We start from the raw sequence: 115,343 nt of genomic DNA, 5'->3' as shown, positions 1-115,343 counted from the left end.
CGCTTTCATAACCGACCATGTTCCGCATCATGAACGCCCCTTCGGTAGCGAGGTAGGCGATCCGGCGCTTTCTTGACTCTTCATCATTTGCGGTGAGGTCGCCGAACCGCTCTCTATACCAGTTAACCATGCTTTCGCTTTGCGTACCGGCCTGGGCGGCCAGCAGGGTCAGCGTTCTGATCCCGGCCTCTGAGGTCTCTTCCTGGGTGGCGCTGATATGGGTCAGCAGTCGGGCTTTGGCATCGGCATTCGGTGGCAGCAGCATGTGATAACGATCCTGCTCTTTCTTTAACCAGCGATCCAGCAGGGCATCCAGAACCTTCTCCCGCGATCCAAAAACCGACTGCACGCTAGCCTTGGAGATGCCTGACTCCGTCGCAATAGCGCCAAACGACAGGGCGGCAGCACCCTCGCGGCCCAGCACGTTCTCCGCTGCATCCAGCAGGCTTTCCCGGTCTATGGTTTTTGGTCGTGCCACGGGCATCTCCCCAACATTGATTTAAATACGGTCGTATGTTAATTTGCCAGCCAGTTAATCACAGGTTTGAAATCAACGCAATTTCAGCCATATCATCGCACATGAGGTTTACAATGTTCTATCTCAAACCGGTTCCCCGCCGGCTCACCTATGTCGCTCTCTTTGAGCTGATCGCCATCTTCTTCTCCTCACTGCTACTGTCAGGCATGAGCGACGGTGACGTGGCAAGCTCTCTGCCGGTGGCAGTGACCACCTCCGTTGTGGCCGTCGTCTGGAACTACATTTACAACACCCTGTTTGAGCGCTGGGAAAGAAAGAACAACATCCAGAAACGCACGCTTCTCATCAGGATCGTGCACACCACGCTTTTCGAAGCGATGTTTATTATCCTGATCGTGCCGTTCTTTATGTGGTTCTATAACGTCGGCATTATTAAGGCTTTCATGATGGAAGTTGGCCTGCTTACCTTCTTCTTTGTCTATGCCTTTGTGTTCACCTGGCTTTTTGATCGCGTGTTCCTGCGCGAGCCCGTTCCGGCTATCTAAGCGTCAGCGGGCAGCAATAATAGGCACATGTGGCGCAGCGTCCAGCGGCAAATGGCCGCTGAGGCGCGGGTCGGCCTGCACCTCTACTCGCCGTTCGTAAGGTTCGAAACCAGAACGAATATAGAACCCAAGCGCGGAAGGGTGATCGAAGGTGCAGGTATGTACCCAGAAACGCCTCACAGGCTTTGCCCAGGCCAGCTCCGTTGCCGCGCTCATTACCGCCCGGCCAATACCCTTACCGGTGACGTCCGACGTCAGTCCGAGAAAGACCAGTTCAACTTCACCAGGTTCGCTGAAGTCCAGCTCCATCAGTCCCGCATCCTCGCTGTTATGACGGATAACGTAGATCTCCCGCCTGGAATTTTGCAGCACGCTAATAAGCGTCTCATCGCTCATGATGAGACGTGAAAACCAGAGCCAGTTCGCGCCCACCTTGCGAAACAAATTGCGGTAAGCGTCAGGATTGCGATCCGCTAACGGCTGCAGCGAAAACCCTTCCGGCAGAGGGACCGGAGCGCCGACGGGCTTCTCACGCATTTCAAGGCAGGTGACGACCGAAGCGATATAGCCTGGCGCGATGTTGGAGTATCCGGCAGGAACGGCACGTGAGTTGTCTTTCATTTTCTCTCCAGAGCATTTAAGAATTATTATTGAACCCATCATCCCAAAAGGACGACATGCTTTCAAAGTGAATATGAGCTTTATTTTTCAGAAACAGGAGTGATATAACTTCATAAAATTTAAAGAAAAAGAGGTCATAAGAAAAATGTTTGATGTGATAGAAATTGAAAAGGATTCAGAAGAGTTAGCTATATTAGTCGGCGAGCTGGATGCATTTCAAAGTACGCTTTATCCTGCCGAGAGTAATCACTGTCTCGATTTTTCTACGGTTAAAGAAGAGGATATTCGCTGCATTATCGTGCGTGACGGTGAGGGTAACGCTATTGGCTGCGGCGCGATTTTTCTGCAGGGGGACAATGCTGCGGAGATCAAGCGCGTCTATATTCGCCCGCAGTATCGGGGCAACAGAATAGGTGAGCGGATTGTGGCCAGCCTGGAGACGCTTGCTGCTGAATCTGCCTGTCATGTTCTTCGGCTTGAGACGGGCATTCATCAGCAGCCTGCGATTACGCTATACCAACGCTGCGGATATCAGCGGTGCGATCCATTCCCTCCCTATATTGAGGATCCGCTGAGCGTATTTATGTATAAGACCTTATAAAATCCCCTTCAGGGCAACGTTATAGAGCAGCATAATGGTTTTACCATCAACGATAAGGCCGCTTTCAATAGCGGCTAATGCCTCATCAAGCGTCATTTCCAGTACTTCAATATCTTCGCCTTCAGCTTCGATACCGCCACCAGCGCCGGTACGATCGTCGGCCTGGTACTCGGCGATATAGAAGTAGAGTTTCTCCGTCACGGAGCCGGGACTCATATAGGCTTCGAATACCTTCTCAACGTGCGAAACGCTAAACCCTGTCTCTTCTTCCGCCTCGGCTTTGATGCGGTTTTCTGGATCCATGTTGTCCAGCAGGCCAGCGGCCGCTTCGATCAGCAAGCCGTTATGCCCATTCACATAGACGGGAAAGCGGAACTGACGGGTAAGGATCACCGTCCGTCTTTGGCGGTTATAGAGCAGGATAGTGGCACCGTTGCCCCGGTCATAGACCTCACGGTTTTGCTGCTGCCAGTTGCCATTCTGGCGCTGTAGCGCAAAGGTATATTTTTTTAACGTGTACCAGTTATCGGAAAGGACCTGGCTGTTGATGATACGTACTTCTGCATGTTTTGATTGCATGATAGCGCTCCAATACGTAGAGTAGCCATCATAAACAGCAATATCGTGCACGTTCAAGACGTTTCGTGCAAATACAGAGAACCTTATGCTTACCAGTCAACGCAAACAATTGATACTTGAAAAACTTGCCGCCGAGGGCCAGGTCCTGTCAAAAGATTTGAGCGCCCATTTTGACGTATCGGAGGATACGATTCGTCGTGACTTACGCGAGCTTGCGGCAGAAGGGTATTTGCAACGGGTACACGGCGGCGCGCTGCCATCGTCATCGGCCGCCGCCACATTTTCAGAGCGAAAATCGCTAAAAATAGACGCTAAACAGCGTGTTGCCCGCAAAGGCGTCGAGCTGATTTCCGACGGGCAGGTGGTGATTATTGATGGTGGAACCACAACGTCTGAGCTGATTACGCTGCTGCCTGCGGACCTGCGCATTACCGTGGTCACCCACAGCCCGAGCATCGCCCTGGGACTGGCGGCCCATCCGGCCATTGAGGTCATCCTGATTGGCGGACGTCTCTATAAGCACTCCATTGTCACCGTTGGTGCTGCCACAATCGAGGGCATAAGTAATATCCATGCCGATCTGTTCTTTATGGGTGTGACCGGTATTCACCCGGAAGCAGGTTTAACCACCGGTGATTATGAGGAAGCGTGCATCAAACGTGCATTTTCCGGCAGAGCCGCCGAAACGGTAGTTCTGGCGTCACCGGAGAAGATCAATACGGCATCGCCCTTTGTGATAGGCGACCTGTCGCTTATCAATACGCTGGTGGTAGAGGATGAGACCCATGTCGACTGGATTAAGGCGATAGAGGCGCAGGGCGTAACCGTGGTAAAAGCCTGAAGCTGACGCTTCCACAGGCAAGCCCGCAGCCTTGCCGTTTATAAGCTAACCTTACTCCTTAACAAAGAGGAGAAAACGATGGCTGATTCAACCCTGATCGACACCCTGCAGTTTGGCCCTGAAGGTGCACCTACGCAAAAATATGAGATTTATGGCGACGATGAGAAGACGCCAACCTATGCGTTGATATACCAGCAGCGGGACGGCAGCTGGCAAAAGCTGGATGAGACTCTGAGCTTTGCCGCGAAAGAGGAGCAGGAAGAGGCCACCAACACCCTGGACTATGGCTCCGGCGATCCGCTACCGGATCTGCGCGACCTGGTTACCGAGGCTAAAGAGCGTTGCGAGCAGCACTGGCACAACAGCCCCCGCGGTTAACGACCCCAACGCCGGGAATAATCCCGGCGTTTCTCTTCTACAGCTTATTCATGAGAGCTTGCGTAACTGGCTGGCATGCCTGGCGGGTGACACACCGAAGATGCGCACGTAGTCACGGCTGAACTGGGACGGACTCTCATACCCGACGTGAAACCCCGCGCTGGCTGCATCTACCGCATCGCTCACCATCAGCCTTCGTGCCTCCTGCATGCGCAGATGGGTGCGGAACGCAATAGGGCTCATGGTAGTGACAGCCTTGAAATGATGATGGAACGTTGAGCGGCTCATTCCGGCAACGCTGGCTGCCTGCTCGATGCGGCACGCTTCACGGAAGTGCGTCCTGATCCAGATAATCGCCCGGGCAATCTGATTAAGCCGACTCTCGGCCTGGGCCATATGGCGGATAATATTACCCTGTGGCCCCGTCAGCAGGCGGTAAAGAATTTCACGGAGGGTAAGCGGGGCGAGGGCATCAATATCGTGCGGCGTATCCAGCAGGCTGGCAAGACGTACGGCAGCATCGAGCAGCTCTGGTGTCGTCTTATTTAACATAATGCCAGTGGGCGGATCCTGCGTTTCGGTTAACGGATCAGGATAACAGATAGCCAGCTCTGACAGCTCGGCCATATCAAGATCGAGCTGCAGACAGAGGTAAGGGCGCTCCTCTGTAGCCTCAATGACCGAGCCCATGACCGGCAGCTCGACCGAGGCGATCAGATAGTTTTCAGCATTGTAACGGTAGGTTGTCTCCCCGAGACGCGCCTCTTTAGTCCCCTGCGCAACGAGGCAGAGCGTTGGGGTATAGATCACCGGCATCGGCATGGTCGGTGAAGACGCCCGTATCAGCGTCACCCCGGGCAGGGTGCTGGGGTAGGTCCCATCCTCCGGAGTATGGCGGTCGATAATTTCCACGAGAGCATTTAGTCTGTTCATAAGCAGGCATGTTATCCCTGAATAGCAACCCCGAAAAGAGAGCATCGCCCAGGCTGGACGATCGTGCAATCATCGCGGACATCCCATCTATCCCGTAAAGCGCGTTCTGTTAGAGGATGATAGTCGCAATCAACACTTTTAGGAGATTGGACATCATGACGACACCACAGGCGCTTGACCACTACCGCTTACTTGGCCGTTCCGGATTACGTGTTTCACCCCTTTCGCTGGGCACCATGACCTTTGGCTCGGACTGGGGATGGGGTGCGGATGACGCGGAAGCGCAACGCATTTTTGATGCCTATGTTGAACGCGGCGGCAACTTTATCGACACTGCGGTCAACTATACCAACGGCAGCGCAGAGAAGATCCTTGGACAGATGATCAAGGCGAAGCGCGATCGCATCGTGCTGGCCACCAAGTTCACTATGTCACGGGAGGCGGGTAACCCCAATGCGGGGGGAAACCACCGTTACAATCTTGTCCGTTCCGTCGAAACCAGCCTGCGACAGCTTGATACGGACCGCATCGATCTGCTCTATCTGCACGCCTGGGATTTTACCACCTCGCCGGAAGAGGTGATGCGCGCGCTCGACGATCTCGTTCGCGATGGCAAAATTCTCTACCTCGGTATCTGTAACACGCCCGCATGGCGTATAGCCCAGATGCAGACCCTGGCCGACCTACGCGGATGGTCGCCTTTCGTCGCATTGCAGATTGAGTACAGCCTGGTTGAACGCACGGTAGAGCATGAGCTGATCCCGATGGCGCAGGCGATGGGACTGGGTGTCCTGCCGTGGTCGCCCCTTGGCGGTGGGATCCTCACTGGGAAATACAGTCGGGCCGATCTTTCTGATGAGAACGGTGCCGATGTTGCTTCCACGCGTAAAGGGATTATTGCGTCGACCGGCCATCTGAACGAGCGAGCGCTGGCTATTGCAGAGGTGGTCAGCAGCATCGCCCACGAGACCGGGGCGACATCGTCCCAGGTTGCGCTGGCATGGACGCTACGTAACGCCGCCGTCGCGTCCACCATTCTCGGGGCGCGGACTCTCGCTCAGGCTGAGAACAACTTTGCTGCGCTGGAGATTGTACTCACCGATGAGCAACTCCAGCGTCTGGAGGAGGCCAGTGCAGTAGAACCGATCTTCCCGGCGCGCTTTATTTCCCGGCCAATGGCGCAGCAGCTGATCACCGGCGGGGCGGTTGTCAGGGGGCGCTAGTTACCTGTTGCCCAGCTTTGTAGGCTGGGCAAGCGTAGCGCTGCCCGGCATTACATATGGTATAAACGGATACAGGGATAGAGCACCCTTTAATAAGGAGAAGAAATGAACCGCTATTTTCAGGAAGTTATTGATGCCCACGTGCTGATAAGTCACTGGCTGGGCGATGAAACCGCTGCAACCGAGGTATGCGAAACGCTGTTAGCGCGTTTCAGACCTGCGTACTCAATGGTTACGCCCGGGGGAGCCATGCTTGATTTCACCGCGCTCGCCTCTTTCTTCCGTACCCAGCGCGGTGCGAAGAAAGGACTGCACATCAATATTGAGAATATGCAGCTGGTTGCAGAGAGTGTGGATGGCGCAACCGTGACCTATCAGGAGCGTCAGCAGTTGCCCGGTCAAAGCGCGACGTTACGTTTCTCAACCGTGGTATTTGAATCAGAGCAGGATGGCACGGTCCGCTGGCGCCATCTTCATGAAACGTTTCTGCTGACGTCTTAATGATTATTCAGTTTATACATATAGGTTGTGGCATCCAGGCGTCCTTCAATGGACTCTGCATAAGCGGGTATCTCCCCAGCGATCTGCCAGCCTAAGGAGAGATAGAGCTGGCTTGCCACATCGCCGCTGCGCGTATCCAGAACCAGCAGCGTAATGCCTTTATCCCATGCGTGTTGCTCAGCCAGTGTCATCAGCTGGCGGGCAATCCCCCGTTGCCGAGCGGCAGGATGCACAAGCAGTTTACAAATCTCAGCGCGATGGCGGCCATTAGGCTTACCGCAGTAGTCTATCATGACCGTAGCGACAACAGCATCATTATCACGGGCAATTAAAAGGTCACACTCGTTACCGTCAAGGCTATCAACTGTGCCCTGCCAGAAATTGTCTATCGCAGCCCGGTCAGCCGGGTCGGTAAAACCCACGCTGGCACCGTCTGCGACGCAGGCCTGAAGAACATCCCCTAAATCTGGTAAAACCTGGTGGGCTTGTGCTGTGTTAAGCTGTTTATAAGTAATCATTATCTGGTTGTCTCACAGTGATGCCGCCGCCCGGGCGGCTGTGTCATATAAGGACGAAATCGTGCGCAGCAGCTGCGCGGTATCACCGATTGACGCCCCCGAAATCCCACTTTCCGCATGAATATTGATAAGGCAGGCTTCACGCACATCGCGGTATTTCATGCATAGCGCTTTGCCTTGCTCTGTTGTTGAGAAAAAAAGCTCTTTACCGACTTTTTCACTCGTCACGTAGCCCGCCTTGACCAGTTTTTTCAATGCGTAAGTTACTACATGGGTATCTTCTACGTTAAGAACGAAACAGATATCGGCCAGCTTTTTCTTACGGTTGCGATGGTTTACATGATGCAGAAGCGAGACGTCAAAGGCCCCCATATCGGGTTCCCCAGCGGCGGTCATGCAGCGCACCATCCATTTATTGAACGCGTTGCTGGTCATGATCAGCGCGTATTCCAGCTCCGATAACTCGGCACAGCGCTCAGACACCAGATGGCGGGAAGAGACGATCCGTCCATCCGTTATATCGTCATTTTTTGATGAAGCACGTGTTTTTAAGGTCATAACGTTCCTTACGGGAGTGTGACTCTTAGCCAAAATGTAAACTTGAATCGATAAAATAAGAACATTTTATTGATAAATTGTTTACATGTTTTTGTGGTTCAGATATAGCTTTTTAGTGCTGGTTCTGTGGAGCCAGGCGCAAAACACAACATCGCTCGCCGGAATGCATCACGCTTCGTCCTGATACGAAGTATTAAAAAAATAGCCGTCGGCGCGCAACACTCACTTTGGATAGGGTAAACGTTTATGGACGGTTCGACATTATTGCCGCTGATCGGGATACCAATCGTGGTTATCGGCTTTGCACTACGCTTCAACCCGCTGCTGGTCGTCGTGGTGGCAGGGCTGGCGACGGGTCTGCTGGTCGGCATGGATTTTGGTATGTTGCTGGAGACATTTGGCGAAAAGTTCGTTAATAGCCGTTCGCTGGCAACCTTTATCCTGATCCTGCCTGTTATTGGTCTGCTGGAATATTACGGGCTTAAAGAGCGAGCGCAGGCCTGGGTAGCGAAGATCGCTAGCGCCACCTCGGCACGTATTCTAATGCTCTACTTTGTGGCGCGTGAAGGGACGGCAGCGCTGGGACTGATGTCGCTTGGCGGTCATGCTCAGACGGTGCGTCCGCTGCTGGCGCCGATGGCTGAAGGGGCGGCGCTGAATGAATATGGCGAACTACCGCAACATATCCGCGACAAAATCAAAGCGCATGCCGCTGCATGCGACAACATTGCAGTCTTCTTTGGGGAGGATATCTTTATCGCCTTTGGGGCAGTGCTGCTGATTGATGCCTTCCTGAAAGAGAGCGGTATTGAAGGAATTGAACCGCTGCATATCGGCCTGTGGGCCATTCCGACCGCCATCGCGGCATTGATTATTCATATGACGCGCCTGCTGCGCCTGGATGCAAGCATTCGTCGCGATGTGATGGCCTGGAGAGCAGAGCAGGGTACACAGGAGATCGCACCATGATGACGCTAATCACTATTAACCGCGTGTACTATCTGATTGGTTTCGTCGTAATGCTGCTGGTTGTGATGACCCTGCGGGATCGCGCCAATCCTAAGCGCTTTACCACCGCGCTGTTCTGGTTTTTATTTGGCGGGATCTTCCTGTTTGGCGATCTCATGGTGCAGGAGCTGGGCAAGTCTCTGGCGTACCGGATTATTGGCTGCTGCGTCATTCTCATTGCGCTGCTTGCAGGGTTCGGGCTGGTGGGTAAAGGGCACTATAAAATGTCCACCGAGCCAGAGCGCATCGCTTCAGCAAATCGATTGAAAAACTGGCTGTTCCTGCCAGCGCTGATGATCCCGGTGGTTACGGTAATCGGGACCTTGTTCCTGAAAGGGGTTTCAGTAGGCGGGGTCTATCTGCTTGACCAGAAACAGCTTACGCTCGCGGCCCTGTGCGTGGCATGCGTGGCCGCAATCCTCACCGGCTGGTGGCTAACGAAGGGGACGCCGCTGCATGCGGTCCGCCAGTCTCGTCGCCTTGTTGATACCATCGGCTGGGCGGTGATCCTGCCGCAGATGCTTGCCATGCTGGGCGGTGTGTTTGTGGTGGCGAATACCGGCGAATCGGTACAAAAGGTGGTGAGCCTGTTTGTGAACCCGGATAACCGTTTCATGCTGGTGGTGATTTACTGCGTGGGCATGGCGCTCTTCACCATGATCATGGGCAATGCCTTTGCCGCTTTCCCGGTGCTAAGTGCGGGGATCGCTTTACCCTTCTTGATCAACGTACATCACGGTAACCCGGCTCCGCTGCTGGCGATTGGCATGTATGCGGGTTATTGCGGCACCCTGATGACGCCGATGGCTGCCAATTTCAATATCGTTCCTGCGGCTCTGTTAGAGCTTAAAGATAAGTACCAAGTGATCAAGATCCAGATCCCGACTGCGTTAACCCTGCTGGTGGTCAACGTTTTCTTAATGTATTTCCTCGTATTTCGCTAAGCATAGCAATGGCTTAAGGAGCTGTTATGGAATTAACTCAACATCAGGCTGACGCGTTTGCCAGAATGCCATTGACCTATTTGCGCCAGGAATACCCAAACCACATCATGCATCTGCTTAATGATGATGGCGACGTATTGCCGCCCCGCGAGCTGCATCCCATTTTTTACGGCTGTTTTGACTGGCATTCGGCGGTGCATGGTTACTGGCTGCTGCTGCGCTGCGTGCGCCGCTATCCTGAACTGCCGTGCCGGGACGAGATCGTCGCGCTGTTTAATGAACACCTGACGCAAGAGAAGGTTGCGCAGGAACTGGCCTATTTTAATGCGCCGTTTCGGGCCTCTTTTGAGCGCCCTTACGGATACGGCTGGTTGCTGGCGCTGGCTCAGGAGCTGAAGCAGTCCTCTTTACCTCAGGCCGCGGGCTGGTATCAGACGCTTCAGCCATTAACGCAGGATATTCGTGGCAGGCTGATGGATTATCTCAGTAAGTTAACGTACCCCATCCGGGTCGGTACCCATTACAACACCGCTTTTGCGCTGGCGCTGGGCCTGGACTATGCCCGTGCAGTGGAGGATGGCGCGCTTGAGCAATCGATTGTGGCGGCGGCAAACCGATTCTATCTTGCTGACACGCGCTATCCGGCTCACTATGAGCCAGGTGGGGATGAGTATATTTCCGGGGCGCTCACTGAAGCACTGCTAATGAGTAAGGTGACGGATCGTTTCCCTGCATGGTTCGATGCATTTCTTCCTGATGTGGGTGCAGTATCGGCGCTGATGAATCCGGCGGAAGTTAGCGACCGGACCGACCCCAAAATTGCCCACCTTGATGGATTAAACCTCAGCCGCGCATGGTGCATGAAGCATATTGCGCAAGCGTTGCCGGAAAATCATGTGGCGCAGCAGGCGCTGAGCGAGGCGGTTGAACGCCACCTTGCTAACAGCGTGGAGCATGTGGTGGGAAGCCACTACAGCGGCGGGCACTGGCTGGCCAGTTTCGCGCTGCTGGCGCTGGAGTAAAGGGAAGTTAAAAAAGACAAGGAATTAAGCATGCGGTAAAGGCGTGTTCATTTCACCGCTGCTTTCAACAGCCCCATTATTGGGGCTTTTTTATGCCTATAAGCCAGCGCCCTTTATACAAATCACCCTTACATGGTTATTTATTGAGCGAACATGCGACTCGTATATCAACTGTTGATATAGCTCAGTGCACTATTTTCAAACTGACAGATTCAGTTTTATAGGCAAGAGTAAAAAAACTATCATGAAAAAAGAGATTGTATTGACCGATGACTATTTACTGGCAAAAGGTAACGATCGTTACGTATTCCAGCATCCGCATGATAGTAACCTGCTGATCAAAATTGTTATTCCTGGCATTGCGAAATACAAAAGCAAGCTGCGTGAAGTCTATCGGGATGTCAAAGAGTGCAAGCCGAATACCCAAACAGATTCGCTTTATATGCAAAGGCTTGAAGGGCTTGTTGAAACAAACAAAGGAGTAGGGCAAGTTATTGTGAAAGAGTGCGATGAACATAGCCGCATCGCGCAAACTCTTTATCAGCTTGCTCTTAACAAAGAGCTTGATGCCAGCAAGATGCAAAAGCTGAATGCTTTTTTAGCATGGTTTGTTAATACCCGCGTCATTATTAACTCCCTGCATTGTAAAAACATCGTCTACGCCTGGGACAGCGCTCGTCAGGAATATCGCTTTAAGGTCATTGATGGTTTCGGTGACAAAACGCTTTTTCAGGTCAGTAAGCTTTCAGAGTCAATACGCGATAGAAATAAAATCAAATGCCTCAAACGGATGCTCAGCGATTTGAACCGTCTGCAACAAGCGTGATCGCATTAGCAGGTAATCCGACCGGCCATCCTGGGATGGCCGTCGTGTCATCTCTTAAACCTGCGCCATTCCACCATCAACACAAATCTCTGCGCCCGCGATATAGCTGCTCTCGTCGCTTGCGAGGAAAAACGCAACGTTGGCTACTTCTTCAGGTTGGCCCATTCTGCCCAGGGGTATGGCGCTCATTATCCCGTTACGCACTTCATCAGACACTGCGGCCATCATTTCAGTATCAACAGGGCCGGGCGCAACAACGTTAACACGGATGCCGCGCGGGGCAAGTTCACGTGTCCAGGTGCGAGCAAAAGAGCGCAGCGCAGCTTTGCTGGCCCCATACACGCCATATCCCGGAGTACCTATCACATCAGCAATTGAACCGATGAGGACTACACTGCTGCCGGGTTTCAGCAAAGGCAGTGCTGTTTGCAGGGCAAACACAGGGGAGCGAACATTCAGGCCAAACGTCTGGTCAAAATGCGCCTCATTTATCTCCTCAAGCGTGGCGTACTCCGACATTCCAGCATTGATTACCAGAACGTCTATCCGTCCTGATTTTTCTGAGATGGTCTCTATTATGCGGCTCAGCTCGCTCTTCTGACTGACATCTGCCCGCAGTGGCATAGCGGTCCCTGATATTTTGCTTCTGGCTGTCTCAAGATCCTCTTCCCGTCGCGAAGTAAACCAGGTGACCGCCCCCTCGGTTGCTAAACGCTGGCTAATAGCCAACCCAATCCCTTTAGCGCCACCCAGAACCACCGCGACTTTTTTCTCTAATTTGCTCATCTGATTTCTCCCGTTTTGGTAGAAAACAGATGATATAAATTTTATACTTAATATCAATTACGCACTTTTACCATACCAAATATAAGTGACTATATCGCTATGCAGGCAGATAACGACAACTCTCTGATAGAAGTAGGAAAAACCCGACCAGTGCTAGAAAACATCACCAATAAATGGTCGATATTAATTCTCACGGTGCTGTGTACAAAACCTTCCCGGTTCAATGAAATTCGCAGACGGCTGGATGGTATTACCCATAAGGCGCTGGCAGATGCGTTGAAACGGCTGGAGCGAAACGGTTTAGTCCATCGTCAGGTTCTGCCCACGTCGCCTGTAAGCGTGGAATACACGATTACGCCGCTGGCGCAGTCACTACAGCAACCTTTTGTTGCTCTGGCGAATTGGGCGTTGGAATTCGGTCCGGCTATTGAATTAGCTCAGGCTGAGTACGATCGTGCTCATGCCGGTAAATTACGGACGCCTGCATAGGGCAAACGTCCGTGACGGTCAGGAACCCTTAGTCAGCCGATCGCCGGCGCGTTTTTTTAAGCTGGCCGACAGATAAGGGGCGGTAAGGCTGCGTTCTGCGCGGCTGACCTCCTCCGGCGTGCCGGATGCGACGATACGCCCGCCGTTCTCGCCCGAGCCCGGCCCGAGATCAATGACCCAGTCGGCTTCTGCAGCGATCCGCATATCGTGCTCCGCCATAACCACCGTATCACCGCGTTGGACCATTCTGTCGAGGACTCGCATCAGCTTATCCATATCCGCCGGATGCAGCCCGGTAGAGGGCTCGTCCAGCAGATAGAGTGTTTTACCTCGCTGCACGCGCTGCAGCTCCCAGGCAAGCTTAATGCGCTGGCATTCACCGCCGGACAGTTCGGTCGCAGGCTGGCCCAGCGTCAGGTAGCCAAGACCGAGCGAGGCAAGCGCGGCAAGAGAGCGCTGGATAGTGTCATTATCTTCAAATACCAAAATGGCCTCGTCGACGGTAAGATCCAGCACGTCCGCTATCGTTCTGTTATGCCACCGCACCTCAAGGGTTTCATCATTATAGCGACGTCCGCCGCAGGCAGAGCAAGGTGCGCTTGCCTCGGGCATGAACAGCAGCTCAATAGTGATCTGCCCCTGGCCCTCGCAGGCGGGGCAGCGACCCGCAGGCAGGTTGAAGGAAAACCGGCTGGCGTTAAAGCCGCGTTTTTTTGCCTCGTCCGTTTCGGCAAAAAGCTTGCGCACGGTGTCAAAAAAGCCGGTATAGGTCGCCAGATTGGATCGCGGCGTCCGCCCGATGGGCCGCTGATCGATGCGAACCAGACGCTTAAGAGACGTTCCCTCCGCCGTGATCTTACCCTGCACGTCCGGAACCACGTTGTCCTCCTCAGTACCTTCCTCCTCCGGCGTTTTGTCGAGCCGTTGAAGCAGCGCGGGGAGCACCCGGGCGAGAAGCGTGGTCTTGCCCGAGCCGGACACGCCGGTGATGGCGGTCATCCGTTCAAGAGGGATTCGGACATCCATTTCGTGAATATTATTACAGGTTATCTGCTCTAGCTTCAGCCAGCGTTCGGGAAGCTGCCGCTGACGCAGGCCCGGACGATGCTTGTCAAACAGGTAGCCTGCGGTAGGGGAGCAGGACACCTGTTTAAGACCTGATGGCGTGCCGTTATAGACGATCTCACCGCCCAAACGCCCTGGGCCCGGTCCCACTTCCGTCAGCCAGTCGGCTTCAGCGATAACGTCCAGATTGTGCTCGACGATGACCAGTGAGTTGCCCGCCGCCAGAAGCAGGCGCAGAGAGTGGAGGAGGGCGCGGACGTCTTCCGGATGCAGGCCAGCCGCAGGCTCATCAAGCACGTAAATCACGCCAAAGAGCCGGGAAATAAGCTGCGTAGCCAGCCGGATCCGCTGCAGTTCCCCGGAGGAGAGCATCGTAGTCCGGCGGCTGAGAGACAGGTGCCCGAGGCCCAGTTTTTCGAGCTGGTCGAGGCGGCCGCAGATATCGGTCGCCATCCTGATAACGGCTTCACGCAGCGCGGCTTCGTCAGGCAGCTGCTGAGGACGGCCTTCGGCAAAGGGTAAAAGCAGCGCCTTCAGCTGCGTGATCGTCAGATCGCCCATCTCGGCAATATCGAGGCCCGCAAACCTGTAGGCCAGCGCATTCTGATTAAGCCGCTTGCCGTGGCATTCGGTGCAGGGCGCGACGGTAATGAAGCGGGAGAGCCGTTTTTTCACCGACTCCTTTCCACCCGAGTAGCTTTGCAGCAGGTATTTTCTGACGCTGGTGTAGGTTCCGGTATAGGCAGGTTCGGTGCCTGCCGCGATGGCCTCCTGGCGCTGCTCTGCATTCAGTCCCAAAAAGATGGGTACCGAGGGCTGTTCGTCGGTGAAGATGATCCACTCGCGATCTTTCTCAGCCAGCGTCTTCCACGGCGCATCAATGTCGTAGCCCAGCGTTTCCAGAATTGAACGCAGGTTTTTTGCCTGCCAGCCAGCGGGCCAGGAGGCTATAGCCCCTTCACGAATGCTTAGCGAATCGTCCGGTACCAGCGCGTCGGCTTTAACTTCATGTACCATGCCCATGCCCTGGCAAGCCGGACAGGCGCCCTGCGGGTTATTGGGCGAGAAAGATTCCGCTGCCAGAAACGGGACGTCGGCAGGATGGCTACCGGCGCGAGAAAACAGCAGCCTGAGGGTTACGGAGATCCGCGTCAGGCTCCCGACCGTTGAGCGCTCCTGCGCACCGGCCCGGCTCTGTTGTAGGGCAACGGCGGGCGGCAAACCGTCTATCGTGTCCACGTCCGGCGCAGCCGCTTGCTCAATCAGACGCCGCGCGTGGGGTGCGATAGATTCCATAAACCGTCGCTGCGCCTCGGCATAGAGCGTGTCAAACGCCAGGGAAGATTTACCCGATCCGGATATCCCGGTAAACACCACCATGGCATCGCGGGGAAAGGTAAAGGAAACATCCTTGAGATTATGCGTTCTTGCCCCATGTACGCTTACGCCAGGGCTGATATCGTGAGTCCTGGCGCTTATCTTTTTTGACGGTTTTGCTGATGACATAGTTTCTCCTGAGAATGCGTCAGGCTATCGATAGAACTGATTTGCCTTCTGCGTAGAACTCCCTTCTGACTGAAAAAAAGTCGTGCTGCTGCCGGGAGGCGACAGATTTCCCCGCAGAAAAATTCAATCTAAAAGATTCGTTACCTGTACCCTATACGGGCAACGAATCCATGAATGCACATATTCAACAGGCAGGGTTAATTGCTTATAAATGCCAGAAGATCGGCGTTAATCTGATCGGCATGTGTCGTAGGTAGACCGTGGGGAGCACCTTTATAAGTATTCAGTTTCCCGTCTTTGACCAGTTCGACCGTTAGCTGAGCAGAGTCCGCAAACGGTACAACCTGATCATCATCTCCATGTATCACAAGCACAGGGATGGATATCCCCTTCAGATCTTCAGTGAAGTCGGTTTGCGAAAAAGCAACGATCCCATCGTAATGCGCTTTGGCACTTCCCATCATACCCTGTCGCCACCAGTTATAAATGACAGCTTCGGAAGGAGCAGATCCAGGGCGGTTAAATCCATAGAATGGTCCAGCGGGCACGTCGTAATAGAACTGAGTGCGATTAGCAGCCAGTTGCGCCTGCAGGTCATCAAATACTGATTTCGGCGTTCCCTGTGGGTTACTGTCGGTCTTCACCATCAATGGCGGTACGGCACTGATTAACACGGCTTTTGAAACTTTGTCTTCACCATGTCTGGCAATATAACGCACAACTTCGCCGCCGCCGGTTGAATGGCCAACATGCATTGCGCTCGCTATACCAAGGTGTTCCACAACAGCTGCAACATCATCTGCGTAGTGATCCATATCATGCCCGTCCCACACCTGGCTTGAACGACCATGTCCGCGCCGGTCACTCGCTACAACGCGGAAGCCTTTGTTTACGAAGAATAACATCTGGGCATCCCAGTCATCACTGCTCAGAGGCCAGCCGTGATGGAAAAAAATGACCTTACCGTCCTTTGGCCCCCAGTCCTTGTAGAAAATTTCAACACCGTCGCGAGTTGTTACATAACCCATACCATTTTCTCCACTCAGATAGACTGTCAATGGACGGTGCTTATCCTGCTCAAGTCTTCATGAAGGGCAGAACGAAACGATAAGAACCGTTCCTGTTTGCGGCCCTGAATCAACCGTGTCTGTAGTATAGATTTAAAGTTAATTCTATGGCTCTCAACTGGGTGCATGAAGTGGACAGCCGGAGCGATCCGGTCCTATATGTTCTGGTCGCAGGCCAGATAGGCAGTTTACGCGATTCGGTCAACCCGGATTTTCTAAACTAGCGCCTCGGATTATGCTGTTTTGTTTGTGACACGCGGGAATGTATACCTTGCGAGGAACCCCTTTTCTCAGCAGGCAAATATGAGCACACATACCCGCATTCGCAAATTCAATACAAAAGAGACCTACCCGAACCAGTCGCTGGACAACGATCTTTGCCAGGCCGTTCGCGCTGGCAATACCGTTTACGTTCGCGGTCAGATTGGTACCGACTTCGACGGCAACCTGGTAGGTCTTGGCGATCCGGCCGCGCAGGCCGAACAGGCGATGAAGAACGTGAAACAGCTGCTGGAAGAAGCGGGCAGCGATCTGTCGCACATCGTTAAAACCACCACCTATATCATCGACCCCCGCTATCGCGAGCCGGTCTATCAGGTCGTCGGCAAATGGCTGAAAGGCGTATTTCCCATCTCTACCGGGCTGGTTATTTCCGGGCTGGGTCAGCCGCAGTGGCTGATGGAGATTGATGTTATCGCCGTGATCCCGGACGACTGGCAGCCGCAGGCGGGGGCATAGATCATGACCTTATCGATTATTGGCCGCTGCGCGCAAACTGGTCAGATGGGCATCGCCATCAGCTCGTCCAGCATCGCGGTGGGCGCGCGTTGTCCCTGGCTGCGCAGCCAGGTTGGCGCGGTATCAACCCAAAACATCACCTTACCGGCGCTCGGGCCGCGCATTCTTGACAGGCTGGAGCAGGGCGATGCTGTCGACACCGCGCTAAAAGCCGGGCTCGACACCGATGAGTACGCCATCTATCGGCAGGTTACGGTGCTGACGGCCGAGGGACAAAGCGCGTTTTATAGCGGCGAAAAGACGCTCGGTGTTAACAATGCCCTGAGCGGCGAAAACTGCGTGGCGGCGGGTAATCTGCTGGCAAATACGGATGTCATTATCGCGATGGTCAACGCCTTCGAACAATGCGCAGGCCATCTTGCCGACAGGCTCATCGCCGCGATGCAGGCGGGCATGCAAGCGGGCGGAGAGGCAGGGCCTGTGCATTCAGCGGCACTGTCGATTGTGGATGCGCCCGTCTGGCCGGTTGTCGATTTACGTGTCGACTGGACGGACGGCGATCCCATAGATGAGCTCAATCAGCTCTGGCAGGCGTATAAGCCGCAGATGCAGGACTATATCACGCGCGCGCTCGATCCCCGCAGCGCGCCTGGCTACGGCGTGCCGGGCGACGAATAACGCAAGGAGAGGCGATGATTACCAGTCGTAAACTGCTGGCGCAGCTGGTGGCGTTTGACACCACCAGCCGCGAATCCAACCTGGCGCTGATCGACTTTGTCTGGCGCTACTTAACCGATCTCGGCGTCCACTGTGAGCTGATTCATAATACCGAGCGCAGCAAAGCCAATCTCTATGCGCGGCTGGGTCCGGCAGGCAGCGGCGGCGTGATGCTCTCCGGCCACAGCGATGTGGTGCCAGTGGACGGGCAGAGCTGGAGCGTACCGCCGTTTGCACTCACTGAGCGAGACGGCAAGCTCTACGGCCGCGGCACGGCGGACATGAAAGGCTTTATCGCCTGCATGCTGGCGGCGGTGCCGTATTTTCTTGCACAGCCGCTGGCGCAACCGCTGCATCTGGCGATCTCCTATGATGAGGAGGTCGGATGCCTGGGCGTGCGCACCTTGCTGAATGCACTGGCGAGCCGCCCGGACAGGCCCGACATCTGCCTGATTGGCGAACCCACCGGACTACAGCCGGTGCTCGGCCACAAAGGCAAGCTCGCCGTTCGTTGTGAAGTGCAGGGCGCAGCCTGCCATTCGGCCTATGCGCCGCAGGGGGTCAATGCCATTGAATACGCCGCAAAGCTTATTCAGCGCCTTACGGAGATAGGCCAGCGGCTGGCCGCGCCGGAACGGCAGGATGCGCGTTTCGATCCGCCGTTTACGACGGTGCAAACCGGCGTGATTCAGGGCGGGCGGGCGCTGAATATCGTGCCTGCCGACTGTACGTTTGACTTCGAAGTGCGCACGTTGCCGCAGGATGACGCGCAGCAGGTGCCGCTGGAGCTGGAGGATTACGCGCAGCGGGAGCTGCTGCCGCAGATGCACGCCGTAAATACCGACGCCGCCATCCGCTTTTATCCCATCAGCGGCTATCCCGGTTTGGATACCGCACCGCATAGCGCCGCCGCGCGGCTGATTGCTCATCTCACCGGTTCTGACCTCTTCAGCACTGTGGCATTCGGTACGGAAGGCGGACTGTTCCATCAGGCCGGCATCCCCAGCGTGATCTGCGGGCCGGGCAGTATGGCGCAGGGCCATAAGCCCGATGAGTTTATCACTGTCGAACAGATAGCCGCCTGCGATGCCATGCTGCGCCGTCTTGCCGCATGGATGTGTCAAAAAAGGTGACGTTGTCACCTTTTTCTCTGCTTTACCTTTTCCAAACGCCAGCTTCAGGAAGCACTAACCGCGTGATGCGCGCTTAACCCGTATGCTGGTGACACGCATCTGATAGCCCGTTTCTGGAGAGTCCATGGTAAGTGCCGAAGTCACCACATTCCCGCAGCCCGAAACGCTGCATCCCGTCGCCAACAAAGCCAATGTCGCCGTACAGCTTGACGGCGTACTGAAACGCTTTGGCGACGCCATCGCCCTACACAAAATTTCCCTGACTATAGATGAAGGGGAGTTTATTACGCTGCTCGGCCCCTCCGGCTGCGGCAAGACTACGCTGCTGAACCTGATGGCGGGTTTCGCCGAGGCGGATGGCGGCGAAATTTTTATTGATGGCGATCTGGTTACCGAGATACCGCCGTATCAGCGTGAAATCGGCATTGTGTTTCAGAACTACGCGCTGTTTCCGCACATGACGGTGGAGAAAAACGTCGGCTACGGCCTGCGTATGCGCGGTGTGCCAAAAGCCGAAATCGCCGAGCGGGTTGAGCAGGCGCTGGCGCTGGTGAAGCTGTCCGGTTACGGTCATCGCAAACCGCGTGAACTCTCAGGCGGGCAGCAGCAGCGTGTGGCGCTGGCGCGAGCGCTGGTCATCCGCCCCAAAGTATTGCTGCTGGATGAGCCTTTCTCGGCGCTGGATAAAAACCTGCGTCTGTCGATGCAGGTAGAGCTGAAGGCGATTCAACGCAAACTTGGCGTCACCACGGTGTTTGTGACTCACGATCAGGGGGAAGCGCTGAGTATGAGCGACCGCGTGGTAGTGATGTCGGCAGGACATGTACGCCAGATTGGTACGCCGGATGAGATCTATCGTCGTCCGCAGGATCCGTTTGTCGCAGGTTTTGTGGGCGATGTGAATATTTTGCCGGGGCGTTATGCCGGTCGTGACGGCATGGCGATGCTGGAGTTAGGCGGCAATACGCTGCGCCTGCCGACAGAACGCGTGCACGCCACGATGGGCGAACGCCTTGATGTCTACGTGCGTCCAGAAAACCTGCAGCTGGCACCGCTTGGCCCGCATTCGCTGTTCAGCGCCACGGTGATCGCCCATGTCTTTCAGGGCGATCATGTGGATGTGCATCTCGATGTCCCGGCGCTGGGTAGCGCCTCGCTGTTTGCCCGCCAGTCCGGGTTGAACTCACTGACGCGCTGGCCCATCGGCAGCCTGGCGGGGGTGAGCGTGGATGATGAAGGCGTATGCGCGTTTAGCGCAGCGAAACAGGGATAGCGACGATGGTACCTGAAATGATGAACGCCATAATCGCCCGCCAGCCGGGCGGTCCTGAGATGTTGACCCAGGTAGAGCGTAACGTGCCGCAGCCTGGCCCGGGTGAAGTCGTGATTCGTGTCGCCAGTGCGGGTGTGAACCGACCCGATATCCTACAGCGCAACGGCATGCCGTTGCCGCCGGGGGTCACCGATGTGCTGGGGCTGGAAGTCTCCGGCACCGTTGCGGCGCTGGGTACGGGCGTTGACGCCCTCGCGCCCAGCGCGCCGGTCATGGCGCTGCTCAACGGCGGCGGCTATGCCGGGTATTGCGTGGCGCGCGCCGAACTCTGTTTACCCGTGCCGGAAAACCTGCCGCTCGCCCAGGCAGCGGGCGTGCCCGAGGCGGCCTTTACCGTGTGGCATAACCTGTTTGAACTGGGGCGTTTGCAGCCTGGCGAAACCGTGCTGATCCACGGGGCGGCCAGCGGCGTTGGGACGTTCGCCATTCAGTGTGCCCAAGCGTGCGGGGCGCGGGTCGTGGCGACGGCAGGCGGCGCTGAAAAGGTAGCAGCGCTGCGACGGCTCGGCGTCTGGCGCGCCATTGACCGCCACAGCGAAGATTTCGTCGCGGTTATTCTTGAGGAAACCCAGGGGCGGGGCGTGGATGTGGTACTGGATAACGTTGGCGGCGATTACGTTGCGCGCAACCTGAGCGTGTTAGCATCGGGCGGACGTCATGTCAGCCTGTCGTTTATGCAGGGCGCGAAGATTGAACTCGACCTGCAACAGGTGATGCGTAAAGGGCTGATCCTCACCTCCTCAACCCTGCGTCCAAAGAGTGATGCCGAGAAGGCGCGGCTGGCGCAGCGCATCAGCAAACATCTGCTGCCGCTCATCACCGCTGGCAAAATCGCGCCAATTATTTATCAAACCGTGCCGTTAGCGCAGGCCGCCGATGGGCATCGCATTCTGGAGGCCAACGCCAACATCGGCAAAGTGCTGCTGGCGGTGGCGTCATGATGCAACTCTATTTCGCTGCGACGTCCGCATACGTCCGTAAAGTGATGGTGTGCGCGACGGTATTGGATCTTGCTGAAGAGATACACCGGCTGGATTCCGCTGCGCACCCCATTGAACGCGACGAGCGTATCGCCGCATTTAATCCGCTGGCAAAAGTTCCGGCGCTACGTACCGAAAGCGGGATCTGCCTCTACGACAGCCGGGTCATTTGTGAATACCTCAACGCACGCGCGCACGGCGGTTTGTTCCCGCAAGAGGGTGATGCACGCTGGCAGAGCCTTGCGCGTCAAGCGTTGGGCGATGGCGTTATTGATGCCGCGTTGCTGGCACGCTATGAGTTCAGCGCTCGCCCGCCTGAGAAACAGTGGCAGGGCTGGGCCGACGCGCAGCTGAAAAAAGTTGCCGCCGCACTGGCGGAAATAGAGCGTCAGGCCAGCGGTTTTAGCGATCATCCCCACGATATCGGGCTGATTGCCATCGGTTGCGCGCTGGGGTATCTCGACTTCCGCTTTGCCGAACTCGACTGGCGCGCCGGCCACCCGTTGACCGCCGCATGGTTCACCGTTTTCGATGCGCATCCGGCGATGGTCGCTACGCGTCCGTATGTTTAATCAGGAGCTTGCATGTCACAACAGATCTATTTTCTCAACGGGCCGAACGCCAATCTGTATGGGCTGGATAAAAACGGCACCTACGGCAGCGAAAGTTTTGTCAGCATCGGCGAGCGCTGTCAGCGTCGCGCCGAATCGCACGGGGTGATAGTGCATTTTCGCCAGAGCAACCATGAGGGCGTACTGGTCGACTGGATTCAGGAGGCACGACAGAACGCGGCGGGATTGATTATCAACGCGGCGGGGTTGACCTACACGTCCGTGCCGATCCTTGATGCGCTGCTGATGTTTGACGGCCCGATCGTCGAAGCGCATATGAGCAACATCTGGAAGCGTGAGCCGTTCCGTCACCGCTCCATGGTGTCGAAAGCGGCAACCGGCGTGATCGCCGGGCTGGGCGCGATGGGGTACGAGCTGGCGATTGATGCGGTGGTCAACCTGATGGAGGCGCGCGTCGCATGAGCACCCTTGTGTTTTACAGCGAATTTGACAGCTTCGACGAGTGGTCAGCTTTACTTGCACCCTATTTGCCCGGCGTGACGATTTGCCGCGCTGAAACGGTGCAAGAACCTGATGACGTGCACTATGCGCTGGCATGGCAACCGCCGCAGGGTTTCTTTGCGCCATACCGCAATCTCAGGCTGCTGGTGAATCTCGGCGCGGGCGTCGACTCCCTGGTCGGGCGTGACGATCTGCCGGATATCCCAATTATTCGTCTGTCCGACCCAGATATGGCGCGCATGATGGCCGGTTATGTGCTTTTTGCGGTGCTGCGCTATGCGCGCGACATTCCGGCCTTCGAACGCGCGCAGCGTGAATCGCGCTGGCACTATGTGCATCCCCGCACGCCCTCCAGCGTCCGTGTCGGCGTGCTGGGGTTGGGGGAGTTGGGTGGGTATGCGGCGCAGGAGCTGGCGCGACAGGGTTTCGACGTGCGCGGCTGGTCGCGTTCGCAAAAAGCGATTGCGGATGTTCGCTGTAGCAGCGGACTGGAATCACTGAATGATTTTCTCAGTCAAAGCGACATTTTAGTGGTAATGCTGCCTCTCACGCCGCACACGACTGGCCTGCTGAGCGCAGAACGGCTGGCGCGCCTGCCGCCTGGCGCGGCGTTCATCAATGTATCGCGCGGGGCGATTGTCGACCAGGCGGCGCTGACGGATGCATTACGCACCGGACGGATTGCGGAAGCCACGCTGGATGTGTTTGACCGCGAACCGCTGCCGCCGGACGATCCGCTGTGGTGCATGGAAAATGTACTGATCACGCCGCATCTGGCGTCTGTCGCCATTCCCACCAGTGCCGCGCAGCAGGTCGCAGAGAATATCCAGCGCGCCGCACGCGGCGAACCGGTAACCAATCAAGTGTTCCCGGCGCGCGGGTATTAACATCCATAACCGCGCCGTGCCGGGACGAGATGTAACGGCGTCACGCCACCCGTACCACCTGCGGATCGAAATAGCTGGGCGCCGCCATGCCAGGGATATACTGGTCGGAGATAAACATGCGGCAGCGCTCGGCGAAAGCGTTCACCACCATAGAGTGCTGCGCGTGGGCCACGGTGGCGTAACCCAGCTGCATCGGCTTGTTCACCCCCGCCAGCCGCACGCGAATCAGGCGTTTGCCATCCTGGGAGAGATGCGCTTTCGGCCGTACGTTAGCGATACCAAACCCAACGCCGTTGGCCACCATGGCACGTACCACCTCCATATTGCCGGAGCGCATGACCACATTCGGCGTGACGCCCGCCTCACTAAACAGCCCGAGGAAATATTCGCGGCTCCACGGCATATCCAGCAGCACCATCGGCATCGTTGCCAGATCCTGAATCGTCACCGCCGATTGCGTTGCCAGCGGATGATGTTCACCCACCATCACATAGGGCGGCAGCTGTGCCAGTGAGGTGAATGCGATGTCGTTAGTGGGCACTAAATCGTAAGTCAGGGCGATGTCGATATCGGCAGTGCGCAGCTGTTTCAGCAGCTGTTCATGGTGGCCTTCCTCGAGCGTAATGCGCACGCCCGGAAACGCGCGACCAAAGCCGAACACCAGTTCCGGCGTCAGCATGGGTGCCAGCGTATCGAGACAGCCCACGCGCAGCGGGCCGCGCACATTGTTCATGGATTCCGACGCAATGGTATAGAGGTTCATCATCTGCTCCAGAATGAGCTTCGCCTCCTTCAGTACCTGATGACCGATGGCGGTCAGCGACACGCCCTGCGCGTGATGCCGCACGAACAGCTGTACGCCCAGTTCAGATTCAATGTGGGTGATAGCGGCAGAGATTGACGGCGATGAAACGTGGATACGTTCCGATGCGCCGATGATGCTGCCAGCCTCTCCGGAAGCGACAAAATATTCCAGCTGACGCTGGGTAATGCGACTGAGCATGCAGGTTCTCCTGAGATCGCTGACGCAATCATGTCGCGCCAGTCATTCTAATAGTGCAGGTTTCTTGCATTTCTCATGCCAAAACAGGGTCATTTTTATTGCGTCAGAAATCCTGACGCAACGACGAGGAAAAGGCTGTTTTACCGAATCGGCTCGCAACGGCATAGTGATTTCACACCAGGGAACACCGTTCGCACCGCATTGGCGCGCCGGGTTTCAGATTGCTACAACAGCCATTTCATGCATTGGGGATGAGAATATGTTGCGTAAGATTTGTGCCTTAACGTTGTTGACCACGAGCGTGTTGTCCGCAGGTAATGCGATGGCCGCTGACAAGCTGATTGTCAGCACCTGGGGCGGCGGTTTTAAAGATCTGATTGATGAGACCATTGCCAAAGAATTTACCAAAGAGACCGGCGTGGAGGTGCAGTTTGTCACGGGTGGCACTATCGATCGCCTGAACAAAGCCAAACTGGCGGGCGGCTCGCCGGAAACGGACGTGACCTTTACTACGGCACATGTGGGCTATCTGTACGCCAACTCAGGCCTGTTTGAACAACTCGATATGAGCAAAATCCCGAACGCGGCGAACCTGGTGCAGCAGGCGAAAGTCAGCCCTTATCACCTCGGCGTATGGGGCTACGTTTACACTATCGGCTATCGTCCAGATATGGTGGCAAAAGGCGAGACCTTTGAGAGCTGGAACGATCTGTGGAAGCCTGAGCTGAAAGGGACGCTGGCGCTGCCTGACTGGGATCCGAGCCATATCATTGCGGTTTCCGCCAAACTCTCCGGTACCGATGCGGCGCACTGGGAGCAGGGCCAGGCGAAGTTAAAAGCACTTATCCCGAACATCAAATCCTTCTATACCGATGACGCTAATAGCCAGCAGCTGATCTCCACCGGCGAAACGCCTGTGCAGGTGATGCTGTCGATGAACGCCTACCACATGATTGCCGAAGGGGTAAACATCAAGCTGGCGATGCCGAAAGAGGGCGCGGTTCTGGGCGTCGACACCATTGGCATTAACAAAGGCACCCGCAAGGCCGACCTCGCGTATAAGTTCATCAACATCGCCCTGAAGCCGGAGATCCAGCAGCAGGTGGCGAAGATTTATCACGGCAGCCCAACGGTGACCAACGCCCATATCGACCCCGAGCTGGCGAAGCTGCCGGGCATGTTGACCACGCCCGAGCAGTGGAACGCCACCATCAATACCGATCCGCAGCTGCGCGCCGAGAAGACCGCAGAGTGGCGTCAGTGGTTCTCTGAAAACATCATGTCTCATTGATTGACCTGGCGGCTTACGGGCCGCCCCGTTTCTACCGGCAACACACTACTCAGGCAGCAACGTCTATGACGAGAAAACCGACATTTTTACCCTGGTTTATTATTCCCGCCACGCTGACCGCGTTTGGGCTGGTTATCGCGATGTTCGCGGTGATGCAATATAGCGTACGCGCCTATATTCCCGGCTCGCTCGACGTGGGCGGATTTACGCTGGCGAACTTTAACGGCCTGCTTAAAAGCATCTATGCCGATGCCTTTATCAACACGGTCATGCTTAGCGCTAAAACCGCTATTTTTGGCCTGCTGATGAGTTATCCGCTGGCGTACGCCCTGGTACGCACCCGCACTACGTGGATCAAATCCACTATTCTTATTATCGCCATTACGCCGCTGTTTCTTGGCGAAGTGGTGCGCACCTATTCATGGATCATCGTGTTGGGCAACAGCGGCTTCCTGAATAGCCTGTTGCTGGCGATGGGCCTCATCTCAACGCCTATTCAGTTTATGTTTACGCAAACTGGCGTAGTGGTGGCGCTGGTGCATGTCACTATGCCGATCATGGTGCTGATGTTGGCCACCGCGCTATCGCACATTAACCCCGATTATGAGAAAGCTGCCACCAGTCTCGGGGCAGGCCCGCTCCGCACCTTGCTGACGGTAACCATTCCGCTCTCTATCCCCGGCATTGTCTCCAGCCTGACCACCGCGTTCGCCTGGACCTTCAGCGCCTTCGCCACGCCGCAACTGATTGGCGGAGGACGCGTCAGCACCGTGGCGACCATGGTCTACCAGCTGGGTTTCTCATCAATGAACTTCCCGTTTGCCGCCGCGTTAAGCATTGCCGGCTTGATCCTGACGATCCTGTTACTGATGGCGCTGAAACGCATGACCCGATTCCTGCACGCGATGGGAGAGCATTAATATGACCCGTTCGATGAACGACAAACTGATGACGCTGGCGGGCCGCCTGCTGGTCGCCGCTATTCTTATCTTTGTGCTGCTGCCGACCATCGTGGTGTTTATCTCCGCATTCAGCAGCACCTCGGTGCTGTTCTTCCCGCCGAAAGGCTGGTCGCTGCGCTGGTTCGAACGAGCGGTGAATTACGATGATTTTCGTCACGGCTTCTGGTCCGGGCTGATTGTCACCGCATGGGCATCGTCGCTGGCGGTGATCGTGGGTGCCGCGCTGGCGATTGCCATTGAGCGCTACTCATTCCCGTGCAAGCAGGTGCTGGAAGGCATTCTGCTGTCGCCACTGTTTATCCCGCATTTCACTATAGGTCTGGGCCTGCTGATGCTGGTGTCACAGCTCAACCTGGGACGCGGCTATCCGCTGGTGATCTTCTGCCACGTCGTGCTGGTGCTGCCGTTTGTGCTGCGCAGCGTCTATGTGTCGCTAAAAAACCTCGAACAGCGGATTGAGCTGGCGGCGGCAAGCCTTGGCGCATCGCCGCTGCGCGTCGTAATGACCATCACCGTGCCGCTGATATTGCCGGGCCTGTTCGGCGGCTGGCTGTTTGCCGCCATTCTCTCCTTTAATGAATTTACCGCATCGCTGTTTATTACCACCCAGGCGACGCAGACCTTACCGGTGGCGATGTACAACTATGTGCGTGAATTCGCCGACCCGACGTTGGCGGCCCTGTCGGTCATCTATATTGCCATCACCGCCACGCTGTTAATTATTGCTAATAAGTTTTTAGGGCTTGGCAAAGTATTAAACGTTGAAGCCAGCCATTAATAAACTGTCAATTTTTGGGGATGTATTATGTCAGTAGAAAAAATTAATACGGTTATTGTAGGTGCCGGGCAGGCCGGTATTGCCATGAGTGAACATCTGGCGCTGATGGGCGTGCCGCATGTTGTTCTTGAGCGCAGCCGCATCGCTGAACGCTGGCGCTCCGAGCGCTGGGATTCGCTGGTGGCGAACGGACCTGCCTGGCATGACCGTTTTCCGTCGCTTAGATTCGACAATATTTCCCAGGAAGCCTTTCCGCCGAAAGAGCGCATGGCGCAGTATTTCGAAGATTACGTGACGATGCTTGAGGCACCAGTCCGCACCGGCGTCGAGGTGCATCAGGTGGCGCGCCTGACAGGGCGGAGCGGGTTCAGCGTGGTGACGTCAGCCGGTGAATTCGAAGCCGACAACGTGGTTGCCGCAACGGGGCCATTCCAGAAGCCGTCATTCCCGCAGATTGTACCGGAGAGCGCCGGGGTGCAGCAGATCCACTCTTCCGTCTATAAAAATCCGCAGCAGTTGCCCGCCGGCGGCGTAATGGTGGTGGGGGCAGGGGCATCCGGTACGCAAATCGCTGAAGAGCTGCGTAAGGCAGGGCGCGAGGTTTATCTGTCGGTTGGCGAACATTACCGTCCGCCGCGCGCCTATCGCGACCGTGATTACTGCTGGTGGCTCGGTGCGCTCGGCCTGTGGGATGAAGTTAAAATCAAGCCGAAGAGAGAGCACGTGGCCTTTGCGGTGAGTGGTTATGAGGGTGGCAAAACCGTTGATTTCCGCCGCCTGGCGCATATGGGCATTACGCTTGTCGGCATTACCAAAAGCTGGGATAACGGCGTGCTGCACTTCGCCGAAGGCCTGGCTGAGAATATCGCCGAGGGTGATAAAGCTTATTTCGACGTACTACGCGATGCCGATGCCTACATTGAGCGCAACGGGCTGGATCTGCCCCCGGAGCCACAGGCATGGGAGCTGTTGCCCGATCCGGCGTGCCTGCTCAGTCCGCTTACGCAACTGGATATTGCCGCAGCGGGCATTACGACAATTATCTGGGCGACCGGCTTTAAATTTGATTTCAGCTGGCTGCAGGTTGAAGCATTCGACGAGAAAGGGGTGCCGTTTCATAAGCGCGGTATTTCCGCCGAGCGGGGCATCTATTTCATTGGTCTGCCTAACCTGGTGAATCGCGCCTCATCGTTTATCTATGGCGTATGGCATGACGCTAAATACATTGCCGATCACATTGCGTTGCAGAACGCCTATACCGATTACGTTAAATCGTAATTTATTGGGAAACGGATATGACCATAACCTGCATCGAAGAGTTACGGCAGCTGGCGCGTAAGCGGGTACCAAAAATGTTTTACGATTATGTGGATGCAGGCTCATGGACCGAATACAGCTATCGCGCCAACGAAGCCGATTTACGCCGTCTTGAGTTTCGTCAGCGCGTGGCGGTCGATATTGCCGGGCGCAGCACCGCCAGCGCGATGCTCGGCCAGACCGTGGCGATGCCGGTGGCCATTGCGCCCACCGGCTTAACCGGCATGATCCATCCTGACGGTGAAATCCTTGCGGCGCGGGCGGCAAAAAAGTTTGGCGTTCCGTTTACCCTCTCCACAATGAGTATTTGTTCGATTGAAGCGGTGGCGCAGGCGACGGATTACCATCCATTCTGGTTCCAGCTCTACGTCATGCGCGATCGCCAGTTCGTCGCGAACCTTATCGATCGCGCAAAAGCCGCAAATTGCGGCGCGTTGGTCGTCACCATGGACTTACAGGTGTTTGGTCAACGCCATAAAGACATCAAAAATGGCCTGTCGACACCGCCAAAAATGACGCTGCGCAACCTGCTTAATATTGCCGGCAAACCGCGCTGGTGTCGCAGTATGCTCGCCACGCGCCACCGTAACTTCGGCAATATCATTGGCCACGCCAGCGGGGTTGAGAATATCGACGCGATGGTAGAGTGGACGGCCCAGCAGTTCGACCCGCAGCTCTCCTGGCAGGATATTGAGTGGATAAAGCAGCGCTGGGGCGGCAAGCTTGTCGTGAAAGGTATTATGGATGCAGACGATGCGCGTCTGGCGGTAGAGGCGGGCGCGGATGCGCTGATTGTCTCCAATCACGGCGGGCGTCAGCTGGATGGCGTGTCCTCATCGATTACAGTATTGCCGGAGATTGTCGCAGCGGTAGGCGATCGCATAGAAGTGCATTTCGACGGCGGGATACGTTCCGGACAGGATGTGCTCAAAGCGATTGCGCTCGGTGCAAAAGGAACCTATATCGGGCGTAGTATGCTGTATGGATTAGGGGCGCTGGGGGAGGAGGGCGTTACACTGGCGCTCAACATCATTCGTAATGAGTTCGATTTGTCGATGGCGTTCTGCGGCAAGACGCATGTCGCATCGATTGATGCCGGGATCCTGCGGCACAGCGTATCCAGTAGAATGAAGTATTAGAAAGATGACGCATGCTGTTTATTTTTGTATGGTAAATGATGATCTTAACAATACTAAGGTGTGGGCATGGGCAGTATTCAAGGAAGGTTAAAAATCGCAGCTGCACAATTTGCTCCGATGCGCGGCTGTATTGAAGAGAATATGCGCTATCACGAATTACTGATCGCGTCAGCAGCATCGGCTGGCGTTAACGTCATCTTTTTTCCGGAACTCTCTTTAACAGGTTATGAACCAGAGATGGCTGAACAATTGGCTCTCGCCGATAAGAGCTGCCTCCGGCCTCTTCAGAGGTTAGCCGATCGGCATGATATGGTGATTATTGCGGGTGCGCCTTTGAACGTTAAAGACCGCAAGCCAGCCATTGGCGCATGTGTAATTTCTTCAAAGCAGCCTATTTCCTTTTACCGAAAAATGTATCTTCACCCTGGAGAGTCTGATTACTTTTCAGCCGGTGAAACGGAGTGTGTTTTTACGGCACGGACGTTTAATGTCGGTGTGGCTATATGTGCAGATGCAGGGCAGCCGATGCATGCAGAGCGAACGGTACATATGGGGGCTGAAATTTATCTTAATTCAGTTTTGAGCGCAGGTGGTTACGATAAAGATGCAGGTCTGCTGCAAAGTTACGCCAAACGTTACGGAATGCCTACGTTGATGGCTAATTACTGTGGCCCGTCAGGCGGGTGGAAGCCGGTCGGAAAAAGCGCTGCATGGAATGAAAAGGGTGAACTTATTGCTCAGGCTCCAGAGGATCGTGCCGCCCTGGTCATTATGGATTTACAGGATGGTAAGTGCTCCGGGGAAGTGTTCTGCCTGAGTAAATAAAAAAATATCGATAAGTTTATCATAGGCATCGCACGACCAGGCTGAGTATGGGACTGAGCCGCAAATAGACATTAGCATTGAGCCCATACTTGTCAAAGCTAAGTTCAGGTGTCCGGGGCAGGGCAAAGATGAAATGTCCGCTTCGTGCCAACAGCGGACATGGCCAACCCCACCGGGTATTAATCAATGGGTGACAGGTCAGCATTACAAACCAAGAATCTGGAATAGCGCTGTTGCAGCCGCAGACAATGCCGCAAATGAATTGTACTTTGATTGAAGCCGCGCGGTGGCAAAGAAATCATGGAGATTTACATTAAGTTCGGGATTTTCATATGTGACCATGACAATTTTTTTGCCTAACTCAACTTTTGCTGTGGCAGATTTAATCCATAAAATTGCGGATAAAACTCCAAAAGTTAATGACACAACATGATGATCTTTAATCCAGCTCATCACAAAAAGTATATCTTCCACTCATCACCTTCCTGATAAAGAACAATGGCATCGCTGACGAACAAGAAATCTCCTGTCGCGAGTATCTCGTCGATTTAAACCCTACACAAGTGGCTGACTATTCGAGCGGGATACAGCGGTAAGGCTAACTGTACCGTACCCGTAAACAGTGTGGGGCCAAAATCGGCGAGCGTTCTCGAATGATATTTAATGCCAACTCAGTCAGTGATGCGGGCAGCAGGCGGTTTCTGGCACGGCCGCGACTCTGGTTATTCATGCCAGGCGGCCGCCAGGGCTGGAGATAACGTTTTAGCAGGCGACTGCAATGACGCGGCGTGATACCGAGCATGTCGGTAGCCTGACCAGGCCGCAGATTGCGATCGATGACATCCTGAAGGATTTCTAGGCGGTTGATTTCTTTCACGGTGAACATCCCGGCGGCATGTACAGACATAGAAAACTCCTCATCAGGAAAAGTGAGTCGTTGTCTAGTCAAGCAGCTTTGAAGCTATAACCCGGACATTCCTAATGAGCCACAAATAGACATTAGCATTAAGCCTCTACAACCTTGGTGCGCATAATGTATATTATGTTAAATTGGATATTGAGTTCCCATAGGCTACTTATCATTCCCGGTGAATTCTTTAAAATCAGCATTCTTCCCCTTCTCTTCGGCAGCCCAACATGACTATCATCTCCTTTCTTTGCCATGACTCGAACGAACTATAACGACAAGCCTGAGGAAAGATCTATGCCGAAAGATTTGAAAGTTATTGATATCACTGTCCTCGCACAACAGCTCAACGCTATCGCCCAGACTGGACTCACTTATGCAAAAGATGTTTTCGATCGTGAACGTTATGAAACCCTTCAGCAAATGGCCGTTGAGCTGATCGGCTCCCGCTTTGATATTGACGCTAAGACGTGGAATCACGTTTCTGAAGTTGGCTACGCAACGCCGAAAACGGATGTTCGCGCATTCATCCTTCGCGAAGGCAAAGTTCTGATGGTTCGCGAAGCTGACGATGGTTTATGGAGTTTGCCCGGCGGTTGGGCCGATGTGGGCGATACGCCATCTATCGCCGTGAGCCGGGAAGTTAAAGAAGAGACCGGGCTCAGCGTAAAAGTGACAAAACTGCTGGGCGTGTGGGATCGCAACCTTAATGGACATCCACCCTACCCCTGGCATGTTTACAAACATATCTTCCTGTGTGAGGAAACCGGCGGTAGCCTAGCCTTAAGCCACGAATCCACCGATATTGGCTTTTTTGATATTAACGAGCTGCCGGAGCTGTCGCTAACAAGGATCGTTCCTGAACAAATTAAAACGAGTATGGAGATTGCAATGTCAGACCGTCCGACGTGGTTCGACTAGCAAATGTGCCGGCATTAAGAGTACACCGCCATAACATCTTTTGACGGTGTACTCTATTCTCTTCCAGTAAACGGTTAGTCTATGCGTTTAAACTTTGTTCCAGGCGCCTGTTAGTTTAACATTGCCTGGGATTTTGATTTCAAGAGTATTACCAAACGCTGCATCTATTCTACTTAGCAGCGCTTTCGCATCTAGCCTTCCAATCTCTACCGGAGAAATTCCTGCCGCTGCTGCAAGCAGCGATTTTAAATTACCTACTTTACCTTTTATTGCCTTGACATTACTGAGAGGACCCGCATGGAGTAAATCTGCGCTGGCAAAAAACTCCGTGTCCGGACCAAGCGCTTGAATAAGTTCATCAATACTGAATTCTGCATAGTGCGTTGAATTAGCAAGGAACTTTCTGTTGGCCACCTCTCCATTTATTGATAGAAGGAAAAATGTAAACCCGGTATTCCCCAGTCTGCGCCAGTCATCCTCGTTGGTATTACTAGTACTCGATCGTGAAAGAGATTTAACCCCTTTTTTTACCAGGTCCATATTGGTGGCAATTTCATTAAAGGACGGTGCCTGCCCCGTTGGGGCTGATGTATAATGCCGAAGCGTAAACTTCATGTTAGCTATTTTTTCAAGGCTTTTTGCTGGTAAAGATGCATTTGAATACTTAAGTTGATTTTGAGTAATTTCATCCATCATCTCAAAAGGATATGTTCTGTTTTCAGCGTCATAACCGGGCCCGTACCTGTCAAAAACGTCCTCCGCCGATTTAGGCTGACTTCTTAGGCTTCTGGCAGGCGCCGATGATGGGCCAGGGAGCGGCTCATCAGCTGTGTCGGCAGGCATTACCGGTGGGGCTGACTGTTGTACCGGTATAGCCGCTGATGGCGTTGATGTTGATGCTTTTACAGGACGCGGAGGGACTTTGGGCCGTACCGATGGGCCTGATGCCCCCCCTCCGTTGCCACCTTGTTGTTGAAACATTGCAAGCCTGTCACTAAAGCTCTTTCCATCTGCATTCTCATCAACTACAGGAACCATCCCACCAATATCTTTCAGGCTGACCGGATTATTTCTTACCATCCGGTACAGATTCAACCCGTCCACCTCGCCTGCCGGGTCAGCGCTCACCCAGCGGCACAGCCACGGGGCATAGTAGCGGTGGCCGTAGTAGTACATCCCGGTACCGTCCCGCTCCTTGCCCGAGTAGCGCACGGTCTTGTAGCTGGCCTCCACCTCGTTGCGCCCCGCCCACACCGCCGTGCCGCCGAAGGGATAGTACTCCTCCCGGCTGATAAGCTGCCCTTCACTGTCCAGCTCCAGCGCCAGCGAGCCGATATTGTCGTCCACGCTCCAGCGCACCTGGTCGTTGGCCGCAATCTCCTGTGGTCTGCCCGTCTCCCAGTGCAGCACCCGGATACCCGCCCGGCCCGCCTGGCCGGTGATGACGTGCAGATCCTCCGTCAGCGACGGCGCGGCGCTGCTGCCCGCGGTCTCCTGCCAGCTTTTGCGCAGCTCCAGCCCCGGCAGGTAGCGCACCTCGTCCACATTCCACAGCCCGCTACCGCTGTTCACCAGGGTCCGGGTCTGCCTGCGTACCCGGCGGCTGCCGCTGTACTGGTAGATTTCCCGGTCGTTGTCGTCGCTGCTGCGGCTCACAATAGTTACCCGCCGTAAGTTATTGCTGCCGTCCCAGGTCAGTGGGGTGCTTCCCGACGCGCTGGGCTGGAGCGTCAGCAGGTTGCCGTTAGCGTCGAACCAGTCTGCCACCTCATCCGGCGTCTGCGCTCCGCCATCGTTCTGCTGCACGCTGCGGTTGGAGATGCTCTCCGTGGTCATGGTGCGGGTGAAGCTGGCTGCCCCGGTGTGCGCCAGGGTGGCGAGGTTGCCGCTGTCATCATACGTATAGCTGCGGGTATAGTTCACGTACTGGCTGTCGTCTGACATCACGGGCAGACTGCTGTACTGCATCCCGGTGTTGCTCGCGTTCTCGCGTCCGGTGGCACTCAGCAGCTGGTAGAGCGCATCGTAGGTAAACTGCCGGGTGCCAGTCGTGGCCTGGTTGCGGTAGTAGTGCGATGCCACGCTGCCGTCGCTTAGGGAGGTGACGTTGCCGGTATTATCATAACCGTAGCTGAGGGCCTGCAGCATGGTGCTGTCCCCACGCTGTGCCGTGATCGTGGCAAGCCACTGGTTCTGCGGGTCGTAGCCGTAAGTGGTGGTCACGCCGTTGCCGGCAGACTCGGCCAGCACCTGGCCTGCCGCGCTCCAGGTGACGCTGTCAAGCAGGGTCTGCGCCTTCCCGCCTGACGGGGTCACCGTCTGGTGACAGACCGCGCCGCTGACGTTATAGCGCCAGGCCTGCAGATGGTCCTTCGCATCCGTCTGCTTCAGCACCGCGCCACGGGCGTCGGCGGTGACGGACGTAGTATACGTCTCCGCCTCCAGCAGCGCCTCCCGCCCGGCCTCATCCTCCGGCCAGTCCGGTAACGCTTCTGCCGACGCCAGGAAGCGCTGCCCCTGACTTAGCGGCGCCCCGCTCAGCGCCACCGAGTTCACCTGAACCACGCCGCCATTGTCATACTGCGCCACGCAGACGCCACGCAGGTTGTTCCCCTGCGAGCCGTCATCTGCTGGACCGCTGTCACCGTAGTCGCTGCGCCAGCTGACGCGGATTTCACTCCCGCTCAGTTGCTCACTGCCGAATGAAGGACGGCCCGGCTCGTCATACGCTACGGTCTGCACCGTGCCGCGTCCGTCCCGGCTCCACACCGGACGGCCTGCGGCATCAAACAGCATCACCTGCCCGCCGCTGTCGGTGCTTTCGCGACGCAGTACCTGGCCTGCCAGCGAGGAAATGCTGCGCAGGTTTGCCGGAGCCGTATTGTCTGCCGCCCAGGCGGTAAAAAGGCGCGGGTCACGGTTTTGTAATACCCGGCTGTCATCGCTAATGTGATTGTGGTTAACCAGCAAAGAGAGCGGATCGGTTGCCAGTTTACGATTCCAGTTTAGGGTGCGTACCATTACACCCCGATTATCGGTGACGCTGACCACCGGCGTACCGGTGGCAAGAGTTGTACTACTCATAGCTTACTCCTTCAGATAAGCCTTATTGGTTATTTTATTTGCTGCCAATACTATTCGTGGCTAAAAGTCTGGCACAATCTTCAATCTTAATAATTATTTGATTTTTATGTTTTTTATAATATCAACAGTCTGCAAGAGAGATGAGTTATAAGAGCGTACCAATGACCGTTTATTGTGAAATTAGGTGCACTGAGATGTGATATCTACGGATATATAGAAAGATAATGGCAAAAATATAAGAGGGATATGTGCTCTTTTTATTGGTGGCATAATAAAAAGAGCACGCTGAAGCCATAAATACTTACGACACTCCGCGCATAGCCGCGCGCGCTCTCCTGACCCGAACCTTGACGCTAATAATCGACAGCGCAGCAATCGCCATCAGCAACACACCTACTGCCGACATGGCCGTAAAGCCAAACCATCTGAACAGGAACAGGCCCGCAATGCCGCCGGTTAGAAATGAGAAGATCGTTGTGAGATGAGTCTTAAGCTGGCTTTTCTGCGCGGCGCTATCTTTAGAGAAATCCCGGCGCAGCATGGCTGCCAGCACCGACGCCAGCGAGATCCCCGCATCGGTTAATGTCCCGGTAATATGTGTCGATCTGACCCGGCCACCGGAGAGCTGCGTGGAGGTCGAGTTATGCAGGCCCATCAGGCCACAAAGAACAACGACGATTTCCCGGTTCGATGAGAATGTATGAAAGTAGATCTCATAGAGCGATATCCCGGTCAGGAGGATGCCCTCGACGAATAGAATCTGACAGAAAATCAGTCGGCAGTTATGCACGATCCCCCATAGCACAATGATGCGGGCAAGCACCGCCCCGCTGACAAAGGCGATGATGATAGCGCTAAAAAACAGCACGTCCCGTAAATCCGTATTGGAGACTTCGCTGGAGAGCTGCGAGGTATTACCGGTCATGTGGGAGGGAAAGAAGCCAAAGGCACCCAGTGCGATAGCATTCAGCAGGCCTGCCGCTGTAGCCAACCACAGGGCTAACTTGCGGTCCTCATTATGCGAGCGTGTTCTTTTCAGTTTAATCAGCAAAGATAACCTCCGGTTACCAACCTCAGCTAAATCATTAAGCTAGCAGAACTACAGCCTCTCACGACTAAGACATACCTGAATTCAAAGAGATCTGTTCAGCGAGAATTTTCTTCAGCTCTGGAATACAGGAGCCACAGTTAGTCCCACACTTTAGCTTGGCGCCGAGCTGCTGCACGCTGCCGCACCCCTGGCGCACGGCGTCAGCAATGGTCACTTCACCTACTGCAAAGCAGCTGCAGATCGTTGCCCCGGCTGAAGCCTTGCCGTTTTCAGCCCTACCGGCCAGCAGAGCCAGACGCTGCTGCGCAGTCTGCGGAGACTGGCTGAACGCAGCCACTACCGCCTGCCGTTCCAGTTCAGGGCGTTCGCGGTGCGCGTAAAACGCCAGCTGTAGCTCGCCGTCCGCCCACGCCAGCAGGTTAAAACCGTCATCGCCCAGACGGGCTGACTGACAGGTCCACTGCCCGGTATCAACGTACTCGTTGAGCCACGCCAACCACTCCTGAGGCGTGGAGGAGTCTGCCAGCACGTAATGCGTGATGCCTGGCTGCGCGATCCGGCTCCAGTAGGCTGTGGCGGGCGGCGTAAGATGGCTGCCACGCATCAACAGTTCGCCTTGCCATACGGCCCGCCATTGACGCAGGCTAACCGGCATGTGTTTACTCTCCGGCTGACCGGAGAGCGGATCGGTGTGCGCCTCAACGAGCGCGTCCACCCTCGCCTGCTGGCTAAACTGACTGTTCCAGTGCATCGGCACAAATACGCTGCCGCGCGGTTGCAGGCTATCAGGCTGGGCGCGCAGCAGCAGCCAGCCGTGGGATGATGAAACACGCACCAGATCCCCGGCGCGAATGTGCGGCGCATCATCAGGATGGAACTGACAATACGGCTCGCTGATATGTTGCATCAGGCGTGCAGATTTGCCGGTGCGGGTCATCGTATGCCATTGATCGCGGATCCTGCCGGTGTTCATGACCAGCGGATAAACATCCGTCGGCTGATTGAGCGGCAGCCGCGGCGTAATAGCGATCAGCCGCGCTTTTCCATCAGCATGGAAGAACCACCCGTCGGTAAATAGTCGCTCCCTGCCCTGTGGGTTTGCCGCGTTGACCGGCCACTGCACCGGGCACAGCTCATCCCACTGCCGATCGGAGATCTGCGCGAGGCCGCTGATATCAAATGCCCGCGTGCCGTCGTTTTCAAAGCCGGACAGTGCCGCATGCTCGCGAAATATCTCCGCCGGATGTTGATACGCAAACGCCTCACCAAACCCCAGCCGCTGTGCAACCTGAGTGAGGATCCACCAGTCCGGTTTCGCCTCACCCGGCGCAGGCAGGAAAGCGCGCTGTCGTGAGATACAGCGTTCAGAGTTGGTCACGGTGCCATTTTTCTCGCCCCAGGCCTGAGCAGGCAGGCAGATATGGGCCGCACGGGTGGTGTCGGTATCGCGCATGACGTCGGAGACAATTACCAGCGGGCAGCGCGCCAGCCCGGCACGTACCCGATCTGCGTCCGGCAACGAGACCAGCGGATTAGTACCCATGATCCACACTGCCTTTATCTGCCCCTTCTCAATAGCACGGAACAGCTCAACGGCGTTAAGACCGGCGTTTTTTGTGACGTTGTCACTCTTCCAGAAGCGCCCTACGCGCTCGATATCGTTGGCAGTAAACCCCATATGCGATGCCAGCTGGTTCGCCAGCCCGCCTACCTCCCGGCCGCCCATCGCATTTGGTTGACCGGTTATCGAAAATGGACCGCACCCCTCGCGCCCTATTTTACCCGTCGCTAAATGCAGGTTTATGATGGCGTTACACTTATCCACGCCCGAGCTGGACTGATTGATGCCCATCGAATAGAGCGTTACCAGGCGATCGCTATCGGCAATCATTTGATAAAACGCCCGCAGCTGCGCCAGCGGCAGGCCACAGAACTCAGCGGTTTTTGCCTCCGTCCAGTGACCTGCCGCCGCAAGCGTTTCATTGGCACCCTGGGTGTGATGCGCCAGGAAGTCACTGTCCAGCCTGCCACGCTCTGCCATTGCGTTCAGCGCCCCGCAAAACAGCGCGGCATCGCTGCCGGGACGCAGCGGCAGATGCAGGTCGGCGACGTCGCAGGTAGCGGTCTGGCGCGGATCGATGACAATAATACGCATCTCTGGCCGCGCTTTTTTGGCCTGCACCAGTCGCTGATAGACCACCGGGTGAGCCCAGGCAGTGTTCGATCCGGTGAGGATCACGCAGTCGGCCAGCTCCAAATCCCGATAGCTGCACGGCACGGCATCGGCCCCAAAGGCCCGTTTATAGCCCACCACCGCCGAGGCCATACAGAGCCGCGAATTGGTATCCATATTCCCCGCGCCGATAAATCCCTTCATCAGCTTGTTAGCGACGTAATAGTCCTCCGTCAGCAGCTGGCCGGAGCCGTAAAATGCCACCGCCTGCGGGCCATACTCATGAATGATGTTCTGCAATCCCTGAGCCACCGCATCTAAAGCCTGCGGCCAGCTTACCGGTTGGCGCTCGATCTCCGGATGCAGCAGACGCCCCGCCAGATCCAGCGTCTCCCCCAGGGCGCTGCCTTTAACGCATAGCCGCCCGAGATTGGCGGGATGCGCACCGTCGCCGCTGGAGGTAAAACCCTCTTGCTGTGGCTGCATCTTTACGCCACACCCTACGCCGCAGTAGGCGCAGGTAGTTGAAACCGGCGCGCTGCTCATAGGCTGACCGTCTCGATTATCTCGGTGGGCCGGGCCGTGTGGCTCGCAGGCTGCTCCTGCACCCAGACGCGTCCGCCCTCCACTTTCACCGGCCAGACGCTGAGCGTGCTTTGCTCATCGTCTACGCTGCGGCCATCCCGCAAACGGAACCGCTGCTTATACAGAGGAGAAATCACTACCGGCTCACCCTTCACATCACCTAGCATGCCGCGAGCCAGCACGTTGGCGTCGCTATTTGGCTCATGGTTGCTGAGAGCAAACACCTGCTGAGGATGATCCGGCAGATGGAACAGCGCAATCTGCTGATTGCTTAGCCGGGCCGCCATGCCTGCATTGGCCGGGATCGCACTCAGGTCGCAGATCTCCACCCAGCCCTGCGCCGTCCGTACTTGTTCATCACTGTTAACAAAGGCTTTAAACAGCGCGAGACGGTCGGGCGTCGCTAGCGTGGTCTGCCATTCGCACTGATAGGTCTCGACCACGACCTGCATCTCGCTTTCAAGTTCGGCGGCGATATTCAGGCTATCTTCCAGTACCACCTGACGCAGGTACTCCATACCGCCTTCAAGATTATCCATCCAGGTACTGGTACGCTGCAGACGGTCGGCAGTGCGAATATAGAACATCAGAAAACGATCCACGGTGCGGATCAGCGCCTCCGTGCTCAGGTCCTGGGCCAGCAGATCCGCGTGTCGCGGCTTCATGCCGCCGTTGCCGCAGACGTAGAGGTTCCAGCCCTTGTCAGTGGCAATCACGCCGACGTCTTTGCTCTGCGCTTCGGCACACTCCCGCGTGCAGCCCGAGACGGCCATCTTGATTTTGTGCGGCGATCGCAGCCCTTTGTAGCGGTTCTCCAGGTGTAGCGCCAGTGCGGTAGAGTCCTGTACGCCGTAGCGGCACCAGTTCGATCCGACGCAGGACTTCACCGTTCTTAGCGACTTACCGTAGGCATGACCGGTTTCAAATCCGGCATCGACGAGCAACTGCCAGATCTCCGGCAGCTGCTCTACCCGTGCACCAAAGAGATCGACCCGCTGCCCGCCGGTGATTTTGGTGTAGAGATTGTAGCGTTTGGCTACCTGACCGATGGCGATCAGCCCGTCCGGCGTGATCTCCCCGGCCGGAATGCGTGGCACTATTGAGTAGGTGCCATCTTTCTGGATATTGGCAAAAAAGCGATCGTTGGTGTCCTGCAACGGGAGGTGCTGCGGCTTGAGCAGGTAATCATTCCAGCACGACGCCAGCACCGAACCCACCAACGGCTTACAGATCTCACACCCGTGGCCCTGACCATGCTTGCTGATAAGTTCATCGAAGCTGCGGATGTTGCCCACGCGCACCAGGTGATAGATCTCCTGACGTGAATAAGCGAAGTGCTCGCAAATATCCTTTTTCACCTCGACACCCATCTCGCTCAGCGCGAACTCCATCACCTGTTTGGTCAGCGCCGCACAGCCGCCGCAGCCGGTGGCCGCCCTGGTGCAGGACTTAATCCCGGCCATGTCGCCGCAGCCGCCCTTTACGGCGTTGCAGATGTCGGATTTGCTGACGTTATGGCAGGAGCAGATCTGTGCCCCGTCCGGCAGCGCCGCGACACCCAACGCCTGGGGCGCACCGCCCGCGCTGACGGGCAGAATTAGCCCTTCCGGACTGGCAGGCAGCGGCATATCGTTGAGCATCATCTGCAACAGAGTGCTGTATTCACTGCTGTCGCCCACCAGCACCGCGCCCAACAGGCGCTTGCGATCCGCTGATACCACAATCTTTTTGTAGATCTCTGCCGGGCCATCCACCCAGCTGTAGCTTTCGCTGCCCGGCGTGCGGCCATGAGCATCGCCCACCGATGCCACTTCGACACCAAGCAGTTTCAATTTGGTGCTCATATCCGCGCCCTTAAAGGCCGCCTCGCCGCCGGCAAGCGTCTCCGCCAGGGTACGCGCCATCTGATAACCTGGCGCCACCAGCCCAAAAATCTGTCCGTTCCACAGGGCGCACTCCCCGACGGCGAATATAGCCGGATCGGACGTACGACACCGATCGTCAATCACAATCCCGCCGCGCGGGCCAACCTCCAGGCCGCACTCTCTTGCCAGCTGGTCTCGCGGGCGGATCCCGGCAGAGAAGAGCACCAGATCGGTCTCCAGATGGCTGCCATCAGCGAAGACCATCCGATAGTGGCTCTCCTCCCCCTGAATAATTTCACGGGTCTCTTTACTGGTATGTACCTGCACGCCGAGGGCTTCAATTTTACGGCGCAGCATTGCCGCCCCGCCTTCATCAAGCTGAACACCCATCAGCCGCGGCGCGAACTCCACGACGTGGGTTTCCAGACCAAGATGCTTCAGCGCATTAGCGGCTTCCAGCCCGAGCAGGCCTCCGCCGACAACCACGCCGACGCGACCTTTCTCCGCGCAGGCCTGAATCGCATCAAGATCGTCGATAGTGCGATAGACAAGGCAGCCTGGCATATCATTACCAGGAATGGGCGGCACAAACGGATAAGAGCCGGTCGCCAGAACCAGCACGTCATAGGCCGTCTGCCGCCCCTGCTTATCCACCACAAAACGGTGGTTGCGATCGACATGTTCAATGCCGTGTCCAAGGCGCAGCTCAATACCGGTTGACGCGAAGAAGTCGCTCTCTACCATCGACAGCGACTCAGCGCTGCGGCCGGAGAAGTATTCCGAGAGATGCACCCGGTCGTAGGCTGGCCTGGTCTCTTCGGCGAAGACAATGATTTGATAGTGAAGATGCAGTTCGCGCTCGACCAGCTGTTGCAGAAGATGGTGGCCTACCATGCCGTGTCCGGCCATCACTAATACGGGTTTTGACATAACATTGCTCCTCGCTATCTCAAGGGATAACGGCTCTTTCAGGGAAATGGGCTTTTCAGGGGTAAACAGGCTTGACTGGGGATGGCCAAGGCGGGCGAAATACGCTGGTCCATCGTTGATGTCTCCCCACAGCAGCACGCCTTTTAGCTGGTTATTCTGTATAAGCAGGCGGCGATAGTGGCCGTCGAAGGGGTCGAAGGTGGTGTGGATCTCAGCGTCATGCCCGGCATGCAGCGTCCCGGCGCAGAAGAGATGAATACCGGTAACCTTGAGCCGCAGCGGTACGTCATGGACGGCAAGCAGAGGTGCGCTAACGCCAGCCAGTCTGGCCGCCAGGGTCTCTGCTTGCTGCCAGCAGGGGGCCACCAGCCCGAACGTCTGCTCACCTAGCTGACAACATTCGCCCATAGCCGAGATGTGCGGATCGGAGGTTTGCAGCTGGTCATTAACCAGAATGCCGCGGGCGCAATCCAGCCCGGCCGCCTGCGCCAGGGCGATATTCGGACGCACACCGGCGGCAACGATGACCCGCCGGGCAGGGATCGCACGCCCATCGCGGAGCTTAACGGTCTGAACGCGTCCCGTTTCGTCCGCGCCATAGGCTATCGTTTCCGCTGCCAGTATCGTCTCAATACCCCGTGCCACTAGCTTCTCGCGCAGCAACTCTGCTGCCTGGGAGTCAAGATGCTGATCCATCAGATGCGGCCCACGATGAAGAAGAGTGACCTGCATACTGCGCAGCGCCAGCGCCGCAGCGGCCTCGATGCCAAGTACCCCACCGCCAATCACTACCACCGGTTGCCCTGCAACAAGCTCGTGCAGAATACTCTCTACGTCCTGCTGATTGCGGAAGCCGTGAATACCCGGCAGATCCGCCCCCGGCAGCGGCGGCATATAAGGTAGCGACCCGGTAGCAATAACCAGACGATCGTAACCCAGCAGCTGTCCGTTAACGCTTAAGGTGCGTGTCTCGCGGTCAATAGCGGTCACCGGAGAATCGGCAATCATCGTGACGTTGTAACGTTCATACCATGCGCTGTCGTGGGTAATGATGTCAGCAAAGCGTTTCTCACCCGCCAGCACTGGCGTAAGCATGATCCGGTTATAGGCGGGCCGCGCTTCGTTACCAATGACCACGATCCGATAACGCGCCGGGGCTAGCTCGCACAGCTTCTCCACCAGCCGCACGCCCGCCATACCGTTGCCGATCACGACCAGAACAGGTTTATCCATTCTGCTTACCTCGCCCGCTCTCTCAGGCCACGGCCCGGTGTTTTTCATGCAGGAAATGCAGCACCTGCTGGCGGTAGTGATGGAATCGCGAGTCGTTGGCTAGCGTCAGCCGCGAACGCGGACGCTCCAGCTCGACATGGAGCACCTCGCCGACCTTCGCCGCAGGCCCGTTGGTCATCATCATTACCCGGTCAGAGAGCAGCACCGCCTCATCAACGTCGTGGGTGATCAGCAGAATGGTGGTATTCAGACGGGACTGGATCTCCATCACCGCATCCTGCAGATGGGCGCGGGTCAAGGCATCCAGCGCGCCAAAGGGTTCGTCCATTAGCAGCACCTTCGGCTTCATAGCCAATGCCCGGGCAATACCCACCCGCTGCTTCATGCCGCCGGAGATCTCCCCAGGACGTTTGTGCATCGCATGCCCCATGTGCACTAGCTCGAGATTGTGTTCGATCCACGCCTGCATCTCGCTCTTGCTCATCTTGCCTTTGAAGACCTGCTCTACTGCCAGGGCAACGTTCTCAAACGCGGTCAGCCACGGCAGCAGCGAGTGGTTCTGAAACACCACGCCGCGATCCGGACCGGGACCGCTAATCTCCTGGTTATCACAGAGCAGAATGCCTTCTGTGGGATGGCTTAGCCCGGCGATCAGGTTCAACAGCGTGGATTTCCCACAGCCGGAGTGACCAATCAGGCTGACTGTTTCCCCGCGGGCAAGCTCAAAGCTGACGTTGTCCAGCGCCAGAAATGGCCCCGTTGCGGTTTGAAAGCGTTGGGTAACATTTTCTACGTGGATAATGGCTTTCTCATGTTTCATATCTGGCTCCTGACTGTTCTTATGACTAGTTGCCGTAGCTAAAACGGCGGGCAATGGCCATCAGCCCCTGTTCCAGGAGCATCCCCACTACGCCGATCAGCAGGATGGCGATGATGATGTTTTCCACATTGAGGTTGTTCCACTCGTTCCAGATCCAGAAGCCGATCCCGACGCCGCCGGTCAGCATCTCTGCCGCGACGATCACCAGCCACGCAATACCAATCGACAGGCGAACCCCGGTCAGAATGTGCGGCAGCACGGCGGGAAAGAGGATTTTGCGCATAACGGTGAACTCGCTCAGCTTTAGCACCCGCGCCACGTTGAGGTAGTCCTGCGGAATACGCATCACCCCCTCGGCGGTGTTGAGGATCATTGGCCAGATTGAACAGATGAAGATGGTCCACGCCGAGGCAGGCTCTGCCCGCTGGAACAGCAGCAGGCCAATCGGCAGCCAGGCCAGCGGACTGACCGGACGCAGCAAGGCGATGACCGGGTTGAGCATGTTAGCGATAAAGCTAAAGCGGCCGATGAGAAAGCCGAGAGGAATACCTACCAGTGCCGCCAGACCAAAGCCCAGCGCCACGCGTTTGAGCGAGGCCAGCACGTTCCAGCCGATGCCCATATCATTAGGCCCGGCGATATAAAACGGCTCGGCGAAGATGAGCCTTGCCGCTTCCCAGGTTTTCAGCGGCGTAGGAAAACCGCTGCTGCTGAGGGCGGCGATCTGCCAGAGGGTAATCAGCACAACTGCCCCCAGCACACCGGGCACCGCTTTTTGTAGTCCACCGCGTAGTGCTTCACGAAATTTATTCGCAGGTGCGGATTTCGTTATCTCCGGCTGCGGCGTCGGGCTCGCCGTCTTCAGGGGCAGGATCTCAGCGCTCTCCGGCTCGGTGGCCAGCGCAACAACGTTAGTTTTTGTGTTCATAGTCTTAGCCTCACTTAGCGTTTCATGGCAAAACTGTTGGCGTACTCAGCGGGGTTGCTGCCGTCCCACACCTTGCCGTCAAATAGGGTGCTGCTGCGCATATCGCTGGTGGGCAGATTGATGCCCCCTGCTGCTGCTGCCTGCTTATAGATGTCGGTGCGGTTGATCTTCTTAGCGATGGCCAGATAGTCCGGGTCGCTATCGATAAGTCCCCAGCGTTTGTGCTGGGTCAGGAACCACATGCCGTCTGAGAGATACGGATAGTTCACCGCGCCGTCGTTGAAGAAGCGCATACCGTGGGCGTCTTTCCACTTTTTGCCCAGCCCGTTGTCATAGTCGCCGAGCATCCGCCCCTGAATGGTCTCTGGCGAGGTATTGACGTAGGCGCGTCCTGCTATGGCTTTCGCCGTTTCCATCCGGTTTGCGTCGGAGGTGTCGATCCAGCGGGAAGCCTCCAGCACCGCCGCAGTCAGGGCGCGGGCCGTATTGGGGTTAGCGGCCACCCACGCAGAGGTGGTGCCAAGAATTTTCTCCGGATGATCGGGCCAGATCTCCTGGGTTGTCGCGGCGGTGAAGCCAATCCCGTCGAGAATGGCGCGCTGATTCCAGGGTTCACCAACGCAGTAGCCGCTCATGTTGCCGATCTTCATATTCATCACCATCTGCGGCGGCGGCACTACAACGTTGCGGACGTCGTTGAACGGATGGATCCCGGCGTTAGCCAGCCAGTAGTAGAGCCACATAGCGTGCGTGCCGGTGGGAAACGTCTGGGCAAAGGTGTAGGTCCCCTTCGGACTGCCATCGACGGTTTTTTTCAGCGAGGCCGCATCGGTCACGCCCGCCTCTTTCAGCTGGTTTGAGAGGGTGATCGCCTGGCCGTTATTGTTAAGGGTCATCAGCATCGCCATATCGTGCTGCGGGCCGGAGACGCCGAGCTGAAGGCCGTAGACCAGCCCATACAGCACGTGGGCGGCATCCAGCTCGCCGGAGACCAGTTTGTCGCGCACCGACGCCCAGCTGGACTCTTTGCTGAGGGTGATTTTGATCCCGTACTTCTCATCAAACTTCTTCACCGCCGCCATCACCACCGAGGCGCAGTCCGTTAAGGGAATAAAGCCTACGCGGATCTCTTTTTTCTCTGGTGCATCAGAACCCGCCGCCCAGACGCTATTCATAAAGCCCGGTAACATCATGCTGCCGCCCAGCAGCGCGCTGCTCGCCAGAAATCGGCGACGGGAGAGACTCACCACGGTGTTGTTATCGTCTTGCTTCATTGCGGCTTCCTGTATGGTGAAAAAATGCGCAAAAAAAAGCGTCCAGTTAGCGCTCAGTCTCCTGAACGCTAACGGACGCCTTTATCCGAAATGCTAACTAAACCGCCGTTGGCTTAGTCACTATGTGCTTTTTAGTAATGCAGCTTGTGTGCCAACTTCTGTTGCCCTTTAAAATCAGGGAAATAAGTCAAACTCGACGGCGGATAGGGATCACTCTGCACCGCAACGGTTTGTGACTTGCACACCGTCGGTGCAGCTACTCCTTAAGTGTTATGATGCGGATTTACTCATCACTGCCGCGACGGAGAGCATCGCTTCCGCAATCTCCGCCAGCTTCTTATTCTGTTTCATCGCCATGTCTCGCAGGGTTTTGTGAGCCTGTGGCTCGCTCATGCCGTGGTGCTGCATCAGCAGGCCTTTGGCGCGCTCCACCAGCTTCCGGTCAGCTAGCGTGGCGCGCAGCGCGGCCAACTCGGCATCCTGGGCCTGGAGCTGGCGAGACTGCTGCTCAATAAGCTCAAGCACGGAACGACTGAGCTGGGGTGGGATCAGCGCCGCGTAGTGGTTATCCTGCTGCGGCAGCTGCTCAATCTCCTGCTGCTGACGTGCGCCGAAGCGTTGAGCATCGCAGATCCGCTGCTCGCAGCAGGTCATCAACCACTCTTCCAGCCGATCCTCAATGAGTTTCATGCCGTCAATGCGTGCCGTGGTGATGTCAAACCAGCGCAGTGCGATGTCATTGCTTTCGCCTGAGGGAGAGGTACAGGTGCAGGCAATACGGCGGAAACGCTCCAGCTCACTGCTGTCGGCGCGCTGCTGCTGTTGCCACAGCGTGAGAGAGCGCTCATCGGCGAACTCCATAAAGGTGTTAAAGCAGCGCTCCTGCCCCTCAATCAACGTCAGCAGCTGCTGATGCGCACTATTATCGAAGTGATGTGCGGCAAAGCCTGCCGCGGCCAGGGCGCGTTCCTGGCCGGCCAGCTCTTTACCCTGCATAAAGCTGAACATGGCCAGCAGCGCCCGTGACACCGTGGGATCCCCGGAGGTATCGGCGGCTTCGAATACCAGCGCCAGATGGGTGCGTATTACCTCGCTATAGCGGCTCATGGCTTCGGGCTGCTGAATATTCTGCGCTGCAACCTGCTCCCGTAGCGCGGGCAAACTGCTCAGGCTGTGCAGGGCAGTGGCAATACGGCTAAACAGTCGCGATGCGTTAGCCATTGGCTGCCCGGCGAGATCCAGAGCCAGAAGCTGCTTGTCTACCGCCTGTACGGCCTGCTGAACCTGATGCGTGCGCTCGTTCAGCCTCTCGCCCCAGATAGTGCCTTGGGAACAGAGATAGATGTTGGCCGTGCCCCGCTCGCGCTGCAGGACATGGATAAGCTGGCTGATTGCACCCACCAGCTTGCTCATTTGCAGTAGCTGTTGCAGGCCAATAATTTCACTTTTTCTGGCGGCCAGCACGAAATCAAGAGCAGAAAGAGGCATGTTAGTACCTGCGCTAAGGAAACATACCGGAATAAAGCAAGATGCGTGCCGCATTTCCCCCTTTCCTTTTACTCCGCGCCCGCTATCCTAATCACCACATCCCAAACCATCGGACTGGTTATGACTGCACACGTATCCAAAGACCCTTTGCACGGCGTAACGCTTGAAATGCAGGTGAATGCCCTCGTGGCGCGCTATGGCTGGAGCGAACTAAGCAAGCTTATTAATATCAACTGCTTTAAAAACGATCCCAGCGTAAAATCGAGCCTCAAGTTTTTGCGCCGTACGCCGTGGGCGCGTGCGGAGGTCGAAGCACTCTACTTAGATTCACTGGACAGGGATTCACTGGACAGGGATTCACTGGATGATGCCGTCCCGGTAAAACAGGACGAGCCTGCTTTTAACCCATGGGCTAATAGCCGCCTGAATAAGAGCTGAAACAGAGATGGCGCGACACATTACACGGTTAGGCGCACTGGTTGGCTGCGCGCTTTTACTTGCCAGCTGCTCTTCTAAACCACCGAAATCACTGGTTACCCCGCTTCCGCCCGTAACGAAGCAGCCTCTGCCGGATAGCGCTGCCCGGAGTAATGAGCCGGTGCGCGGCGTCTGGCTGACGACGGTCTCTCGTCTCGACTGGCCGCCGGCGTCGTCGGTTACCGCCAGCCCTGCGCTGCGCATCAGCCAGCAGCAGAAAGCGTTAACGGATAAGCTGGACAACCTGAAGCGCCTTGGGGTCAATACCGTCTTTTTCCAGGTGAAGCCTGACGGTACGGCTCTCTGGCCCTCTAAGATCCTGCCGTGGTCGGATATGCTTACCGGCACTATCGGCACCGATCCCGGCTACGATCCGCTGCAGTTCATGCTGGATGAGGCCCACAAGCGTGGCATGAAGGTTCACGCCTGGTTTAACCCCTACCGCGTCTCCACTAATACGAAACCCGGTACCGTGGCCGAGCTGAACCGTACCCTGCCGCTCAACCCGGCCAGCGTCTTTGTGCTGCACCGCGACTGGATCCGTACCTCCAGCGATCGCTACGTGCTTGACCCTGGCATTCCGGAAGCCCGGGACTGGATCACCAGCATCGTGGCCGAGGTAGTAGCCCATTATCCGATAGACGGCGTGCAGTTTGATGACTACTTCTATACGGAGTCGCCCGGCTCGACCCTTAACGATAATCAAACCTACCAGAAATATGGCAGCGGATTTGCCTCAAAGGCGGACTGGCGGCGCAACAACACGCAGCAGCTGATTGAGCAGGTGTCGCGCACCATTAAGCAGCTGAACCCTAACGTGGAGTTTGGCGTAAGCCCCAGCGGCGTCTGGCGCAACCGCTCCCACGATCCCGCCGGGTCCGATACGCGTGGCGCGGCGGCCTATGATGAGTCCTATGCCGATACGCGTCTGTGGGTGCAAAAAGGTCTGGTGGATTATATCGCCCCGCAGATCTACTGGCCCTTCTCCAGAGACGCAGCGCGTTATGATGTGCTGGCAAAATGGTGGGCGGACGTGGTGAAACCCACCCATACGCGCCTCTATATTGGCGTGGCGCTGTATAAGGTGGGTGAACCATCGAAAACCGAGCCGGACTGGACGGTTAACGGCGGCGTGCCGGAGCTGAAAAAGCAGCTTGATCTCAACGATGCTCTGCCAGAGATCGGCGGCACCATTCTGTTCCGGGAGAACAACCTCAATCAGCCCCAGGCTCAGCAGGCGGTGAACTACCTGCGGAGCCGCTGGGGCAGTTGATTAGCGAACGTTGATTAGCGAAGCGCGCCGGAGGTGGCAACCGCCTCCACGCGCTCCATCGCTATTGGGATGCTCTTATAAGCCGGGATCCCGCTTTTGGTATCGTGGCTGTCAAGCGGTACCATAACGTTGGCTTCAGGATAGTAGGCGCCTACTGAACCCGGGGCCATATCGATCACCACGATAGTCAGGTTGTGCATACGCCGCTCGGTGGCGTTGCCTTCGTGATCCAGCGCGACGATGTTGACCTGATCGCCCACCCGCAGGTTACGCTTCTCGGCCTCGTCAGGATTGATAAACAGCACGTCCCGCCTGCCGGTAACGCCGCGATAGCGGTCATTCAGGCCATACAGCGTGGTATTGTACTGGTCGTGGCTGCGCAGCGTGGTCAGCACCAGATCGTGGCACTTAAGCGAGCGCGGATCTTCATTAATGCCCTGCATAATTTTGAACTCGGCTTTACCGGAGGGCGTATTCCATACCCGCTCCGATGCGGTATTGCGCAAGCGGAAACCGCCCGGCTTTTTCACCCGTTCATTGAAGTTGTCGAAACCGGGAATGGTCGCCTCAATGGCATCGCGGATGAAGCTGTAGTCCCCGATCATTCTGTCCCAGTTGACGACGGTGTTCGGCAGCGTTGCTTTCGCCAACGCGGCGACCAGCGCAGGCTCTGATTTCAGGTGCGGTGAGGCCGGATTGAGCGAGCCGTGAGAAGCATGCACCATTGACATGGAGTCCTCAACGGTAATGCTCTGCTCACCGGAGGCCTGAACATCCCGCTCGGTACGACCCAGTACCGGAAGAAGATAGTTATGCTTGCCCAGCAGCAGGTGGGAGCGGTTGAGCTTGGTCGCCATATGCACAACCAGATCGAGCTTGCGCATCGCCGGGAAGGTCACCTGCGGATCGGAGATCGCCTCCGCCAGGTTACCGCCCAGACAGAGCAGCGCTTTAGCCTGGCCGTCGCGCATCGCCTGAATGGCTGCTACAGCGCCATGACCGTGCTTTTGCGGCGGCTTGAAGCCAAAGACCTTCTCAATGCTGTCCAACAGCGACTGGGAGGGGATCTCAGTAATACCCACGGTGCGATCGCCCTGCACGTTGGAGTGGCCGCGCAGCGGGCAGATGCCAGCCCCCTTTTTACCGATGTTGCCGCGCATCAGCAGCAGGTTAGCGATCTGCTGAACGTTCTGCGTGCCGTACTGATGCTGGGTGATGCCCATACCGTAGCAGACGATCGTCCGCTCGGCGTTGGCATACAGTCGGGCAACGTGCTGGATCTCCTTGCGCTCCATACCGGAGACCTTCAGGATATGCGCCCACTCGGTAGCATTGAGGTCAGCTTTAAGCGCCTCAAATCCCTGGGTGTGCTCGCGAATAAATTCCTCGTCAATCACCCCCGGCTCGCCTTTGGCTTTCGCCTCCTCATGCATCGCCAGCAGGATTTTCATCACCCCTTTTAGCATCGCCGCGTCGCCGCCGACCCGTACCTTGTAGTAGGTCGACGCCAGTTCGGTGGAGCTAAGGGACAGCATCTCGATAGGGCTTTGCGGAGAGGTAAAGCGCTCCAGACCTCGCTCGCGCAGCGGGTTGATAGCAACGATGGTCGCGCCACGTCTGGAGACCTCCCGCAGCGTGCCGAGCATACGCGGATGGTTGGTGCCGGGGTTATGACCGATACAGAGTACCAGGTCGCAGTGGTCAAAATCCTCCAGCTCAACGGTTCCCTTGCCTACGCCGATGGACTCCGGCAGGCCGACGCTGGTGGGCTCATGGCACATGTTCGAGCAGTCCGGGAAGTTATTGGTACCATACTCGCGGGCAAAGAGCTGCCAGAGAAATGCGGCTTCGTTGGAGGCGCGGCCAGAGGTATAAAATTCGACGCTGTCGGGATCGTCATAGCGACGCAGATGCTCGCCAATCTCCCGGAAGGCGGTCTCCCATTCAATGGGCTGGTAGGTATCGCTGGCGGGGTCGTATTTCATCGGGTGGGTCAACCTACCCTCGCCCTCAAGCTCAAAGGCGTTACGCTCCCATAGCTCGCTGACGGTATGGGCGGCAAAGAATTCCGGGGTGGTACGTTTGCTGGTGGCTTCCCAGGAGACGGCTTTCGCGCCGTTTTCACAAAACTCAAACGAGGAGGAGTGCTGCGGATCGGGCCACGCACAGCCTGGGCAGTCGAAGCCTTGTGGCTGATTAACTTTGAACAGGGCAATGACGTCCTGCTTCACCGACATCTGGCCGCGTATTGCGTCGGCGACGGCTTTTAATGCTCCCCAACCGCCTGCTGAACCGCCATAGGGTTTGATACCGATAGTACGATTTTGCTCTTTCATAATGCTCCACAATTGCTATCGCCTTTTCTGTAAGCCTGGTACAGGAATTGTGGGTAAGTGAACTAATCAGAACAAAAATCCATATTTGGATCGGTTAGGGATCGTGAAAACTCATGGTAAAGCCCTGCTCGCGCCAGTGTTCCAGCTGCTCCTGCTGACGATGCGTCAGCGCTTTGCCGGTCCACAAAAAGATATGCTGGCCGGGGAACAGCTCCGGGCGCGGCACCTCCAGCGGCTCTGCCAGCAGGTCAATATGCCAGCCCCGCTGCGACAGTCGCCATGCCTCCAGCCACAGTCGGGTGCGATCCTCGCTGCCCCAGCCAATCAGCAGCGCTTCCCTGCCCGCTTTTTTCCGCGCGTTAACCACGCATGAGACAGCATACTCGGTGATCGCACCATCCAGCAGGCTGGACATGGTGCGAGCCGTGTTTTGATCAAGAGTGAGACGTTTGCGTACGGGGACGAAGATATGGTCGATGAGGACGTCTACGGCGTGGTCACGCCCGAGCGCGACAATGGCCGCGCGCAGCTTAGCCGGGCGGACCTGACGCAGCACGGCCATCATCTCTTCCTGCAGAGATGCCCAGTCATCGTGAGCAAGAACCTTATTATCTTCCAGCAGCGCCTTAACCTTACTCACCGGGACGCCGCTCTCAATCCAGCGTTTAATCTCTTTGATCCGCTGAATATCTTCCTCATCGAACTGACGATGTCCGCCCTCGCTGCGCTGCGGTTTCAGCAAGCCATAGCGCCGCTGCCAGGCACGGAGCGTGACCGGGTTTATCCCGCATCTTTCAGCTACATCGCCAATACTATAAAAGGCCATCAACTCCCCTAAACTTAACGCTGCTACGCTCATGTTCAAATATTAGTATCTCATAAACCCGTTCTTTTTTCTGGCCAGGCCACGGCAGGAATACCAGCAAAATCGGGACGGGCAAACAGGTAGCCCTGGAACTGAGAGATGCCAGCTGACTCGAGCCACATCCACTCCTCAGGCTGCTCAACGCCCACGGCAGAAACCAGGATCTCCAGCGAACTACAACACTTAATAATGGCCTGGATAATCGCCTGCCGGGGTCCACTTTTATGTACATCTCTGATCAGGTCGCGGTTAATTTTAATCCTGTCCGGCTGGAACTGCGCCAGCAATAGCAGACCGGCAAAGCCCGCGCCAAAGTGATCGATAGCGACGCGAATACCCGCTGCCTTTAGCTGCCTTACCGCGTCGGTAAACTCTTCGAGGCGAGAGATCACCTCGCTTTCGGTAAACTCCACGATGACCTGCTCCGGCACCAGTCCGTTGGCCTGAATCTCCTGCAGGAGGAAATCGACCGCACCTGGGACTTTCACCAGCGTCATCGGCAGCAGGTTCACCGACAGCGTCTGCCCACCGATGTTTAGCCCGGCCGCCATGGCAAAGGCCACTTTTTTGCTGCGCAGGTCGGCCTCGTAGACCTCATCTCCCGTCAGCCCTGCAAACCAGGCCTCCGGAAAGTCTCCGCCCGGCGTACGCAGCAGAGCTTCAATAGAGACCACCTCACGGGCAAAGGGATCGATCATCGGTTGAAAAGCGAAGCTACACTCTGCGGTTTCATCCGCTGCCTGCGCTTCAGCACGGGTAGCGTTGTTATCAGAGATGAAATCCCAGGCATCTGCCGGTGGAATTTCATAGTAGTTCTCTTTTTCCCGCTCCTCGACGAAGGTACGAAAGAACTGTAGCGCACGGTCGTCATAGGTCAGCTGATACTTAGAGGTGCCCTTATCCAGCACGCGCTGGAGCACATCGTCCCGGTCATACTCTCTTAAGTTAAAGAGCTCCATGCCCGACTTGCCAAAGCGACGTGAGGGAGCATAGTCACACAGCAGCTCAACGAGGTTGTAGTGACGCGTGTCCTTGCAAATATCGCGGTAAATTTTAAACACGCTCTCTTCCGGCCCTTCAAGCAGCTGGAAGAAATGGGTACCGTTAAAAAGCAGAATACCTGTTACTTCGGCCTCGCCATTCTTTTGGTTTGCTGCATCTACCATCTCTTCCAACATTTTAACCGGTACATCGTCGCAGAGATGGCTGCGGTAAATAATGGTTGTAAGCATAGTTTTTCCGGGAAGATAAGTGTGTGGAGAGCCACAGTAGCAAATGACGGCACGCAGATCTTGTAATGATTGTGCCTGATTTTAAAGACAATCTTTCCCGTGTATAAGTATGCTGCTCAATACAGGGTACAGCTTTTTGCTATACCTGTACAAGTATTCTGAAGTTCTGGCGAATCACCATCATAACTCATTGAAAATAAGCATATATCAAAAATATCTAAAATAAATTACGAAAATTTGTACAGTTTCTATGTACAAGTTTGCCGAGTTTGTATAACTTTGTACTCGTTATCACAAATTACTGAATTTTACAGGAGTGACATATGCAGCAGAACGGTTATGTTCCGAATACAGCTAATGCCATTACCCGGTACTTCAATAAAGCTGCACTGCCAAGCCAGCAGGAGACGCTGGGTCAGATTGTGGTTGAAATCCTCAGTAGTGGCCAGAGCCTGAACCGTAAGGCAATCTGCACTAAGCTGCTTAGTCGCCTTGAAACAGCGTCCGATGCGGACGAAGAGAGCCATTACCATACGCTGATTGGCCTGCTGTTTGATCGCTAAGGACGTGCAAATGCACAGCAACTGATAGTTAAGTTTTTAAAGTCGCTTTTGGTGGGCTGGTATTCATGGAAGAAACGACGCCTTCACCAGGCGCAAACTCATGTCGCGTTTCCATTGCGGAACAGCGTGGCAGCAGAGACGCAGTTATGAACAGAAGTGAAGTTGAAAAATTAACAGATGAGCTGATTGGAGAAGCCGTCTTATCCCTCCTCAGTGAGAATGGGCCTGTCAACACCAGGGCACTTATCACGAGGCTGCGGTCTATGGAAGCAAAAGAGGCGGACGGCCGACGACGTGAGATACTCGGGCGTGTTATCGCCGAAATCAACAACAATACAAAAGTATCGATGCGCCATCAGGCCGGACGTGAGCAGAAGGACGCTGATAGCGAACAGAACGACAACGTGTTTCAACTGTTTGGCAATAGCCAGCAGCAGGGCACCAGTAAAAAACACTGACTGCACACATTTATCTAACTTTAACGGTACAACTTTATGCTTCAGGCTATGCTCCAGCAATCATCAGACGCTTTTGAAGCGCTGCCCGATACAGCCCTCTCCGCCTATTTCCGCAATGCGGGTGACGTTCTGGCGGATGAATCTACGGTACTGGGTGCAGTCGTCCGTTCGATCCTTGCTTCCGGCGGACATCTCACCAATAAAGCGATTATCCTGCATCTCATCCAGGCAATTGAATCCACTGACGACGTAGTGAAGAGCGATATCATTCGTAAAACGCTGGAGATTGTCGTCGACCATACGATGGATGACATCTGAGCTTAAGTTTAGTGATGTAGGCCTGATAAGCGCAGCGCCATCAGGCGTTGCTGGCTCTGCCGGGTGGCGGCTCCGCCTTACCCGGCCTACCAGAACAGCCCGAGCCGATTCCAAATCGTTCCAGTACCTCTCTCATCTCCTTAAGTTGCGGCTCTCTTCCCACTGTAGCCGTGAGCCTTGCTGCTACCGCCGCGATTTTGTCTTCGATTGTTAGGGTAATCTTGGTCAGCGTCAGGCTTTCCTGTCCCTCAGCATCAACACCGCTGATATAGGTGACGTTGTCACATCTGGCGATGGCCTGATAGTAAGAGACATCCGCCACGGCATCGGACTTATCAGGCTCATTACCGCTATGCCGCTCCTGCTGCCACAGTGGATCCGCCGCATAGCACTGCTGATTGAGCTGAATAGCGGAGGCCACATTCCCCTGCTCTCTGAGCAAGCGTGCCTGCGTGTTTTCGTAATTTTTTCGGGCAACTTCATGATCGAAAATAGTGGCGAGAGAAGTCTCCGGACTACAGTTAACTCTCCTTAACTGTTGGCCCCTGAAGTTATAGATCCGCATCTCCCCATCCTGTTGATGGTAGTAAAAATTAAGATAGGGATGAAACACGGTACCAGCAGGAAGAGGCAATGCCTGTTGAGGGCTTTTCTTATCAATAATTAGCCAGCGGGTGCCGGTATGACGCTGGTGACGACGCTGATTTTCAAAATAGATCAATGCGGTATGCGCCACGATGCCGTTAGCCTTCGCAACGAACTGTGCCGCCTGTCTATTCTGCCCGCTGTAGTGCATCACCAGCGTCTCCTGGGGAATGATGTGCTCCCAGTTATTAGCGCAATCGGCAAAATAGTCGTTGACGGTGGCGCGGTACGCAGCGATCTCCAGGTTCTGCTGACGAGCTACCTGCCCGAGCTCTGGCCCGGTAAGCGGCTTTTCGCTCAGGGCTAATGCCTTAGCATCATTGACTGACATCGGGGGATGATGCCCCGTCAAATATTGATAGATCGCCCTTCTCTTTTCTTCCTGGTTCAACGTATCAGCGATGCCGCAAAACTGTTCAACCCTTTTTAACTGTTCTGCGGTATCGGGATTACCCGCAAGTGAAATCTCACAGGTTTGAATTTCACGCCCGGCAGGGAGATTAACGTTGGTTAAAAGAGGCATAGCAGCGAACATAGTGCATAAATTTTCCCATAAATGTACCCGCGAAAACGCCGCCGGAAACAATTGCAAATCCGTTGAGTCCCGGCTGCGCCATCGCGGCGGGCGAGATAGCGGTCAGTACGGCAAAGAGATATTTGGTCAAAAAAGCGATCATCATCATCGGCAGTACAGTGTAGTCGGCAGGACGTTGCAGCGTGCGGGGTTCATTCCCAGGTTGAATGCGCTTTGGATTGATAAACTGGTAGCCAATGGCGGCACCTACTAATAGACCCACTACCCAGAGGGTCCATGTGCCCACCGTCGGAGGACGAAAGGCGATTAAATCGTAGAGATCCCATACAAGGAAAATAGCGGGCACGATCAGCAGCTTCTCTAGCTTTACGGTCGCGGGCTGACGCGCCTTGATGCCGCGTATGAGCAGGTAGATAAATAGCGCCCACACCCAGAGCGGCGTGTGTACGATAATTCCGGAGAGGTAATCCATCGTTATGCATGCTCCAGGTTACTCAGGCGATCTCAACTCTACTCCCATCAATGCCAGACACGATACGCCAATCTTACGACTCTGTGTAACAACCCACACTGTTTTCCTGCCTATTTCCTCTGTGATTCAGCCCACATTTTAGCCATGAAACCGGTTGCAAGGCCCTCTTTCACTGCTAGCATGAAACCGGTTTCAAATTAAAGTCACACACTCTATAACCCATAAAAAAGGTACATCAGAATGGCCATTATTAGGGATTACAATAAGTTAGCCAGTGACATTCTTCAGGAGGTGGGCGGCGAAGCGAACATCAATAGCTTTACACGCTGCGCCACCCGTTTACGCCTGGTTTTAAACGATACCCCTGCCGAGGCGAAAAGCCGGATCCAAAATCTGCCCGGCGTGATTGCCGTGGTAGAGAGCGGCGGCCAGTTCCAGGTGGTTATTGGCACTCACGTTGCCGACGTGTTTAACGCCCTCTCGGCCCTGATCGGTGAGGACCATGCCGGAGCGACCAACAAGCCGAAAACCCGCTGGCTGGATGCGGTGATTGCCACTATGTCTGCGGTGTTCGCTCCTATCGTTTACATTCTGGCCGCTGCCGGGATCCTCCAGGGGCTGCTGATTGTTGTCGGGCTGATTGATGCCGATATCAAAACCACCGGCACCTTCGCCATCCTCAACTTCATGTCGTGGACGCCGTTTGCCTTCCTGCCGGTGTTTATCGCCATCACCGCCGCGCGCCACTTCAAATGTAATCCGTTTATCGCCGTACTCTGCTGCTGCGCACTGATCAATCCCGAGTGGTCTGCCATGGCGGGTCGCATTGCTAACGGGGAGACTATTACCTTCCTGTTTATTCCGCTGGCGAAGACGGTCTACACCTCATCGGTACTGCCGCCGCTGTTCCTGGTCTGGGCGCTCTCCTGGCTTGAAAAGCGAGTAGAGAAGATCCTGCCGGACGTGGTTAGCGCCCTGTTCACTCCGCTGATCTGCTTTGTGATTATTGTTCCCCTGACCCTGATTGTTATCGGGCCGATTACCACTTGGGCCGCAATGGGTATCGCCAGCGGCTACAACGCCCTGTTCGCCGCCGCGCCTGCGGTCGCTGCTGCGCTCATCGGCGGCATCTGGCAGATTATCGTTATTTTCGGCGTACATTGGGGCATTACGCCGGTGATCATGGCCAACTTTGACACCCAGGGTTATGACTCCTTCCAGGCCTATCAGACCATTGCGGTAATCGGCCAGATGGCCGCCGTGTTTGGCGTATTCCTGAAGAGCCGCAATCGCGAGCTGAAAACTACCTCCCTGTCGGCGGGCGTAACCGCCATCTTTGGCATTACCGAACCGGCAATCTATGGCGTGACGCTGCGCTTTAAAAAGCCGTTTATCTGCGGCTGTATCGGCGGCGCGGTAGGTGCTGTGGTAGCCAGCCTGTTTGGCTCCCTCTACTACGCCTACGCGGCACTGCCGGGCCTGTTTACCCTGGTCAACGCCATTAGCCCGGATGCGCCGATGTCCTTCATCGGTGAACTTGCCGGTAGCGCAACGGCTGTCGTCCTGACTATTATACTGGTGCAGTTCGTTGGCTTTGACGATCCGGTAGCGGAAGAGACGCTCACCGACACGCCAGAAACCGCCCCGGTCAGGAGTACCTCAACCGCTGCGGCGAAGACTAGCCTGGCGCTGAACAGCCCGCTCAGCGGGGATGTCATCGCGCTGGAAGAGGTCGCAGACGAAGCGTTCTCGCAAAAGGTCCTGGGCGACGGCGTTGCTATTCGGCCCCATGAGGGTAAAGTGGTTGCGCCCTGCGACGCCCGGGTCGAAACAGTGATCGAGTCACGCCACGCCATTGGCCTTGCCTGCGACAACGGCGCGGAGCTGCTGATCCACGTGGGGTTGAACACCGTGAATTTACAGGGTGCGCACTTCCGTCCGCTGGTGAAGGAAGGCGACGTCGTTAAAGCCGGTACGCCGCTGCTGGAGTTTGATAAAGAGGCCATCGAGCGTGCCGGATACGATCTCACTACGCCGGTGCTGGTGATCAATAGCGATGAGTTTGAGCTGACGAAGCTCCAGTCCGGGGGCACCATTCGTCAGGAGATGCCGTTGATGACCGTCTCCTGATACGCTGTTAAACAATTGGGGAGTGTTATGGTCACGATACTGGATGTCGCCAGGCGGGCGGGCGTCTCAAAAGCAACGGTCTCTCGTGCGCTAAACGGTAAGGTAGTGGTCAGCGAAGAGGTAAAAGCCCGTATCTTTAAGGCCATTGAGGAGACGGGATACCGCCCTAACCTGCTGGCGCGCACGCTGGCGACCAGCCGTTCCAATTCGGTGGGATTGGTGATCACTAACGGCCTGTATAACGGGCCGTTCTTCTCCGCCATGATCTACCAGGCGGCGACCTGCAGTGAAGATCTCCAGCGCCAGCTGGTGCTGGCCGATGGCAAGCACAGCCGGGAGGACGAGCGTAACGCCATCAACTTCCTGGTGCAGCTGCGCTGTGAAGCGATCATGATCTACCCCAAATACCTCAACGTTGATGAGCTTGATGACATTATTGACGAGAGCAGCGTGCCCATTGTGGTGATCAACCGTGAGCTGAAGCGCAACCGCAGCAGCTCGGTGTTTGTTGATCACTACCGGGGCAGCGTGCGCATGGTGGAGTATCTGCTTGCTCAGGGGCACCGCGATATTGCTTTTGTGGCTGGCAGTGAAGGATCGCCCACGGGCGACAGCCGCCTCGCCGGCTACCGCGATGCGTTTCATGCTGCCGGATTGACGCCTGACGACACGCTGATTGTGCGCGGCAGCTGGAGTACCGAGAGCGGCTATGAGGCGGGCAGCGCCCTGCTGAAAAAGGACCGGCCCATGAGCTGCATCCTGGCCGCTAACGATGACATGGCCATCGGCGTGACGAAAGCCATGATCGACAACGGCCTGCGGGTGCCGGAGGAGATCTCCGTCGCCGGATTTGATGACTCCATCATCGGCCGCTACTTCACCCCCACCCTGACCACTGTGCACATCCCAATGGATGAGATGATCCGCGATGCGGTACGCATTTTATTATCTCCTGATAGCGCCACACAGTCGCTGCATGAAGGCTCGCTGATCGTCAGAGACTCCGTGGCTAAGCGGAAGCCGTAAAAAAAGCTGCCAAACGGCAGCTTTTTAATGTCAGCTACTGTGTAGCGCTGACTCGCCAGACGGCGTCGCCGGCATCGTCGGCAATAATCAACCCGCCCTGGGCATCCATCCCCAGCCCCACCGGCAGGCCGCGAACCTGCTTCTGATCGTCAGTCAAAAAGCCGGTGACCACCGGCTGCGGTAGCCCCACCGGCTGACCGTTCTCAAACTTGACCCACATCACCTGGTAGCCGTTGAGCGGCTTACGGTTCCAGCTGCCGTGCTCGCTTACAAACGCGCCACCGCGATACTGCGGCATGTTGTCCCCGGTATAGAACAGCAGACCGAGCGGGGCCACGTGCGAGCTAATGGCGTAGTCGGGCTTGATGGCCTTCTCGACCAGATCCGGCCGCTGCGGCTGGGCGCGTTCATCAACGTGCTGGCCAAAATAGCTGTAGGGCCAGCCGTAGAAGCCATTCTCCTGCACCGAGGTCATATAATCCGGCACCAGATCGGAGCCAATCTCATCCCGTTCGTTGACGATAGCCCACAGCTTGCCGCTTTGCGGCTCCCATCCCATTCCGGTGGGGTTACGCAGTCCGCTGGCGTAGATGCGGCTCGCCCCGTTGGCGGCGTCTACCTCAAGGATGGCCGCCCGGCGGTATTCCGCCCCGATGCCGTTCTCGGTGATATTGCTGTTCGATCCCACGCCGACATACAGCTTGCTGCCGTCGGGGCTGGCGAGCAGGGATTTGGTCCAGTGGTGATTGATCGGCCCGCCGGGCAGCTCGGTCACCTCCTGAGCCGGCGCGCTGATAGAGGTCTGCCCCGTCTCATAGGGGAACTTCACCAGGCTATCAGCATTGGCAACCCACAGCGTATTGCCAATCAGCTGGATACCAAACGGCGAGTGCAGATTCTCAATAAAAGTGTGCTTCTCCCATTTGCCGTTAACGTTGCGCAGCAGGGTAATGCTGTCGCCCCCTTTTCCGGCCTTGCCGGAGGCACTCTGTACCACTCCCATGATCAGCTGCTTGGGTCGGGTGGTGGGTTTCGGCGTACTGTTTGACTCCGCCACCAGCACGTCATTATTCGGTAAAACGTAGATTTGACGCGGGTGCTTCAGGCCATCGGCAATTTTTTCAATCTGCAGTCCGGCGGGTACGGTGGGCTTCTCGCCCTCTTTCCACGGCACCCCTTCGGGCACCTGCATCGGCGGCAGCAGAAAGTTTTGCGCCTGCGGCAGCTCCGGATTCGGCCCCATCTGCTTCTGCGGATCGACAGATGCGCCGTTATCACAGGCGCTGAGTAGCGCGACAATTGCCACGCTGAGTAACGCTCGGTTATCTCTTTTCATACGGCTTCTCCTTAAGCGTTACGCTGGCGCAGCGCGAGTTGAACATTAGCCAACAGCAGCATGATCACCACCAGGGTAGAGAGCGTTACGCCCAGCGGGACAACGGCGTAAGCATCGCGGCTATGGATAAAGGCATTCACTATCGCCAGCAAGATGGCGACCAGGTTAAGCCAGAAGTGCAGCTTAACGGGGGAGCTAAAAGCGTACCGATGCCCTACCCAGATCTGCACGAGGTTTATGATACGGGGAATGATGGCAATCACCAGACCGATAACAATTAGCCAGCTGGCGGCATCGGTCCACATAATCTGCATGCTTTTGATATAGAGAATGTCAAAGATCCAGGCGGCGGTAAAAAAGCCGAGTGGAATGGGATTAAATAGCTCATACAGCGCTACGGCAAAGCTCGAACGTCCTGAAGCGTGAGGGGTGTGCATGTCCATCTCCTGAACCTGTCCAGCGATTAAAGGTACCTGTAAAGGTTAGATTATTTTCACGATATAGCACGAAGCCCTCTCTATTTGCGTTAAGGTTTTGCTGAGCGCCAAGGTATTAACAACGTCTAATTAATCTATTTTCATTTTTATAACCTTCGCCCGGGTCATATTTTAGCGTGACTAAAAAATATTCCCTGAAGCCACTTTCCGTTATTGCGTTCATAGTGGAAAATGCGCGAGCTATAAGAAAAATACAATTCCTTTTTTATTTATTGCAAGTCGCTTGATTATGGGGTTATTGATGAAGCGTAACACTCCCGTTACACAGAATGAGTATTTGCTTAAAGACGGCACGACGTTAATGTCGACAACCAATACGCAGAGCCATATTTCTTATGCCAACTCTGCCTTTATTGAGGCCAGCGGTTTCGCAGAGGGGGAGCTGGTCGGCGAGCCGCATAATATTATTCGCCACCCTGATATGCCTCCGGCCGCGTTTGCCGATATGTGGTTTACCATCCAGCAGGGAGAGAGCTGGACGGGGCTGGTGAAGAACCGGCGTCAAAATGGCGATCACTACTGGGTGCGGGCTAACGTCACCCCGGTTTATCAGCAGGAAAAGCTGACTGGCTATATCTCGGTCAGGAATATTCCGCCACGGGAAGAGATTGATGCCAGTGAAAACCTCTACGCACAAATAAACAACAATAAACTAAAAGGGTATCGCTTCTATAAAGGCGTACTGGTGCGTCGTGGGCCGCTCTCTCTATTATCCCTGTTTAAGTGGCTAAGTATTTCTCAACGTATTAACCTGGTGCTGGGTATTACCGCAATGCTGATCGCCATCTTACCCTTTATTAATCTTCCGGCGCTGGTGCTATCCGGCGCGACGCTGATTCTGTTTTTATTTGCTGGGATCTTTTTACAGGTTCAGGTTTCGCATCCGTTAAAATTAATCTTAACGCAAATGCAGAAGGTGGTCTCTGGAAGACGAGCCGACTATTTTCAGTTTAACCGCGTCGATGAGGTCGGCATGCTGCTGCGCCTGGTGAATCAGTCCGGGCTGAATCTTAACTCTCTGGTTGGGGATGTTACCACCCAACTGGATGGGATCCGTAAAATCAGCCATCGCATATCTGAAGAGGGGAAATCGCTACAGCAGCGTACCGAAGAGACCTCGACGGATCTGCACCAGACGGCGGCGGCAGTTGAGGAGATAGCCAGCGCGGTGAAGCAGACGGCGGAGACTGCTGCTGACGCGATGATCCGTGCAGACGAGACCAGCAGTAATGCAGTGAACAGCGGCAGCGTCATGAAGCAGACCATCACCATGATGCAGTCCATCTCTCGTGATAATAAGCAGATCGTCGACATTATTGGCGTCATTGACCGCATCGCCTTTCAAACTAACATTCTGGCACTCAACGCCGCCGTAGAGGCCGCTCGCGCCGGTGAGGCTGGCTGTGGCTTTGCGGTGGTGGCGGCCGAAGTGCGTCATCTGGCCCAGCACTCTGCTTCTGCCGCGAAGGAGATCAAAACGCTGATAGAGCAAAGTGTCGCAAACGTCAGCAACGGCGTAAAGATGGTTGAGAATACCGAAACGCACCTGACGGCGATGATCGACAACGTTATTCAGATGTCGACCATGATCAACGAGATTGGCACCGCCACCCAGGAGCAGACCCAGGCGTTGGCGTTACTCAACGAGTCCATATCGCGCATCGGCGTGATGACCCACAACAATACTGGCATGGTTGAGCGGGTCACCGACGCCGCCTGCGACCTCTCCTCCCGCGCCGCACGTCTACAACGCGCCGTCCAGGTTTTTGGCGGAGGGAGTTGAGATGACGGCCTGTTGCCCGGCGGCGCTTCGCTTGCACGGGCCTACAGCCTGGTGCTTTTTGTAGGCTGGGCAAGCGCAGCGCCGCCCGGCATTAAAAATAGTCAAATCTTGAGCGCAGAGCGCATTTTTTATCCACTATAAGAGATATGCTACTTCAGCTATGGGGTACGCTTTGCCCTGCTCGCCGCTGCGGGCTGGTCCTTGAAACTATGAACAGAATTAAGGAGTTAGCATGAAATCGAATCGTCAGGCACGTCATATTTTAGGTCTGGACTATAAGCTGTCGAATCAGAGAAAGGTCGTGCGTAGTGAAGATGGCAGCGAAAAAGTAGTTACCCACCGACATGGTCGCCATCGTCGCGCCCAGTGATGCATTAACCGCCACTGATAATTCAGTCCCGCGCCACCGCTCCGGTGGCGTTTCTCTTTATGAATATGTTTCATCGAAGTAACAAGAAATTGCACTACGCATGCTTTATACTCCCCCCGCCGTACTACCCACCCCGTTTGCACGCAGGTAACCGTGCCATCGCCGGGATCCGTTTACCCAGGAGTTTTTGAGATGTTGCTGAAGTACAAGAAAAACCGTTCGCTGTACATCCCCTATGCTGGCCCCGTGCTGTTAGAGTTTCCCCTGCTGAATAAAGGCAGCGCCTTTAGCCTGGAAGAGCGACGTAACTTTAACCTGCTCGGCCTGCTCCCCGAAGTGGTGGAGACCATTGAAGAGCAAGCCGAACGCGCCTGGCTACAGTATCAGGGGTTCAAAACGGATATCGATAAGCACATCTATCTGCGTAACATTCAGGACACTAACGAAACCCTCTTCTACCGTCTGGTAGGAAACCATCTTGATGAGATGATGCCGGTTATCTACACCCCGACGGTCGGCTCTGCCTGCGAACGCTTCTCTGAGATCTACCGCCGCGCGCGCGGAGTGTTTATCTCTTACGAGAATCGCCACATGATGGATGACATTTTACAGAACGTCCCGGCGCACAATATTAAAGTGATCGTCGTAACCGACGGCGAACGTATTCTGGGTCTCGGCGATCAGGGCATTGGCGGCATGGGCATTCCTATCGGCAAGCTGTCGCTCTACACCGCCTGCGGCGGTATCAGCCCGGCTTATACGCTGCCGGTGGTATTGGATGTCGGCACCAACAACCAGCAGTTGCTCAACGATCCGCTCTATATGGGCTGGCGTCATCCGCGTATCAGCGGCGACGAATATTATGAGTTTGTGGATGAGTTTATCCAGGCAGTGAAGCAGCGCTGGCCGGACGTGCTTTTACAGTTTGAAGACTTCGCTCAGAAAAACGCCATGCCGCTGCTCAACCGTTACCGGAACGAGATCTGCTCCTTTAATGACGATATTCAGGGTACCGCGGCGGTGACGGTGGGTACGCTTATCGCTGCCAGCCGTGCCGCAGGCAGCCAGCTGAGCAACCAGAAGATTGTCTTCCTCGGTGCAGGCTCTGCCGGGTGCGGTATCGCCGAGCAGATCGTCGCCCAGACCCAGCGCGAAGGGCTGAGCGAAGCGGCCGCGCGACAAAAAGTGTACATGGTCGATCGTTTCGGTCTGCTAACGGATCAGATGCCTAACCTGCTGCCGTTCCAGAGCAAGCTGGTGCAGAAGCAGGAGAATATCCAGAACTGGGAGACCAGCGGCGACGCCATCTCTCTGCTAGACGTGGTGCGCAACGTCAAGCCGGACATCCTGATCGGCGTTTCGGGTCAGACCGGGCTGTTCACGGAGGAGATTATCCGTGAGATGCATAAGTACTGTCCGCGCCCGATTGTCATGCCGCTCTCGAACCCGACCTCCCGCGTAGAGGCGACGCCGCAGGATATTATCAGCTGGACCGACGGTAACGCACTGGTGGCAACCGGCAGCCCCTTCCCGCCGGTACAGTGGAAAGATAAGCTCTACCCGATTGCCCAGTGCAACAATGCCTATATTTTCCCCGGCGTCGGGCTGGGCGTTATCGCCGCTGGCGCGTCGCGCATTACCGACGAGATGCTGATGGCTGCAAGCGAAACCCTGGCAGAGCACTCCCCGCTGCGGACCAACGACAACGGCATGGTGCTGCCGGGCCTTGATGAGATCCAGCACGTCTCCCGTGCCATCGCCTTTGCGGTAGGTAAAGTCGCCCAGGAGGAAGGCGTGGCGGTGAAAACCTCCGCCGAGGCGTTACAGCAGGCGATTGACGATAACTTCTGGCGGCCTGAGTACCGCAGCTATCGCCGAACCTCAATCTGAGGCAGATAAACTAACGGGCATCTTCTGATGCCCGTTTTTGTTTAGTTCTGCTGCGGGTGCTTCTCTTTCCAGGCATCCCATGCCGCTTTGATCTCCTGCTTCGCGGTAGCTGCATCATTAAAACCGTTCAGCTCCACAGTTTTCCGCCCTGCCGGAAGCTGTTTATAGACGCGGAAGAAAGCCTCTAAACGCTCCTGCTCGATTTTTGGCAAATCGCTCAGGCTTTGAATCTCATCATAGGTGGGGTCGATTTTGCTCGCAGGTACAGCAACGATTTTGTCATCTTTCTCGCCGCCGTCGATCATCTTCAGGACGCCAATTGCGCGCAGCTTGATCAGCGTACCGGGAGCCATCGGCGCACGGGTATAAAAAATCACATCCAGCGGATCGCCATCGCCTGCCAGCGACTGTGTCAGCGAGCCATAGTTTGCCGGATAGGCCACCGGCATCGACTGGAAACGATCGGCAATAATAAAGCCGGTTTTTGCATCGGTCTCATACTTAATAATACCGCCTGCGGGGATCTCCGTTACCGCATAGAACTCCTCAGGATTGTTCTCCGGCTGTGGGAATTCCAGAATGTTTTGCGCCTGAACCGACGCCGACAGAAGCAGACTCACCGCAAGAAGTTTTTTCACCAGAAGCATTGCTAAGACTCATATTGTTGAGAGAAGCCAGTAACTTACGCTGTGTTTATGACCTCTGGATGACAATGTTTAAAAAAGGTTACCCGCGTGTTAGCTGAATTGCTACCTGACCAGCAAAAATGCGAATGATTCTCATAAAGTATTGCAGAATGTTTCGGTGTGGTTGCATACTGAACAGAAGTTATTAATCCTAAAGGAGTAATTGCGTTCTCTTATCACGCGTTGCGTTATGCACCATCCAACTGCATACCCATAAGGAGATAAAAATGAAAGCTGCTGTTGTCACTCACGATCATCAAGTAGAAATCAAAGAAAAAACCTTACGCGCTCTTCGTCACGGCGAGGCGCGGTTAAAGATGGAGTGCTGTGGGGTTTGCCATACCGATCTTCACGTTAAAAACGGCGATTTCGGTGACAAGACCGGCGTTATTCTGGGCCACGAAGGCATTGGCGTGGTAGAGGAAGTGGGACCTGGCGTCACCTCGCTGAAGCCGGGCGATCGCGCCAGCGTGGCCTGGTTCTATGAAGGATGCGGGCACTGTGAATACTGTAACAGCGGGAACGAAACCCTCTGCCGCGAGGTGAAAAACGCAGGTTATAGCGTCGATGGTGGCATGGCCGAAGGGTGCATTGTGGTCGCGGACTACGCGGTTAAAGTCCCGGATGGGCTGGATCCCGCCGCAGCCAGCAGCATTACCTGCGCAGGCGTGACGACCTACAAGTCGATCAAGATCTCCCACATCAAGCCCGGGCAGTGGATTGCCATCTACGGTCTTGGCGGCCTTGGCAACCTCGCGATGCAGTATGCGAAAAACGTCTTCAACGCCAAGGTGATCGCTATCGACGTCAACGATGAACAGCTCAGCCTGGCATCTGAGATGGGGGCCGATCTGACTATCAACTCCCGTAACGAGAACGCCGCACAGATCATCCAGCAGAAAACCGGCGGTGCGCATGCTGCGGTAGTCACCGCTGTCGCTAAAGCGGCGTTTAACTCCGCCGTGGATGCGGTGCGCGCCGGTGGCCGCGTGGTGGCTGTCGGCCTGCCGCCGGAGTCAATGAGCCTCGATATCCCGCGTCTGGTGCTGGACGGCATTCAGGTCGTCGGTTCGCTGGTGGGCACCCGTCAGGATCTGACCGAAGCCTTCCAGTTTGCCGCCGAAGGTAAAGTGGTGCCGAAAGTCGCCTCCCGACCTCTGGAAGATATCAATGCTATTTTCCAGGAGATGGAGCAAGGCAAGATCCGTGGCCGTATGGTGATCGATTTCCGTCGTTAAAGGCATAACATTTATTGAACCTCCTGTTCATTTGAACTAAAATATATATCAAATGAACAGGAGGCGTGATGACCATGCAACTTTTTACTCCAAAAGCAGCGGCCCTTCCCCGTGACTTGCTTAGCACGCTGGGTCTGCCTGCCGCGGCGATTGCCGCTCACGACAGCATCAACATCGGCCTGAGCGCGACTATCTTACGTAGCATTGCTGACGCAACCCTACTTGACGAGGCGTCTCTGCTGCGAATGGCCGGTATCGATCGTAATACCTACAGCCGGAGACTGAACAGCGAGGAACAGCGTTTCTCACCTGAACAGAGCGCCCGCGTCTATACCCTGGCTCGGGTAATCAGCGCGGCGCGTGAGCTATTCAACGACGATAACGTCCGGCTGGCTCAATGGCTTAATAAACCGGCTAAAGGCCTGGGGGGCAAAAAACCGGCAGAACTGCTCTCTACTCCCGCCGGGGCCGAAGCGGTACTCACTCTCGTTGGCAGGCTTGAACATGGCGTGCTGAGTTAATGGAAACGCAGCTTTTTTGGCGACTGGTAAAGTCGCGTTACGTCGCGACCGCATTTGATGGTTATGGTGCACGCACCTTTGGTGGCCGCTGGAACTCTCGCGGACGAGAGTGTGTCTATCTTGGTTCATCTAAGGCGCTTTGCGTGCTTGAAACGCTGGTGCATCTGGAAATCGAGGACATTGCTGAAGGCTATAGCTTTCTGACTATTGAGATCCCAACAGAGCTGATCGCTACACTCGATCTTGCTACGCTACCGAAAGATTGGCAGGCCGATCCAGCCCCGATCTCCACCCAGCAAATTGGCGATCAGTGGCTGGCCGACGTAAACAATGGTTTGCTGCTGCGTGTCCCAAGCACCATTACCGGCGAGTGGAACGCACTGTTTAACCCGGAACATCCTGATGCAAAAACGGCTCTGCTGAGTGTAAAAGCAGAGCCGTTTATTATCGATCCGCGCCTGGGCAAGCGCTGCTAACTATTACCTTCTGATTACGGTCTTCTGAACAGCGCAATGCTGCGCCCTTCCAGAGTGAAATCCGTTTCGCTATCAATAACAATACCGCGCGGTTCCGTATCAAAGGTGGTCAGCTCCAGCACCCAGCCGCTTTCGCCAGGCTGTGGAATACGGAACTCCATACTCTCTTCAAACGGATTGAACAGCATCAGCACATCATGCCAGATCCCCTCCTCAGGTTTTAAATCCGGCCGGCTGATATAAACCACCAGGGCCGAACCCTCATGCCAGTGCTCTGGCTGCTGAACGCCACCCTCGGCGTTGAACCACTCGATAAGCAGGCCATCGCGCCAGCTTTCGCGGCGCAGCAGCGGTTGCTCCTTACGCAGCTTGATAATCTGGCGGGTGAACTCGCACAGCGCCTCGCTGGAGTCCGGCAGATCGTCCCAGTGAATCCAGGAGATCTCGCTGTCCTGACAGTAGCCGTTGTTGTTACCCATCTGGCTGCGGCCAAACTCGTCCCCGGCCAACAGCATCGGCGTGCCGTGGGAGAAGAGCAGCGTAGCGAGAAAGTTACGTTTCTGCCGCTCGCGGATCGTATTGATGTTTTCGTCGTCGGTCGGGCCTTCTGCGCCGTAGTTATACGAGCGATTGTCGTTATGACCGTCGTTGTTGTCTTCGCCGTTCTCTTCGTTGTGCTTATCGTTGTACGACACCAGATCGTTCAGCGTGAAGCCGTCGTGAGCGGTAATAAAGTTAACGCTGGCCCATGGGCGTCGGCCGCGGATGTCGTAGAGATCGCCAGAGCCAAGCAGACGGGAGGCAAAATCAGATGCCACGTTATCGCCCTTCCAGTATTCACGCACCGTGTCACGATACTTATCGTTCCACTCCGCCCAGCCCGGCGGGAAACCACCTACCTGATAGCCGCCCGGGCCGATATCCCAGGGTTCACCAATCAGCTTCAGTTTCGACAGCACCGGATCCTGCGTCATGGCATCAAAGAAGCCGCCGCGCTGGTCGAAACCTTCCGGCTCACGGCCAAGGATTGTACCGAGGTCGAAGCGGAAGCCGTCGATATGCATCGACTCCGCCCAGTAGCGCAGGGAGTCCATCACCATCTGCAGTACGCGCGGATGGGAGGTGTTAACGGTGTTCCCTGTGCCGGTATCGTTAATGTAGTAGCGGTGCTGGTCAGGCAGCGTGCGGTAATAGGAGAAGTTATCGATCCCCTTAAACGACAGCGTTGGACCAAGCTCGTTACCTTCCGCCGTGTGGTTATAGACCACGTCGAGGATAACCTCGATACCCGCGTCGTGGAACGCGCGCACCATATCGCGGAAGCCCTGAATACCCTTCGGCCCGAAGTAGCGCGACGCTGGCGCAAAGAAGCCAAGCGTATTGTAGCCCCAGAAGTTTTTCAGACCTCTGTCTAGCAGATGCTGGTCGTCCGGGAACCAGTGAACCGGCAGCAGCTCGACCGAGGTAATGCCCAGGTTTTTGATGTAGTCCACGGTAGCCTTGTGGCCCATTCCCTCAAAGTTACCGCGCAGCTCTTGCGGCAGCGCAGAGTTGAGCTGGGTGAAGCCCTTCACATGGGTTTCATAAATAATCGCCTGCGACCATGGAATGTTCGGACGATTATTGTCCTGCCAGTCAAACTCGTGAGGATCGATCACCCGGCACTTCGGCATAAACGGTGCGCTGTCCCGCTTATCGAAGGTCAGATCCTTATCTTCATGCTGCATGTCGTAGGCAAAATGTGCTTCGTTCCACTCTATGTCGCCAACCAGGTCGCGGGCATAGGGATCGATAACCAGCTTGTTGGGGTTGAAGCGATGACCGTTCTCCGGATCAAAAGGTCCGTGAACGCGGAAGCCGTAAAGCGCACCCGGCTTCAGACCTGGCACGTAGCCATGCCAGACTTCATGGGTATTTTCCGGTAGCTCAAGGCGGGCAATTTCGTTCTTGCCGCTTGGGTCATAGAGGCAAAGCTCAACGCGCTCTGCGTGCGCCGAGAAAAGGGCAAAATTCACGCCCTTACCATCGTAGTTTGCGCCAAGAAGATGATAATCCCCTGGCAGGATTTGGTATGTATTATGGTGTTTCATTTATTCTTCTCCGTAGAATGTGGACATCAGAGGACACATTCCTTCAGGCAATAAGCAACCAGGCGCGTTTAAGCGCTGCAAATTTTCAGGATTCAAATCAATCAGCTATCAATATTTGCGGTACATCTCCAGTGATATTGGTTAAATCAAGGCGTTCGTTCAGGGAGATCACTTCTCCGCTGAGAATGTTGCGGTAGCGTCGGCCTGCGAGTTCTTCAGGCAACGCAATCGTGGTATCGGTAAACCATGTCGCTTCAGCATCGTCAGGCAGGCGCAGCGCGAGGCGCGGCGCAATGACGATCAGCGCGTCACCACCTCGAATCCGAGGAGTCACTCGGGCATAGGCAATAACGTGATCCGCCCGCTCCCCGGTTACCGTTAGCGGCAGATAGTCGCCATAACGGAACAGCGCGGGCTTCTTCTGACGCAGGCGCAGGCTCTTCGCGATAACCTGCTGCTTCAGCAGGCCGCTCTGCCAACTCTCTTCGCTTATCGCAACAGGCCGATCGTCTTCGTCAAGCTGCTGAGTCAAAGTGGCAAAATCGGGTTCCCGACGGTTGTCAGGATCGACAAGGCTGAAGTTAAGCGCCTCGCTGCCCTGGTAGATATCCGGCACGCCCGGCGCGGTAAGCTTGATCACCGTCTGGGTAAGGCTGTTAACCAGCCCTGCCCGAATAAACGGCTGCAGCGAGCTAACGAAATCCTGCAGGAAGGCCTGATTATCCGGCGAAAGCAGATGCCGGGCGTAGTCGAGCATCGCTTTTTCAAAGGGATCGTTGCTGTCGACCCAGTCGGTGCGCAATTTCGCTTCCCGCAGCGCTTTTTCAACGAAGTCCAGGAAGCGCTCCTCTAATGCCTTCAGGCCTTCCGCGTCGTCTGGCTGAAGCGTCACGGGCCATACGCCTGCCAGCGCCTGATAGAGCATCCACGCCCCGGCGGGTTTTGGCGCCGGGCCATCCTCAAGCTCGACCACCTTATGCTGGTTAATCTCCTGCCAGCGGGCAACGCATACCGCCCAGCGCGCCGGGGCTTCCGTCAGGGTGTAGAGCCGCGCCCGCGTATCCTCGCCGCGTTTGGTATCGTGCGTCGAAGTACCAGACAGCGCGTCAGGCTGCTTCTCCAGCCGGATCTTCATCTCAGCGTGGAAACGATCGAGAGAGAAGGCGCGTCGTAGCGGCTCGGCCCCTACTTCGTTAAGCGCCAGGCCCATGTTCTGACGGAAGAAGAGCGTATCCTCAACTGATTTAGCCATCAGCGGTCCGGTGAGCTGCTGAAAACGGGTGCGGAAAAGCGCCGCCTGGTCAGAAACGGAGTCAGAAAGCGAACCGGCGAGAATAGCGGTGATGAAATCGAGCGCATCAGGATCCGGCGCTGTGGCGCTGGCCTTCACCTTCACCACGATTTTTTGCAGCAGCTCAGCATCGGCTGGTGGTAGCCCCTCTTTTGTGCCATAGGTGCGATAGACCGGGAAAGCAACCAAAAGTTCTCGTAAAGCGGCGCGGATCGTCGCTTCCTGAGCCGGGATCCCTTCTCGCTCCGCAATACCGAGTGCCAGCTTCAGCAAGGTGGTAAATTCACCTTCGAAATTTCTGTCAGCCATCAGCAGCTTCGCCGCACGCAGCTCCGCCTTCATATCAGCCGGCTTGCTCAGGGTCTTATCGTAGGCCTTGCGCAGCGCGGCAAGCCTGTCGTCGTCTACCAGGGCGTCCGAGATCGCGGCAATAAATTCGTATCCGGTGGTACCAGACACTGGCCAGTCGTCCGGCAGATGCTCGCCCTTACCAAGGATCTTCTCAACGGTGATGTAGCAGTCGGATCCAGCCTCTTTGCGCAGACGCTGAAGATACCCTTTGGGATCGGCAAGGCCGTCTACGTGGTCTACACGCAAACCGTCTACCGCCCCGCTGCGCACCAGCTCGAGGATCAGCCGGTGGCTATCATCAAAGACGGCATCGTCCTCAACGCGAACGCCCGCAAGGCCGGTAATTTCAAAGAAGCGGCGATAAGAGAGATCGCGCGGCGCATCCCGCCACGTCATCAGCCGGTAGGGCTGGCGCTCGTGAAGCGCGATAAGCTCGGCTTTATCGGTAAGCTTCAGCACCTCCTCTTCACGGCCCTGATAGCTCTCCGGACAAAGCGGGTAAACGCTTTCAAAATAGGCGAAAGCAGGTTTGCCGGTCTGCGGATCGGCCTGCACGCTGATATCGCCCTTCTCCAGCTCAGCCTCAAAGGTGTCCCCCAGGAACGGCAGGGTCAGGCGTCGCGACCAGTCGATATCGAAATAGCGGGCGTAGCGGCTCTTTTCACCGTTTTCGACTACGTCACGCCACCACGGATTCTCCAGCGAGGCCGCCATATGGTTCGGCACGATATCCAAAATCAGACCGAGGCCCGCCTCTTTCAATGCCTTCACCATGCGGTCAAAGCCCTCACGGCCGCCGATGGCAGGCTCGATCTCATTGGCATCCGTCACGTCATAGCCATGCGTGGAGCCAGACGTAGCGGTAAAGATTGGCGAGGCGTAGAGGTGGCTAATGCCAAGCTGCTGCATGTAGGGCACAAGGCCAGCGGCACGGTCAAAGGTCATGCCGTTACGAAATTGAATCCGATAAGTCGCGGTTGGGATCTTCACTTTGCTTCTCCTGATGCAAGGCGAACAACAATTGAGTTTTGCGACAGTTCATCTGTCGCATTCGGCCAGGCAAGAACGGTTTCGCCGGGCATGTCCGGCAGGGTCTGGTTACGTTCGCCAATATTCAGTGCCAGCGAGAGCGTGCCTTTCGGGAAGGTCCAGGTCACGGCGAGAAAACCGTCGGCGGTGTTGACTACCCGCCCTGAATTGCCCCCGGCGGTAGCCAGCAGCGGTACGATATGCTGCTGGCGCAGGCGCAGCAGCGCTCGGGTCAGCTCCAGCCAGGCGCGCCCTTCGTGACCTTCCAGCTTTTTCCAGTCCAGCTTAGACTGCATAAAGGTGCTCTCAGCGTTGGGATCGGGCACGCTGTCACCTTCGTAGCCACTATGCCCCTTAAACTCTTTGGCCCGCCCTTCGCGCACGGCTTTGGCGAGATCGCCATGAAAATCGGTAAAGAACAGGAAAGGATTACTCTCGCCGTACTCCTCGCCCATAAACAGCAGCGGGATGTGCGGAGAGAGAAGCAGCGCGGCCAGCATCACCTTTGTGCGCTCGGCGCCCGCCAGGGAGATCAATCGCTCGCCCTGGGCACGGTTACCCGTCTGGTCGTGGTTCTGGATGAAGTCGACGAAGGCCACCGGTGGCTGCCCGGTACTGTTCACGCCGCGCGCCTCGCCAGCGTGAGCTGAAACCTCTCCCTGATACGCAAATCCCTCGGCCAGCGCCCGCGCCACGTGTTTTTCCGGCTGGTCAGCAAAATCCTGGTAGTAAGCATGGGTTTCACCAGTAGCAAAAACGTGTACGGCATTGTGGAAGTCGTCGTTCCATTCGCCGCTAAACAGCGGGGCCGAGCCGTCTTCCTCACGCGGATGTAAAAAGATAACGTTGCGGCTATCTTCCGTAGTCAGGTGCGCAGGACGGTCGGTAATCTCAGCGCGAATGCGCTCGGCGATCTCAATCAGGACGTGCTTCTCAGCGCTATCCTCAATCTGGTCAATGGCATCAAAGCGCAGGCCATCGAGGCTGTACTCTTTCAGCCAGTAGAGCGGTGCTTCGGCAATATAGCGGCGCACGGCGTCAACATCATAGGCGATACCGGGCCCCCAGGGGGTCATTCGCTCCTTGTGGAAGAAGTCTGGCGAGATCAGCGGCAGATAGTTACCTTCCGGGCCGAAATGATTCAGCACAATGTCGAGCACAACCGATATGCCGTGGCCGTGAGCGGCATCGATAAAGGCTTTAAAGTCATCCGGCGTACCATAAGCAGAGTGCGGCGCGTAGAGCAGCACGCCATCGTAGCCCCATCCCCGGTTACCGCCAAATTGCGACACGGGTAGAATTTCAATAGCGGTAATACCGAGGTCAGCCAGATAGGGAAGTTTTTCAATGGCGGCTTTAAATGTTCCTTCTGGCGTAAAGGTGCCCACGTGCAGCTCATAAAAAACGGTCTCTTCCCAGGGGCGTCCCTGCCACTGCGTATTTTGCCAGCGATAGCTATCCGGATTTATGACCAGGGAGGGGCCGCTGACGTCAGATTGCTGCCCACGGGACGCTGGATCCGGCAGAACGGTACCATCAGCCAGAACGTAATTATATTCCGTACCAGGCGAGATCCCGCCTGCGGAAAATTCGAACCAGCCATCTCCAGCTGGATTCATCTTAAATTCCTTGCCCGAGAGCCTGAGCATTAAACTTTCCTGGCCGCTCGCCCAAACACGAAAACGCACTGTGTCGGCGGCCACGAACTCGGCCCCCCAGCTTTTAAGAAAAGAACTGGACTCCATGCAGATACCTCAATAAACGCAGACGTGACGAAAGGGTGTAAAACGGTGTTTGGGGTGTTACCTCTCCTGACCGTATGTACATAAAATCATAGCCTATGATGCAGATTGTGAAGTGCAGCTGTACTTAAGGAAGGTTTACGTACAAAAAATCGGAAAATATATCTTTTTAAAATAAGTCACTTACAGTAACGCGTAGTTAAGGTAAGGTTAAAAAAATATTGCTACTATTTTCTTTTGCCGTTTCTTGCCGATATTATTAGTCAACAAAATAGTTGTGAGTTAACTGGCAGTCGCTGAAGAGTAACCGCCAGTAGGGCAAAGGTCTTAACCCGAACGGAAACGCAGACGTGTGTGAAAAAGATGTAAATAAAAAGCATGAAAAAGATTTAAGTGTTACTGTGTCTGAAACTATGAGCGGTGTACCTTCCCGTGAAGAGACATTAGGCAGCATAGTGATTGAGATTTTACGTGCCGGTGAAAGCGTTACCCGACGTACTGTCTGCCTTAAGCTGGCGGCCAGATTGAGCAAAACCGACGATCCGATCGTTGAAGCCCATTTAGGGGAGCTAATTGGTCTGCTGTTACCCAGTTGCCGCAATAATGATGAATAAATATCCTGGATGCATATCTATTCTCATCATTCACATGCATAATTATTTAGACGAGCGGTCCGTCGCATTAAAAAAAGAGAGGCTCAATGAGCAAAAATGATAAAGACAGACTGGTTGATAAGGTTATGGGCGAAGCGGTAATGACGCTTCTTGAAGCCGATGACAATGTCTCTTTTGATGCGCTCATCGGTCAACTGCAGGATAATCTGCATGATGAAACCGACTATGGTCGACGCGAAGCATTTCATACCGCAATCAATGGGGTACACCACTTCAGGACGCGCCCTGATGAAGCGGAAGCCCCTTCCCGCTCGCTTAAGTTAAACAGGCGTGATTCTATGCTTTATCACGCTAAATCAGATTACAAACACTAATCATTGATACCTGTTTAATCGGTACGGTTAACAGGTTCCTTTCCACATGAAGTTTCACCCTTCTAATCAGACTTGCCTTCAGCATGTTCCCCTAAATGCTCTCTGTGAATTTGATCTTGGCTGATAAGCCTGGAAGATAAACTCCTACAGCATTGAGAGTGCAATTGAACGAAGATGAACAGGTTCGACTTGAGAATATTCAAGAGGTAGTTGGCGAGGCCGCGGCATGGTTGATGAACTCACATCTACCTGTAAATGCCGACAATCTGATGATGGTGCTTCGCGCCCGGCGCATCATGGTAAAAGATCCGCAGCAAAAGCGCACTCTGGATGCCTGTGTGGCTTATCTGCGGGCGCGTATAATGAAGCCAGCATAAGCCAGCGCCCTGCCTCTGAATAACCCGAGACAGGGCGAGGTTATTATAATTACAGATCGTCCGGTGTTTTCTGCACGATCAGCTCAAGAGCGCTGCGATAAACGTCGAGTTTGACAACGTCATCTTCTGTTTCGAGCATCCTGATGAGAGCCAGAATCAGATTTTTATTATTCACCTCGACTCGGTTGCTTTTGAGATTGTGCGCGAGCTCTTTAATAAGTGCACGTTCAGCTTCAAAAGCCTGGATACCCTGGTCGAAGTAGGTGTTTAGATGGTCTTCCGTTGTTGCGCTGTGCATCGATATGCCTTCAATTATAAGTTACTGGCCTCTCGACATATCGAGAGAAAATTATTGCAGGAATAAACGTAGACAGCATTTTACGCCTGCGCAATATCTCCTATTTCGATCGGCTAAAATTCAAACTACCGCTGCATAAATAACTATCAACCACGCCCTTTGCCCTGCATTATCGCCAGTGCGGTAAGCATCAAAATAAGCCCGGTAAGCAGCGTCAGAGTCGCCATCGCCATCCCCTGCCCGACCGATCCCTGCTCAAATTGCCGCCAGATAAATACTGCCACGGTCTGGGTCCCTGCCGGAGAGAGCAGCAGCGACGTGACCAGCTCACGTGAGGCGATAGCAAATACCATCAGCATTGCCGCCAGCATAGCCGGAAAGACCAGCGGCATGACGATAAACCGCAGCGCCTGTAGCGCGCTTGCGCCGTGAACGCGGGCGGCTGGCTCAAGGTTACCGCCGAGCTGGCGCAGCGCGCTGGTGATATAGCGTACCGGCCAGGGCATCAGCAGGCAGCAGTAGGAGAGCAGCAGTATCGCCCAGGTATTGTAGGGCGAGACGGGCCAGAAGGTACGGTTCCACAGCAGAATCAGCCCTACGCCAACGACAATACCCGGCAGCGCTGCGGGCAGCAACGACAGCGCGTCCAGCACGCTGCGGCCTTTAATCTGCCTGACCACAACCAGCCACGAGACCAGTAGCCCAAGCAGCCCGGTAATGACCGACGCGCCGAGCGCCAGCGACAGACTGGTGCCCAGCGCTGACAACGCATCCCCCTGCTGGGAAAAGAGTGCAAGATAATGCTGAAACGTTACGTTATTCCAGGCCAGTCCGCCCGAGAGCGTTGACATTACTCCGGTAACCGCCATAGATAAACCCGGCAGCCCTACCGCCAGCAAACCGGTAAGAGCCATGACCATCACCACCGGCACGGCGGCGATACCAAGCGCGGCTCCCTGATTCTCCGTAGGCTTCCCGGTTACGCTGGTCACCTCTTTATCCCCTACCAGGCGACGCTGGAACCACCACCCTGCTAAGGCAATAACAATTAACACCATGGAGAGCAGAGACGCACCGGGCAGATCGATTGGCCAGTCGGCGAGCTTCTTCTCAATGCCTACCGTCATCATTACCACCCCCGAGCGTGAACCCAGCGCTGCCGGGACGCCATACTCTTCAATGGCCAGAGTAAAGGCCAACAGCATGCCTGCCGCCAGCGCAGGTGCGACCATCGGTAGCGTGATATGCCAGAATGCCCGCCAGGCCGTGGCACCATGCACCCGGGCAACCAGCGCCAGCCTCTGCCCGCTGGCCAGCAGGCTGCGCGAGACAGCAAAATAGACTACCGGGAAGATATTCAGGGTCATGACCAGCACAATGCCGCTGCGGCTAAAAAGCAGATCGTTAAGGTCGATACCCGTCAGCTGATCCAGGTAGCCATTGGTCTGTAAAACCAGCATCCACGAGAGCGCGGCAATATAGGGCGGCGTCAGAAACGGGATTAGGAAGATGAGATCCCATAGCCTTGGGGCCGGAAGATTAAACAGCCCGCGCATGACGCCGAGCGGCAGACCGATCAGGGCGCTAAGCAGCGCAACGCCAGCGGCGATCCACAGCGTACCGCCCAGCATGGCGGGCAGCTGCGGGTCCTGAAACTGCGGCGCAATGCCGCTAAACGCGCCGCTCAGAGAGCCAGCGCTAAACTGCGGGAAGATGGCCTGGAGGGTAATAAAAAGCAACGGTAGCGCGACCAGGATCGCCAGCAGCGCCACGGTAGTAAGCGTAATAAGTTTCTGTTTCACAACGGCTATCCTGAAAGCGGGGTTGCCCCCGCCGGGTGATTACTGTGCGAAAAGCGTATTAAAGCGTTTTAGCACGTCGCTGCGCTCGCTGTTGCCGTCGTTGGTGGTCGGCAGAATTTTCAGTTCATTAAGCAGCGGGCGCTTAGCGGCAACGTCGGTGCGGGCCGGCATCAGCCAGGCTTCGGCTACCAGCGCCTGCCCTTCCGGAGAGAGCACGTAGTCCACAAATGCTTTTGCATCGTCGGCATGCTGGGTGGTTTTCAGGATCATCATAGGACGCGGAGCAATCACCGTCCCGCTGGCCGGAAAGATCACCTTCAGGGATTCGCCCTGGGCGATATTGCCGTAAGAGACATAGTCAACTGCGCCGAACACCGCGGCTTTTGCCCCCTGCATTACCGGCGTTACCGCCTGGGCATTTGGCCCGCTGACTACCATGCCGTTCTGCTTCAGCTGCTCAAACAGTTTCCACGCTTCGTCGCTCATCCCGTTTTGCAGGCCGATCAGCAGATCGAGCGAAGCGCCGGAGAGCGCCGGGTCAGGCGTGGTGACTTTATCTTTAAAGTCGGCTGAGGTGAGATCACGCCACTCTTTTGGTTCAGGCGTGCCGCTCTTGCTGTTCCAGACGATACCCAGCGCCGAGATACCCTGGGCGACATAATCGTCGGTTTTCAGATTAGCAGGCACCTTTTCAGCGTTTGCGCTTTGGTAAGGCAGCAGCCAGCCGCGATTATGCAGGTCTTCCGCCGTATCCCAGGAAGCGGAGATAAGAATATCCGCTTGCGGATTGGCCTGCTCGGCCTCCAGACGCGCCATTACCTTTCCTGTCGTCGCCTGGAAAATATTGACCTTGACGCCGGTTTTCTTCTCATAGCCCGCTGCCAGCCCTTTTGCCAGCGATCCCGGCCCTGCGGTATAGACGGTTAGCGCCTGTGCGCTGGATACGCTTATTGCAGACAATGCCATAGTTAATGCAACTCCTTTTATTACAGACGTCACTGCTTTCATGATAAAACTCCATTGTATGTTGTAACTAATTTAGGGGTAACCGAGTCGGATGCAGCCACGCGCCCCGCTGAAAGGTGCACAATACGGTCGGCAATAAGCTCTGCCTCCCGACGATCGTGAGTAACGTAAACTGCCGTCGTGCCGGACTGGCGCAGGATGCGCGACATCTCCAGGCACAGCGACTCACGCAGCTCGCTATCGAGATTGGAGAGCGGCTCATCAAATAGCAGCACCCGAGGTTGGGCAACGATGGCCCGTGCCAGAGCCACCCTCTGCTGCTGTCCGCCGGAGAGACCGGAGGGTTTGCGATCGGCAAAGTCCGACAGCCCTACCCGCGCCAGCGCCTCGGCGACGCGAACCTCCCGTTCGCCGCGCGGCAGGTTGCGCATTTTGAGCGGGAAAGCTACGTTTTGCGCCACGGACATATGCGGCCAGAGCGCATAGTCCTGAAAGACCATGCCAATATCGCGCGCTTCGGGCGGCAGCGCCCAGCCAGCCTTAGCCACCCGGCGTTCACCAAACCAGATCTCCCCTTCTCCCGGCTGCGTCAGCCCGGCGAGCAGGCGGAGCAGCGTGCTTTTCCCGCAGCCGGACGGCCCCAGCAGGGCCACAATGCTGCCGGGTTCGATATGCAGATCGATCTGATGAAGAACGGTATGGGTGGCAAAGGCGTACGAGACACCTTCGAGACGGATACGAGTAAGTGCGTGCATCATCGCCCTCCTGCAGCAGGAAGCCGACAACGTCCCGTCGCCAGATAATGACGGGGCGCACTCACCTGTACAAAAGACAGGGGAGCAAACATATTGTTATCCTCTTTGGGACTTGGTTGCTGGCGACTATAGGCAGGCTTTATTACGGCGCGATGACGCTAATGTTGCGGCTTGATTTAATTGGCTATGCAGCCTTTAATGCAGCAAGGTCACCATAAGGAGTCACAATGAGCTATTTCCGCCCCGTTGCCCTGGAGCACGCCAGCCGCCTGCTTAACCACGGTCCAACCGTATTGATCACCAGCCGGGACGAGCAGATCGATCGCCGCAATATTATGGCGGCAGCCTGGTCGATGCCGGTGGAGTTCTCCCCGCCGCGCATCGCTATCGTGATCGATAAGAGCGCCTGGTCGCGGGAGCTGATTGAGCGCAGCGGCATGTTCGGCATCGTGGTTCCCGGCGTAGCCGCTAAAAACTGGACCTATGCGGTAGGGAGCGTCACCGGGCGCGATGAGGATAAGTTTAACTGCTACGGTATACCGGTCATATCCGGCCCGGTGTTAGGTCTGCCGGTGGTTGAGGAGCGCTGTCTGGCGTGGATGGAGTGCCGCCTGCTGCCGGCCACTGCCGCGCAGGAGAAGTACGATACCCTGTTTGGCGAGGTGGTTGCCGCTGCGGCCGACGAGCGGGCGTTTATAAACGGCCGCTGGCAGTTTGATGATGACAAGCTCAATACCCTGCACCACCTTGGCGGCGGAACCTTTGTCACCAGCGGTAAACAGATGAGCGTTATCGATAAATAGCCGTGTTCCCTGCCGCTAACGGCAGGGAGAGCAAACTACATGTCGTAGCCCGGCTTTTTAATCAGCTCTGCCATCTGCGGGGCGATCTCCCTATCCCACACCTGCGCCTTCCAGTCTTCCGGCTGGACCTGGCTCAGGGCAACGCTCACCGAACTCACTTTGCTGTTGAGATGGCGGACAATCGCGGCGGTAATATCATCCGCCAGCGCGGTTTTCTGCTCGTCGGTCAGGTCGCGTGGGAAACATTTAATATCGATATGCGGCATAGCAAACTCCTCGTTTATTAAGCGTCTGGCTGGGCTGTTAGCCCAGCACTTTATTCATATTGATGCCGGTTACGTTAAAACCGTTATTCTCATAAACCCGTCTGGCCTGCAAATTTCCAGCAGCCACCCGCAGTTTAATCTGCTTACAGCCCTCTTCCATCAGGCGCACCTCAAGCTGCTTCATCGCTTCGCTGCCAAAACCTTTTCCCCGGAACGCAGGGAAAAGGTAGAAGTCATTGATCCAGGCTGAATGTAACTGCGTATCCGGCTTGTACCAGAGATAACCGATGTGGTGTTCTTTCTCAGGCGCACTCAGAATAATGCAGAGGAGTACCTGCCCCGCACTCTTCTCGCCGTCAGGGAAACTGGCTTCCAGCTCGCGACGCGCCTGCTCAACAGCATCCACTTCTGAGAGGCGATAGTTGCTGACGATCTCGGCGGCATAATCCGGGATAAAATAGTCAACAAAAGCCGAAAACTCACGGCTGGTTGGGACTCGGAACGTTACCACTTATCCTCCTGCATTTTGTTTAAGCCGACTCGCGCTCAGCCCGGCTGACGGTCATCGAGGACAATCCAGCAACGCGAGCAACGTCATCAAGAGTGGGTGCCCGAGGCGGCTGCGGGCGAGAGATTTTAGGCGTGGTCACGCAGTATCAACCTGTTCTCAAAAGCATTTCTACCATTATTCATCATGCTGCTCACTTAATCCACACGCTAATGTGAACCGGGCGGGAAGACCTTGTGATCGACTGTACAAATTATCTTCTCCTCTATAGCAACGGCCATAGCGCCTTGAGCCGGGGAGCTTTTCATCAGTAAACAATCCCCGGCGGGTTTACTACGGAGGCGGTAACCGCCTCCCCCTCCTCCCCCCAGCGGGCAAGCACTTTCTGATACTCGCCGCGGGCTATTGCTCCGTTAAGCGCCGCCTGTAGCGCTGTAGCGAGGCCGTTGCCCTTTTTGGTTGTTGTCGCGACATAGGCTTTTTTAGGGCCGAGACCGACCACTTTCGTATTGCCGTTTAGCGCTGCTTTATAAGAGGCCACCGACTGCGGACCAAAGAAGACGTCGGCCCGGCCCGACTGGATAAACAGGTTGGCAGAGGCATCATCGGTAAGATAGACCGGCAGCGCCGGTTGGCGTCCGGCCGCCCGGTTCTCTTCATTCCAGCCGAGCAGGATTTTCTCCTGATTGGTGCCGGAACCGACAATCACCTTCAACCCGGCCAGATCCGCCGCCTTGTTTACCGCCGCAATCTTGCTGGTAGACTTCACTGAAAAAGCCAGCGAGTCGACGCGGTAGGTCGCGAAATCGAACTTCTCTTTGCGCTGCTCGGTAACGGCAATATTGACCAGCGCCACGTCGTAACGTCCAGACGAAATACCGAGCGGCCAGTCCTCCCAGGCAGTGGGAATGATTTTAACTTTTAGCCCAAGGCTGTCGGCCAGCAGTCTGGCGATATCCGGATCGCTCCCTACCCGGGTGCGGTTATCGCTGGCCAGCAGCGCCAGAGGCGGCGAGTTAAGCGCGGAGACGGCCACCGTCAACGTCCCTGGCTCCACAAATCGATAGTTAGCGGGGATCTTCGCTACCGCCGCCTCGTCACGCTCGGCGTGGAGCGGTTTTTCATTTGCCGTAAGGTCGATGGTTCCCTGAGCATAGCTCCCGGCGCTCACCAGCAGCAGCACCAATAGTCCCTGTTTCATACTGGCTCCTTAAAGCACTTTTGATAAGAACTGCTGGGTGCGAGGATGCTGCGGGCGGTTTAACACCGCCTCACTGCTGCCCTGCTCGACGATCTTTCCGTCCACCATAAACACCACCTTGTCCGCCACTTCCCGGGCAAAGCCAATCTCATGGGTGACCACCACCAGAGTGGTACCGGAGCGGGCCAGGGTTTTGATAACGTCCAGCACCTCGCCCACCAGCTCGGGATCGAGGGCCGAGGTCGGCTCATCAAACAGCATAACCCGTGGACGCAGCGCCAGCGCCCGGGCGATGGCGATCCGCTGCTGCTGCCCCCCGGAGAGATGGCGCGACCAGGCGTCAGCCTTGTTGCGCAGGCCCACCACGTCCAGCAACTCGTAGGCCCGCTCGACGGCGGCTTTGCGGCTGAGCTGCTTATGGGCGATGGGCGCTTCAATCAAATTTTCCAGCACCGTCAGATGCGGAAAGAGATTGAAGTTCTGAAAGACGTAGCCAACGTTGATGCGCTGGCGCAGGATCTCTTTCTCTTTCAGCTCGTAGAGGCGGTCACCTTCCCGTCGGTAGCCGATGTAATCCCCGTCGATCTGGATAAAGCCCTCATCCACCCGCTCCAGATGGTTGATAGCCCGCAGCAGCGTCGACTTTCCCGAGCCGGAGGGGCCAAGGATCACCGTTACCGATCCGGGAGGCAGCTCCAGCGAGATGCCATCCAACGCCTTGTGGCGACCAAAGTATTTGCTGACGCCGGTAATTGAGATATGACCATTATGAGAGGTGGGCATGAACAGGCTCCTGGGCGTTAACGTGGGTTGCTGGAGAGGCCACACGGGAGGCGCGCGGCGCGGCGTTGATAGCCGAACGGCGCTCGCTGCGGGCCAGGGCGCGCTCCACAAGGTGTTGAATAATCGACAGCACACTGGTGATCGCCAGATACCACACCGCGCCGACCATCAGCAGGGGGATCACCTCCTGGGTACGGTTGTAGATCATCTGGATGGTATAAAACAGCTCCGGCATCGCCAACACGTAAACCATCGCCGTTCCCTTAGCGAGGCTGATGATCTCGTTAAAGCCCGACGGCAGAATGGTGCGCAGCGCCTGGGGCAAAATGATGCGCAGAGTGCGCCGCCACGCCGGTAAGCCCAGGGCAGCAGCGGCCTCGTACTGACCGTGATCGACGCCTAAAAACCCACCGCGAATAATCTCAGCGGTATAGGCGCTCTGGACCAGCGTCAGCCCCACCACCGCCGTTGAGAACTGTCCCAGTACATTGATGGTCTCAAACTGCCCCCAGCTAATGGCGGTAAAGGGAATGCCGATAGTCAGCGTGTCGTAGAGATAGGAGAAGTTATAGAGAATAATCAGCACCACAATCAGCGGCAGGGAGCGAAACAGCCAGATGTAGCCCCAGGCAAGACTGCTTAGCAGCCACGAGGATGAGAGGCGCGCCAGTGCCAGCAGACCACCGATAATCACGCTGAGCACCGTTCCCAGCAGGGTCAGCAGCAGCGTCTGGCCGACGCCATAGAGGATCGCCGGATCAAAGAACCAGCGGGCAAACACGCTCCACTCCCAGCGCGGGTTAAAGGCAACGGACTGGACCACTACTGCCAGTACGAATAGCGCCACGAGCGCGCCCACGGTGCGCAGCGGATAGCGGGCAGGGATCACTTTAATGGTTTCAGGTGTGGTCATCTTTTTTCCTCAGGCAGAATGGCGCAGAGCAACATCCAGCGTTTTGGTAAAGCGCAGCCGTCCGTCATAGGGCGGCAGGCTATACTCCTCGGGATCGCGGTGGAGATCGAAGTGGGCCTCATACCCCAGGCTCAGGTAGAGCTTTACCGCCTCCGGCTGGCGGAAGCCGGTGGTAAGAAAGATCTGCCGATAGCCTGCAAGGGACGCTCGCTGTTCCAGGGCCTGCATCATGCGTCCGGCCAGCCCCTGCTGACGCAGGGTGCGCTGGGTCCAGATACGCTTGATCTCCGCCGTCTGCTCATCGAACGGCTTGTAGGCCCCGGTGGCGATAATCTCCCCATCGCGCTCGAGTACCAGAAACAGCCCCTGCGGCGGCAGATACCACTCATTCAGCTCCACCTCTGCATCTTTGGAGAAGTAATCTCCATAGCGGGCGGCGTATTCGCCAAACAGCCCCTCAATGATCGGTTGCAGCTCGGGAGCATCCATCGGGAGATCACGAAAACGTTCGCGCATGGCTCTCTCCTTAGTCGCCCAGGCCAGCCGGGTTGATCTCCGAGGTGGATATACGCTCCACCCCCTCACCCCAGCGGGCCAGCACCTTGTCGTAGTCGCCGCTTTTGATCGCGCCGTTAAGCGCAGTCTGCACCGGCTCCACCAGCCCGCTGCCCTTTTTCAACGTTACCGCAATGTGTGCCGCCTTTGGCCAGCCGCCGTCAACGCTTCCCACTAGCCTGGTCTTGTTAGTCAGCGCCGCCTTCCATGCGCCAATCACGTTCGGTCCGAAAAAGGCATCGGCGCGGCCGGACTGGATCGCCAGCGTCTGGGCGGCATCATCCTTGGTGTATACCGGGGTAAACGGCTTGAGCCCCTTCTGCTGGTTAGCCTTATCCCACGCCAGCAGGATCGCCTCCTGGTTGGTTCCCGATCCCACAATGATCCGCAGCCCGGCGATATCTTCGGCTTTCTCAATAGATTTGATCGAACTGGTGAACTTCACGTAGAAACCCAGCGAATCTTTGCGGTAGGTGGCGAAGTCGAACTTCTCTTTACGCTCTTTGGTAACCGTAATATTGCTGATGGCGGCGTCATACTTGCCGGACGAGACCCCAAGGGGCCAGTCCTCCCATGAGGTCGGCACTACGTTCAGCTCAAGGCCAAGGCTGTCAGCGACCAGCCGGGCAATATCCACCTCGCTGCCCAACAGCGTCTTGTTGTCATCGGAGAAGACCGTCAGCGGAGGAGAATTCAACGCGGCCACTGCCACGGTAAACTTGCCCGGCTGGGCGAAGCGGTAGCCCTGAGGCAGCTCCGCCACCGCCTGGGCATTTTTGGCCGTATTGATGGGCGCTTTGTTAGCTTCAAGGCTAACGCCGGTGCCGTTAATGTTGACGCTGTCAGCCCACGCCAACGGGGCAACGGCGAGCGAAATGGCCAGGAGTAGCGTTGATCTCTGCATAGCGTATTCCCTTATTAAATTATTATTTTATAAATTGATTATCAGGTATGGATAAACCCAGCGTTTCGCGCAGCGTGGTGCCGGGATAGTCGGTGCGGAATAATCCTCGCGTCTGAAGGATCGGCACCACGCGATCCACCACGTGGGCAAAACTCTCCGGCGTACCGCCCTGGATGATAAATCCGTCGGCAGCCCGCTCTTCAAACCAGCGCTGGAGGCCGTCGGCAACCTGCTCCGGCGTGCCGGCAAAGCGCGGACGTGGCGAGGCGCTCTCCAGCGCCACCTGACGCAGGGTCAGATTGCGCTCCCGGGCGTTACGCTTAATCTCATCGGTGGTACTGCGAAAGCTGTTCTGGCCCAAATCGCCTACGTCCGGGAAAGGCTCGTCGAGGGGATACTGGCTAAAATCATGGTGCTCAAAGTAGCGGCCAAGGTAGTTCAGGGCATCGTTTATCGACACCAGCGCGGCAGTAGTCTGATACTGCGCCTCGACGTCGGTGTCGTTGTCCCCGACGATAATGCTCACGCCCTGGAATATCTTGAGGTCCTCAGGCAGGCGATGGTTAGCTTCCAGCTGCTGCTTCACGTCGCGATAGAAGGCTTTGGCCTCCTCCAGAGTGTCATGGTGGGTAAAAATGGCGTCGGCGTGGCGGGCGGCGAGCTTTTTGCCATCGTCTGAGGCCCCGGCCTGGAAAATAATGGGACGATGCTGCGGCGTGCGGCCAATGTTGAGCGGCCCGGCCACCTGGAAAAACTCCCCGCTGTGATTGAGGGTGTGCAGCTTTTGCGGCTCAAAAAATTGTCCGCTCTCTTTGTTACGAACAAAGGCGTCCTCTTCCCAGGAGTTCCACAGCCCTTTCACCACATCCAGATACTCATCGGCGATGCGGTAGCGCAGCGCGTGATCGGGGTGCTTGTTCCGGGAGAAGTTCTTCGCCGAACCTTCCAGAGGTGAGGTCACCACGTTCCACCCTGCCCGGCCATTGCTGAGGTGATCGAGGCTGGCAAACTGGCGTGCGACGGTAAACGGTTCGCTGTAGGAGGTAGAGAGCGTCCCCACCAGCCCAAGATGAGTGGTCAGGCTGGCCAGCGCGGAGAGCACCGTCAGCGGCTCGAAACGGTTCAAGAAATGCGGAATTGATTTCTCATTGATGTACAACCCATCGGCTACAAACAGGAAGTCCAGCTTTCCCTGCTCGGCCTTGCGGGCGGTCTCTTTCACAAACGCAAAGTTGATGCTGGCATCGGCCACCGCTGCCGGATGACGCCAGGCAGACATGTTTCCCGATGCGCCCTGCAAAATCGTGCCCAGCCTTAGCTGTCGTGTCGTCGTCAGTTTTTCAGTCGCCATAAATCATCCTGTTAGGGTTGCAGTAACGCTTCTTCAGCCAGTAGCGCAAAGTAGCGCGCCGCGCCTTCGATCGATGCTTCGTCAGGGTTAAACGCCGGGTGATGCAGGCCAAATTCGCTGGCGCTGCCGATGCTGACAAAAGCGCCAGGGATATGCTGGAGATAGACGGCAAAATCCTCCCCACCCATATGCAGCCCGGCGTGTTGGGTCTCATAGCCGTACCGGTCGGCGACGTCGTGCGCAAAGGCCGCCCAGCGCTCGTCGTTAACCAGCGCGGTGGGACCGTCGTACCAGCTGACAGCGATCTCCGCGCCAAATGCCTGCCCCAGCCCGGCGGCAATCTCGTTTACACGCGTCTTTACCTGCTGCTGAACCTCTACGTCATGGGTGCGCAGGGTGCCTTCCAGCTCCACCGTCTCTGGCAGCACGTTCCAGGTATTTCCGCCAGCAATTCGCGTCACGCTGAGTACCACCGAGTCGAGGGTGTTAACGTTGCGGCTGGCGACGCTCTGCAGGGCGTTAACCAGCTGACTCGCCAGCAGGATGGCGTCGTTGCCTTCATGGGGCCGGGCGGCGTGCGCCCCCTTGCCCTTAACGCCAATGACAAAGCGATCGACGTTGGCGTAGAACGGGCCGCCGCGTGTCGCAAAGACGCCCACCGGCAGGCCGGGTTCGTTATGCATGCCGAAGATTGCGCTGACGCCATTCAGAACGCCTGCGTTAATCAGCCTTTTCGCGCCGCCAAAATTCTCTTCAGCTGGCTGGAACAGAATGCGCACCCTGCCCGCCAGCCGGTGCTCGTTCTCCTTGAGCAGCAGCGCTGCGCCAAGCATCACGGTGGTGTGCACGTCATGTCCGCAGGCATGCATGATCCCGGCGTTTTTCGAGCTAAACGGCACGCTGCTGGCCTCGTCGATAGGCAGCGCATCGATATCACCGCGCAACGCAATAATCTTTTCGCCGCTGCCGATCTCTACTACCACGCCGGTGGGCAGATCGTAAGGCAACAGCCGTAGCCCGGCGTTTTCCAGCCACTGGCGGATCCGTCGCGTTGTCTCAAACTCCTGCAGCGACAGCTCCGGGTACTGATGAAGCTCACGTCGCCACTCAATCAGCTGTTGTGCAAACTGCATTCTGCCTCCTCCGTCACCTGCTTCTCCTGCGACCACGCCTCCGCCAGCAGGCGCAGGGAGTTAATTCGCGCCGCGCCGCCGGTAATCGGCGTGTCGATAATAAATTCGTCAATGCCCCACGCATGGTGCAGCGCGTTCAGCCCGGCCAGCACTGTCTGCGCCGTGCCCACCAGCGCCGAGGATTCACGGCGAGCAATCTGCTTCGCCGGGCTGCCCGCCTGACGGGCAAACGCCTGGGCCTGCTCCTGGCTGGCTACCGTGACGCGCTGGCCGTTCTCCAGCTCCACGCCCCATAGCTCAATCTCCTGAGCCAGCGCCTGCGCTTCGGCATCGCTGTCGGCCACAATCGCCTGCACCGCCACTATCGTGCTGCGTTGGCTATGGGCCTGCCAGGCCGTGAGCACGTCGCGCAACAGAGCCTTATCCCCGTTCAGATGTGCGGCAAAGACAAAATTCCAGTCAAGGCTGGCCGCCAGGCGGGCGCTCTCTACGCTCGCACCCAGCAGAAAACCGTCGGCGCGGTGGGACGGAACCGGCGTTGCCAGCAGGCTCTCCTGCTGCCGATCGTTAACCGAGAGAGAAAGCCAGTTGTCGAGCTGGGCCAGCTTGTCGGCAAAGGTGCCCGCGCGCTCCGGATCCAATCCCTGCTGAAGCGCACGGGTTGAGAGCGGCAGGCCGCCAGGCGCTTTGCCTACCCCGAGATCGATACGTCCCGGTGCCAGCGTGGCGAGAAGGTTAAAATTTTCCGCCACCTTGTAGGGACTGTAGTGTTGCAGCATGACGCCGCCGGAGCCGACGCGGATACGTCGGGTCTGCCCGATGATCCACGCGATAACCAGCTCCGGTGATGGGCTGGCCAGTTGGGAGGTATTGTGATGTTCAGCGATCCAGAAGCGGTGATAGCCCCACTCCTCGGCCAGCTGCGCCAGCTGCAAGGTACGGGCCAGCGCTTCCGTTGCCGTTTCGCCATCGGCGATGGGGCTTTTATCCAGCAGACTAATTCGATATGACATGCGTACGCTCAGATGAGGAAACATGTCCCTATTAGTAAAAGGTCAGGAAACGTCTGTGAAACAATTAATTTACATTTAATTAGCTAAAAAGTGGCTAAGTCGCGGCCATCCTGCGCGCGCTCTGACAAAGTCACTCCTGCGGCGCTGAATCGTATCGACATGGCCTCTCCTCTGACCACACAAATTCACGCGACAGCTCTCATTTTTTCGCTGGGTATCTTTTGCGTCGCTAATCAATTGCGGGTAGGATGCTGCGCCATGTTTCGTCTTATCCATCCGCAAAATAGCGGGAAAGACAGCATATTTATTCGCCAGGGCAAACGTTTGTTTCGCCCTGGCCGGATGAAAACATCCTCGATGATTCAGACAGGTCAACAGGTAACGCAATGAAAAACAGCAACAACAGCGCAGCAGAGCATCAGGCTGCAAAACGCCGCTGGCTTAACTCTCATGAAGAGGGTTACAAGCAGGCGATGGGTAACCGCCAGGTGCAGATGATCGCTATCGGCGGCGCAATTGGTACCGGGTTATTTCTCGGTGCGGGCGCACGCCTGCAGATGGCAGGCCCCTCCCTCGCCATCGTCTATCTGGTGTGTGGCATCTTCTCTTTCTTTATTCTGCGCGCGCTGGGCGAGCTGGTACTGCATCGCCCCTCCAGCGGGAGCTTCGTCTCCTACGCCCGTGAGTTCCTCGGTGAGAAAGCGGCGTTCGTCGCAGGATGGATGTACTTTATCAACTGGGCAATGACCGGCATCGTAGATATCACCGCCGTTGCGCTCTATATGCACTACTGGGGCGCGTTTGGTGACGTGCCGCAGTGGGTGTTTGCCCTCGGTGCACTGGCGATCGTCGGTACCATGAACATGATTGGCGTAAAGTGGTTCGCCGAGATGGAGTTCTGGTTTGCGCTGGTTAAGGTGCTGGCTATCGTGGTCTTCCTGGTCGTGGGGACCATCTTCCTCGGCACCGGCAAGCCACTGGACGGCGGCACAACCGGTTTCCACCTGATTACCGATAACGGCGGCTTCTTCCCGCACGGCCTGCTGCCAGCGCTGGTACTGGTGCAGGGCGTAGTCTTCGCCTTCGCCTCTATTGAACTGGTGGGTACGGCGGCGGGCGAGTGTAAAGATCCGCAGACCATGGTGCCAAAAGCCATCAACAGCGTGATCTGGCGTATCGGCCTGTTCTACGTTGGCTCTGTGGTCCTGCTGGTACTGCTGCTGCCGTGGAACGCCTACCAGGCCGGGCAGAGTCCGTTCGTGACCTTCTTCAGCAAGCTGGGCGTGCCGTACATCGGCGACGTGATGAACATGGTGGTGCTGACCGCCGCGCTCTCCAGCCTGAACTCGGGCCTCTACTCGACGGGCCGTATTCTGCGCTCCATGTCGATGGGTGGCTCTGCACCGAAGTTCATGTCCAAAATGAGCAAGCAGCATGTTCCCTACGCGGGCATCCTGGCGACGCTGGCGATCTACGTCTTTGGCGTAGTGCTGAACTATCTGGTTCCGGCCAGCGTGTTTGAGATCGTATTGAACGTAGCCGCGCTGGGCATTATCGCCTCGTGGGCCTTCATTGTGGTATGCCAGATGCGCCTGCGTAAAGCCATTAAAGAGGGCAAAGCCGCTGACGTGAGCTTCAAGCTGCCGGGTGCGCCGGTGACCTCCTGGCTGACGCTGCTGTTCCTGCTGAGCGTGCTGGTGCTGATGGCGTTCGATTACCCGAACGGGACCTATACCATTGCCTCGATTCCGGTACTGGCGGTACTGCTGGTGGCAGGTTGGTATGGCGTGCGCAAGCGGGTGCATGAGATCCAAAGCACCGCACCGGTGCACGTGGAAGAGACGGTAGAAAGCGCCGTGCTGGTTGAGAAAACATCCAGCTAATCCTGGCAAAGCTCTTTTTTAAACAATGCCCGGCAATCCTGTCGGGCATTTTTCATTAGACGTTACAGCGCAATACGGATCACATCATCCGGATCGGTGGCCTCTTTCTCGCGGGTCGACGCCTGCTTCACGCTCACGTACAGCGTTTTGCCATCGGCGGAGAGCGCCAGGCTGTTCGGGTAGGTCGGCGTATCAAAGCTCTTCACCACCTTATAGCTCTTCGCATCGATCACGCTCACCTTACCTGCCTTGCGGTGGGTGACGTAGGCTTCATTGCGAGCCGGGTTAAACAGCACGGCCAGCGACTCCGGCGCAGCAACCTTCGCCAGCACCTTGCCATCGCGCAGATTGACAACCAGCACCTCAGCCTGCTTCGAGTCGGTGATGAACGCGCGCTGACCGGCGGTGTCGAGGCTCAGGTTGAGATAGAAGTGCTCTTTGCCATCGTCAAGCACCTTCTGACGGGAGAGGATCTTATTGCTGACGGTATCGATGGTAATCAGCTCGCCGTCACCGTTAGTGGTGTAGAGGCGTTTCGCCGCGGCATCAATCGCCAGCCCGGTGCTGAAAGTGCCCGTGCCGGTAATCGTATTTTTCAGCTTCAGCGTTTCGCCATCCACGGCCCAGATCACGCTCTCCTTGCCAATGCCGGTGATGTAAACGGTATTGGTGGTCTCATCCACCGCCAGCTCACGCGGCTGCAGCGGGCGCACCGTCTCAGAGCGCTGGCGATCGTCCAGCACCAGACGGCCTTTTACTTCGCCAGTTTTCGCGTCGACGGCCGTCACCGCGCTGTTAGTGGTGTTGCCGAACCACAGCGTCTGGGTTTGATTATTGATGGTCGCGCCGAACGGCTTCAGATCGTTGTGGATGGCCTGAGTGATATTCAGCGTAGCGGGATCGAGACGGTAGATCACCCCGCCCTTATCCATCTTACGGCTCTGAGTGGTAGCGACCCACAGCGCGTTCTCCTGCTGGCTGAAAGCCATTTCGTATGCGCCCTTACCCACCGGCTTACGCAGCATCTCTTCCGCCGCGCTGGCATTGAACGTACCTGCCAGCAGCAGTGAACCGAGGAACAGTGAACCACGCAGGCGCGGCGAGCTTAATTGACGTAAAAACATGACGACTCCCTTTGATTAACTAACCCATTCGTATGTTACAAATGCGAATAATAATCATTAATTGATGAAATGTAGAGTCTTTCTTGCGAGGTTGGCCATAATCTCCATAATTTCTCCATACACACCCTGATACATCGCTTAACACTACGTGCCGTTATCGTTTTCATAATTTTTACAAAAACAGTAACATGTGCACACATGTTCCATTTGGTTCGTTTATTTAACCGGTTCCTTTAATGAAAATCACTCCTATTACACGCGCTACACTTCCGATTCTGCTGCTGCCCACCGCCTGCGGCTACGCTTTCGCCGCAGAAGAGCAGACCCTGATCGTCAGCGCCACGCCGCAAACCGTATCCGAACTGGATACGCCCGCTGCCGTCAGCGTGGTTAACGGGGAGGAGATGCGTCATGCCGCTCCACGCGTTAACCTCTCTGAGTCATTGACCGGCGTGCCAGGGTTGCAGATCCAGAACCGTCAGAACTACGCTCAGGATCTCCAGCTCTCTATGCGTGGCTTTGGCTCCCGCTCCACCTATGGCGTGCGCGGCATCCGTATGTATGTCGATGGCATCCCGGCAACCATGCCGGACGGCCAGGGTCAGACCTCCAATATCGATCTCAATAGCGTCGAGAGCGTGGAAGTCCTGCGCGGCCCTTTCTCCGCCCTGTACGGTAACGCCTCCGGCGGCGTGGTTAACGTCACCACCGAAACCGGCCAGCAGCCCACAACTATTGAAGCCAGCAGCTACTACGGCAGCTACGGTAGCTGGCGCTACGGCCTGAAGGCCACCGGTGCAACCGGAGACGGTACCCAGGCAGGCGACGTGGACTATACCGTCTCCTCTACCCGCTTCATTACCAGCGGCTATCGCGACCACAGCGGCGCACGTAAGAACCTCGCTAACGCCAAGCTCGGCGTGCGTATCGATGACGTCAGCAAGCTGAGCCTGATCTTTAACAGCGTCGATATCAAAGCGGACGATCCGGGCGGCCTGACCGAGCAGGAGTGGAAGCAGGATCCGCACCAGGCTCCGCGTGCCGACCAGTACAACACCCGCAAAACCATCAAGCAGACCCAGGCTGGCCTGCGCTACGAGCGTCAGCTGAGCGAGCAGGATGACTTAAGCGTGATGATGTACGCTGGCGAGCGCGAAACCACCCAGTACCAGTCGATTCCGCGCGCGCCGCAGCTCAATCCGACCCATGCGGGCGGAGTAATCGACCTAAGCCGCCACTATCAGGGGATCGATACCCGCTGGACCCACCGTGGCGAGCTGCTGGTGCCGGTAACCATTACTACCGGTCTGAACTACGAAAACATGAGCGAAGATCGTAAAGGTTATGAAAACTTCGTGATGGATGGCAGCACGCCAGCGTATGGTCAAAAAGGTAACCTGCGTCGTAACGAACGTAACCTGATGTGGAACGCCGATCCCTACATGCAGTCCCGCTGGCAGCTGACTGACAAACTCTCGCTGGATGCCGGGGTACGCTACAGCTCGGTGTGGTTTGACTCCAACGATCGCTACGTAACCGCTGGTAACGGCGACGACAGCGGCGAAGCGAGCTACCACGAGTGGCTCCCGGCCGGTGCACTGAAGTATGCCGTGACCGATGCCTGGAACGTCTACGCCGCCGCAGGTCGTGGCTTTGAGACGCCAACCATCAACGAGCTCTCCTACCGCTCGAACAACCAGAGCGGTCTGAACTTTAACCTCAAGCCGTCGACCAACGACACCTATGAGATCGGCAGCAAGACCCGAGTCGGCAACGGCCTGTTCACCGCAGCGCTGTTCCAGACCATGACTAATGACGAGATCGTGACCGATACCAGCAGCGGCGGACGCACCACCTATAAAAACGCCGGGAAAACCCGTCGTCAGGGTGCGGAGCTCTCTCTCGATCAGCAGTTTGCCGGCGACTGGCGGGTGAAGATGGCGTGGACCTATCTGGATGCCACCTACCGCACCAACGTCTGCGGGGATGACGACTGCAACGGTAACCGGATGCCGGGCATTGCTCGTAACATGGGCTTTGCTTCTCTCGGCTACGTGCCGGAGAGCGGCTGGTATGCGGGGGCTGATATGCGCTACATGAGCGACATCGAAGCCAACGATGAGAACACGGCGAAAGCGCCGTCCTACACCACCGTGGGTCTGAACACCGGGTATAAGTTCAACTACAACAACTGGATGCTGGACGTGTTTGGCCGTGTTGATAACCTGTTCGACAAAGAGTATGTCGGGTCGGTAATCGTTAACGAATCTAACGGTCGCTACTACGAACCGGCTCCGGGTCGTAACTACGGCGTAGGCCTCTCCGTGGCGTACCGCTTCGAATAACGCTTATTAGTCCCTGCTGATGCCCGGTAGCTAAAATGCTGCCGGGCATTTTTTTTAGGCTGTCACCGGCCGATCCAGACGGAACGCCGCCACCAGCTGGGCCAGCAGCTGCGCCTGCTCCTCCAGGGATCCCGCCGCCAGCGACGAGGCGCTGACCAGGGTGGCATTCTGCTGGGTAGTGCTGTCCAGTTCGCCTACCGCACGGGCAATCTGCTCAATACCCCGGCTCTGCTCTTCCGACGCGGAGGAGATCTCGCCCATAATATCGTTTACCCGGGTCACCGCGTCGACCACCTGCTCCATGGTCTGCCCCGCCTTCGCCACCAGCTCGCTGCCGGTGCTGATGCGGGATACCGACTCGCCAATCAGCTGTTCAATATCTTTTGCCGCCTGGGAGCTGCGCTGGGAGAGGCTGCGCACCTCGCTGGCCACCACCGCAAAGCCCCGCCCCTGTTCACCCGCCCGCGCAGCTTCCACCGCCGCGTTCAGCGCCAGAATATTGGTCTGGAAGGCAATGCTGTTGATCACCGCCGTAATATCAGCAATTTTTTGCGAGCTGGCGTGAATATCGCCCATGGTATTGACCACGTCGCGCATGACGCTGCCGCCCTGGCTGGCAGTGCTGGAGGCCTCGGCGGCCAGCTTGCTGGCATGGCGGGCGTTATCGGCATTGTTCCTCACCGTCGCCGTTAGCTCCTCCATGCTGGCGGCAGTCTGCACCACCGCTGCCGCCTGCTGCTCGGTACGGGAGGAGAGATCGGTATTGCCGTCGGCTATCTCGCTGGCCGCGTGGGAGACCTGGGCAACGCTGCTGCGCACCTCGTGGATCATCTCCCGCAGGCGGAGATTCATCTTCGCCATCGCCCCGGTGAGTTTACCCAGCTCGTCGCCGCCCTGAGCCTCTATCATCGAGCTGAGATCGCCGCTGGCAATGCGCTCTGCCAGTCTCAGGTTGTGTTGCACCGGCCGGGTAATCTGGCGGATCACCCACCAGGAAACAATAATACCGATCAGAATGGCGACGCCGCCAATCACGGCGGTCACGGTGCTTGAGCTGTAGGCCAGCTCATCGTTATGGGCCTTAACCGAGGCGATAATGAGTTTGATATCGGCGCTGCTGTTATCCCCGGCAACTTTGACCCGATCCTCAGCGGCCTGAAGCTGCTGCATCTCTGCGCTGCCCGCCTGGTTTCCGTCGGCACGGAGCGGATTGAGCGCGGCAGTTGCGCTCTGCATAGCGCTTACGCTGGTCTGAAAGTCGCCAAGATGCGCCTCAAGGGTATGGAGCAACGCTGTTTCAGCCTCGGTCCAGGCAAGATCTTTCGCGGAGGCGGTAAGCTCAGCGGCGTGGTTAACATAGCTTGCCAGCGCCTGACCCGATTTTTCATCGCCGCTATAAAAGTATTTCAGCCGATTTATCTTGGCCTGAAATACTTCAATATTAATATTATAAATCAGGTTAGTTTTATCATAAACGCTGCGGATCTCTTTAAAACGCATAACGCTGAGGATCGTGGCAATTGCCACCAGCAGCAGAACCAGACCAAATCCCACCGACAGTTTTTTGCTGATGGTGATATCGCGTAATCGTCGGTTTAAAAACATACCCTCTCCTTGCCCAAGCATAATGTTAGCGCCCAACTGCGCATAAAAGGGTTATCGGCAATGGTGGAGGGTAATTAACGCGATCGGCAGAGAGAATAGTAAAAATGTGATGGTGATGCTTCCCTGATGCAAACTCCTCAGGGAAGCTGTTACAAAGCAATCTTAACAGAGGAGCTAAGGTGCACCTTTAAATTGCGGTTGAACAATGTTCACGCCCATATCAATGACGCAGAGAATAGACTTCTGGCTGGCATCGCTATCGCCCCTCTCCAGGGCATCTAACAGATCAACATAATCATGATGACCGTGAGCCAGCTCTTCAGAGACCGGATAGAGGTGATTAAAGCAAGGCCCAATGCGCACCCACAGCTGCTCGATCAGCGATAGCAGCGTCGGCATCTCAGCATATTCGTAAAGGCGAAAGCGAAAGCTTCGGTTGGCCTGCAACGCCTGTTCCACGTTCCCGCCCAGTCTGGCTTCGTTAAAGGTATTAGCCAGCAGCCGCAGCTGTCCAAGTTTATCATCGGTCATTTTACTGCAGGCAGCACTGACGGCCATTGATTCAAGCTGCTTACGTATTTCGGTTATCTCACGGTGGGTCTGCTGGCTCACTTCCGGAACCAAAAAAGCCTGCGCTGGAGTGGCATGCAGCGCGCCCGAGGAGACTAAACGTAATAACGCCTCGCGCACGGGGGTAATACTGGTTCCGAGCTGGTCAGCAATTTCTTTTGTAATCAGCCGTGCGCCTGGCTTGAGCGCACCGACGATTAATGCATTTTTTAAACTAACTTCAACCTGCTGAGTGAGGCTCAGACGCTGCGCTTTTTCCAAATCAAGCATATTCATGTCCTGTCGAATACTTATTACTTTTCACCCAATCGTGTGATTATTCGCACACGAACCATAAGATATAGTAGGTATAGAGATGCCTGGTATTGGATTAACGCAAAACGTTAGAACTAAAAGTTATTAATTATGCATATTAATATACATCAGCGAAACTTACGCTTCGCTGATGTAGCTATGCTTAATTAAAGACAATAATTAATAAAATTGCCTGATTTTTTATTAAGCATTTTAGTGCTGCTTAACTTTATTTCTCGCTGGCTACACGAATGACAACCTTGCCAAAGTTCCTGCCCTCCAGCAGACCGATAAATGCTTCCGGCGCATTTTCCAGACCATCAACGATCTGCTCGCGATAGTGAATTTTGCCCTCCTGAACCCATTTACCCATCTCCTGTTGAAACTCGTCGATACGGTCGCCGTAATCCTGGGTAATGATAAATCCCTGCATCCGGATACGCTTCTTCAAAATCGTGCCCATCAGCAGCGGTAGGCGATCAGGCCCCGGCGGCAGATCGGTGGCGTTATAGCCGCTCACCAGGCCACAGACCGGCACCCGGGCGGCGGTATTCAGCAGCGGCAGCACCGCATCAAACACTTTACCACCGACGTTTTCATAATAGACATCGATTCCCTGCGGGCAGGCGTGTTTTAGCTGTTCGGCAAAGTCATCGGCGTGATGATCGATACAGGCGTCGAAGCCCAGCGTCTCGACGGCGTGACGGCACTTCTCTTCGCCGCCCGCGACGCCCACCACCCGCAGGCCTTTGATCTTGCCAATCTGCCCGACCGTCGCCCCGACCGGACCGGTTGCCGCCGCAACGACCAGCGTCTCACCTGACTTAGGCTGACCAATGTCCAGCAGCCCCATGTAGGCGGTAAAGCCGGGCATTCCCAGCACGCCCAACGCCCAGGAGGGGTGCTCAAGGCTCTTGTCCAGCTTGACCAGCCCCTCGCCGTTCGATATGGCATACGCCTGCCAGCCGTCGTAGCCTAACACCCACTCCCCTTCGGCATAGTCCGGATGCTCAGAAGTGACCACCTGGCTCACCGTACCCCCGCACATCACATCCCCAATATTGACCGGATCGGCATAGGAGGGTTCATCACTCATGCGACCGCGCATGTAAGGATCGAGGGAGAGATAGACGGTGCGCAGCAGTAGCTGGCCGGATTTTGGCGAAGGAATATCGCTCTCTTCGAGGCGAAAGTTTTCAGCAACCGGCGCGCCATGCGGGCGGGAAGCCAGTAGCCACTGGCGGTTACGCTGTTGTTCTTGACTCACGTTAGTCTCCTTCGACGGTTAAACATCCTTTCAGCGTAGCGTCTTACGCCTCTCTTTGCTTTGACATTCTGCGTCATGTAATAGTATTCATAACAGACTATTCCGTGCATATTCTCTGAGGTTTTAAGCATGACCATTCGCTACGCGGACAAAGACGACTGCGCCGCTATCGCCGCTATCTACAACCACGCCGTACTGCATACCGCCGCTATCTGGAACGACCAGACCGTTGACGCTGACAACCGCATTGCCTGGTTTGAGGCCCGTACCCTCATGGGCTATCCGGTGCTGGTCAGCGAAGAGAACGGTGAGATCACCGGCTACGCGGCTTTCGGCGACTGGCGCGCCTTTGACGGCTTCCGCCACACGGTAGAGCACTCGGTCTATATTCACCCGGATCATCAGGGGAAAGGCCTGGGCCAGGCGCTAATGGTCCGCCTGATTGAGGAGGCAAAACGCATCGGTAAGCACGTGATGGTTGCCGGGATCGAATCGCAGAACGCAGCCTCTATTCATCTGCATGAGAAGCTAGGCTTTGTGACCACCGCCCAAATGCCGCAGGTCGGCACCAAGTTTGGCCGCTGGCTTGATCTCACCTTTATGCATCTGCAGCTGGACGATCGCAGTGAACCGGATGCTATTGCATGAACCAGTCGTTGACCCTGCTGTTCCTGGCAGCGGCGGGTATCGGGCTGGTGGTGCAAAATACGCTTATGGTGCGCATCACCCAGTCCTCTTCCACCGTGCTGATTGCGATGCTGCTCAACTCGCTGGTGGGTATCGTTCTGTTTGTCTCGATTCTGCTGATGAAATATGGGCTGGCTGGATTTAGCGAGCTGGCAGCAACGGTGCGCTGGTGGACGCTGATCCCCGGTCTGCTCGGGTCGTTCTTTGTTTTTGCCAGCATCAGCGGCTATCAGTATGTCGGCGCGGCAACCACTATCGCGGTGCTGGTCGCCAGTCAACTGATCGGCGGGCTGGTGATGGATCTGGTAAAAAGCCACGGCGTACCGCTGAGGGCGCTGATCGGCCCGGTATGCGGAGCGGTATTGCTGGTGATTGGCGCGTGGTTAGTGGCCAGACGCCAGTGGTAGCGGCGCAAGCCGGGCAAGCGTGAGCGCCGCCCGGCGTTTACGGTTAGAGTATAACGCCATCTTTGGTGAGCTGTTCGCGACGCGCTTCCATCTCTTCCTTGTGGTGGCGCCCGTGGTGGGCGATGGCGTTGCGCAGACGCTGCTGCTGGGCGTAGCGATCCTCCCGGCTCAGCTCTGCGTCATCGCTGAGCGCGACCAGCAGCTCGTTCATATGCGCAATCACGCTCTCCTTGATAACGTCATCCACATGTGCGACCACCTCTTCCAAATGCGACATATCCTCTCCTGTGTCTGTTAGTTGATTTTGGCTTTTGAGAAATCACTGCCCATCAGGCTAACACTATACCCGGTTACGTTGCTGCGGGTGGCATAGAAGGTTTTACCGTTTGCCAGGGCGATCCACGGCGCCTGCTGATAGAACACCTCCTGCGCCTGAGAGTAAAGCTTAGCCCGATCCTCCGGCACGGAGGTCAGCTTCGCTTTTTTCACTAGCCCATCGTAGGTTTTATCACACCAGCGTGCGGCGTTGGAGCCGGTTTCAATGCTGTCGCAGCCCAGCAGCACGTCGGCAAAGTTGTCTGGATCGCCGTTGTCGGACATCCAGCCAAACAGCGCTGAGTCATGCTCGCCTTTGCGCATCCCGGAGAGGTATTCGCCCCACTCGTAGGAGACGATTTTGGCCTTCACGCCCACCTTCGCCCAGTCGCTCTGGATCATCTCTGCAATACGCTTCGAGTTCGGGTTGTAGGGACGCTGGACCGGCATTGACCACAGCGTGACCTCCGCGCCCTGCTCCAGACCCGCCTGTTTCAGTAGCGCTTTGGCCTTCTCTGGATCGTAAGGGTAATCCTTCAGGTCTTTGTTAAAGCCAAGCATATTTGGCGGCAGCGGCGATTTTGCTACCGTGCCGGAGCCTAAGAAGACGGCGTTGACAATGGCCTTTTTGTCAGTGGCATAGTTCAGGGCCTGGCGCACCAGCGCGTTATCGAACGGTTTTTTCTCAGTGTTAAATGCCAGATAGCCGACGTTCAGCGCATCAACCGAGTGCAGGGCCAGATCCTTGTTCTTTTTGATCACGTCGAACTGAACCGGAGACGGCGCGGGAATGATCTGGCACTCGTTGGTTTGCAGCTTCGCCAGCCGCGTCTCAACGTTTGGCGTGATAGAGAAGATCAGATGCTTCGTCGGCACCTCACCGTCCCAGTAATTCGGGTTGGCGATATAGCGAATCAGTGCGTCACGATTGTACTGCTGCAGGGCATAAGGTCCGGTACCGATTGGCCAGGTGTCAACGTTCTCCGGCGTGCCCTTTTTCAGCATCGCATCCGCATACTCCGCAGAGAGGATCGAGGCGAAGTCCATGCCCCAGTCGGCAAGGAACGCAGCGTTCGGTTCGTTCAGTACAAACTGGACGTGGTAGTCATCGACCTTCTTCACCTCTTTGATCAGCTTGTCGAGGCCGACATCGTTGAAGTATTCGTAGTTGCCCTGAGAGACGTTGTGGTACGGGTGATTAGCATCTTTCTGCCGCAGCACCGAGAAGATCACGTCGTCGGCGTTAAAGTCGCGGGTCGGCTTGAAGAATTTATTGCTGTTGAATTTAACGCCCTGGCGCAGGGTAAAAGTATAGGTTTTACCGTCCGGGGAGATAGTCCAACTGGTGGCCAGCGACGGCACCGGGGTATTCTTTACCGGATCGAAGTTGATCAGGCGGTTATAGAGCGTCTGCGAGCTGGCGACAAAGCTGGGGCCAGAGCTGGCGATCTGCGGGTTGAAGGATTCCGGAGAGGCTTCGGAGCAGTAAATGATGGTATCTTTTGCCGCCGCCCATGCCGCGCTGGTGGGTAGAAACGTGCTGAGCGCCAGCGCGAGCAGCGTTTTGCCGGTAGACAAATTTCCTGAAAACATAATTAAAACCTTATTATTTTATTAAAACGTGATCTCAGCATAGCAGCCGAAATGAGGCAAATAACGAATCACTATCAGGTTATGCCAAAGCAGCTGATTTTGCTGATTTCTTCACCTTTCTCCGCTGTTTAGTTTGCCTTAAGTCATTCCGCAAACGTCAAGCGAAAAGCGTCTGCGCAATGCCACGAGAATTCACCGCTTTTAGCCTCTCTTCCACCGTTTGCTTGCTATTACATCTCGTAAAGTAGAGGCGTGAAGAAGTCTATGGGATGAAAACGTGGCAAAAACTCTCTTGCGTAGCGGCGATCTGGATGATTTTCAGGCCGTTGGCGGCGGCGGCCAGGCCGTCTTTGATTCGGCATTGCAAATTCGTGAAGCGTTACGCCTGCGCAAGCAGCAGGCGATGGTGGACTGCCTCGCTATACCGCAGATCAACGACGACGGCGATCGCGTGGACTGGTACTCGCCGGTTGAAGGCCGGGCGGTAAGCTGGAAGGCGGCGGACGACGAGTCTCGCTTCCGCGCCCTGCGCTTTCTGGAGAGCACCCTCGACAGCGCGGCGGCCCTGAGCCGGAAAAGCCTGCAGTCGCCGAAAACGGCCCAGCAGCTGTTTGGCTCCCTGCTGGCGAAAGCGCTGCAGTTTCCTGGCGTGAACCACGTCTTTCTGGTGGATGGCAAACCGGTTATTACCTTCTGGGGCTTTGTTGACCTCAATGAGAGCGCACGCGAGGACGTTCTTGCCTGTCTGCGGGAAGAGGAGCCGCCCGCCCCGCCTATCGTTATGCCGGAAGAGAGCGAAGAGGAAGAGGAAGCGCCTGCCGTGGCAACCTTTAGTAGAGCCGATGAGCCGCTGCTGGTCGCCGTGCCGGAGATAACTACCCAGCAACCTCCCGAACCGCCGCAGCCTGAGCCGCAGCCTGTATCGGTTGCTCCCGCTGCTGCCGTTGAGGCTACCCCTGCACCTAACAAGCGCCGTTATGGCCGGTGGGCGCTGCCGGTGGCCGCCGTGGTGGTCGCCGTCGTTGCCGCCCCGCTGCTCTGGCCGTACCAGCCTGCGGTGAGCGAAACGTCATCCACTGAAAAAACAGCCGCTGCGGCTCCGCAGGCCATCGCGCCTGCGCCTGTCAGCGTGGAACCCGCTCCGGCGCTCACGGCGGCACTGCCGCTGCATCAGGCTGAAGTGGTCGAGGCCAAAGCACCACCTAAGCCAGCGGAGGAGAAACCCAGCGAGCCGACTATTACCGCTATTCCTAAAGATGCGCTGGTGATGGATGCCGGTCAGGTAAAAGCGGGCAGCACCCGTTTTCTCAACGGCAGCTGGCGCGTGATGCTGGATATTAAAGACGAAGTCACTGGCAAGCCGCCTGTGCTGCGCTTCCAGATCCAGAATAACAAAGGCACGGCTCGCCTCGTACAGGGTAAAAACATCGTCTGCCGATCCGAGATCTTCTCTGGCCTGCACGACACCGGCGTATTGATGATTAAAAGCCGCGGTCACGCGCGCTGCAGCGACGGTACTCGCTACCCGATGCCGGAGATCGCCTGCACCGCAGGCACCAGCGACATTGCCGAGTGCACCGCCCGGTATGATGCCAAAACCATTGTTCCGTTGACGTTCAGAAAAACAGGTTCCTGATCTTATGCTGGTTAATCTTTGCGATTACAAACAGAGCGTCACGCTGATTGCCAACAGCGGCGTGCAGTTCCTCGACTTTGGCCTGACGCCGCAGGCCTCGTTACAGAGCGGACGCTTTGTGCGAAAGACCGCTAACGGGCCGCTGCTGCGCCTCGATTACGATCTGATTAACAACCGCTATACGCTGCCTGGGCGCGACGGCGGCCAGCCGGAGGTGGTGAAGCCGGAGAGTACCCTGCCGCTGCTTGAGTCGCTGGCGGTACTGGACGGCGTCTGGCTGCCCATACCTTTCTTACGCTTTAACCCGCCGCGTACCTTTGTGGAGGGTCCGGACAACTGGGCCAGGGTGCAGATCCGCAAGCTGGCCGAGCCGGACAGCGCAGGCAACACCCACCGCGTTACCCTGGCACTGGACAGCCAGATCAACGATCTCTCGCCTGGAGTACTGGCTCCGGCCACCAATGACATCCTGAACGGCACCCGTTTTGCGCTGGCGTGGCGCGACGATGAGGTGTTTGATTTTCTCGACCAGACCTGGATTGATGGCTGGCTGCGCGAGGCGTTCCTGCACTACGTCACCAGCGTAGAGAACCGCAGCGAGCGGGATATTGCTCAGGCCCTGCGCGGCTTTGAGTACCAGGCCCACTGGCTCAACCTGCTCACGCTGTTGGGCGAGCAGCTGACCGTACCAGAAGTTAAAATCGTTACCCATACTCTGAGCACTCCGGCCATTCCGGTGGATCTGATCCTCGACGTCGGCAACACCCACACCTGCGGCGTCATTATTGAGGATCAGGGTGATGCTAACGATGGCCTGCGCCAGACGGCGGAGTTGCAGGTGCGCTCCCTGAGCGAGCCGCAATTTTTGAACGAGCCGATGTTTACCAGCCGGCTGGAGTTCTCCGAGGCGCGCTTCGGCAAACAGCACTTTTCCGTTGAAAGTGGTCGTGAAGATGCTTTCGTCTGGCCCTCTATCGTCCGCGTCGGCGACGAGGCCCGCAAGCTGGCGATGCAGCGTCTGGGCACCGAAGGTAACAGCGGCATCTCCAGCCCGCGCCGCTACCTGTGGGATGAGACCCCGGTACTACAGGACTGGCGCTTTAGCCAGATGAACAGCAAGTCCCAGCGCGAGCCGTTAGCGACCGCTTTTCCGCTGATGAACCTGATGAACGACGACGGCCAGCCGCTCTACACCCTGCCGCTGGATGAGCGTCTGCCGGTCTTCTCCCCGCAGTACAGTCGCAGCACGCTGATGACCCACATGCTGTGCGAGCTGCTGGCCCAGGCCCTGGGACAGATCAACAGCGTGGCGACGCGCCTGCGGCTGGGCTTCCCGGCCTCACCACGCCAGCTGCGTACCATTATCCTGACCCTGCCATCGGCGATGCCGAAGCAGGAGCGAGAGATCTTCCGCCGCCGTATGTTTGAAGCCATCGCCCTGGTATGGAAAGCGATGGGCTGGCATCCGCAGGATGACGATTTCTCCAGCAGCAAACAGCGCGAGAAGAGCGTGGTGCCCGTCCCGCAGATCCAGATGGAGTGGGACGAAGCCAGCTGCGGTCAGCTGGTCTGGCTCTATAATGAAGCGATCTCCCACTACGCCGGGCAGACGGAGACCTTTTTCGCCTCCCTCGCCCGCCCGGACCGCACCGGCGCGCCGGACGAAACGCCGGGTCGCGCTCTGCGGGTGGCATCGATTGATATCGGCGGCGGTACTACCGACATGGCCATCGTCCACTACCAGCTGGATGACGGCACCGGCAGCAACGTCAAGATCACCCCACACCTGCTATTCCGGGAAGGTTTTAAGGTGGCAGGAGACGACATTCTTCTGGATGTTATCCAGCGCTGCGTGCTGCCCGCCCTGCAAACCCAGCTGCAAAAGTCGGGCATTACCGACGCCGCCGCGCTGATGGCGACGCTGTTCGGCGACTCCGGCCGCATCGACACCCAGGCGGTACTGCGCCAGCAGACGACGCTCCAGCTCTTTATGCCGATTGGTCATGCAATCCTCTCGGCCTGGGAGCGGAGCGATATCAACGATCCGCTGGCGGGGCTGCACGCTACCTTTGGCGAACTGCTTACCCAGCAGCCGACACGCAACGTCATGAGCTATCTGAAGCAGGCGATCGATCACGCTCTGCCTGCCGGTTCTGCTGAGTTCGACCTCTTCGCCGTGCCGTTGCAGGTTAACTTTAGCGATCTGCAGGCGGCGATGCTCGGCGGGCAGTTTACCCTCACCGCGCCGATCCATGCGGTGTGTGAAGCCATCTCCCACTACGCCTGTGACGTGCTGCTGGTTACCGGACGTCCGGGCTGCCTGCCGGGCGTACAGGCGCTGATCCGCCATCTACAGCCGGTGCCGGTTAACCGTATGGTGTGGCTCGATAAGTACCGGGTGCATGAGTGGTATCCCTTTAACCAGCAGGGGCGGATCGGCAACCCGAAATCCACCGCCGCCGTCGGGGCGATGCTGTGCAGCCTGGCGCTGGATCTGCGCCTGCCGCGCTTCAACTTTAAAGCGGCGGATATCGGGGCCTACTCCACCGTGCGCTATCTTGGCGTGCTGGATAACGTGGTCAATACCCTGCGCGAAGAGAACGTCTGGTACGAGGATATCGACCTGGACAGGTCAGGGGCGAAGCTGGATGCCCGCCTGCACTTCCCGCTGCGTGGCAACGTCACGCTGGGCTTCCGTCAGCTCGCCAACGCCCGCTGGCCCGCTACGCCGCTCTATACCCTGAGCATCAACTCGCCGGAGCTGGCGAAAGCCATCGCCGGAGACGGGGTGCTTAACGTGCGGCTGGCCCTTACCGGCGGCAGTAAAGCGCTTGGGCCGGAAGCCTTCACCCTGAGCGAAGCCTGGCTGCAGGACGGTACGCCGGTAGCTGCCGATGCATTAACATTTAAACTGAATACCCTGGCCGATCGCCGCCACAGCGGCAGCCACTACTGGATTGACAGCGGGAGCGTGTACCTGAAATGAGAGATCTGAGCAAAACCTCCCAGGCATTAATGGCATGGATAGATGAGACCCGCCAGCACGCCCCGCTGCTTGACGATGACGCCGACGCCCTGCTGCTGCGCCTGACCGCCGCCGCCGCGCATGAGAGCGTGCTGGCGCGCGCGACTAACCAGCACCGCACCGTAGGCCTCTACGGCCACGCCCAGGCGGCGAAAGCCCACCTGCTTACCGCCCTGTGCAGCAGCGGTAGCGGCCGGGTGAACGTTAAGGCGGGAGAGAAGAGCTTTGACTACCTGAGCCATATCAATCCTGGCCATGCCCTGACCGGCATGGCGCTACGCTTCACGACCCAAGCCCAAAGCGTTGACGATGCGTTTCCCCTGCGTCTGCGCCTGATTAGCGAGGCCGAGCTGGTACAGGTGTTTATCGCCCATGCCGCCGGAGAGCATGAGCGTCACCTCGTCGACCGGGCAGTAATTGAAGATCGCCTTAGCCGCTGGCGCGGGCTGCGTCAGCCGCACCCGGTGGCGGGCATCACCGCTGAAGAGGTGGCCTCTATCGCCGCGTTCTGGCGTACCACCGTTCCCGCGGCGCAGCAGCAGATCGATGATAGCCTCTGGTACCAGTTCGCCACCCTGATCCCCTCTCTGGATCTGCGCGCCCGGGCCAGCGCCTGGTCGCTGCTGTGGGGTGAGCAGCAGGATCTGACCGAGCAGTGGCTGACTCTGGCGCACGTTCTGCACCAGACCGGCAACGCCGCCGAGCTGGCCGCGCCGTTAAGCCTGCTGGTAGATAACTTTGCCTTGCCGACCGAGGGCTTTTTAAATCCGCTGGCGGCAGGGAGCATTGAAGCGCAGGCTGAAGTGGTGGTTCATCCTCTGTCAAAAGACGCACTGCAAAACGCGGTGAGTATTCCTCTTGCCACCTTGTCGCTGCTGGCCTGCGAGCTGGTGCTCTGCATCGAAAACGGCGTGCTGAACGGGGTCGATATTGTGGATATCCCCTGCCCGGCGGCACTGCCTGAGCGCCCCCTGTGGTATAGCAAATGCCGCTGGCTGCTGGAGCGCTATCGTCAGCATCTGCAGCCGGACGTGCTGATGATCTGCAACGCCACGCCGCAGCGCAGCGAAACCGCCGCTACGGCCAAAGCTCTGCTGAACTGGGTGCAGGATACGCAGTCGGGCCAGGAGACAGCGTTGCCGGGGCTGGTATGGGCGATTACGCCGCAAGATGCGCGGTTTAACACCTCGTCGAATCTGGACGAAACCGTCCAGCAGCTGCTGGGCAAGCCAGGCCAGCGCTGGGGAACTCTGCAGGCGCTGGACGCCAGCAGTTTGCAACGGCTGATTGAGTGGCTCTCTCAGGCCACCGCGCCGTCGTTGCGTGTTAGCCGTCTGAATGCCCTCCGCGAGCGCCATCACCAGACGCTGCGCGATCTGATGCAGCCCCTGCTCTCGCCGCTGATGGAAGATACTGATGCCCGCCGCGCCCGCGCTGAGGCGACTATTCGTGAGTTACAGGTTCAGGCCGGACGTCACGGAGAGCTGTTAGAGGGCTTGCTGCCGGAGATGAAACAGTTTGATGCCCTGTGGAAGGTGCAACTGCCGCGCGAGGAGAAGGTGAGCGGCCTGTTTAACGAGGCGATCGATCTCTTTGCCGATGCGCAGGAGACGCCGGAGCGCGCCAGCGCTGCGCGGGATGCGGGTCAGCAGGCGCACGCCATGTGGGTAAACCACCTGCGCCAGTGGAGCCGCAGCGCGGAGAGCGCAACCCGGCTGGGCATTACCCCTTCTGCGCTGCGCCAGGTGGCGGACACTATCATTACCACCAGTTACCGCCTCGACCTTGCCGGACAGCTGCAAATGCTGATGCAGCGGGATAACGCCTGCGCAGCGCAGCTGCATGCGGCCATTGGCAACCTGATTGCCTGGCTTGGCTATGCCGACGTCGCGGTAAGCCAGCGCCCGGCCAGCCGCATCCAGAAAGGCAGCGCGATCTTCAGCACCGACGCGCCAGCCCACACCGAAGGCAGACTGACCAGGCTGGGGGAGCAGCCGGTTCATGCTGCGACCCGCTACGTCTATGACTGGCTGGTAGCGCTCTATACCCGCAGCAACGAGAACATTGGTTATCAGCACCCGGCTGACGTGACGGATGCCCAGCGCAAAACGCTGCGGGCGCTTCTGCCCTGACAGCCTGTCCCCCGGTGGCGCAGCGCGCGCCGGGGAAACCTCTTTAAATCTGTTCGCTTAGAACAGTGAAATCAGCAGCGCCACCGGGAAGCTCATCGGCCAGGTCGAGCCGATCAGAAACGCGCACAGGAAGCGGATCCGCTTGCGATCCTTTGACAGAAACCAGGTGATAAGTGCACAGATAGTCGCCATTACGGCGTAGAAGACCAGCATTTTTTGGTATAGGGTCATAGCCGACATTTGCTCAAAATAGAATAAAACGCGCGCAATATGCATTTTTTATTGATGTAAATCAAGCTTTATCCCTGCGAAAGTGAGGGAAACCGGACCTGTCGATTATGTCGAGAGTGAAAGGTGAAAAGAAGAGCAAAGCAGGAAGGCGGCGGTGCAGTTTTGTACCGCTAGCAAGTAATTCGACTTTATTTAACTAAAATCTCGAGCAACGCCCTTGTTTACACAGATCAGCTTGCGCTAATTTAAATAAACCCTATCATCGGCACAGTGATGACGGTGAGGCTCTAAAATATATAACCCTCCTGAATACCAGCGACCTCAGCCTGCCAATTACATTCATTTAAATAATATTTATATTCATATTATTTGCGGAGAGTATTTTGAGCAATATAGATGACACAATTGAAGGCTTTATCGCTTTTAAAATTGATGAATTAAAAAACGTTCACTTTCCAGACTCAGATGTCATTGTGTACTATGGAGGAATCACAGAGTGGGCTAAACAGATCTATCAACCGGTACTTGAAGGCATTGGTCGGACAGCAAAAAGGAAACAGAGAAGCTCTCTTGTCATAATACTTTCTACCGGCGGTGGCTCCGTCGAGTCTGTAGAAAAAATGGTTGAAATAACCAGGCATTTTTATCAAGAGGTCTATTTTATTGTCCCTAACTATGCCATGTCTGCCGGTACGATTTGGTGCATGTCTGGTGATAAAATTTATATGGATTATGCTTCTTCGCTGGGTCCGATTGATCCACAGGTCCAGTCACCTGACGGCAAGTGGGTACCTGCTCTTGGATACCTGGATAAAGTCGAGGAAGTTATTAACAAATCGCATACCGGACAGGTTACGCAGGCTGAATTAATGATGCTTAATAACTTAGATTTAGCCCAGCTCAGACGCTATGAGCAAGCCAGGGAGCTGTCTAAAGATCTGTTAAAGAAATGGCTTGTTGAATACAAATTTCGTAACTGGAACGTACGAGAAACCACTCAAGCACCTGTAACCCCGGAAGATAAAATCGCCAGGGCCGAAGATATCGCAGTGGCTCTTAGCGATAACAGACGTTGGCATTCACATGGGCGATTTATAGGTATTAATACGCTTAGAAACGATCTCAATCTTCAAATAGAGGACTTTACGGATAACGTACAACTAACAGAAGATCTTAGAGAAATAGATAAGATGTTGACGGAATTTAGATTCAAGGTACAAAAAGAGATAATCGTAATGTCATCTTTGGCTGATGACATTGCCGCACAAGAGTGATAGCGTGGAGCTACTCTTACAGGGGGAATAACAACATGCCCAATTCAAGATTGATTGAACAGGTTATATCTTTGTCGACTATGGTTTGCTCACCACGGCAGAAATCCATGATTAACGACCTAAAAAGCAAGAACTTATTGAATCCTCCGAAGTTTAATCTTGCCTATGGCCCACTGTCGTCCGTTAGCGGCCAGAATAAAAGATAAACTATGGCTGGAACGGCATCCCTTGCTGTTTCAGCCACCTGAACCTACCTTAGTGTTTTATCATGACATGGCGAATCACGGTGTAGTCCTCAATGCCGTAGACTGACATATCCTTGCCGTAGCCAGACATCTTTTGCCCGCCGTGCGGCATCTCGCTCACCAGCATAAAGTGGGTGTTGACCCAGGTGCAGCCGTACTGCAGACGGGCGCTTAGCCGGTGCGCCCGGCCCACGTCGCGGGTCCAGACCGATGAGGCCAGCCCATATCGGGAGTCGTTAGCCCACCCCAGCACCTGCTCTTCATCATCAAACGCGGTCACGCTTACCACCGGACCAAACACTTCATGCTGGACGATGTCATCCTCCTGCTTAGCCCCTGCCAGCAGCGTCGGTTGGAAATAGTAGCCCGCGCCGTCGCGTTTCGCGCCGCCGGTTACTACGCTGATATGCCCCAGTGCTTTCGCCGCTTCGACGGCATTGGTTACCCGCTCAAGATGCGCTGCGGAGCTGAGCGGTCCCAGCTCGGTGCTCTCATCATCCGGCGCGCCCATCTTCAGGCTTGCCACCGCCGCGCCCAGCTTCTCTACCAGCGCATCGTAGATGCCCTTCTGAGCATAGATACGGCAGGCGGCGGTACAGTCCTGGCCCGCGTTGTAGTAGCCAAAGGTGCGCACCCCTTCCACCACCGCATCGAGGTCAGCGTCGTCAAAGACAATCACAGGCGCTTTGCCGCCCAGCTCCATATGGGTGCGCTTCACCGAGGAGGCGGTATGGCCGATGATATGCTCCCCGGTGGCAATCGAGCCGGTCAGTGAGACCATCCGCACCTTCTCGTGGCCGGTGAGCGGATCGCCGACGGTTTTACCCCGGCCAAACAGCACGTTGAGTACGCCAGCCGGGAAGATATCCTTCGCCAGCTCTGCCAGCTTCAGGGCGGTAAGCGGGGTAATTTCCGAGGGCTTAATCACCACGCAGTTGCCCGCCGCCAGCGCCGGAGCCAGTTTCCAGGCGGCCATCATCAGCGGATAGTTCCAGGGCGCAATCGACGCCACTACGCCCACCGGATCGCGGCGGATCATCGAGGTGTGCCCCTCCAGATATTCACCCGCCGCCAGGCCATTGAGAGTGCGCGCCGCCCCGGCAAAGAAGCGGAACACGTCGACTACGGCGGGGATCTCATCCCCGATCACACAGTGCAGCGGCTTGCCACAGTTGAGAGACTCGAGCTGAGCCAGCGCCTCGGCGTTATCTTCAATGGCCTGGGCGAGATCGAGCAGCGCCTGGGCGCGGACTTTTGGCGTCGCATAGCCCCACTCGGCAAAGGCGCGATCCGCGGCCTGCACGGCGGCATCCACCTGAGCAGCAGAGGCTTCGGCAATCTCCAGCAGCACCTCCCCGGTGGCGGGATTGTAGACCGCCTGCTTTTCACCTTCGCCGCTTACCAGTTCGCCATTAATTAACAGTTGAGCTTGCATAATCATATCCTGTTTGAGGGTCAATTATTTCTCATTGCCAAAGGCGTTCTCGCCTCTGCGGGTCAGCCACCAGGCACCCAAAATGGGCAGGGTTGTCACCAGCATCACCAGCAGAGCCACCACGTTGGTGACCGGCACCTCGCGCGGCCTGCCCAGCTGGTTCAGCAGCCACAGCGGCAGGGTGCGTTCGTGTCCGGCGGTAAAGGTGGTGACGATAATCTCGTCAAACGACAGGGCAAAGGCCAGCATCCCGCCTGCCAGCAGCGCCGAGCCAAGGTTTGGCAGCACCACATAGCGAAAGGTCTGCCAGCCGTTGGCCCCGAGATCCATCGACGCCTCCACCATGCTCCAGGCGGTACGCCTGAAGCGGGCAATAACGTTATTAAAGACAACCACCACACAGAAGGTGGCATGACCAATCACGATGGTCAGAAACCCCGGCTCCAGCCCCACCGTTTTAAACGCCGTCAGCAGCGCCAGCCCGGTAACGATGCCCGGCAGCGCAATGGGCAGAAGAAGCAGCAGCGAGATAGCACTTTTGCCAAAAAACTGGCTGCGCCAGAGAGCACAAGCAGCAAGCGTGCCAAGAATTAGCGCCACCAGCGTTGCCAGCGCCGCCACTTTAAGTGACAGTGTCACTGCATCAAGAATATCGCTTCGTGACGCGGCCACTGTAAACCAGCGCAGCGTCAGGCCCTGCGGGGGAAAGCTGAAGGCGGCATCTTCGGTATTAAAGGCATAGATAGCGATGATTAGCAGCGGGAAGTGCAGAAAAACCACCCCGCCCCAGGCAGCCAGTTTTAACAGCAGCGGTGCGCGATCAGAGTGCATCGAACGCTCCCAGGCGCTTCACGAACGCCAGGTAGAGGGCAATCAAAACGATGGGAACCAGAGTAAAGGCCGCCGCCATCGGCATGTTGCCAATCGCCCCCTGCTGGGAGTACACCATGTTGCCAATGAAGAAGCCGGGCGGACCAACCAGCTGCGGAACAATAAAGTCGCCAAGGGTCAGGGAGAAGGTGAAGATTGACCCTGCCGCCACGCCGGGGATCGCCAGGGGGAGCACCACATGGCGGAAGGTCTGTGCCGGACGCGCGCCCAGATCCGCCGAGGCCTGTAGCAGCGACGGCGGAAGCCGCTCCAGCGCCGCCTGCACCGGCAGGATCATAAACGGCAGCCAGATGTAGACAAAGACCAGGAAGCGCCCGAGGCCGGAAGTCGAGAGCGTGCTTCCACCTACCGCAGGCAGGGTTAGCACGCTCTCCAGCAGCGGCTGCAAACCCAGGTGGAGTAAAAACCACTGCGCCACGCCGTCCCGCGCCAGCAGCAGCGTCCAGGCGTAGGCCTTGACGATATAGCTCGCCCACATCGGCAACATCACCGCAATGTAGAAAAAGGCTTTCAGCTTGCCCTGGGTATAGCGGGCCATAAACCATGCCAGCGGAAAAGCGAGGATCGCGCTGGCAATGGTTACCGCAATCGCCATGGTCAACGTGCGCAGGATAATGTCGTAGTTAGCGGGTTGAAAGAGCGCCTGCAAATTCGCCAGGGTTAAATCAGGCGTCACCGACATGGTGAAGTCATCGAAGGTATAGAGTCCCTGCCAGAGCAGGGTCAGCAGCGATCCAAGATAGACAATGCCGAACCACATCAGCGGGGCAATCAGCAGCAGAAAGAGGCCCAGCGTCGGCCTGCGCCAGAACAGCCCGCTCAGGCGACCGTGCGCCGACGGGCGCGGGGCTGGAACAACGCTCATCGCCATCTACTCCTCCTGCAGCGGGACCATTGCCGCTCGCGACCAGGAGAGCTGTACGGTCTGCCCCGGCTGGAGCGAGGCAGGCTGACGGGCATCAAGCAAATTGGCCAGGCTAACCAGCAGCCGTTCCCCATCTGCCAGATTCAGCTCAATGCGGGTCGCCGCCCCCTGATACTGCACCGTCTGCACTACGCCCTCGGTTTGCACCTCATCCGACCAATCAAGGCGGATGTGTTCCGGTCGCAGGGAGTAGTTGCCGGCCATGCCGCACAGCGTCTGCGCCCTCGCGGTGCTAAAGACGTTGGAAGTACCCACAAAGCCCGCCACGAAGGGCGTTCGCGGACGCAAATAGAGATCGCGCGGGGCATCAACCTGCTCGATCTTCCCGTTGTTGAACACCGCCACCCGATCGGACATCGACAGCGCTTCGCCCTGATCGTGAGTAACGAAAATAAAGGTGATGCCCAGATCCTGCTGGAGCTTCTTCAGCTCGAATTGCATCTGCTCCCGCAGCTTGAGATCCAGCGCACCGAGCGGCTCGTCCAGCAGCAGCACCCTCGGCTGATTGACCAGCGCCCGGGCGATAGCGACCCGCTGCCGCTGGCCCCCGGAGAGCTGGGACGGTCTACGCGCGTGGGCAAACCCCAGCGCCACCCGCTCCAGTGTTTCGTGGGCTTGAGCATGCCGCGCTTTTTTGCCGATGCCTTTGACCATCAGCCCATAGGCGACGTTATCCAGAATCGACATATGCGGAAAAAGTGCGTAGTCCTGAAACACGGTATTGACGTCCCGCTCCCACGGCGGCAGCGTGCTGGCCTCTTTGCCAAAAATGCGCACCGCGCCGCCGGAGAGCTGTTCAAACCCGGCGATTAGCCGCAGGCAGGTGGTTTTGCCGGAGCCGGACGGCCCCAGCATAGAGAAGAATTCCCCGTCGTTAACGGCCAGACTAACGCCATCCACCGCCCGAACGTCACCGTAGATCCGGGATACATCATCAAACTCAACGGCATAGGTCATGCGTCACTCCTGACGATCAGCGGCCGCCCATAATGGCGATGTAATCCTGGGTCCAGCGGCTGTAGGGCACGAATTTGCCCCCTTCAGCAACCGGCGTTTTCCAGAAGGCGATCTTGTCAAAGAAGCCGTAGCCGTTGGTTTCGCAGCCCTTCTCGCCCAGCAGAGTGCTGGCCTTACAGCCCTCCGCCACTACCGGTAAGGATCCAAACCAGGCCGCCACGTCGCCCTGCACCTTCGGTGTCAGGGACCAGTCCATCCATTTATAGGCACAGTTTGGGTGTTTAGCATCGGTGTGGAGCATGGTGGTATCCGCCCAGCCGGTCACCCCCTCC

Annotated in this window: 106 protein-coding genes and 1 pseudogene (2 of these 107 running past the window's edge); 51 read left to right on the top strand and 56 right to left on the bottom strand. The window is 56.5% G+C overall.

From position 1 onward, the window contains the following. A protein-coding gene (locus RTM13_RS03155) for a TetR/AcrR family transcriptional regulator (protein ID WP_312210030.1) crosses the window boundary here: on the bottom strand, positions 1-478 show its 5' portion. Its footprint begins 53 nt before the window's first position; only the first 478 of its 531 coding nucleotides appear in the window; it begins with the start codon at positions 476-478; its stop codon lies off the left edge, out of view. Between the two features lie 113 nt (positions 479-591). On the opposite strand from RTM13_RS03155, the gene RTM13_RS03150 reads away from it, so the two are divergent. Then, positions 592-1,023, top strand: a complete 432-nt coding sequence (locus RTM13_RS03150; RefSeq protein ID WP_312210029.1) for a PACE efflux transporter — start codon at positions 592-594, stop codon at positions 1,021-1,023. A gap of 3 nt (positions 1,024-1,026) precedes the next feature. Here RTM13_RS03150 and RTM13_RS03145 read toward each other — a convergent pair whose 3' ends face one another. Then, complete coding sequence (locus RTM13_RS03145) at positions 1,027-1,644, bottom strand: GNAT family N-acetyltransferase (protein WP_312210027.1); 618 nt, start codon at positions 1,642-1,644, stop codon at positions 1,027-1,029. A 145-nt stretch (positions 1,645-1,789) separates the two neighbouring features. On the opposite strand from RTM13_RS03145, the gene RTM13_RS03140 reads away from it, so the two are divergent. Continuing rightward, a complete protein-coding gene (locus RTM13_RS03140; RefSeq protein ID WP_312210025.1) occupies positions 1,790-2,245 on the top strand; it encodes a GNAT family N-acetyltransferase in 456 nt (151 codons plus the stop codon). On the opposite strand, the gene RTM13_RS03135 is transcribed toward RTM13_RS03140, so the two are convergent. Next, positions 2,240-2,824 (bottom strand): NUDIX domain-containing protein, encoded by a 585-nt coding sequence (locus tag RTM13_RS03135; protein ID WP_312210024.1) that lies wholly within the window; start codon positions 2,822-2,824, stop codon positions 2,240-2,242. The genes RTM13_RS03140 and RTM13_RS03135 overlap by 6 nt on opposite strands. An 85-nt stretch (positions 2,825-2,909) precedes the next feature. On the opposite strand from RTM13_RS03135, the gene RTM13_RS03130 reads away from it, so the two are divergent. After that, the gene (locus tag RTM13_RS03130; protein ID WP_312210022.1) at positions 2,910-3,665 is read left to right on the top strand and encodes a DeoR/GlpR family DNA-binding transcription regulator; all 756 of its coding nucleotides are present in this window, start codon (positions 2,910-2,912) and stop codon (positions 3,663-3,665) included. 78 nt (positions 3,666-3,743) lie between these two features. Beyond that, entirely contained in the window at positions 3,744-4,043 is a 300-nt protein-coding gene (locus RTM13_RS03125) for a hypothetical protein (RefSeq protein WP_312210020.1), read from the top strand. A gap of 48 nt (positions 4,044-4,091) precedes the next feature. Here RTM13_RS03125 and RTM13_RS03120 read toward each other — a convergent pair whose 3' ends face one another. After that, positions 4,092-4,976 (bottom strand): AraC family transcriptional regulator, encoded by an 885-nt coding sequence (locus tag RTM13_RS03120; RefSeq protein WP_312210018.1) that lies wholly within the window; start codon positions 4,974-4,976, stop codon positions 4,092-4,094. Positions 4,977-5,131: 155 nt separating this feature from the next. Here RTM13_RS03120 and RTM13_RS03115 point away from each other — a divergent pair, with 155 nt between their 5' ends. Together RTM13_RS03115 and RTM13_RS03110 are read left to right on the top strand one after the other, a co-directional pair. Next, on the top strand, positions 5,132-6,199 hold the full coding sequence (locus RTM13_RS03115) for an aldo/keto reductase (RefSeq protein WP_312210016.1): 1,068 nt from the start codon (positions 5,132-5,134) through the stop codon (positions 6,197-6,199). A gap of 105 nt (positions 6,200-6,304) precedes the next feature. Then, positions 6,305-6,700 carry a DUF4440 domain-containing protein gene (locus tag RTM13_RS03110; protein ID WP_312210014.1) on the top strand — a complete coding sequence of 132 codons (396 nt, stop codon included), beginning with the start codon at positions 6,305-6,307 and terminating at the stop codon, positions 6,698-6,700. On the opposite strand, the gene RTM13_RS03105 is transcribed toward RTM13_RS03110, so the two are convergent. Together RTM13_RS03105 and RTM13_RS03100 are read right to left on the bottom strand one after the other, a co-directional pair. Then, on the bottom strand, positions 6,697-7,218 hold the full coding sequence (locus RTM13_RS03105; protein ID WP_312210012.1) for a GNAT family N-acetyltransferase: 522 nt from the start codon (positions 7,216-7,218) through the stop codon (positions 6,697-6,699). The genes RTM13_RS03110 and RTM13_RS03105 overlap by 4 nt on opposite strands. Before the next feature lie 12 nt (positions 7,219-7,230). Beyond that, positions 7,231-7,776, bottom strand: coding sequence for a winged helix DNA-binding protein (locus RTM13_RS03100; protein ID WP_312210010.1), 546 nt, complete (start codon positions 7,774-7,776; stop codon positions 7,231-7,233). A 246-nt stretch (positions 7,777-8,022) separates the two neighbouring features. Here RTM13_RS03100 and RTM13_RS03095 point away from each other — a divergent pair, with 246 nt between their 5' ends. The 4 genes from RTM13_RS03095 (at position 8,023) to RTM13_RS03080 (ending at position 11,576) form a co-directional block, all read left to right on the top strand. Continuing rightward, positions 8,023-8,745 (top strand): DUF969 domain-containing protein, encoded by a 723-nt coding sequence (locus RTM13_RS03095; protein ID WP_312210008.1) that lies wholly within the window; start codon positions 8,023-8,025, stop codon positions 8,743-8,745. Beyond that, complete coding sequence (locus RTM13_RS03090) at positions 8,742-9,728, top strand: DUF979 domain-containing protein (protein WP_312210006.1); 987 nt, start codon at positions 8,742-8,744, stop codon at positions 9,726-9,728. The genes RTM13_RS03095 and RTM13_RS03090 overlap by 4 nt, the downstream gene beginning before the upstream one ends. Positions 9,729-9,754: 26 nt before the next feature. Beyond that, positions 9,755-10,750 carry a DUF2891 domain-containing protein gene (locus tag RTM13_RS03085; protein ID WP_312210004.1) on the top strand — a complete coding sequence of 332 codons (996 nt, stop codon included), beginning with the start codon at positions 9,755-9,757 and terminating at the stop codon, positions 10,748-10,750. 244 nt (positions 10,751-10,994) lie between these two features. Further along, positions 10,995-11,576 carry a YrbL family protein gene (locus RTM13_RS03080; protein ID WP_312210002.1) on the top strand — a complete coding sequence of 194 codons (582 nt, stop codon included), beginning with the start codon at positions 10,995-10,997 and terminating at the stop codon, positions 11,574-11,576. Between the two features lie 54 nt (positions 11,577-11,630). Here the strand turns inward: RTM13_RS03080 and RTM13_RS03075 are convergent, their stop codons facing one another. After that, a complete protein-coding gene (locus RTM13_RS03075) occupies positions 11,631-12,362 on the bottom strand; it encodes an SDR family NAD(P)-dependent oxidoreductase (protein WP_312210000.1) in 732 nt (243 codons plus the stop codon). A 99-nt stretch (positions 12,363-12,461) separates the two neighbouring features. Here RTM13_RS03075 and RTM13_RS03070 point away from each other — a divergent pair, with 99 nt between their 5' ends. Beyond that, entirely contained in the window at positions 12,462-12,851 is a 390-nt protein-coding gene (locus RTM13_RS03070; RefSeq protein WP_312209999.1) for a helix-turn-helix domain-containing protein, read from the top strand. Positions 12,852-12,869: 18 nt separating this feature from the next. On the opposite strand, the gene RTM13_RS03065 is transcribed toward RTM13_RS03070, so the two are convergent. Together RTM13_RS03065 and RTM13_RS03060 are read right to left on the bottom strand one after the other, a co-directional pair. Beyond that, on the bottom strand, positions 12,870-15,422 hold the full coding sequence (locus RTM13_RS03065) for an excinuclease ABC subunit UvrA (RefSeq protein WP_312209998.1): 2,553 nt from the start codon (positions 15,420-15,422) through the stop codon (positions 12,870-12,872). Positions 15,423-15,619: 197 nt separating this feature from the next. Further along, positions 15,620-16,450 (bottom strand): alpha/beta hydrolase, encoded by an 831-nt coding sequence (locus RTM13_RS03060; protein WP_312209996.1) that lies wholly within the window; start codon positions 16,448-16,450, stop codon positions 15,620-15,622. 342 nt (positions 16,451-16,792) lie between these two features. Between RTM13_RS03060 and RTM13_RS03055 the strand changes: the two genes are divergently transcribed. The 8 genes from RTM13_RS03055 (at position 16,793) to RTM13_RS03020 (ending at position 23,350) form a co-directional block, all read left to right on the top strand. Continuing rightward, positions 16,793-17,227: a RidA family protein gene (locus RTM13_RS03055; RefSeq protein ID WP_042391122.1), complete on the top strand. Its 435-nt coding sequence runs from the start codon at positions 16,793-16,795 to the stop codon at positions 17,225-17,227. A gap of 3 nt (positions 17,228-17,230) precedes the next feature. Further along, positions 17,231-17,905, top strand: coding sequence for a DUF1028 domain-containing protein (locus tag RTM13_RS03050; protein WP_312209994.1), 675 nt, complete (start codon positions 17,231-17,233; stop codon positions 17,903-17,905). Positions 17,906-17,919: 14 nt separating this feature from the next. Continuing rightward, complete coding sequence (argE, locus tag RTM13_RS03045; protein WP_312209993.1) at positions 17,920-19,077, top strand: acetylornithine deacetylase; 1,158 nt, start codon at positions 17,920-17,922, stop codon at positions 19,075-19,077. A gap of 124 nt (positions 19,078-19,201) precedes the next feature. Then, positions 19,202-20,350, top strand: a complete 1,149-nt coding sequence (locus tag RTM13_RS03040; protein ID WP_312209991.1) for an ABC transporter ATP-binding protein — start codon at positions 19,202-19,204, stop codon at positions 20,348-20,350. Between the two features lie 17 nt (positions 20,351-20,367). After that, positions 20,368-21,351: an NAD(P)H-quinone oxidoreductase gene (locus RTM13_RS03035; RefSeq protein ID WP_312209989.1), complete on the top strand. Its 984-nt coding sequence runs from the start codon at positions 20,368-20,370 to the stop codon at positions 21,349-21,351. Beyond that, a complete protein-coding gene (locus RTM13_RS03030; protein WP_312209988.1) occupies positions 21,348-21,962 on the top strand; it encodes a glutathione S-transferase N-terminal domain-containing protein in 615 nt (204 codons plus the stop codon). The genes RTM13_RS03035 and RTM13_RS03030 overlap by 4 nt, the downstream gene beginning before the upstream one ends. A 12-nt stretch (positions 21,963-21,974) precedes the next feature. Beyond that, a complete protein-coding gene (locus RTM13_RS03025) occupies positions 21,975-22,424 on the top strand; it encodes a type II 3-dehydroquinate dehydratase (protein WP_312209986.1) in 450 nt (149 codons plus the stop codon). 98 nt (positions 22,425-22,522) lie between these two features. Then, entirely contained in the window at positions 22,523-23,350 is an 828-nt protein-coding gene (locus tag RTM13_RS03020) for a glyoxylate/hydroxypyruvate reductase A (RefSeq protein WP_312209984.1), read from the top strand. A 40-nt stretch (positions 23,351-23,390) separates the two neighbouring features. Here RTM13_RS03020 and RTM13_RS03015 read toward each other — a convergent pair whose 3' ends face one another. Then, positions 23,391-24,353 carry a LysR family transcriptional regulator gene (locus tag RTM13_RS03015; protein WP_312209983.1) on the bottom strand — a complete coding sequence of 321 codons (963 nt, stop codon included), beginning with the start codon at positions 24,351-24,353 and terminating at the stop codon, positions 23,391-23,393. Positions 24,354-24,612: 259 nt separating this feature from the next. Between RTM13_RS03015 and RTM13_RS03010 the strand changes: the two genes are divergently transcribed. The 6 genes from RTM13_RS03010 (at position 24,613) to RTM13_RS02985 (ending at position 30,665) form a co-directional block, all read left to right on the top strand. After that, positions 24,613-25,644, top strand: coding sequence for an ABC transporter substrate-binding protein (locus tag RTM13_RS03010; RefSeq protein ID WP_312209981.1), 1,032 nt, complete (start codon positions 24,613-24,615; stop codon positions 25,642-25,644). A gap of 65 nt (positions 25,645-25,709) precedes the next feature. Continuing rightward, positions 25,710-26,564, top strand: a complete 855-nt coding sequence (locus RTM13_RS03005) for an ABC transporter permease (protein WP_312209979.1) — start codon at positions 25,710-25,712, stop codon at positions 26,562-26,564. A gap of 1 nt (position 26,565) precedes the next feature. Further along, positions 26,566-27,384, top strand: coding sequence for an ABC transporter permease (locus RTM13_RS03000; RefSeq protein ID WP_312209978.1), 819 nt, complete (start codon positions 26,566-26,568; stop codon positions 27,382-27,384). A 27-nt stretch (positions 27,385-27,411) separates the two neighbouring features. Beyond that, on the top strand, positions 27,412-28,662 hold the full coding sequence (locus RTM13_RS02995; RefSeq protein ID WP_312209976.1) for an NAD(P)/FAD-dependent oxidoreductase: 1,251 nt from the start codon (positions 27,412-27,414) through the stop codon (positions 28,660-28,662). Positions 28,663-28,679: 17 nt separating this feature from the next. Then, positions 28,680-29,840 carry an alpha-hydroxy acid oxidase gene (locus RTM13_RS02990; RefSeq protein ID WP_312209974.1) on the top strand — a complete coding sequence of 387 codons (1,161 nt, stop codon included), beginning with the start codon at positions 28,680-28,682 and terminating at the stop codon, positions 29,838-29,840. 66 nt (positions 29,841-29,906) lie between these two features. Then, positions 29,907-30,665 carry a carbon-nitrogen hydrolase family protein gene (locus RTM13_RS02985; protein WP_312209973.1) on the top strand — a complete coding sequence of 253 codons (759 nt, stop codon included), beginning with the start codon at positions 29,907-29,909 and terminating at the stop codon, positions 30,663-30,665. A 204-nt stretch (positions 30,666-30,869) separates the two neighbouring features. Here the strand turns inward: RTM13_RS02985 and RTM13_RS02980 are convergent, their stop codons facing one another. After that, a complete protein-coding gene (locus tag RTM13_RS02980) occupies positions 30,870-31,139 on the bottom strand; it encodes a hypothetical protein (protein WP_312209972.1) in 270 nt (89 codons plus the stop codon). Positions 31,140-31,263: 124 nt separating this feature from the next. Then, positions 31,264-31,572, bottom strand: coding sequence for a helix-turn-helix domain-containing protein (locus RTM13_RS02975; protein ID WP_312209971.1), 309 nt, complete (start codon positions 31,570-31,572; stop codon positions 31,264-31,266). 297 nt (positions 31,573-31,869) lie between these two features. Between RTM13_RS02975 and RTM13_RS02970 the strand changes: the two genes are divergently transcribed. Beyond that, positions 31,870-32,493, top strand: a complete 624-nt coding sequence (locus RTM13_RS02970) for an NUDIX hydrolase (RefSeq protein WP_312209970.1) — start codon at positions 31,870-31,872, stop codon at positions 32,491-32,493. Positions 32,494-32,580: 87 nt separating this feature from the next. Here the strand turns inward: RTM13_RS02970 and RTM13_RS02965 are convergent, their stop codons facing one another. The 8 genes from RTM13_RS02965 to RTM13_RS02930 form a co-directional block, all read right to left on the bottom strand. Beyond that, positions 32,581-35,577, bottom strand: coding sequence for an RHS repeat-associated core domain-containing protein (locus tag RTM13_RS02965; RefSeq protein ID WP_312209969.1), 2,997 nt, complete (start codon positions 35,575-35,577; stop codon positions 32,581-32,583). A gap of 301 nt (positions 35,578-35,878) precedes the next feature. Continuing rightward, positions 35,879-36,628, bottom strand: a complete 750-nt coding sequence (locus RTM13_RS02960; RefSeq protein ID WP_312209968.1) for a YoaK family protein — start codon at positions 36,626-36,628, stop codon at positions 35,879-35,881. A gap of 64 nt (positions 36,629-36,692) precedes the next feature. Beyond that, a complete protein-coding gene (locus RTM13_RS02955) occupies positions 36,693-39,347 on the bottom strand; it encodes a nitrate reductase (RefSeq protein ID WP_312209967.1) in 2,655 nt (884 codons plus the stop codon). Next, entirely contained in the window at positions 39,344-43,414 is a 4,071-nt protein-coding gene (nirB, locus tag RTM13_RS02950) for a nitrite reductase large subunit NirB (protein ID WP_312209965.1), read from the bottom strand. The genes RTM13_RS02955 and nirB overlap by 4 nt, the downstream gene beginning before the upstream one ends. 22 nt (positions 43,415-43,436) lie before the next feature. Further along, a complete protein-coding gene (locus tag RTM13_RS02945) occupies positions 43,437-44,234 on the bottom strand; it encodes an ABC transporter ATP-binding protein (RefSeq protein ID WP_312209964.1) in 798 nt (265 codons plus the stop codon). Positions 44,235-44,259: 25 nt separating this feature from the next. Next, positions 44,260-45,162 carry a nitrate ABC transporter permease gene (ntrB, locus tag RTM13_RS02940; protein ID WP_312209963.1) on the bottom strand — a complete coding sequence of 301 codons (903 nt, stop codon included), beginning with the start codon at positions 45,160-45,162 and terminating at the stop codon, positions 44,260-44,262. Positions 45,163-45,176: 14 nt separating this feature from the next. Further along, on the bottom strand, positions 45,177-46,436 hold the full coding sequence (locus RTM13_RS02935; RefSeq protein WP_312209962.1) for a CmpA/NrtA family ABC transporter substrate-binding protein: 1,260 nt from the start codon (positions 46,434-46,436) through the stop codon (positions 45,177-45,179). A 270-nt stretch (positions 46,437-46,706) separates the two neighbouring features. Further along, positions 46,707-47,924, bottom strand: coding sequence for a nitrate- and nitrite sensing domain-containing protein (locus RTM13_RS02930; RefSeq protein ID WP_312209961.1), 1,218 nt, complete (start codon positions 47,922-47,924; stop codon positions 46,707-46,709). A 120-nt stretch (positions 47,925-48,044) separates the two neighbouring features. Here RTM13_RS02930 and RTM13_RS02925 point away from each other — a divergent pair, with 120 nt between their 5' ends. Next, positions 48,045-48,362, top strand: coding sequence for a VF530 family protein (locus tag RTM13_RS02925; protein ID WP_312209959.1), 318 nt, complete (start codon positions 48,045-48,047; stop codon positions 48,360-48,362). 7 nt (positions 48,363-48,369) lie between these two features. Beyond that, positions 48,370-49,674, top strand: a complete 1,305-nt coding sequence (locus RTM13_RS02920) for a glycoside hydrolase family 10 protein (protein WP_312209957.1) — start codon at positions 48,370-48,372, stop codon at positions 49,672-49,674. Between the two features lie 14 nt (positions 49,675-49,688). Here the strand turns inward: RTM13_RS02920 and RTM13_RS02915 are convergent, their stop codons facing one another. From RTM13_RS02915 to RTM13_RS02905, 3 genes are all read right to left on the bottom strand, one after another. After that, entirely contained in the window at positions 49,689-52,010 is a 2,322-nt protein-coding gene (locus tag RTM13_RS02915; RefSeq protein ID WP_312209955.1) for an FdhF/YdeP family oxidoreductase, read from the bottom strand. Positions 52,011-52,104: 94 nt separating this feature from the next. Further along, complete coding sequence (locus tag RTM13_RS02910; protein WP_312209953.1) at positions 52,105-52,836, bottom strand: MerR family transcriptional regulator; 732 nt, start codon at positions 52,834-52,836, stop codon at positions 52,105-52,107. 50 nt (positions 52,837-52,886) lie between these two features. Next, entirely contained in the window at positions 52,887-54,107 is a 1,221-nt protein-coding gene (locus tag RTM13_RS02905) for a diguanylate phosphodiesterase (protein WP_312209952.1), read from the bottom strand. Between the two features lie 323 nt (positions 54,108-54,430). Here RTM13_RS02905 and ycgZ point away from each other — a divergent pair, with 323 nt between their 5' ends. From ycgZ to RTM13_RS02890, 3 genes are all read left to right on the top strand, one after another. Next, positions 54,431-54,670 carry a regulatory protein YcgZ gene (gene ycgZ, locus RTM13_RS02900; RefSeq protein WP_312209950.1) on the top strand — a complete coding sequence of 80 codons (240 nt, stop codon included), beginning with the start codon at positions 54,431-54,433 and terminating at the stop codon, positions 54,668-54,670. Between the two features lie 65 nt (positions 54,671-54,735). Next, positions 54,736-55,128: a hypothetical protein gene (locus tag RTM13_RS02895; RefSeq protein ID WP_409456023.1), complete on the top strand. Its 393-nt coding sequence runs from the start codon at positions 54,736-54,738 to the stop codon at positions 55,126-55,128. A gap of 36 nt (positions 55,129-55,164) precedes the next feature. Then, positions 55,165-55,446, top strand: a complete 282-nt coding sequence (locus tag RTM13_RS02890; RefSeq protein WP_312209948.1) for a biofilm development regulator YmgB/AriR family protein — start codon at positions 55,165-55,167, stop codon at positions 55,444-55,446. Between the two features lie 40 nt (positions 55,447-55,486). Here the strand turns inward: RTM13_RS02890 and RTM13_RS02885 are convergent, their stop codons facing one another. Both RTM13_RS02885 and RTM13_RS02880 read right to left on the bottom strand, forming a co-directional pair. After that, positions 55,487-56,626, bottom strand: a complete 1,140-nt coding sequence (locus RTM13_RS02885) for a hypothetical protein (protein ID WP_312209946.1) — start codon at positions 56,624-56,626, stop codon at positions 55,487-55,489. Then, complete coding sequence (locus RTM13_RS02880; protein ID WP_312209944.1) at positions 56,592-57,098, bottom strand: hypothetical protein; 507 nt, start codon at positions 57,096-57,098, stop codon at positions 56,592-56,594. The genes RTM13_RS02885 and RTM13_RS02880 overlap by 35 nt, the downstream gene beginning before the upstream one ends. Positions 57,099-57,338: 240 nt before the next feature. Here RTM13_RS02880 and RTM13_RS02875 point away from each other — a divergent pair, with 240 nt between their 5' ends. Continuing rightward, complete coding sequence (locus RTM13_RS02875) at positions 57,339-59,228, top strand: beta-glucoside-specific PTS transporter subunit IIABC (protein WP_312209943.1); 1,890 nt, start codon at positions 57,339-57,341, stop codon at positions 59,226-59,228. A gap of 27 nt (positions 59,229-59,255) precedes the next feature. Then, positions 59,256-60,254, top strand: coding sequence for a LacI family DNA-binding transcriptional regulator (locus RTM13_RS02870; RefSeq protein ID WP_312209941.1), 999 nt, complete (start codon positions 59,256-59,258; stop codon positions 60,252-60,254). Between the two features lie 34 nt (positions 60,255-60,288). Here the strand turns inward: RTM13_RS02870 and RTM13_RS02865 are convergent, their stop codons facing one another. Both RTM13_RS02865 and RTM13_RS02860 read right to left on the bottom strand, forming a co-directional pair. Next, complete coding sequence (locus tag RTM13_RS02865; protein ID WP_312209939.1) at positions 60,289-61,590, bottom strand: sorbosone dehydrogenase family protein; 1,302 nt, start codon at positions 61,588-61,590, stop codon at positions 60,289-60,291. A gap of 11 nt (positions 61,591-61,601) precedes the next feature. Next, positions 61,602-62,027 carry a DUF2231 domain-containing protein gene (locus RTM13_RS02860; RefSeq protein WP_312209938.1) on the bottom strand — a complete coding sequence of 142 codons (426 nt, stop codon included), beginning with the start codon at positions 62,025-62,027 and terminating at the stop codon, positions 61,602-61,604. Between the two features lie 301 nt (positions 62,028-62,328). Between RTM13_RS02860 and RTM13_RS02855 the strand changes: the two genes are divergently transcribed. From RTM13_RS02855 to RTM13_RS02845, 3 genes are all read left to right on the top strand, one after another. Then, positions 62,329-63,870 carry a PAS domain-containing methyl-accepting chemotaxis protein gene (locus RTM13_RS02855; RefSeq protein WP_312209937.1) on the top strand — a complete coding sequence of 514 codons (1,542 nt, stop codon included), beginning with the start codon at positions 62,329-62,331 and terminating at the stop codon, positions 63,868-63,870. A 232-nt stretch (positions 63,871-64,102) separates the two neighbouring features. After that, a complete protein-coding gene (gene sra / locus RTM13_RS02850; protein WP_312209935.1) occupies positions 64,103-64,240 on the top strand; it encodes a stationary-phase-induced ribosome-associated protein in 138 nt (45 codons plus the stop codon). A 192-nt stretch (positions 64,241-64,432) separates the two neighbouring features. Then, a complete protein-coding gene (locus RTM13_RS02845) occupies positions 64,433-66,130 on the top strand; it encodes an NAD-dependent malic enzyme (RefSeq protein ID WP_312209933.1) in 1,698 nt (565 codons plus the stop codon). Between the two features lie 41 nt (positions 66,131-66,171). Here the strand turns inward: RTM13_RS02845 and RTM13_RS02840 are convergent, their stop codons facing one another. After that, on the bottom strand, positions 66,172-66,777 hold the full coding sequence (locus RTM13_RS02840) for an inorganic diphosphatase (RefSeq protein ID WP_312209931.1): 606 nt from the start codon (positions 66,775-66,777) through the stop codon (positions 66,172-66,174). 266 nt (positions 66,778-67,043) lie between these two features. Between RTM13_RS02840 and adhP the strand changes: the two genes are divergently transcribed. The 3 genes from adhP to RTM13_RS02825 all read left to right on the top strand — a co-directional run bounded on the left by adhP (position 67,044) and on the right by RTM13_RS02825 (position 69,051). Continuing rightward, complete coding sequence (gene adhP / locus RTM13_RS02835; RefSeq protein ID WP_312209929.1) at positions 67,044-68,054, top strand: alcohol dehydrogenase AdhP; 1,011 nt, start codon at positions 67,044-67,046, stop codon at positions 68,052-68,054. 68 nt (positions 68,055-68,122) lie between these two features. After that, complete coding sequence (locus RTM13_RS02830; RefSeq protein ID WP_312209928.1) at positions 68,123-68,575, top strand: antitoxin Xre/MbcA/ParS toxin-binding domain-containing protein; 453 nt, start codon at positions 68,123-68,125, stop codon at positions 68,573-68,575. Beyond that, entirely contained in the window at positions 68,575-69,051 is a 477-nt protein-coding gene (locus RTM13_RS02825; RefSeq protein ID WP_312209926.1) for an RES family NAD+ phosphorylase, read from the top strand. The genes RTM13_RS02830 and RTM13_RS02825 overlap by 1 nt, the downstream gene beginning before the upstream one ends. 14 nt (positions 69,052-69,065) lie before the next feature. On the opposite strand, the gene glgX is transcribed toward RTM13_RS02825, so the two are convergent. The 3 genes from glgX to treZ form a co-directional block, all read right to left on the bottom strand. Next, positions 69,066-71,141 (bottom strand): glycogen debranching protein GlgX, encoded by a 2,076-nt coding sequence (glgX, locus tag RTM13_RS02820; RefSeq protein ID WP_312209924.1) that lies wholly within the window; start codon positions 71,139-71,141, stop codon positions 69,066-69,068. 97 nt (positions 71,142-71,238) lie between these two features. Then, a complete protein-coding gene (gene treY / locus RTM13_RS02815) occupies positions 71,239-73,773 on the bottom strand; it encodes a malto-oligosyltrehalose synthase (RefSeq protein WP_312209922.1) in 2,535 nt (844 codons plus the stop codon). Continuing rightward, entirely contained in the window at positions 73,770-75,557 is a 1,788-nt protein-coding gene (gene treZ, locus RTM13_RS02810) for a malto-oligosyltrehalose trehalohydrolase (RefSeq protein WP_312209920.1), read from the bottom strand. Before treZ ends, treY begins: the two co-directional genes overlap by 4 nt. Positions 75,558-75,904: 347 nt before the next feature. Between treZ and RTM13_RS02805 the strand changes: the two genes are divergently transcribed. The 3 genes from RTM13_RS02805 (at position 75,905) to RTM13_RS02795 (ending at position 76,919) form a co-directional block, all read left to right on the top strand. Then, entirely contained in the window at positions 75,905-76,168 is a 264-nt protein-coding gene (locus RTM13_RS02805) for a two-component-system connector protein YcgZ (RefSeq protein ID WP_312209918.1), read from the top strand. Between the two features lie 86 nt (positions 76,169-76,254). Beyond that, positions 76,255-76,542, top strand: coding sequence for a hypothetical protein (locus RTM13_RS02800; protein WP_312209917.1), 288 nt, complete (start codon positions 76,255-76,257; stop codon positions 76,540-76,542). A gap of 164 nt (positions 76,543-76,706) precedes the next feature. Beyond that, positions 76,707-76,919 carry a hypothetical protein gene (locus RTM13_RS02795; RefSeq protein WP_312209916.1) on the top strand — a complete coding sequence of 71 codons (213 nt, stop codon included), beginning with the start codon at positions 76,707-76,709 and terminating at the stop codon, positions 76,917-76,919. A gap of 49 nt (positions 76,920-76,968) precedes the next feature. Here RTM13_RS02795 and RTM13_RS02790 read toward each other — a convergent pair whose 3' ends face one another. The 4 genes from RTM13_RS02790 to RTM13_RS02775 all read right to left on the bottom strand — a co-directional run bounded on the left by RTM13_RS02790 (position 76,969) and on the right by RTM13_RS02775 (position 80,740). Beyond that, positions 76,969-77,217: a biofilm development regulator YmgB/AriR family protein gene (locus RTM13_RS02790; protein WP_312209914.1), complete on the bottom strand. Its 249-nt coding sequence runs from the start codon at positions 77,215-77,217 to the stop codon at positions 76,969-76,971. Positions 77,218-77,363: 146 nt separating this feature from the next. Beyond that, a complete protein-coding gene (locus tag RTM13_RS02785) occupies positions 77,364-79,019 on the bottom strand; it encodes an iron ABC transporter permease (protein WP_312209913.1) in 1,656 nt (551 codons plus the stop codon). A gap of 39 nt (positions 79,020-79,058) precedes the next feature. After that, entirely contained in the window at positions 79,059-80,027 is a 969-nt protein-coding gene (locus tag RTM13_RS02780) for an ABC transporter substrate-binding protein (RefSeq protein WP_312209911.1), read from the bottom strand. After that, positions 80,024-80,740 (bottom strand): ABC transporter ATP-binding protein, encoded by a 717-nt coding sequence (locus RTM13_RS02775; protein WP_312209909.1) that lies wholly within the window; start codon positions 80,738-80,740, stop codon positions 80,024-80,026. The genes RTM13_RS02780 and RTM13_RS02775 overlap by 4 nt, the downstream gene beginning before the upstream one ends. 227 nt (positions 80,741-80,967) lie before the next feature. Here RTM13_RS02775 and RTM13_RS02770 point away from each other — a divergent pair, with 227 nt between their 5' ends. Further along, positions 80,968-81,543 (top strand): flavin reductase family protein, encoded by a 576-nt coding sequence (locus RTM13_RS02770; protein WP_312209908.1) that lies wholly within the window; start codon positions 80,968-80,970, stop codon positions 81,541-81,543. A gap of 35 nt (positions 81,544-81,578) precedes the next feature. On the opposite strand, the gene pptA is transcribed toward RTM13_RS02770, so the two are convergent. The 9 genes and pseudogenes from pptA to RTM13_RS02725 form a co-directional block, all read right to left on the bottom strand. Then, a complete protein-coding gene (gene pptA, locus RTM13_RS02765; RefSeq protein ID WP_312209906.1) occupies positions 81,579-81,809 on the bottom strand; it encodes a tautomerase PptA in 231 nt (76 codons plus the stop codon). 37 nt (positions 81,810-81,846) lie between these two features. Next, positions 81,847-82,320: a GNAT family N-acetyltransferase gene (locus RTM13_RS02760; RefSeq protein WP_312209904.1), complete on the bottom strand. Its 474-nt coding sequence runs from the start codon at positions 82,318-82,320 to the stop codon at positions 81,847-81,849. 304 nt (positions 82,321-82,624) lie between these two features. After that, complete coding sequence (locus RTM13_RS02755) at positions 82,625-83,518, bottom strand: transporter substrate-binding domain-containing protein (protein WP_312209902.1); 894 nt, start codon at positions 83,516-83,518, stop codon at positions 82,625-82,627. Between the two features lie 9 nt (positions 83,519-83,527). Beyond that, the gene (locus RTM13_RS02750) at positions 83,528-84,301 is read right to left on the bottom strand and encodes an amino acid ABC transporter ATP-binding protein (protein WP_312209900.1); all 774 of its coding nucleotides are present in this window, start codon (positions 84,299-84,301) and stop codon (positions 83,528-83,530) included. Then, positions 84,285-85,214: an amino acid ABC transporter permease gene (locus RTM13_RS02745; RefSeq protein WP_312209898.1), complete on the bottom strand. Its 930-nt coding sequence runs from the start codon at positions 85,212-85,214 to the stop codon at positions 84,285-84,287. Before RTM13_RS02745 ends, RTM13_RS02750 begins: the two co-directional genes overlap by 17 nt. Positions 85,215-85,223: 9 nt before the next feature. After that, positions 85,224-85,730, bottom strand: a complete 507-nt coding sequence (locus tag RTM13_RS02740; protein ID WP_312209896.1) for a GNAT family N-acetyltransferase — start codon at positions 85,728-85,730, stop codon at positions 85,224-85,226. Positions 85,731-85,740: 10 nt separating this feature from the next. Continuing rightward, positions 85,741-88,009: pseudogene (locus RTM13_RS02735) on the bottom strand (NtaA/DmoA family FMN-dependent monooxygenase). 26 nt (positions 88,010-88,035) lie between these two features. Continuing rightward, positions 88,036-89,157: an amidohydrolase gene (locus RTM13_RS02730; RefSeq protein ID WP_312209894.1), complete on the bottom strand. Its 1,122-nt coding sequence runs from the start codon at positions 89,155-89,157 to the stop codon at positions 88,036-88,038. Next, positions 89,136-90,170 carry an LLM class flavin-dependent oxidoreductase gene (locus RTM13_RS02725; RefSeq protein WP_312209893.1) on the bottom strand — a complete coding sequence of 345 codons (1,035 nt, stop codon included), beginning with the start codon at positions 90,168-90,170 and terminating at the stop codon, positions 89,136-89,138. Before RTM13_RS02725 ends, RTM13_RS02730 begins: the two co-directional genes overlap by 22 nt. A gap of 386 nt (positions 90,171-90,556) precedes the next feature. Between RTM13_RS02725 and ansP the strand changes: the two genes are divergently transcribed. Next, the gene (ansP, locus tag RTM13_RS02720) at positions 90,557-92,053 is read left to right on the top strand and encodes an L-asparagine permease (protein ID WP_312209891.1); all 1,497 of its coding nucleotides are present in this window, start codon (positions 90,557-90,559) and stop codon (positions 92,051-92,053) included. 62 nt (positions 92,054-92,115) lie between these two features. On the opposite strand, the gene RTM13_RS02715 is transcribed toward ansP, so the two are convergent. Continuing rightward, complete coding sequence (locus RTM13_RS02715) at positions 92,116-93,177, bottom strand: YncE family protein (RefSeq protein WP_312209890.1); 1,062 nt, start codon at positions 93,175-93,177, stop codon at positions 92,116-92,118. Positions 93,178-93,413: 236 nt separating this feature from the next. Here RTM13_RS02715 and pqqU point away from each other — a divergent pair, with 236 nt between their 5' ends. Further along, on the top strand, positions 93,414-95,522 hold the full coding sequence (pqqU, locus tag RTM13_RS02710) for a TonB-dependent receptor PqqU (RefSeq protein ID WP_312209889.1): 2,109 nt from the start codon (positions 93,414-93,416) through the stop codon (positions 95,520-95,522). A 54-nt stretch (positions 95,523-95,576) separates the two neighbouring features. Here pqqU and RTM13_RS02705 read toward each other — a convergent pair whose 3' ends face one another. The 3 genes from RTM13_RS02705 to RTM13_RS02695 all read right to left on the bottom strand — a co-directional run bounded on the left by RTM13_RS02705 (position 95,577) and on the right by RTM13_RS02695 (position 99,258). Next, positions 95,577-97,127: a methyl-accepting chemotaxis protein gene (locus tag RTM13_RS02705; RefSeq protein WP_312209887.1), complete on the bottom strand. Its 1,551-nt coding sequence runs from the start codon at positions 97,125-97,127 to the stop codon at positions 95,577-95,579. A gap of 174 nt (positions 97,128-97,301) precedes the next feature. After that, positions 97,302-97,967, bottom strand: a complete 666-nt coding sequence (locus RTM13_RS02700; protein WP_312210129.1) for a GntR family transcriptional regulator — start codon at positions 97,965-97,967, stop codon at positions 97,302-97,304. A 253-nt stretch (positions 97,968-98,220) separates the two neighbouring features. After that, positions 98,221-99,258: an NADP-dependent oxidoreductase gene (locus RTM13_RS02695; RefSeq protein WP_312209885.1), complete on the bottom strand. Its 1,038-nt coding sequence runs from the start codon at positions 99,256-99,258 to the stop codon at positions 98,221-98,223. A 129-nt stretch (positions 99,259-99,387) separates the two neighbouring features. Here RTM13_RS02695 and RTM13_RS02690 point away from each other — a divergent pair, with 129 nt between their 5' ends. Continuing rightward, complete coding sequence (locus tag RTM13_RS02690) at positions 99,388-99,906, top strand: N-acetyltransferase family protein (protein ID WP_312209883.1); 519 nt, start codon at positions 99,388-99,390, stop codon at positions 99,904-99,906. Further along, positions 99,903-100,352: a DMT family transporter gene (locus RTM13_RS02685; protein WP_312209881.1), complete on the top strand. Its 450-nt coding sequence runs from the start codon at positions 99,903-99,905 to the stop codon at positions 100,350-100,352. The genes RTM13_RS02690 and RTM13_RS02685 overlap by 4 nt, the downstream gene beginning before the upstream one ends. Before the next feature lie 43 nt (positions 100,353-100,395). Here the strand turns inward: RTM13_RS02685 and RTM13_RS02680 are convergent, their stop codons facing one another. Both RTM13_RS02680 and RTM13_RS02675 read right to left on the bottom strand, forming a co-directional pair. After that, on the bottom strand, positions 100,396-100,629 hold the full coding sequence (locus RTM13_RS02680) for a DUF2526 family protein (protein WP_312209879.1): 234 nt from the start codon (positions 100,627-100,629) through the stop codon (positions 100,396-100,398). A gap of 17 nt (positions 100,630-100,646) precedes the next feature. After that, positions 100,647-102,245: an ABC transporter substrate-binding protein gene (locus tag RTM13_RS02675; protein ID WP_312210128.1), complete on the bottom strand. Its 1,599-nt coding sequence runs from the start codon at positions 102,243-102,245 to the stop codon at positions 100,647-100,649. Positions 102,246-102,537: 292 nt separating this feature from the next. Between RTM13_RS02675 and RTM13_RS02670 the strand changes: the two genes are divergently transcribed. The 3 genes from RTM13_RS02670 to RTM13_RS02660 are packed head-to-tail and all read left to right on the top strand — an operon-like array spanning position 102,538 to position 109,053. Continuing rightward, positions 102,538-103,896: an SrfA family protein gene (locus RTM13_RS02670; RefSeq protein ID WP_312209877.1), complete on the top strand. Its 1,359-nt coding sequence runs from the start codon at positions 102,538-102,540 to the stop codon at positions 103,894-103,896. A gap of 4 nt (positions 103,897-103,900) precedes the next feature. Next, positions 103,901-106,882 carry a virulence factor SrfB gene (locus RTM13_RS02665; RefSeq protein ID WP_312209876.1) on the top strand — a complete coding sequence of 994 codons (2,982 nt, stop codon included), beginning with the start codon at positions 103,901-103,903 and terminating at the stop codon, positions 106,880-106,882. Next, on the top strand, positions 106,879-109,053 hold the full coding sequence (locus RTM13_RS02660; RefSeq protein ID WP_312209874.1) for a virulence factor SrfC family protein: 2,175 nt from the start codon (positions 106,879-106,881) through the stop codon (positions 109,051-109,053). The genes RTM13_RS02665 and RTM13_RS02660 overlap by 4 nt, the downstream gene beginning before the upstream one ends. A gap of 57 nt (positions 109,054-109,110) precedes the next feature. On the opposite strand, the gene RTM13_RS02655 is transcribed toward RTM13_RS02660, so the two are convergent. Continuing rightward, on the bottom strand, positions 109,111-109,284 hold the full coding sequence (locus RTM13_RS02655; RefSeq protein WP_072015224.1) for a GhoT/OrtT family toxin: 174 nt from the start codon (positions 109,282-109,284) through the stop codon (positions 109,111-109,113). 383 nt (positions 109,285-109,667) lie between these two features. Between RTM13_RS02655 and RTM13_RS02650 the strand changes: the two genes are divergently transcribed. Next, complete coding sequence (locus RTM13_RS02650) at positions 109,668-110,558, top strand: SDH family Clp fold serine proteinase (RefSeq protein WP_312209872.1); 891 nt, start codon at positions 109,668-109,670, stop codon at positions 110,556-110,558. 255 nt (positions 110,559-110,813) lie between these two features. On the opposite strand, the gene patD is transcribed toward RTM13_RS02650, so the two are convergent. The 5 genes in view from patD to ydcS are tightly spaced (at most 24 nt apart) and all read right to left on the bottom strand, a layout consistent with a single transcriptional unit that may run on beyond the window. After that, positions 110,814-112,238 (bottom strand): aminobutyraldehyde dehydrogenase, encoded by a 1,425-nt coding sequence (gene patD, locus RTM13_RS02645; protein WP_312209870.1) that lies wholly within the window; start codon positions 112,236-112,238, stop codon positions 110,814-110,816. A gap of 24 nt (positions 112,239-112,262) precedes the next feature. Then, complete coding sequence (locus tag RTM13_RS02640; protein ID WP_312209868.1) at positions 112,263-113,069, bottom strand: ABC transporter permease; 807 nt, start codon at positions 113,067-113,069, stop codon at positions 112,263-112,265. Further along, positions 113,059-114,000 carry an ABC transporter permease gene (locus RTM13_RS02635; RefSeq protein ID WP_312209866.1) on the bottom strand — a complete coding sequence of 314 codons (942 nt, stop codon included), beginning with the start codon at positions 113,998-114,000 and terminating at the stop codon, positions 113,059-113,061. Before RTM13_RS02635 ends, RTM13_RS02640 begins: the two co-directional genes overlap by 11 nt. After that, positions 114,001-115,011: an ABC transporter ATP-binding protein gene (locus RTM13_RS02630; RefSeq protein ID WP_312209865.1), complete on the bottom strand. Its 1,011-nt coding sequence runs from the start codon at positions 115,009-115,011 to the stop codon at positions 114,001-114,003. A gap of 16 nt (positions 115,012-115,027) precedes the next feature. After that, positions 115,028-115,343: the 3' end of a putative ABC transporter substrate-binding protein YdcS gene (ydcS, locus tag RTM13_RS02625; RefSeq protein ID WP_312209863.1), read on the bottom strand. It continues 827 nt past the right edge of the window; the window shows 316 of its 1,143 coding nt (coding positions 828-1,143); the start codon falls outside the window, past its right edge; its stop codon occupies positions 115,028-115,030.

Origin of the sequence: Pseudescherichia sp., assembly GCF_031979925.1 — a bacterium.
GTDB lineage: Bacteria > Pseudomonadota > Gammaproteobacteria > Enterobacterales > Enterobacteriaceae > Pseudescherichia.
The sequence above is the reverse complement of the archived record's forward strand: the minus strand, read 5'-3'. Positions and strand labels throughout refer to the sequence as shown.

Bases quoted from the DNA above. Each gene is read 5' to 3' on its own strand.
- RTM13_RS03150 (WP_312210029.1), top strand. From the start codon at position 592: ATGTTCTATCTCAAACCGGTTCCCCGCCGGCTCACCTATGTCGCTCTC.
- RTM13_RS03145 (WP_312210027.1), bottom strand. From the start codon at position 1,644: ATGAAAGACAACTCACGTGCCGTTCCTGCCGGATACTCCAACATCGCG.
- RTM13_RS03140 (WP_312210025.1), top strand. From the start codon at position 1,790: ATGTTTGATGTGATAGAAATTGAAAAGGATTCAGAAGAGTTAGCTATA.
- RTM13_RS03135 (WP_312210024.1), bottom strand. From the start codon at position 2,824: ATGCAATCAAAACATGCAGAAGTACGTATCATCAACAGCCAGGTCCTT.
- RTM13_RS03130 (WP_312210022.1), top strand. From the start codon at position 2,910: ATGCTTACCAGTCAACGCAAACAATTGATACTTGAAAAACTTGCCGCC.
- RTM13_RS03125 (WP_312210020.1), top strand. From the start codon at position 3,744: ATGGCTGATTCAACCCTGATCGACACCCTGCAGTTTGGCCCTGAAGGT.
- RTM13_RS03120 (WP_312210018.1), bottom strand. From the start codon at position 4,976: ATGAACAGACTAAATGCTCTCGTGGAAATTATCGACCGCCATACTCCG.
- RTM13_RS03115 (WP_312210016.1), top strand. From the start codon at position 5,132: ATGACGACACCACAGGCGCTTGACCACTACCGCTTACTTGGCCGTTCC.
- RTM13_RS03110 (WP_312210014.1), top strand. From the start codon at position 6,305: ATGAACCGCTATTTTCAGGAAGTTATTGATGCCCACGTGCTGATAAGT.
- RTM13_RS03105 (WP_312210012.1), bottom strand. From the start codon at position 7,218: ATGATTACTTATAAACAGCTTAACACAGCACAAGCCCACCAGGTTTTA.
- RTM13_RS03100 (WP_312210010.1), bottom strand. From the start codon at position 7,776: ATGACCTTAAAAACACGTGCTTCATCAAAAAATGACGATATAACGGAT.
- RTM13_RS03095 (WP_312210008.1), top strand. From the start codon at position 8,023: ATGGACGGTTCGACATTATTGCCGCTGATCGGGATACCAATCGTGGTT.
- RTM13_RS03090 (WP_312210006.1), top strand. From the start codon at position 8,742: ATGATGACGCTAATCACTATTAACCGCGTGTACTATCTGATTGGTTTC.
- RTM13_RS03085 (WP_312210004.1), top strand. From the start codon at position 9,755: ATGGAATTAACTCAACATCAGGCTGACGCGTTTGCCAGAATGCCATTG.
- RTM13_RS03080 (WP_312210002.1), top strand. From the start codon at position 10,995: ATGAAAAAAGAGATTGTATTGACCGATGACTATTTACTGGCAAAAGGT.
- RTM13_RS03075 (WP_312210000.1), bottom strand. From the start codon at position 12,362: ATGAGCAAATTAGAGAAAAAAGTCGCGGTGGTTCTGGGTGGCGCTAAA.
- RTM13_RS03070 (WP_312209999.1), top strand. From the start codon at position 12,462: ATGCAGGCAGATAACGACAACTCTCTGATAGAAGTAGGAAAAACCCGA.
- RTM13_RS03065 (WP_312209998.1), bottom strand. From the start codon at position 15,422: ATGTCATCAGCAAAACCGTCAAAAAAGATAAGCGCCAGGACTCACGAT.
- RTM13_RS03060 (WP_312209996.1), bottom strand. From the start codon at position 16,450: ATGGGTTATGTAACAACTCGCGACGGTGTTGAAATTTTCTACAAGGAC.
- RTM13_RS03055 (WP_042391122.1), top strand. From the start codon at position 16,793: ATGAGCACACATACCCGCATTCGCAAATTCAATACAAAAGAGACCTAC.
- RTM13_RS03050 (WP_312209994.1), top strand. From the start codon at position 17,231: ATGACCTTATCGATTATTGGCCGCTGCGCGCAAACTGGTCAGATGGGC.
- argE (WP_312209993.1), top strand. From the start codon at position 17,920: ATGATTACCAGTCGTAAACTGCTGGCGCAGCTGGTGGCGTTTGACACC.
- RTM13_RS03040 (WP_312209991.1), top strand. From the start codon at position 19,202: ATGGTAAGTGCCGAAGTCACCACATTCCCGCAGCCCGAAACGCTGCAT.
- RTM13_RS03035 (WP_312209989.1), top strand. From the start codon at position 20,368: ATGATGAACGCCATAATCGCCCGCCAGCCGGGCGGTCCTGAGATGTTG.
- RTM13_RS03030 (WP_312209988.1), top strand. From the start codon at position 21,348: ATGATGCAACTCTATTTCGCTGCGACGTCCGCATACGTCCGTAAAGTG.
- RTM13_RS03025 (WP_312209986.1), top strand. From the start codon at position 21,975: ATGTCACAACAGATCTATTTTCTCAACGGGCCGAACGCCAATCTGTAT.
- RTM13_RS03015 (WP_312209983.1), bottom strand. From the start codon at position 24,353: ATGCTCAGTCGCATTACCCAGCGTCAGCTGGAATATTTTGTCGCTTCC.
- RTM13_RS03010 (WP_312209981.1), top strand. From the start codon at position 24,613: ATGTTGCGTAAGATTTGTGCCTTAACGTTGTTGACCACGAGCGTGTTG.
- RTM13_RS03005 (WP_312209979.1), top strand. From the start codon at position 25,710: ATGACGAGAAAACCGACATTTTTACCCTGGTTTATTATTCCCGCCACG.
- RTM13_RS03000 (WP_312209978.1), top strand. From the start codon at position 26,566: ATGACCCGTTCGATGAACGACAAACTGATGACGCTGGCGGGCCGCCTG.
- RTM13_RS02995 (WP_312209976.1), top strand. From the start codon at position 27,412: ATGTCAGTAGAAAAAATTAATACGGTTATTGTAGGTGCCGGGCAGGCC.
- RTM13_RS02990 (WP_312209974.1), top strand. From the start codon at position 28,680: ATGACCATAACCTGCATCGAAGAGTTACGGCAGCTGGCGCGTAAGCGG.
- RTM13_RS02985 (WP_312209973.1), top strand. From the start codon at position 29,907: ATGGGCAGTATTCAAGGAAGGTTAAAAATCGCAGCTGCACAATTTGCT.
- RTM13_RS02975 (WP_312209971.1), bottom strand. From the start codon at position 31,572: ATGTCTGTACATGCCGCCGGGATGTTCACCGTGAAAGAAATCAACCGC.
- RTM13_RS02970 (WP_312209970.1), top strand. From the start codon at position 31,870: ATGCCGAAAGATTTGAAAGTTATTGATATCACTGTCCTCGCACAACAG.
- RTM13_RS02965 (WP_312209969.1), bottom strand. From the start codon at position 35,577: ATGAGTAGTACAACTCTTGCCACCGGTACGCCGGTGGTCAGCGTCACC.
- RTM13_RS02955 (WP_312209967.1), bottom strand. From the start codon at position 39,347: ATGAGCAGCGCGCCGGTTTCAACTACCTGCGCCTACTGCGGCGTAGGG.
- nirB (WP_312209965.1), bottom strand. From the start codon at position 43,414: ATGGATAAACCTGTTCTGGTCGTGATCGGCAACGGTATGGCGGGCGTG.
- RTM13_RS02945 (WP_312209964.1), bottom strand. From the start codon at position 44,234: ATGAAACATGAGAAAGCCATTATCCACGTAGAAAATGTTACCCAACGC.
- ntrB (WP_312209963.1), bottom strand. From the start codon at position 45,162: ATGAACACAAAAACTAACGTTGTTGCGCTGGCCACCGAGCCGGAGAGC.
- RTM13_RS02935 (WP_312209962.1), bottom strand. From the start codon at position 46,436: ATGAAGCAAGACGATAACAACACCGTGGTGAGTCTCTCCCGTCGCCGA.
- RTM13_RS02930 (WP_312209961.1), bottom strand. From the start codon at position 47,924: ATGCCTCTTTCTGCTCTTGATTTCGTGCTGGCCGCCAGAAAAAGTGAA.
- RTM13_RS02925 (WP_312209959.1), top strand. From the start codon at position 48,045: ATGACTGCACACGTATCCAAAGACCCTTTGCACGGCGTAACGCTTGAA.
- RTM13_RS02920 (WP_312209957.1), top strand. From the start codon at position 48,370: ATGGCGCGACACATTACACGGTTAGGCGCACTGGTTGGCTGCGCGCTT.
- RTM13_RS02915 (WP_312209955.1), bottom strand. From the start codon at position 52,010: ATGAAAGAGCAAAATCGTACTATCGGTATCAAACCCTATGGCGGTTCA.
- RTM13_RS02910 (WP_312209953.1), bottom strand. From the start codon at position 52,836: ATGGCCTTTTATAGTATTGGCGATGTAGCTGAAAGATGCGGGATAAAC.
- RTM13_RS02905 (WP_312209952.1), bottom strand. From the start codon at position 54,107: ATGCTTACAACCATTATTTACCGCAGCCATCTCTGCGACGATGTACCG.
- ycgZ (WP_312209950.1), top strand. From the start codon at position 54,431: ATGCAGCAGAACGGTTATGTTCCGAATACAGCTAATGCCATTACCCGG.
- RTM13_RS02895 (WP_409456023.1), top strand. From the start codon at position 54,736: ATGGAAGAAACGACGCCTTCACCAGGCGCAAACTCATGTCGCGTTTCC.
- RTM13_RS02890 (WP_312209948.1), top strand. From the start codon at position 55,165: ATGCTTCAGGCTATGCTCCAGCAATCATCAGACGCTTTTGAAGCGCTG.
- RTM13_RS02885 (WP_312209946.1), bottom strand. From the start codon at position 56,626: ATGTTCGCTGCTATGCCTCTTTTAACCAACGTTAATCTCCCTGCCGGG.
- RTM13_RS02880 (WP_312209944.1), bottom strand. From the start codon at position 57,098: ATGGATTACCTCTCCGGAATTATCGTACACACGCCGCTCTGGGTGTGG.
- RTM13_RS02875 (WP_312209943.1), top strand. From the start codon at position 57,339: ATGGCCATTATTAGGGATTACAATAAGTTAGCCAGTGACATTCTTCAG.
- RTM13_RS02870 (WP_312209941.1), top strand. From the start codon at position 59,256: ATGGTCACGATACTGGATGTCGCCAGGCGGGCGGGCGTCTCAAAAGCA.
- RTM13_RS02865 (WP_312209939.1), bottom strand. From the start codon at position 61,590: ATGAAAAGAGATAACCGAGCGTTACTCAGCGTGGCAATTGTCGCGCTA.
- RTM13_RS02860 (WP_312209938.1), bottom strand. From the start codon at position 62,027: ATGCACACCCCTCACGCTTCAGGACGTTCGAGCTTTGCCGTAGCGCTG.
- RTM13_RS02855 (WP_312209937.1), top strand. From the start codon at position 62,329: ATGAAGCGTAACACTCCCGTTACACAGAATGAGTATTTGCTTAAAGAC.
- sra (WP_312209935.1), top strand. From the start codon at position 64,103: ATGAAATCGAATCGTCAGGCACGTCATATTTTAGGTCTGGACTATAAG.
- RTM13_RS02845 (WP_312209933.1), top strand. From the start codon at position 64,433: ATGTTGCTGAAGTACAAGAAAAACCGTTCGCTGTACATCCCCTATGCT.
- RTM13_RS02840 (WP_312209931.1), bottom strand. From the start codon at position 66,777: ATGCTTCTGGTGAAAAAACTTCTTGCGGTGAGTCTGCTTCTGTCGGCG.
- adhP (WP_312209929.1), top strand. From the start codon at position 67,044: ATGAAAGCTGCTGTTGTCACTCACGATCATCAAGTAGAAATCAAAGAA.
- RTM13_RS02830 (WP_312209928.1), top strand. From the start codon at position 68,123: ATGACCATGCAACTTTTTACTCCAAAAGCAGCGGCCCTTCCCCGTGAC.
- RTM13_RS02825 (WP_312209926.1), top strand. From the start codon at position 68,575: ATGGAAACGCAGCTTTTTTGGCGACTGGTAAAGTCGCGTTACGTCGCG.
- glgX (WP_312209924.1), bottom strand. From the start codon at position 71,141: ATGAAACACCATAATACATACCAAATCCTGCCAGGGGATTATCATCTT.
- treZ (WP_312209920.1), bottom strand. From the start codon at position 75,557: ATGGAGTCCAGTTCTTTTCTTAAAAGCTGGGGGGCCGAGTTCGTGGCC.
- RTM13_RS02800 (WP_312209917.1), top strand. From the start codon at position 76,255: ATGAGCAAAAATGATAAAGACAGACTGGTTGATAAGGTTATGGGCGAA.
- RTM13_RS02790 (WP_312209914.1), bottom strand. From the start codon at position 77,217: ATGCACAGCGCAACAACGGAAGACCATCTAAACACCTACTTCGACCAG.
- RTM13_RS02780 (WP_312209911.1), bottom strand. From the start codon at position 80,027: ATGAAAGCAGTGACGTCTGTAATAAAAGGAGTTGCATTAACTATGGCA.
- RTM13_RS02775 (WP_312209909.1), bottom strand. From the start codon at position 80,740: ATGCACGCACTTACTCGTATCCGTCTCGAAGGTGTCTCGTACGCCTTT.
- RTM13_RS02770 (WP_312209908.1), top strand. From the start codon at position 80,968: ATGAGCTATTTCCGCCCCGTTGCCCTGGAGCACGCCAGCCGCCTGCTT.
- pptA (WP_312209906.1), bottom strand. From the start codon at position 81,809: ATGCCGCATATCGATATTAAATGTTTCCCACGCGACCTGACCGACGAG.
- RTM13_RS02755 (WP_312209902.1), bottom strand. From the start codon at position 83,518: ATGAAACAGGGACTATTGGTGCTGCTGCTGGTGAGCGCCGGGAGCTAT.
- RTM13_RS02750 (WP_312209900.1), bottom strand. From the start codon at position 84,301: ATGCCCACCTCTCATAATGGTCATATCTCAATTACCGGCGTCAGCAAA.
- RTM13_RS02745 (WP_312209898.1), bottom strand. From the start codon at position 85,214: ATGACCACACCTGAAACCATTAAAGTGATCCCTGCCCGCTATCCGCTG.
- RTM13_RS02740 (WP_312209896.1), bottom strand. From the start codon at position 85,730: ATGCGCGAACGTTTTCGTGATCTCCCGATGGATGCTCCCGAGCTGCAA.
- RTM13_RS02730 (WP_312209894.1), bottom strand. From the start codon at position 89,157: ATGCAGTTTGCACAACAGCTGATTGAGTGGCGACGTGAGCTTCATCAG.
- RTM13_RS02725 (WP_312209893.1), bottom strand. From the start codon at position 90,170: ATGTCATATCGAATTAGTCTGCTGGATAAAAGCCCCATCGCCGATGGC.
- ansP (WP_312209891.1), top strand. From the start codon at position 90,557: ATGAAAAACAGCAACAACAGCGCAGCAGAGCATCAGGCTGCAAAACGC.
- RTM13_RS02715 (WP_312209890.1), bottom strand. From the start codon at position 93,177: ATGTTTTTACGTCAATTAAGCTCGCCGCGCCTGCGTGGTTCACTGTTC.
- pqqU (WP_312209889.1), top strand. From the start codon at position 93,414: ATGAAAATCACTCCTATTACACGCGCTACACTTCCGATTCTGCTGCTG.
- RTM13_RS02705 (WP_312209887.1), bottom strand. From the start codon at position 97,127: ATGTTTTTAAACCGACGATTACGCGATATCACCATCAGCAAAAAACTG.
- RTM13_RS02700 (WP_312210129.1), bottom strand. From the start codon at position 97,967: ATGCTTGATTTGGAAAAAGCGCAGCGTCTGAGCCTCACTCAGCAGGTT.
- RTM13_RS02690 (WP_312209883.1), top strand. From the start codon at position 99,388: ATGACCATTCGCTACGCGGACAAAGACGACTGCGCCGCTATCGCCGCT.
- RTM13_RS02685 (WP_312209881.1), top strand. From the start codon at position 99,903: ATGAACCAGTCGTTGACCCTGCTGTTCCTGGCAGCGGCGGGTATCGGG.
- RTM13_RS02680 (WP_312209879.1), bottom strand. From the start codon at position 100,629: ATGTCGCATTTGGAAGAGGTGGTCGCACATGTGGATGACGTTATCAAG.
- RTM13_RS02665 (WP_312209876.1), top strand. From the start codon at position 103,901: ATGCTGGTTAATCTTTGCGATTACAAACAGAGCGTCACGCTGATTGCC.
- RTM13_RS02660 (WP_312209874.1), top strand. From the start codon at position 106,879: ATGAGAGATCTGAGCAAAACCTCCCAGGCATTAATGGCATGGATAGAT.
- RTM13_RS02655 (WP_072015224.1), bottom strand. From the start codon at position 109,284: ATGACCCTATACCAAAAAATGCTGGTCTTCTACGCCGTAATGGCGACT.
- patD (WP_312209870.1), bottom strand. From the start codon at position 112,238: ATGCAAGCTCAACTGTTAATTAATGGCGAACTGGTAAGCGGCGAAGGT.
- RTM13_RS02640 (WP_312209868.1), bottom strand. From the start codon at position 113,069: ATGCACTCTGATCGCGCACCGCTGCTGTTAAAACTGGCTGCCTGGGGC.
- RTM13_RS02635 (WP_312209866.1), bottom strand. From the start codon at position 114,000: ATGGCGATGAGCGTTGTTCCAGCCCCGCGCCCGTCGGCGCACGGTCGC.
- RTM13_RS02630 (WP_312209865.1), bottom strand. From the start codon at position 115,011: ATGACCTATGCCGTTGAGTTTGATGATGTATCCCGGATCTACGGTGAC.